The organism is Sphingobium nicotianae, from assembly GCF_018603885.1.
Classification (GTDB): Bacteria; Pseudomonadota; Alphaproteobacteria; order Sphingomonadales; family Sphingomonadaceae; genus Sphingobium; species Sphingobium nicotianae.
On record NZ_JAHGAW010000001.1, the window covers coordinates 224,972 to 338,210 of the forward strand.

General features: G+C 64.8%; 107 protein-coding genes and 5 tRNA genes (2 of these 112 cut by a window edge). 50 read left to right on the forward strand and 62 right to left on the reverse strand.

The window, feature by feature from the left end; all coding sequences use genetic code 11:
• From KK488_RS01160 to KK488_RS01195, 8 genes are all read right to left on the reverse strand, one after another.
• On the reverse strand, window positions 1-821 hold the 5' portion of the coding sequence (locus KK488_RS01160; protein WP_214621297.1) for a hypothetical protein. The gene continues 91 nt to the left of window position 1, outside the view; only the first 821 of its 912 coding nucleotides appear in the window; its start codon is at window positions 819-821; its stop codon lies beyond the left edge, outside the window.
• Between the two features lie 45 nt (window positions 822-866).
• Window positions 867-1,697 (reverse strand): helix-turn-helix domain-containing protein, encoded by an 831-nt coding sequence (locus tag KK488_RS01165; RefSeq protein WP_214621298.1) that lies wholly within the window; start codon window positions 1,695-1,697, stop codon window positions 867-869.
• Window positions 1,697-1,930 carry a hypothetical protein gene (locus KK488_RS01170; protein WP_214621299.1) on the reverse strand — a complete coding sequence of 78 codons (234 nt, stop codon included), beginning with the start codon at window positions 1,928-1,930 and terminating at the stop codon, window positions 1,697-1,699. Before KK488_RS01170 ends, KK488_RS01165 begins: the two co-directional genes overlap by 1 nt.
• Window positions 1,930-2,259 (reverse strand): hypothetical protein, encoded by a 330-nt coding sequence (locus KK488_RS01175; protein ID WP_214621300.1) that lies wholly within the window; start codon window positions 2,257-2,259, stop codon window positions 1,930-1,932. The genes KK488_RS01170 and KK488_RS01175 overlap by 1 nt, the downstream gene beginning before the upstream one ends.
• Complete coding sequence (locus tag KK488_RS01180) at window positions 2,252-2,458, reverse strand: hypothetical protein (RefSeq protein WP_214621301.1); 207 nt, start codon at window positions 2,456-2,458, stop codon at window positions 2,252-2,254. Before KK488_RS01180 ends, KK488_RS01175 begins: the two co-directional genes overlap by 8 nt.
• Window positions 2,459-2,639: 181 nt before the next feature.
• The gene (locus tag KK488_RS21755) at window positions 2,640-2,828 is read right to left on the reverse strand and encodes a helix-turn-helix domain-containing protein (protein WP_214621302.1); all 189 of its coding nucleotides are present in this window, start codon (window positions 2,826-2,828) and stop codon (window positions 2,640-2,642) included.
• A 90-nt stretch (window positions 2,829-2,918) separates the two neighbouring features.
• Window positions 2,919-4,694 (reverse strand): hypothetical protein, encoded by a 1,776-nt coding sequence (locus tag KK488_RS01190; RefSeq protein ID WP_214621303.1) that lies wholly within the window; start codon window positions 4,692-4,694, stop codon window positions 2,919-2,921.
• Window positions 4,695-4,814: 120 nt separating this feature from the next.
• Entirely contained in the window at window positions 4,815-6,071 is a 1,257-nt protein-coding gene (locus KK488_RS01195; RefSeq protein ID WP_214621304.1) for a tyrosine-type recombinase/integrase, read from the reverse strand.
• A 661-nt stretch (window positions 6,072-6,732) separates the two neighbouring features.
• Between KK488_RS01195 and KK488_RS01200 the strand changes: the two genes are divergently transcribed.
• From KK488_RS01200 to KK488_RS21195, 3 genes are all read left to right on the forward strand, one after another.
• A complete protein-coding gene (locus tag KK488_RS01200; protein ID WP_214621305.1) occupies window positions 6,733-7,269 on the forward strand; it encodes an ECF-type sigma factor in 537 nt (178 codons plus the stop codon).
• On the forward strand, window positions 7,259-9,592 hold the full coding sequence (locus KK488_RS01205; protein WP_214621306.1) for a serine/threonine-protein kinase: 2,334 nt from the start codon (window positions 7,259-7,261) through the stop codon (window positions 9,590-9,592). Before KK488_RS01200 ends, KK488_RS01205 begins: the two co-directional genes overlap by 11 nt.
• 72 nt (window positions 9,593-9,664) lie before the next feature.
• Window positions 9,665-10,747 carry a PEPxxWA-CTERM sorting domain-containing protein gene (locus KK488_RS21195; protein WP_250889966.1) on the forward strand — a complete coding sequence of 361 codons (1,083 nt, stop codon included), beginning with the start codon at window positions 9,665-9,667 and terminating at the stop codon, window positions 10,745-10,747.
• A gap of 81 nt (window positions 10,748-10,828) precedes the next feature.
• On the opposite strand, the gene gyrA is transcribed toward KK488_RS21195, so the two are convergent.
• Both gyrA and KK488_RS01220 read right to left on the reverse strand, forming a co-directional pair.
• Complete coding sequence (gyrA, locus tag KK488_RS01215) at window positions 10,829-13,546, reverse strand: DNA gyrase subunit A (RefSeq protein WP_214621307.1); 2,718 nt, start codon at window positions 13,544-13,546, stop codon at window positions 10,829-10,831.
• Between the two features lie 81 nt (window positions 13,547-13,627).
• On the reverse strand, window positions 13,628-14,113 hold the full coding sequence (locus KK488_RS01220) for a DUF2306 domain-containing protein (RefSeq protein ID WP_214621606.1): 486 nt from the start codon (window positions 14,111-14,113) through the stop codon (window positions 13,628-13,630).
• A gap of 267 nt (window positions 14,114-14,380) precedes the next feature.
• On the opposite strand from KK488_RS01220, the gene KK488_RS01225 reads away from it, so the two are divergent.
• Window positions 14,381-15,619 carry a tetratricopeptide repeat protein gene (locus KK488_RS01225; RefSeq protein ID WP_214621308.1) on the forward strand — a complete coding sequence of 413 codons (1,239 nt, stop codon included), beginning with the start codon at window positions 14,381-14,383 and terminating at the stop codon, window positions 15,617-15,619.
• An 85-nt stretch (window positions 15,620-15,704) separates the two neighbouring features.
• Here KK488_RS01225 and KK488_RS01230 read toward each other — a convergent pair whose 3' ends face one another.
• The gene (locus tag KK488_RS01230) at window positions 15,705-16,178 is read right to left on the reverse strand and encodes an Lrp/AsnC family transcriptional regulator (RefSeq protein WP_214621309.1); all 474 of its coding nucleotides are present in this window, start codon (window positions 16,176-16,178) and stop codon (window positions 15,705-15,707) included.
• A 151-nt stretch (window positions 16,179-16,329) separates the two neighbouring features.
• On the opposite strand from KK488_RS01230, the gene KK488_RS01235 reads away from it, so the two are divergent.
• The 6 genes from KK488_RS01235 to KK488_RS01260 all read left to right on the forward strand — a co-directional run bounded on the left by KK488_RS01235 (window position 16,330) and on the right by KK488_RS01260 (window position 23,450).
• Window positions 16,330-18,066, forward strand: a complete 1,737-nt coding sequence (locus tag KK488_RS01235; RefSeq protein ID WP_214621310.1) for a sensor histidine kinase — start codon at window positions 16,330-16,332, stop codon at window positions 18,064-18,066.
• Between the two features lie 94 nt (window positions 18,067-18,160).
• Entirely contained in the window at window positions 18,161-19,168 is a 1,008-nt protein-coding gene (locus KK488_RS01240; protein WP_214621311.1) for a polysaccharide deacetylase family protein, read from the forward strand.
• Between the two features lie 57 nt (window positions 19,169-19,225).
• Window positions 19,226-19,301: transfer RNA gene (locus KK488_RS01245), tRNA-Ile, on the forward strand.
• A 341-nt stretch (window positions 19,302-19,642) separates the two neighbouring features.
• On the forward strand, window positions 19,643-21,037 hold the full coding sequence (locus KK488_RS01250) for an MFS transporter (RefSeq protein ID WP_214621312.1): 1,395 nt from the start codon (window positions 19,643-19,645) through the stop codon (window positions 21,035-21,037).
• A gap of 37 nt (window positions 21,038-21,074) precedes the next feature.
• Window positions 21,075-21,992 carry an amidohydrolase family protein gene (locus KK488_RS01255; protein ID WP_214621313.1) on the forward strand — a complete coding sequence of 306 codons (918 nt, stop codon included), beginning with the start codon at window positions 21,075-21,077 and terminating at the stop codon, window positions 21,990-21,992.
• Between the two features lie 237 nt (window positions 21,993-22,229).
• Window positions 22,230-23,450: a cobalamin-independent methionine synthase II family protein gene (locus tag KK488_RS01260; RefSeq protein WP_214621314.1), complete on the forward strand. Its 1,221-nt coding sequence runs from the start codon at window positions 22,230-22,232 to the stop codon at window positions 23,448-23,450.
• A gap of 126 nt (window positions 23,451-23,576) precedes the next feature.
• Here the strand turns inward: KK488_RS01260 and KK488_RS01265 are convergent, their stop codons facing one another.
• The 3 genes from KK488_RS01265 to KK488_RS01275 all read right to left on the reverse strand — a co-directional run bounded on the left by KK488_RS01265 (window position 23,577) and on the right by KK488_RS01275 (window position 24,369).
• Window positions 23,577-23,789 (reverse strand): hypothetical protein, encoded by a 213-nt coding sequence (locus KK488_RS01265; RefSeq protein WP_214621315.1) that lies wholly within the window; start codon window positions 23,787-23,789, stop codon window positions 23,577-23,579.
• A 127-nt stretch (window positions 23,790-23,916) separates the two neighbouring features.
• Window positions 23,917-23,993, reverse strand: a tRNA-Pro gene (locus KK488_RS01270).
• A 163-nt stretch (window positions 23,994-24,156) separates the two neighbouring features.
• Window positions 24,157-24,369 (reverse strand): hypothetical protein, encoded by a 213-nt coding sequence (locus KK488_RS01275; RefSeq protein ID WP_214621316.1) that lies wholly within the window; start codon window positions 24,367-24,369, stop codon window positions 24,157-24,159.
• Window positions 24,370-24,643: 274 nt separating this feature from the next.
• Between KK488_RS01275 and ettA the strand changes: the two genes are divergently transcribed.
• Window positions 24,644-26,323 carry an energy-dependent translational throttle protein EttA gene (gene ettA, locus KK488_RS01280; RefSeq protein ID WP_214621317.1) on the forward strand — a complete coding sequence of 560 codons (1,680 nt, stop codon included), beginning with the start codon at window positions 24,644-24,646 and terminating at the stop codon, window positions 26,321-26,323.
• Between the two features lie 13 nt (window positions 26,324-26,336).
• Here the strand turns inward: ettA and KK488_RS01285 are convergent, their stop codons facing one another.
• Genes KK488_RS01285 through KK488_RS01295 form a run of 3 tightly spaced genes read right to left on the reverse strand, consistent with a single transcriptional unit; the run spans window position 26,337 to window position 27,638 of the window.
• Window positions 26,337-26,618 (reverse strand): acylphosphatase, encoded by a 282-nt coding sequence (locus tag KK488_RS01285; RefSeq protein ID WP_214621318.1) that lies wholly within the window; start codon window positions 26,616-26,618, stop codon window positions 26,337-26,339.
• Window positions 26,619-26,620: 2 nt separating this feature from the next.
• Window positions 26,621-27,004 carry a gamma-glutamylcyclotransferase family protein gene (locus KK488_RS01290; RefSeq protein ID WP_284732108.1) on the reverse strand — a complete coding sequence of 128 codons (384 nt, stop codon included), beginning with the start codon at window positions 27,002-27,004 and terminating at the stop codon, window positions 26,621-26,623.
• Window positions 26,997-27,638, reverse strand: coding sequence for a carbonic anhydrase (locus KK488_RS01295; RefSeq protein ID WP_214621320.1), 642 nt, complete (start codon window positions 27,636-27,638; stop codon window positions 26,997-26,999). Before KK488_RS01295 ends, KK488_RS01290 begins: the two co-directional genes overlap by 8 nt.
• Before the next feature lie 69 nt (window positions 27,639-27,707).
• Here KK488_RS01295 and lipA point away from each other — a divergent pair, with 69 nt between their 5' ends.
• Window positions 27,708-28,640 carry a lipoyl synthase gene (gene lipA, locus KK488_RS01300; protein WP_214621321.1) on the forward strand — a complete coding sequence of 311 codons (933 nt, stop codon included), beginning with the start codon at window positions 27,708-27,710 and terminating at the stop codon, window positions 28,638-28,640.
• A complete protein-coding gene (locus KK488_RS01305) occupies window positions 28,640-29,116 on the forward strand; it encodes a type II toxin-antitoxin system RatA family toxin (protein WP_214621322.1) in 477 nt (158 codons plus the stop codon). The genes lipA and KK488_RS01305 overlap by 1 nt, the downstream gene beginning before the upstream one ends.
• Here the strand turns inward: KK488_RS01305 and KK488_RS01310 are convergent.
• Together KK488_RS01310 and KK488_RS01315 are read right to left on the reverse strand one after the other, a co-directional pair.
• Window positions 29,062-29,598, reverse strand: coding sequence for a CinA family protein (locus tag KK488_RS01310; RefSeq protein ID WP_214621323.1), 537 nt, complete (start codon window positions 29,596-29,598; stop codon window positions 29,062-29,064). The genes KK488_RS01305 and KK488_RS01310 overlap by 55 nt on opposite strands.
• Before the next feature lie 251 nt (window positions 29,599-29,849).
• Window positions 29,850-31,031, reverse strand: coding sequence for a bifunctional 2-C-methyl-D-erythritol 4-phosphate cytidylyltransferase/2-C-methyl-D-erythritol 2,4-cyclodiphosphate synthase (locus KK488_RS01315; protein WP_432653825.1), 1,182 nt, complete (start codon window positions 31,029-31,031; stop codon window positions 29,850-29,852).
• A 397-nt stretch (window positions 31,032-31,428) separates the two neighbouring features.
• Here KK488_RS01315 and dusB point away from each other — a divergent pair, with 397 nt between their 5' ends.
• The 7 genes from dusB to hflX all read left to right on the forward strand — a co-directional run bounded on the left by dusB (window position 31,429) and on the right by hflX (window position 40,800).
• Window positions 31,429-32,457, forward strand: a complete 1,029-nt coding sequence (dusB, locus tag KK488_RS01320; protein WP_214621324.1) for a tRNA dihydrouridine synthase DusB — start codon at window positions 31,429-31,431, stop codon at window positions 32,455-32,457.
• A gap of 157 nt (window positions 32,458-32,614) precedes the next feature.
• Entirely contained in the window at window positions 32,615-33,571 is a 957-nt protein-coding gene (locus KK488_RS01325; RefSeq protein ID WP_250889967.1) for a two-component system sensor histidine kinase NtrB, read from the forward strand.
• Complete coding sequence (ntrC, locus tag KK488_RS01330; protein WP_214621325.1) at window positions 33,568-35,019, forward strand: nitrogen regulation protein NR(I); 1,452 nt, start codon at window positions 33,568-33,570, stop codon at window positions 35,017-35,019. The genes KK488_RS01325 and ntrC overlap by 4 nt, the downstream gene beginning before the upstream one ends.
• Before the next feature lie 162 nt (window positions 35,020-35,181).
• The gene (locus KK488_RS01335; RefSeq protein ID WP_250889968.1) at window positions 35,182-37,434 is read left to right on the forward strand and encodes a sensor histidine kinase; all 2,253 of its coding nucleotides are present in this window, start codon (window positions 35,182-35,184) and stop codon (window positions 37,432-37,434) included.
• Window positions 37,424-38,791 carry a nitrogen assimilation response regulator NtrX gene (ntrX, locus tag KK488_RS01340; protein WP_214621327.1) on the forward strand — a complete coding sequence of 456 codons (1,368 nt, stop codon included), beginning with the start codon at window positions 37,424-37,426 and terminating at the stop codon, window positions 38,789-38,791. Before KK488_RS01335 ends, ntrX begins: the two co-directional genes overlap by 11 nt.
• 145 nt (window positions 38,792-38,936) lie before the next feature.
• Window positions 38,937-39,425, forward strand: a complete 489-nt coding sequence (hfq, locus tag KK488_RS01345; RefSeq protein WP_214621328.1) for an RNA chaperone Hfq — start codon at window positions 38,937-38,939, stop codon at window positions 39,423-39,425.
• A 16-nt stretch (window positions 39,426-39,441) separates the two neighbouring features.
• Window positions 39,442-40,800 carry a GTPase HflX gene (gene hflX / locus KK488_RS01350; protein ID WP_214621609.1) on the forward strand — a complete coding sequence of 453 codons (1,359 nt, stop codon included), beginning with the start codon at window positions 39,442-39,444 and terminating at the stop codon, window positions 40,798-40,800.
• 3 nt (window positions 40,801-40,803) lie between these two features.
• Here hflX and KK488_RS01355 read toward each other — a convergent pair whose 3' ends face one another.
• From KK488_RS01355 to KK488_RS01390, 8 genes are all read right to left on the reverse strand, one after another.
• The gene (locus KK488_RS01355) at window positions 40,804-41,340 is read right to left on the reverse strand and encodes a GNAT family N-acetyltransferase (RefSeq protein ID WP_214621329.1); all 537 of its coding nucleotides are present in this window, start codon (window positions 41,338-41,340) and stop codon (window positions 40,804-40,806) included.
• A gap of 13 nt (window positions 41,341-41,353) precedes the next feature.
• Complete coding sequence (gene mazG, locus KK488_RS01360) at window positions 41,354-42,115, reverse strand: nucleoside triphosphate pyrophosphohydrolase (RefSeq protein ID WP_214621330.1); 762 nt, start codon at window positions 42,113-42,115, stop codon at window positions 41,354-41,356.
• A gap of 132 nt (window positions 42,116-42,247) precedes the next feature.
• Entirely contained in the window at window positions 42,248-43,072 is an 825-nt protein-coding gene (locus KK488_RS01365) for a WecB/TagA/CpsF family glycosyltransferase (RefSeq protein WP_214621331.1), read from the reverse strand.
• Window positions 43,073-43,141: 69 nt separating this feature from the next.
• Window positions 43,142-43,218 (reverse strand) — tRNA-Arg (locus KK488_RS01370).
• Between the two features lie 61 nt (window positions 43,219-43,279).
• The gene (locus tag KK488_RS01375) at window positions 43,280-43,747 is read right to left on the reverse strand and encodes a DUF1178 family protein (protein WP_214621332.1); all 468 of its coding nucleotides are present in this window, start codon (window positions 43,745-43,747) and stop codon (window positions 43,280-43,282) included.
• Entirely contained in the window at window positions 43,744-44,568 is an 825-nt protein-coding gene (locus KK488_RS01380) for a carbon-nitrogen hydrolase family protein (RefSeq protein WP_214621333.1), read from the reverse strand. The genes KK488_RS01375 and KK488_RS01380 overlap by 4 nt, the downstream gene beginning before the upstream one ends.
• Window positions 44,569-44,581: 13 nt before the next feature.
• The gene (gene grxC / locus KK488_RS01385) at window positions 44,582-44,839 is read right to left on the reverse strand and encodes a glutaredoxin 3 (protein ID WP_214621334.1); all 258 of its coding nucleotides are present in this window, start codon (window positions 44,837-44,839) and stop codon (window positions 44,582-44,584) included.
• A 57-nt stretch (window positions 44,840-44,896) separates the two neighbouring features.
• Window positions 44,897-45,643, reverse strand: a complete 747-nt coding sequence (locus KK488_RS01390) for a ComF family protein (protein WP_214621335.1) — start codon at window positions 45,641-45,643, stop codon at window positions 44,897-44,899.
• 43 nt (window positions 45,644-45,686) lie between these two features.
• Here KK488_RS01390 and KK488_RS01395 point away from each other — a divergent pair, with 43 nt between their 5' ends.
• The gene (locus KK488_RS01395; RefSeq protein ID WP_214621336.1) at window positions 45,687-46,535 is read left to right on the forward strand and encodes a class I SAM-dependent methyltransferase; all 849 of its coding nucleotides are present in this window, start codon (window positions 45,687-45,689) and stop codon (window positions 46,533-46,535) included.
• On the opposite strand, the gene KK488_RS01400 is transcribed toward KK488_RS01395, so the two are convergent.
• Window positions 46,532-46,936, reverse strand: coding sequence for a (deoxy)nucleoside triphosphate pyrophosphohydrolase (locus KK488_RS01400; protein WP_214621337.1), 405 nt, complete (start codon window positions 46,934-46,936; stop codon window positions 46,532-46,534). The two genes, KK488_RS01395 and KK488_RS01400, sit on opposite strands and share 4 nt — an antisense overlap.
• A gap of 81 nt (window positions 46,937-47,017) precedes the next feature.
• On the opposite strand from KK488_RS01400, the gene KK488_RS01405 reads away from it, so the two are divergent.
• From KK488_RS01405 to KK488_RS01415, 3 genes are all read left to right on the forward strand, one after another.
• The gene (locus KK488_RS01405; RefSeq protein WP_214621338.1) at window positions 47,018-47,188 is read left to right on the forward strand and encodes a Flp family type IVb pilin; all 171 of its coding nucleotides are present in this window, start codon (window positions 47,018-47,020) and stop codon (window positions 47,186-47,188) included.
• Between the two features lie 126 nt (window positions 47,189-47,314).
• A complete protein-coding gene (locus KK488_RS01410) occupies window positions 47,315-47,476 on the forward strand; it encodes a Flp family type IVb pilin (protein ID WP_214621339.1) in 162 nt (53 codons plus the stop codon).
• Window positions 47,477-47,665: 189 nt separating this feature from the next.
• The gene (locus tag KK488_RS01415) at window positions 47,666-47,827 is read left to right on the forward strand and encodes a Flp family type IVb pilin (protein ID WP_214621340.1); all 162 of its coding nucleotides are present in this window, start codon (window positions 47,666-47,668) and stop codon (window positions 47,825-47,827) included.
• A 147-nt stretch (window positions 47,828-47,974) separates the two neighbouring features.
• Here KK488_RS01415 and KK488_RS01420 read toward each other — a convergent pair whose 3' ends face one another.
• The 5 genes from KK488_RS01420 to KK488_RS01440 form a co-directional block, all read right to left on the reverse strand.
• Complete coding sequence (locus KK488_RS01420) at window positions 47,975-49,447, reverse strand: M48 family metalloprotease (RefSeq protein WP_214621341.1); 1,473 nt, start codon at window positions 49,445-49,447, stop codon at window positions 47,975-47,977.
• 75 nt (window positions 49,448-49,522) lie between these two features.
• Window positions 49,523-50,467, reverse strand: a complete 945-nt coding sequence (locus KK488_RS01425; RefSeq protein ID WP_214621342.1) for an acetyl-CoA carboxylase carboxyltransferase subunit alpha — start codon at window positions 50,465-50,467, stop codon at window positions 49,523-49,525.
• A 9-nt stretch (window positions 50,468-50,476) separates the two neighbouring features.
• Window positions 50,477-51,403: a tyrosine recombinase gene (locus KK488_RS01430; RefSeq protein WP_214621343.1), complete on the reverse strand. Its 927-nt coding sequence runs from the start codon at window positions 51,401-51,403 to the stop codon at window positions 50,477-50,479.
• Complete coding sequence (locus KK488_RS01435) at window positions 51,403-53,256, reverse strand: hypothetical protein (RefSeq protein ID WP_214621344.1); 1,854 nt, start codon at window positions 53,254-53,256, stop codon at window positions 51,403-51,405. Before KK488_RS01435 ends, KK488_RS01430 begins: the two co-directional genes overlap by 1 nt.
• A gap of 8 nt (window positions 53,257-53,264) precedes the next feature.
• The gene (locus KK488_RS01440) at window positions 53,265-53,438 is read right to left on the reverse strand and encodes a hypothetical protein (protein ID WP_214621345.1); all 174 of its coding nucleotides are present in this window, start codon (window positions 53,436-53,438) and stop codon (window positions 53,265-53,267) included.
• Between the two features lie 74 nt (window positions 53,439-53,512).
• Here KK488_RS01440 and KK488_RS01445 point away from each other — a divergent pair, with 74 nt between their 5' ends.
• Both KK488_RS01445 and aroB read left to right on the forward strand, forming a co-directional pair.
• Window positions 53,513-54,055, forward strand: coding sequence for a shikimate kinase (locus tag KK488_RS01445; protein WP_214621610.1), 543 nt, complete (start codon window positions 53,513-53,515; stop codon window positions 54,053-54,055).
• Window positions 54,052-55,167: a 3-dehydroquinate synthase gene (gene aroB / locus KK488_RS01450; protein ID WP_214621346.1), complete on the forward strand. Its 1,116-nt coding sequence runs from the start codon at window positions 54,052-54,054 to the stop codon at window positions 55,165-55,167. Before KK488_RS01445 ends, aroB begins: the two co-directional genes overlap by 4 nt.
• Before the next feature lie 49 nt (window positions 55,168-55,216).
• Here the strand turns inward: aroB and KK488_RS01455 are convergent, their stop codons facing one another.
• The 6 genes from KK488_RS01455 to KK488_RS01475 all read right to left on the reverse strand — a co-directional run bounded on the left by KK488_RS01455 (window position 55,217) and on the right by KK488_RS01475 (window position 60,544).
• On the reverse strand, window positions 55,217-55,546 hold the full coding sequence (locus KK488_RS01455) for a DUF423 domain-containing protein (protein WP_214621347.1): 330 nt from the start codon (window positions 55,544-55,546) through the stop codon (window positions 55,217-55,219).
• Complete coding sequence (locus KK488_RS01460) at window positions 55,543-57,348, reverse strand: cation:proton antiporter domain-containing protein (RefSeq protein WP_349356835.1); 1,806 nt, start codon at window positions 57,346-57,348, stop codon at window positions 55,543-55,545. Before KK488_RS01460 ends, KK488_RS01455 begins: the two co-directional genes overlap by 4 nt.
• Window positions 57,341-57,781 (reverse strand): iron-sulfur cluster assembly scaffold protein, encoded by a 441-nt coding sequence (locus tag KK488_RS21200; RefSeq protein WP_250889969.1) that lies wholly within the window; start codon window positions 57,779-57,781, stop codon window positions 57,341-57,343. The genes KK488_RS01460 and KK488_RS21200 overlap by 8 nt, the downstream gene beginning before the upstream one ends.
• A 120-nt stretch (window positions 57,782-57,901) precedes the next feature.
• Window positions 57,902-58,453 (reverse strand): CvpA family protein, encoded by a 552-nt coding sequence (locus tag KK488_RS01465; RefSeq protein WP_214621349.1) that lies wholly within the window; start codon window positions 58,451-58,453, stop codon window positions 57,902-57,904.
• Between the two features lie 227 nt (window positions 58,454-58,680).
• Complete coding sequence (radA, locus tag KK488_RS01470; RefSeq protein WP_214621350.1) at window positions 58,681-60,051, reverse strand: DNA repair protein RadA; 1,371 nt, start codon at window positions 60,049-60,051, stop codon at window positions 58,681-58,683.
• Window positions 60,052-60,103: 52 nt separating this feature from the next.
• Window positions 60,104-60,544 carry a host attachment family protein gene (locus tag KK488_RS01475; protein ID WP_214621351.1) on the reverse strand — a complete coding sequence of 147 codons (441 nt, stop codon included), beginning with the start codon at window positions 60,542-60,544 and terminating at the stop codon, window positions 60,104-60,106.
• A gap of 112 nt (window positions 60,545-60,656) precedes the next feature.
• On the opposite strand from KK488_RS01475, the gene KK488_RS01480 reads away from it, so the two are divergent.
• Window positions 60,657-61,361 (forward strand): endonuclease/exonuclease/phosphatase family protein, encoded by a 705-nt coding sequence (locus KK488_RS01480; RefSeq protein ID WP_214621352.1) that lies wholly within the window; start codon window positions 60,657-60,659, stop codon window positions 61,359-61,361.
• Between the two features lie 18 nt (window positions 61,362-61,379).
• Window positions 61,380-63,761 carry a patatin-like protein gene (locus KK488_RS01485; protein ID WP_214621353.1) on the forward strand — a complete coding sequence of 794 codons (2,382 nt, stop codon included), beginning with the start codon at window positions 61,380-61,382 and terminating at the stop codon, window positions 63,759-63,761.
• On the opposite strand, the gene KK488_RS01490 is transcribed toward KK488_RS01485, so the two are convergent.
• The 4 genes from KK488_RS01490 to KK488_RS01505 form a co-directional block, all read right to left on the reverse strand.
• Complete coding sequence (locus KK488_RS01490; RefSeq protein WP_214621354.1) at window positions 63,712-65,010, reverse strand: SAM-dependent methyltransferase; 1,299 nt, start codon at window positions 65,008-65,010, stop codon at window positions 63,712-63,714. The two genes, KK488_RS01485 and KK488_RS01490, sit on opposite strands and share 50 nt — an antisense overlap.
• Before the next feature lie 53 nt (window positions 65,011-65,063).
• Window positions 65,064-66,041 carry a metal-dependent hydrolase gene (locus KK488_RS01495; protein ID WP_214621355.1) on the reverse strand — a complete coding sequence of 326 codons (978 nt, stop codon included), beginning with the start codon at window positions 66,039-66,041 and terminating at the stop codon, window positions 65,064-65,066.
• A gap of 94 nt (window positions 66,042-66,135) precedes the next feature.
• Window positions 66,136-67,221: a 2-oxoacid:ferredoxin oxidoreductase subunit beta gene (locus KK488_RS01500; RefSeq protein WP_214621356.1), complete on the reverse strand. Its 1,086-nt coding sequence runs from the start codon at window positions 67,219-67,221 to the stop codon at window positions 66,136-66,138.
• On the reverse strand, window positions 67,218-69,089 hold the full coding sequence (locus tag KK488_RS01505; RefSeq protein ID WP_214621357.1) for a 2-oxoacid:acceptor oxidoreductase subunit alpha: 1,872 nt from the start codon (window positions 69,087-69,089) through the stop codon (window positions 67,218-67,220). Before KK488_RS01505 ends, KK488_RS01500 begins: the two co-directional genes overlap by 4 nt.
• A gap of 171 nt (window positions 69,090-69,260) precedes the next feature.
• On the opposite strand from KK488_RS01505, the gene KK488_RS01510 reads away from it, so the two are divergent.
• Window positions 69,261-69,740 (forward strand): RNA pyrophosphohydrolase, encoded by a 480-nt coding sequence (locus KK488_RS01510; protein WP_214621358.1) that lies wholly within the window; start codon window positions 69,261-69,263, stop codon window positions 69,738-69,740.
• Window positions 69,741-69,855: 115 nt separating this feature from the next.
• Complete coding sequence (locus KK488_RS01515) at window positions 69,856-70,077, forward strand: hypothetical protein (RefSeq protein ID WP_214621359.1); 222 nt, start codon at window positions 69,856-69,858, stop codon at window positions 70,075-70,077.
• A gap of 202 nt (window positions 70,078-70,279) precedes the next feature.
• Here KK488_RS01515 and ald read toward each other — a convergent pair whose 3' ends face one another.
• The gene (gene ald, locus KK488_RS01520) at window positions 70,280-71,398 is read right to left on the reverse strand and encodes an alanine dehydrogenase (RefSeq protein WP_214621360.1); all 1,119 of its coding nucleotides are present in this window, start codon (window positions 71,396-71,398) and stop codon (window positions 70,280-70,282) included.
• A gap of 163 nt (window positions 71,399-71,561) precedes the next feature.
• Here ald and KK488_RS01525 point away from each other — a divergent pair, with 163 nt between their 5' ends.
• Window positions 71,562-71,834, forward strand: a complete 273-nt coding sequence (locus KK488_RS01525) for a carbon-nitrogen hydrolase family protein (protein WP_214621361.1) — start codon at window positions 71,562-71,564, stop codon at window positions 71,832-71,834.
• A gap of 4 nt (window positions 71,835-71,838) precedes the next feature.
• Here KK488_RS01525 and KK488_RS01530 read toward each other — a convergent pair whose 3' ends face one another.
• A complete protein-coding gene (locus KK488_RS01530; RefSeq protein ID WP_214621362.1) occupies window positions 71,839-74,568 on the reverse strand; it encodes a porin family protein in 2,730 nt (909 codons plus the stop codon).
• A 251-nt stretch (window positions 74,569-74,819) separates the two neighbouring features.
• Between KK488_RS01530 and KK488_RS01535 the strand changes: the two genes are divergently transcribed.
• The gene (locus KK488_RS01535; RefSeq protein WP_214621363.1) at window positions 74,820-75,320 is read left to right on the forward strand and encodes a nuclear transport factor 2 family protein; all 501 of its coding nucleotides are present in this window, start codon (window positions 74,820-74,822) and stop codon (window positions 75,318-75,320) included.
• A gap of 37 nt (window positions 75,321-75,357) precedes the next feature.
• Here KK488_RS01535 and KK488_RS01540 read toward each other — a convergent pair whose 3' ends face one another.
• Window positions 75,358-76,410: a DUF535 family protein gene (locus KK488_RS01540; protein ID WP_214621364.1), complete on the reverse strand. Its 1,053-nt coding sequence runs from the start codon at window positions 76,408-76,410 to the stop codon at window positions 75,358-75,360.
• A 294-nt stretch (window positions 76,411-76,704) separates the two neighbouring features.
• Here KK488_RS01540 and KK488_RS01545 point away from each other — a divergent pair, with 294 nt between their 5' ends.
• Window positions 76,705-77,589 carry an alpha/beta fold hydrolase gene (locus KK488_RS01545; RefSeq protein ID WP_250889970.1) on the forward strand — a complete coding sequence of 295 codons (885 nt, stop codon included), beginning with the start codon at window positions 76,705-76,707 and terminating at the stop codon, window positions 77,587-77,589.
• A 68-nt stretch (window positions 77,590-77,657) separates the two neighbouring features.
• Here the strand turns inward: KK488_RS01545 and KK488_RS01550 are convergent.
• The 5 genes from KK488_RS01550 to KK488_RS01570 form a co-directional block, all read right to left on the reverse strand.
• Window positions 77,658-77,734: transfer RNA gene (locus tag KK488_RS01550), tRNA-Arg, on the reverse strand.
• Between the two features lie 97 nt (window positions 77,735-77,831).
• On the reverse strand, window positions 77,832-78,332 hold the full coding sequence (locus tag KK488_RS01555) for a hypothetical protein (RefSeq protein WP_214621365.1): 501 nt from the start codon (window positions 78,330-78,332) through the stop codon (window positions 77,832-77,834).
• On the reverse strand, window positions 78,329-80,992 hold the full coding sequence (gene ppdK / locus KK488_RS01560; protein WP_214621366.1) for a pyruvate, phosphate dikinase: 2,664 nt from the start codon (window positions 80,990-80,992) through the stop codon (window positions 78,329-78,331). Before ppdK ends, KK488_RS01555 begins: the two co-directional genes overlap by 4 nt.
• Window positions 80,993-81,078: 86 nt before the next feature.
• Complete coding sequence (gene glyS, locus KK488_RS01565; RefSeq protein ID WP_214621367.1) at window positions 81,079-83,361, reverse strand: glycine--tRNA ligase subunit beta; 2,283 nt, start codon at window positions 83,359-83,361, stop codon at window positions 81,079-81,081.
• 136 nt (window positions 83,362-83,497) lie between these two features.
• On the reverse strand, window positions 83,498-84,388 hold the full coding sequence (locus KK488_RS01570; RefSeq protein WP_214621368.1) for a glycine--tRNA ligase subunit alpha: 891 nt from the start codon (window positions 84,386-84,388) through the stop codon (window positions 83,498-83,500).
• 152 nt (window positions 84,389-84,540) lie between these two features.
• On the opposite strand from KK488_RS01570, the gene KK488_RS01575 reads away from it, so the two are divergent.
• The 5 genes from KK488_RS01575 (at window position 84,541) to pth (ending at window position 88,802) form a co-directional block, all read left to right on the forward strand.
• Window positions 84,541-85,485 carry a TraB/GumN family protein gene (locus KK488_RS01575; RefSeq protein WP_250889971.1) on the forward strand — a complete coding sequence of 315 codons (945 nt, stop codon included), beginning with the start codon at window positions 84,541-84,543 and terminating at the stop codon, window positions 85,483-85,485.
• A gap of 15 nt (window positions 85,486-85,500) precedes the next feature.
• Window positions 85,501-86,427 (forward strand): TraB/GumN family protein, encoded by a 927-nt coding sequence (locus KK488_RS01580; protein WP_214621369.1) that lies wholly within the window; start codon window positions 85,501-85,503, stop codon window positions 86,425-86,427.
• Window positions 86,428-86,559: 132 nt separating this feature from the next.
• Window positions 86,560-87,381, forward strand: coding sequence for a PAS domain S-box protein (locus tag KK488_RS01585; RefSeq protein WP_214621370.1), 822 nt, complete (start codon window positions 86,560-86,562; stop codon window positions 87,379-87,381).
• A gap of 148 nt (window positions 87,382-87,529) precedes the next feature.
• A complete protein-coding gene (locus KK488_RS01590) occupies window positions 87,530-88,150 on the forward strand; it encodes a 50S ribosomal protein L25/general stress protein Ctc (protein ID WP_214621371.1) in 621 nt (206 codons plus the stop codon).
• A gap of 82 nt (window positions 88,151-88,232) precedes the next feature.
• Window positions 88,233-88,802, forward strand: a complete 570-nt coding sequence (gene pth, locus KK488_RS01595) for an aminoacyl-tRNA hydrolase (protein ID WP_214621613.1) — start codon at window positions 88,233-88,235, stop codon at window positions 88,800-88,802.
• Here the strand turns inward: pth and KK488_RS01600 are convergent.
• On the reverse strand, window positions 88,768-90,900 hold the full coding sequence (locus tag KK488_RS01600; RefSeq protein WP_214621372.1) for an NHL repeat-containing protein: 2,133 nt from the start codon (window positions 90,898-90,900) through the stop codon (window positions 88,768-88,770). The two genes, pth and KK488_RS01600, sit on opposite strands and share 35 nt — an antisense overlap.
• Before the next feature lie 50 nt (window positions 90,901-90,950).
• Entirely contained in the window at window positions 90,951-91,511 is a 561-nt protein-coding gene (locus KK488_RS01605) for a septal ring lytic transglycosylase RlpA family protein (protein ID WP_432653826.1), read from the reverse strand.
• A gap of 343 nt (window positions 91,512-91,854) precedes the next feature.
• Here KK488_RS01605 and ychF point away from each other — a divergent pair, with 343 nt between their 5' ends.
• The 5 genes from ychF to KK488_RS01630 all read left to right on the forward strand — a co-directional run bounded on the left by ychF (window position 91,855) and on the right by KK488_RS01630 (window position 96,900).
• Window positions 91,855-92,952 (forward strand): redox-regulated ATPase YchF, encoded by a 1,098-nt coding sequence (gene ychF / locus KK488_RS01610; protein WP_214621374.1) that lies wholly within the window; start codon window positions 91,855-91,857, stop codon window positions 92,950-92,952.
• Between the two features lie 20 nt (window positions 92,953-92,972).
• Entirely contained in the window at window positions 92,973-93,296 is a 324-nt protein-coding gene (locus tag KK488_RS01615) for a hypothetical protein (protein ID WP_214621375.1), read from the forward strand.
• 38 nt (window positions 93,297-93,334) lie between these two features.
• Window positions 93,335-94,783 carry a hypothetical protein gene (locus KK488_RS01620; RefSeq protein WP_250889973.1) on the forward strand — a complete coding sequence of 483 codons (1,449 nt, stop codon included), beginning with the start codon at window positions 93,335-93,337 and terminating at the stop codon, window positions 94,781-94,783.
• 93 nt (window positions 94,784-94,876) lie between these two features.
• The gene (locus KK488_RS01625) at window positions 94,877-96,427 is read left to right on the forward strand and encodes an alkaline phosphatase D family protein (protein WP_214621376.1); all 1,551 of its coding nucleotides are present in this window, start codon (window positions 94,877-94,879) and stop codon (window positions 96,425-96,427) included.
• A gap of 17 nt (window positions 96,428-96,444) precedes the next feature.
• Window positions 96,445-96,900 carry a MaoC family dehydratase gene (locus tag KK488_RS01630; RefSeq protein ID WP_214621377.1) on the forward strand — a complete coding sequence of 152 codons (456 nt, stop codon included), beginning with the start codon at window positions 96,445-96,447 and terminating at the stop codon, window positions 96,898-96,900.
• A gap of 199 nt (window positions 96,901-97,099) precedes the next feature.
• Here the strand turns inward: KK488_RS01630 and mutL are convergent, their stop codons facing one another.
• Entirely contained in the window at window positions 97,100-98,890 is a 1,791-nt protein-coding gene (gene mutL, locus KK488_RS01635) for a DNA mismatch repair endonuclease MutL (RefSeq protein WP_214621378.1), read from the reverse strand.
• Window positions 98,891-99,033: 143 nt separating this feature from the next.
• On the opposite strand from mutL, the gene KK488_RS01640 reads away from it, so the two are divergent.
• The 6 genes from KK488_RS01640 to KK488_RS01665 all read left to right on the forward strand — a co-directional run bounded on the left by KK488_RS01640 (window position 99,034) and on the right by KK488_RS01665 (window position 105,392).
• The gene (locus KK488_RS01640; protein ID WP_214621379.1) at window positions 99,034-100,077 is read left to right on the forward strand and encodes a rod shape-determining protein; all 1,044 of its coding nucleotides are present in this window, start codon (window positions 99,034-99,036) and stop codon (window positions 100,075-100,077) included.
• A gap of 16 nt (window positions 100,078-100,093) precedes the next feature.
• Window positions 100,094-100,999 (forward strand): rod shape-determining protein MreC, encoded by a 906-nt coding sequence (gene mreC / locus KK488_RS01645; protein ID WP_214621380.1) that lies wholly within the window; start codon window positions 100,094-100,096, stop codon window positions 100,997-100,999.
• The gene (locus KK488_RS01650) at window positions 100,999-101,511 is read left to right on the forward strand and encodes a rod shape-determining protein MreD (protein WP_214621381.1); all 513 of its coding nucleotides are present in this window, start codon (window positions 100,999-101,001) and stop codon (window positions 101,509-101,511) included. Before mreC ends, KK488_RS01650 begins: the two co-directional genes overlap by 1 nt.
• A gap of 26 nt (window positions 101,512-101,537) precedes the next feature.
• Window positions 101,538-103,673, forward strand: coding sequence for a penicillin-binding protein 2 (gene mrdA / locus KK488_RS01655; protein ID WP_214621382.1), 2,136 nt, complete (start codon window positions 101,538-101,540; stop codon window positions 103,671-103,673).
• The gene (gene rodA / locus KK488_RS01660) at window positions 103,670-104,785 is read left to right on the forward strand and encodes a rod shape-determining protein RodA (RefSeq protein WP_214621383.1); all 1,116 of its coding nucleotides are present in this window, start codon (window positions 103,670-103,672) and stop codon (window positions 104,783-104,785) included. The genes mrdA and rodA overlap by 4 nt, the downstream gene beginning before the upstream one ends.
• 531 nt (window positions 104,786-105,316) lie before the next feature.
• Window positions 105,317-105,392, forward strand: a tRNA-Lys gene (locus KK488_RS01665).
• 7 nt (window positions 105,393-105,399) lie between these two features.
• Here KK488_RS01665 and KK488_RS01670 read toward each other — a convergent pair.
• Window positions 105,400-106,410: a D-2-hydroxyacid dehydrogenase gene (locus KK488_RS01670; protein WP_214621384.1), complete on the reverse strand. Its 1,011-nt coding sequence runs from the start codon at window positions 106,408-106,410 to the stop codon at window positions 105,400-105,402.
• A gap of 242 nt (window positions 106,411-106,652) precedes the next feature.
• On the opposite strand from KK488_RS01670, the gene KK488_RS01675 reads away from it, so the two are divergent.
• On the forward strand, window positions 106,653-107,762 hold the full coding sequence (locus tag KK488_RS01675; RefSeq protein WP_214621385.1) for a helix-turn-helix domain-containing protein: 1,110 nt from the start codon (window positions 106,653-106,655) through the stop codon (window positions 107,760-107,762).
• Here the strand turns inward: KK488_RS01675 and KK488_RS01680 are convergent.
• The 7 genes from KK488_RS01680 to KK488_RS01710 all read right to left on the reverse strand — a co-directional run.
• A complete protein-coding gene (locus KK488_RS01680) occupies window positions 107,749-108,531 on the reverse strand; it encodes an SDR family oxidoreductase (protein ID WP_214621386.1) in 783 nt (260 codons plus the stop codon). The genes KK488_RS01675 and KK488_RS01680 overlap by 14 nt on opposite strands.
• A 5-nt stretch (window positions 108,532-108,536) precedes the next feature.
• Window positions 108,537-108,743: a hypothetical protein gene (locus KK488_RS01685; RefSeq protein ID WP_214621387.1), complete on the reverse strand. Its 207-nt coding sequence runs from the start codon at window positions 108,741-108,743 to the stop codon at window positions 108,537-108,539.
• A 121-nt stretch (window positions 108,744-108,864) separates the two neighbouring features.
• Window positions 108,865-110,427, reverse strand: a complete 1,563-nt coding sequence (locus KK488_RS01690; RefSeq protein WP_214621388.1) for a phytoene desaturase family protein — start codon at window positions 110,425-110,427, stop codon at window positions 108,865-108,867.
• 9 nt (window positions 110,428-110,436) lie between these two features.
• Window positions 110,437-111,582: a serine hydrolase domain-containing protein gene (locus tag KK488_RS01695; protein ID WP_214621389.1), complete on the reverse strand. Its 1,146-nt coding sequence runs from the start codon at window positions 111,580-111,582 to the stop codon at window positions 110,437-110,439.
• A gap of 18 nt (window positions 111,583-111,600) precedes the next feature.
• Window positions 111,601-112,356 (reverse strand): SDR family NAD(P)-dependent oxidoreductase, encoded by a 756-nt coding sequence (locus tag KK488_RS01700; protein ID WP_214621390.1) that lies wholly within the window; start codon window positions 112,354-112,356, stop codon window positions 111,601-111,603.
• Window positions 112,353-112,763, reverse strand: a complete 411-nt coding sequence (locus tag KK488_RS01705) for a nuclear transport factor 2 family protein (RefSeq protein WP_214621391.1) — start codon at window positions 112,761-112,763, stop codon at window positions 112,353-112,355. The genes KK488_RS01700 and KK488_RS01705 overlap by 4 nt, the downstream gene beginning before the upstream one ends.
• Window positions 112,760-113,239, reverse strand: the 3' portion of a protein-coding gene (locus KK488_RS01710) for a nuclear transport factor 2 family protein (RefSeq protein ID WP_214621392.1). It continues 6 nt past the right edge of the window; 480 of the gene's 486 nt are visible here — the last part of the coding sequence; its start codon lies beyond the right edge, outside the window; the stop codon is at window positions 112,760-112,762. Before KK488_RS01710 ends, KK488_RS01705 begins: the two co-directional genes overlap by 4 nt.

Below are 113,239 nucleotides of genomic sequence, written 5' to 3' on the forward strand. Positions count from 1 at the left end.
GGGTCCGGGCTAGGCAGCGCCGCGCTGACGATAGTCGCTCCGGCTGCTGCTTGAGATTGATCGTCTGGTTTTCCAAATCCGGTACCCCCTGTGTTCACGGTTTCTGCAATGACGGCCTGTCCACCACGGTTGTCGACGTGCACGTGACGAACCACCTGCTCGCCGCCACGTTGCATCTTCGCGAGCGTCTCGGCCTGCTGGGAGAAAGTCCTGAGCAGCTTCACCGCGAGATTTCCGAAAGTTGCCATTTGCGGCACCCATTCGGATTTGCCGATCATCCTAAGCGCACGCAGCGCTGCATCGTTCGTCAAAGCCATTTGAAGCGCTAGAGTAGCTTCAACCTCATTCTGCGGCTTGGCACCGGCGATGAACGCCAGGGCTGAGTTGACCTCCATCTCGCTCGCGCCTCGATTGTTGCTCGAAGAGAAGTGGTTGATGAGGTCATTCAGCTTGTCGGTCGTGAAAGAAGCCGACACTGAGGAGAAGGTCTCCGCCAGCTTGAGCGAATGATAGGTGGCGTTGTCGCCTGGAGCTAGGCCCACAGAATAGCCGCCTGCCTCCGTGCGCTTCAGACCAACGGCGAGTGGCTGAGGCGTCTTGAGGTAGTTGCTGGCCATAGCGATCATCTCGTCGCGCTTCGCCTTAGGGATTTGATCCCAGCCGGGTACCAGCTCGGCATATTTCCTCTCCGCTACCTCCGGATCGGTCGTGTCGACGATGTGGGCCACGGTGTCCCCTTCGGCTTGATTGGCGGCAGACCTCTTGGGGCGAGGGGCCTGTTTCCGGCCTGTTAAAACAGGCGTGCGCTTAGGTTTGCTCATTTGATTTCCTTTGATTGTTTTCAAACTGAAGATTGCCGGCGTCTGTCACGCCGCTGCTCGCTGAGCGCGCGCCAGCTCGAGCTGCAGCGAAACGAAGTGTGTTCGGTTCAGGCCTTTGCCGGCGATGAACTTGGAGAGCGTGCCGCCCGGGATCTGCGCTGCTTCGGCCAAACGACTTTGCGCGCCCATGCCTGATGCGTGAAGGTGTGCCGCCAGCCGTTCACGGAGAGCAGCCAGTAACTCATCGCCGATGAGGTCCGTGGAAACGCCACGCGAGATATTGGCCTGTTTCCGTTGCCCTTCGATGCTCCCGGAAACGCTCTGCCCATGGCATACTATTTGTGTAGCAATATTTGCGACAGCAGCGTCGGTGGAAACACGGCTCGTTTCCGTCGTCACGGTCCCAATTTTTGCGACCGTCGCTGGAGATGTTTCCACATCTGTCGCAATTTTTGCGACCGTAGAGGTCAAATTTTGCGACCGTGATTTGTTTCCAATGGGCTTCTGCCACTTCTCGAAATCGCGGGTCGGCGCCTTGCCGGTGGTCGCGATCCAGGTTGCTCTCCATTGGGTCGCAGGGCCTCGCTTGCGTTGGAAGTAGCCCCGCTCGGTGGCTGCGATGAAGCCGTGCGCCTCAAGCTCCCGGAGCGCCCTCCAGGCGGTATTTTCAGATAGGCCAGTCTCTTCTGCGGCGACGCGCACCGACATGAATAGCTCGCCGTTCTCACCTCCGCGGTCGAAGCGTAGAAGCGCGACCAGAACCTTGATCGCATTGCCGGAGAGATCCCGCCAAGCCTCGCAGCCCGTGACGGAGTGATAGAGGCGGATGTGGCGAGGCTCGGAGCGCCTACCCTTGGAATTTACGTTCTTGACCATCAGGCGGCGACCTCATCGTCTGCCGGCGCGCTCGACATACCAATGATGGAGCAACCGAAATGTTGGGCGAGCCCGCGGGCGAAGGTCTCGGCATCCGCGCGCTGGTTGAAGCGATTTTCGTGGGCAAGGCGAGGGGTGCGCCCCCGGCTCGCGAGGAAAACGACCGTGCCGCCTTGTTCGGGCAGGACAAACACTGCTCGGTGATCGGCCAGGTGCAGCACGGTCGCTTCCATCAGTTGGCGCCTGTCGGAAGAAGGTGATCGGGCGTGATCCAGACGATCGAGCTGATCCCGGCGCTACTTTTTCGGCGCTTTCCGCTGTCCACGATCTTACCGGCGACCCGAAGCTCGCTGGTGCGGGGCCTGACGCGGAATTTCTCCCATTGCAGCCGCCCGGCAATTTCATCACCGGTCGCGCCTTCCGGGCCGGCATCGCCGATCGTTCGAAGGACCATACTTTGGAGCCGGGGCAGGGCGGGTTGAATATGCTCGGCACCTTCGACACTGGTGTCCACGCCGCGATGCCCTGCGCCGCCCTTTGCGTAATGGAGGAGCTCAGTCATGAGGCTCTCCTTTTACGAGCTGCGGCATGTTCGCCCGATCGAGGAGCTTGCCCAGCCAATTGGTCTGCGCCGCGCTCATCGGAGCGTCGTCGACCGCCAGTTGTCCGAGAAACGATCCAGCTTTTCGGCTTAGCCTTTCGCCGGAACTGAGCAGCGCCAACGCGGCGTCCCGAGGAGACGAGAAGGGTTCATTCGTCATCGCCCGTCTCCCCGAAGTGATGCAGCGAAACCAGTCTTGCCAAGGGCAGGTTCAGGCCGAAACGGCTGCAAAGCCATTGCTCTCTGAACCCGGAAGAGATAGACGGGAAACGCGATGAGCCGCCAAGCATGTCGCGCGAGACCCCGGCCCGCCAGCCGGGGTTTTGTATTTGAGCCATTGTTCAGGCCTCCCCCGCCACGAGAGCGTAGAGGGCATCTGCCGGGATGATGGTGCGGCCGCCAATGCGGGTCGCACGGAGCCTTCCGGCAGCAATGTGATTGTAGAGCGTCGTCCTTCCCAGACTGGACGCCTGGCAGGCTTCTCGGATGCTATATCCGATCTTCGGTGAGTGGTGGTCGATGGACTGCATTGGTTTACCTCGGTTTCGTTGGAACCGAGGCAATGAGGGGGCATCAGAAAACCCGCAGCAAATCGCCCATGTGGGGGTTCAGGTGCGGGTTTATGCGGCCTTTTTTGGCCGCCCTGCGGGCTTCCAACGACCCTTTATCAGATCGCGTACCGTGGTTGTGGCCACGTTCTCAAATCCAGGCTCAAGACGCATACACTTGGCGATCGTGCGTCCATCTAGCCCGCGCGCCTTCATCTCGTCGGCTTTGGATAGTATCTCGCCATCACTTGGTGGCCGGCCGGTCTTTACAGCCGGCGCACGACCATAACCCACCGATCGATCGATCTCTGACGGAAGATGTGGAATCGCTGCGATGACCTCGGCAGATGAAAAGATCGGCGCTGGCTTCAAATCATGCCAGTCCGCACCGGTCGGGCGTTGTCCAACACCAGCAAATTCATGAAAAGCCATCGGGCGCGAAACGCCATTAATCAACTGGACGGGATGCACATAATTCAATCGGATTTGGTCTAGTAGCTGCCGCCCCGCATCCCGAAAGCATGTGCACCATTCCCAACGGTTGACAGGATCGGTTGCAGCCGCAGCACAGGTGCATGCGTTTCGAGAAACGTAGAGAAGGACCATGCTGGAACAGATGAACTGGGCAATTTCCTGGTCGTTGTGAGCTTCTAGTTCTCCAACTCGCTCCACGAATGCCGCGCTACGTGTTGCCACCCAGGCGAGTGATTGAAGCACCGTCCACCAAGGTGCGATATCTGCTGCGGCCAACGGGTCGAAATGCTCATCAGGTAATTGCAGTTCGCCTACGCCAATAGCGAGCGGTACTGAAGCGGCACTAGCGTTCTCGGTGTCCCCCGGCGATTCCCCACCCGGAAATTGGGTCATCAATTCCGAGCGGGCTACCGTAACGTTAGAGAACAGATCGCGCCGATCACTGCCGCGCAGATGAGAATCGTTCGGCGATTTGTACCAGCGGCACAAACCTTCCCCGTAGCGGAGATGGTCGTGCCCTGTGATGAGCACTTGCCGATAATCTACGAGCGCTAACACGTCGATTTTCTCTGTGCGCTTCCCCTTGTCTTCATAAGCATCGATGTGGCGACCAAAGAAGGACACTCGGCCGGACGATCCGGCTTCCAGAAGCGTTGCAGCCGCGTCCTGCAACCGGTGTTGTGCGGTGTCCAAATCACCGCCGCAAAGCCGCCTCCATCGCAGTGCCTGATCCAGCCGATCGGCGTTGAGCGCGACGCCAAAAGCAATCCAAGACACGGCCTCTGACAGCGGGACGTGCTCGCTAACGGACGGTTTTCGGGAACTGATCGCAAATTCATCTGGCTCAAGCTGTGTGGGAATTTGAGGCGGCAGCCCGGCAGGATCCACAGCATCTGGAGACGCCAACCAGACTTCAAATTGTTCTTTTTCGATCGCCCAGCCTTGGCCATTCCAGTGTTGCCACTCGTCGGACCACAGCGGATCAATCTCAAAAGTGCCATGCAAAAGCGCGTTGTGAAGAGCTGAGGTGTTCTGAGCTGCCGGCATGGGAATCGATCGAAAGTCCGATCCATCAAACCATGATGCCGCCAACTGCCCAGAGAGCAATGCTCGTTGAATCGTAGCAACAATCCGTACCGACAATTTCTGCTTGGATGCGTAGTCCTCGGGAGGATCGCCGAAGTGTGGCCCCCAATAATCAGCGTTGATTACGTCGTGCCACGGCGCTGGATCGCCGTCGCCATATTCGGCCTTGAGGCGGCGGAAAAGGTGCCTCGCGCAAATGAATCCATCAATCCAGCCGGCGGGCAGACCTTTCAACCAGCCGGCATCGCTCAAGTCTTCGTTGTTGCCCTGCTCGTCATATCTCGCCAACTCCGCCTCCCTAGCGGTTCCCAAGGGTGAGACGGGGATGCACGTGGGATGCGCGCTTGTCGGCTGGCCAGCCTATCCCCATTGCAATGCTAGCTGTTGGGGCCGGCATTGCCAGATCTATCAGGCGCCTTCTCTCTTGGGGAAGGGCACGATTTCGGCGTCGCTTGGGCTGCGCAGCACATAATCGGCCCAGGCGTTCATAAGGACACGTCGACGCTCGAAGAAATCAGTTCGTCGATAGGCAGCCTCGACCCGGTCGGGCAGCTTGTGGGCAAGCGCCTTATCGACCACCTCTTTCGGGATGCTGGTCATCTCGGCCGCCCAGTCCGTGAAGCTGCTCCGGAAGCCGTGGACGTGCGCATCGGCGATTTTCATATCCCGAAGCACCTTGGTCATCGTCATATCGGACAGCGGCTTCCCCGGGCTCGAGAAGAACACCAAGCCGTCCTTTTTCGTGCGTGCCTCTTTCCGGCGCTCAAGGATCTCCAGCGCCGCAGACGATAAAGGGACGACGTGTACCTGCCCGGTTTTCATCCGAGCGCCAGGGATGGTCCAAGTTCCCTTCGCCAAGTCGATTTCTGTCCAGGTGGCAAAGCGCGTCTCGTTGGAGCGGACTGCGTTGAGAATGGTGAACTGGAGCGCCTCCCGACCCGCCGTGGGCGTTTGTTCACGCAGCTCTTGCATGAACACGGGGACCTCTTGGTATGGCATGGCGTCGAAATGGTTGTCGTCATTCGGCTGGCGCGGGAGTCCCTTGCGAACCGACTTCAAGCTTGTCTCGGTCGGTCGCCATCCCTTGATATGGGCGAAGTCTAAGACCGCGCCGATGCGCTGGAGGATGCGCCGTGCCGTCTCAGGGATATCTATCCAGATGGGAGCGAGCGCATCTCGCACCATGAGGCTGTCGATTAGATCGACGCTCTTGGAGCCAAATGCATCGGAAACATGGTTCTCGAGGCTCGCAAGCCAGGACTCTGAATGCTTCTTGTTGCGCCATCCGCGCTTGAGCTCTTCATGACAGGCGCGCGCAGCCACGTCGAAAGTGGGGATGGTCGGAATTGATTTCTTGCGCTCGGCGACCGGATCGATCCCTGCCTTGACCATCTTCGAATAGGCTTCGGCCTTTTCACGCGCCTCTGCGAGAGTCAGCTTCCGCCGATCAAGGATGGGGATTTGAGCGGCGAGGCGTTTGGCTTCCGGCGAACGCTCCGAGGTGTCCGCAGGTCCCAATCCAAGATCGCGACGTTGACCGTTCACCTGAACGCGCAGGAGCCAGGAGCGCGTGCCACTTTCCTTGACGAGCAGATAGAGGCCGTTGCCATCGCGATGGCGACCAGGCCCCAAACTCTTCACATCAGCTGCTACAAGCTCGCCCACCGAGGTTCCCCCAATTGTTCCCACATCATAGCTTGGCTAAGGTTGAACAGCAATGAAGCTGGTTGAACAATCGAAGGCGTAAAATCCTAGAAATAAGGGCGAGTCTTGAGCAAAGCCGAACTAGGCTGGACAAACGTTAGATGGACCTCGGCTCCACCATTTCATTTCAACGATCACGACGATGTTCATCGCGCACCAATAGTCGGAGGGCTCTTCGAGGATGGTGAGGCCGTGTGTGCCGGGCATGTCGCGATCGAGCAGGATAGATATTCGGCAGCACCCATTCGATGTCATGATGGCCTCGTCACGGCTGGACGCGATGCCGCGAATATCGAAGGCCTGCCCTGAAGATCACTGTCGTCAATGACATAGACTCTCGGCCTGTTCTTGCGGAACCTCTGGATGGAAAGCGTCTTCATTGATGCGATCCTTCGCTGTTCAACATTCCCACATGCTGCCGAACGACGCCGCGCGCCGGGACCTTGGTGTTAGCGAGGATGAACGCCGAATATCTGGATGGGGATGATGAGATTTCTCCGTCAGCGCGTTCCATCCTTGTCCCAAAATGGCGCGGGATATGGTCATGATGCTGGCGGAGTCCTTGAGTCTGCACTAATCTTACCCGCCGAAAGGGCTTCGGGGGCTCAGGGAACGCTGGTTGATGGACGTGGATGGGACGGCGATCGCCCGCGAACCGCTGCTGGCGCAATGCTATGGAGACATGCGCCGTGTTGCCCGCCGCATCCTGGCGGGCGACGGCCTGGCCATTTCGATTCAACCCACTGACCTGGCGCACGAGGCGGCGGTCCGCCTGATCATGTCCGATGCTGACCTTGTTGCAGCCGACCGCGGCCATATGCTGGCGCTGGCCGCCCGGACGATGCGCCGCATTCTCATCGACGAGGCCCGCAAGGCCGGGGCCGCCAAGCGGCATGCGCCGACGCTGATGACGATCTGGCCTGGCGCGCCGAACACGATGATCGACCTTGCCGATCTCGACGAGGCACTTGGCGCGCTGCAGAACTTTTCGGACGATCATGCCGCCATCGTCGAAATGCGCTTCACGCTGGGCCTCACAGTCGAGGAGACCGCGCGCCAGACGGGCATTCCGGAGCGGACGGTGAAGCGGCGCTGGCAGGTGGCGCGCGCCTGGCTGCAAGACTATCTGCAATCCGGCGACGACGTTCGTGCCGGCTGAGGTGGAGCGGCGCGCGCTCGCGCTGCTCGAGGAATTGCTCGACCATCCGGATGACGAGACCTTCGCCCGGACGCTGCTTGCCGGAGAAACCGAGGCGGTCCGGACGCGCGTCTCGGCCTTGCGGGCGGCAATGGCCCGGGCGTCCAGCCTGTTGCCGACGGAGTTGGCTGATGGGCCCGGTATGCAGGACGACCTGAGCCCGCCCCCGCAGATAGGCGCGTTCAGGCTGGTGCGGCGCCTCGGCCAGGGCGGCATGGGCGGTGTCTGGCTCGGCGAGCGCAGCGACGGCCTCTACGACCAGAAGGTCGCGATCAAGTTCATTCGGGCGGGTCTGGTCGACCTTGCAGGCGACGCTTTCCGCGCGGAGAGGCGGATCCTGGCCCGGCTTGAGCATCCCAATATCGCGCGCCTCATCGACGGAGGCGTCACCGCCCAGGGCACGCCCTATCTCGTCATGGAATATGTCGACGGGCTGCCGATCGACGAGGCGGTGCAGGGCCGGACGCTGGCGGAAAAGGTGAAGCTGTTCGTGAAGGCGGCGGATGCGGTGCAGTTCGCGCATGCCCGGCTCGTCGTGCACGCGGACCTCAAGCCGTCCAACATCTTCGTGGACGGGCGGGCTCGCGTGAAGCTGCTCGATTTCGGGATTTCACGGCTGCTCGAGGGCGAGGATGAGGCACACGGCGCGCTGCCGATGACGAAAGCCTATGCGAGCCCGGCGCGTCTCGCCGGGGCAGCGCCCGCCATTGCCGACGATGTCTATGCGCTCGGCATCATTCTCGCGGACCTGGTCGATGCCGATTCGGACGCGGATCTGCAGGCCATTGCCGCGATGGCGCGCAATGCCGATGAAGCGCGGCGATATGGTAGCGTCGCGGCACTGATCGCCGATCTCGACCGCTGGCGGGAGCAGTTGCCGGTCGCGGCGCGCGAGCCGACGCTCGCCTATCGCGCGCGCCTGTTCATGCGCCGGCATTGGCTCGGGGTGCTGCTGACGGCGGCGGCATTGGTCGCGCTGAGCACGCTGGCGGCGGTCGCGATGGTCAACGCGATCCGGGCGGAGAATAATCGCGCCCGCGCCGAACAGCGCTTCGACGAAGTGCGGGCGCTCTCCAAGTTCATGCTCTACGACCTCTATGACGAGCTGGCGCGACAACCGGGGACGGTCGTGAAGCGCGAGGAGATCGCGAGGAAGAGCGCCAATTATCTCGCGCGCCTCAATCTCTCTGCCGAGACCTCGCCCGCGCTCAGGCTCGATGCGGCACGCAGCTACCGGCGCCTAGCGGCGATCCAGGGCCTGTCGGGCACCTCCAATCTCGGCCGGCCGGACGATGCGCTCAAGTCGCTGGACCGGGCCGAACAGCTGGTTGCGGACGGGAAGGACGCCGGCGCGTTGCCGGCCGATTTCCTGACCGAGCGAGGTTGGATCCATCTCGACCGCTGGCTGCTCCAGCCCGACAATGCCGCATCGGCCAGGGAGAATGGTCGCGCCCGTCATTATCTCGAACAGGCGCACAAGCTGGCGCCGTCGAACATCGACACGGCTCTCGGCCTGCTGTTGACGGCGAAGAACGACGCTTATGACGCGATCTGGTCGCGCGATGACGCGCCGGGTGCCATCAGGATCGCGTCGCAGGCGCTCGACCAGCTGAAGATGCAGAACTGGCCGTCATCGCTTGTCGATCTCGCTGCCAAGCTGCGCATCGATCTGCTCAGCGTCCTGGGCGAAGGCTATTATCAGGCCGAGAAGCTGGACGAGGCGCTCGCCGCCTATCAGGAGTCGGACATGGTGATCGACGGGCTGATCGCACGCGAGGGGCCGATGCCCAGCCTCATCATCATGAAGGGGCAGAACGCCTTCGATCTTTCCGGAACGATGGGCGACATGCCCGGCCGGAACCTCGAGGCGCTCGAAATCTCCCGGCGGGGCGAGGCGGTGCTCAAGGACATGCTGGCCCACGGGCCGGACGCCGCTGCCGAGAAGAAGCTGCTCATCCTTTACGGCCAGGAGGCGTTGCTGCTGAGCGACCTCGGGCGCAAGGCGGACGCGCTTGTGCCGTCGGCGGCGAGCGTTGCCCTGCGCGAGAAGCGCCTGGCCGCTTCGCCCGGCGATCCGCAGCGCATGCGCGATCTCGCCATCGGCCTCGGCAGCCATGTCGACCGGCTTGCCGATGCGGGCAACCGGGATGAAGCCTGCTCGGCGGCGCGGCGCACCGTCGCGATCTGGCGGCGGATCACGGCGCTCAAGCATCTCGGCGCGCTCGACGCGCGCAAGAATGTCCCGAAATCGGACGAGCGCGTCAAAACTTCCTGCGGAAATTGAAGACTCTGTGGCCCGCTTTCCGGGCGGGCTGCGCATCCTCTCCGACATTGCGTCAATTGTGGGAGAAAGATCATGTTGCGTGGAAAGTTTCTTGTGATGGCCACGGTCGGGGCTTCGGCCGCGGCATTGGCGGCGGGCTCGGCAGAGGCGCAAACCGCGCCACCATCCTATAATACCTGCTCTTACAGCGCGAACGGCAATTTGAGCCAGACCTATCCGCACAGCTGCGTCGCGACCAGTGTATCGGGCACCCCAGTGGGCAATTGGGGCCAGATTTCCGGCGCCGGCACGGCCATCGTCAACGGTCGGGTCGACGGCAGCGTGACCTATTCTTCGGGGGGCGGAATCGACGGCTATAGCTCGGGCTGGTCGGCGGGCGGCTGGAACAACGCAGCGAGCGCCAATTCCAACGCGGGCACGGTTGCGTCCGGCAGCGCCAATCTCACCGACGGAACGGTGCATGCCTTCGTGACCAATCCCAATCCGTCTTGGGGCGCCGGCTTCGTAACGTCGGAGATCGCGGACATCGTGACCTTCACGAACAACAGCGGCAGCGCGATCATGTTCAATGTCGGCTATGCCTTCGATGGTCTGTTCAGCAATGTGACGCCCGGCAACGGTGCTGCGAACGGGTTCGTGAGCTTCGCGCTGACCTCGCCCGATTACACGCTCCGCTTTGGGGGAAGCGGTAATTTCATGCCGGGCGGCACGAACGGCTATGCGTCGGGCGGCACGTCCATGTTCGATGCCGCCGGTGGCGGCTATGGCGTCCCGGGCTATCTGGGCCTTTCGACCCTCTACGATCCGCGCGACTACAGCTTCACCGGCAACTTCGACCCGAGCGGCTTTGTGACGGGTGCCTTCACGACGCAGCTGATCATCCCGGTCGGCGTTTCGCAGCTGGGCTTCGCGCTGGTGCTTGCCCTCGATTGCCGCAACCATCTGGCGACCTGCAACTTCGGCAATACCAGTGCCCTGACCTTCGATCCATTGCCTGACGGCCTGAGTTTCACCAGCGAGTCCGGGCAGCTGTTCACCGCCAAGGCGCCCGCGCCCGGCGTTCCGGAGCCAGCGAGCTGGGCCCTGATGATCGTGGGCCTCGGGGTGGTTGGGGGCACGATGCGCCGGCGCAGGATGGCCGTCAGCTTCGCCTGATCGACTCTGCCAGGGTCGAGGCGACCCGGCCTCTGAAGGGGTGGCGGCATGGAAAGATGCCGCCGCCCCATTTCGTCGGGATCAGCCGTCGCTGTCGCTCGTGCCTTCGGGCGGGCCTTCCGGCGCGGCGGCATCCGCCTCATCCGAACTTTCCTCGATTCGCGCCGCGCTCACCACATGCTCGTCCTGCGCGACGTCGAACAGGCGCACGCCGGCCGATCCACGGCCGATGACGCGCAGGCTGTCGAGGCCGATGCGGATCAGCTTGGCCTGATCGGTGACCAGCATGAGCTGATCCTCACGGACGGCGGGAAAGCTGGCGACGACGAGGCCGTTGCGCTCGATATTGTCGATATTGGTGATGCCCTGGCCACCGCGGCCGGTCCGGCGATATTCGAACGCCGAGCTGAGCTTGCCATAGCCATTGGCGCAGACCGTGAGGATGAACTGTTCACGCGCCTTCAGCTCCTCGAAGCGCTCCGCGCTCATCTGCGGCTCACCCTCCTTCTCCGCCTTCCAGGGCGCGAAACGCAGATAATCCTCGCGCTCGTCCATGTCCCGGATGCCGGCGCGATGCAGGATCGAGAGCGAGATGACCTCGTCGCCCTCGCGCAGGGTCATGCCGCGCACGCCGGTCGAGTTGCGGCTCTGGAACTCGCGAACATCGTCGCCCTTGAAGCGGATCGCCTTGCCCTGGCGCGAGGCGAGCAGGACGTCGTCCTCCTCGCTCAGCAGCGCCACGCCGATGAGCTTGTCGTCGGCATCCTCGCCCTCGAACTTCATGGCGATCTTGCCGTTCGACGGAATGTTGGCGAAGGCGTCCATGCTGTTGCGTCGCACCGATCCCTTGGCGGTGGCGAACATGACGTGCAGGTTCGCCCATTCCGCCTCGTCCTCGGGGAGGGGGAGGACGGTCTGGATCGTCTCGTCCTTGGCCAGCGGCAGCAGATTGACCATCGGCCGGCCGCGCGTGGCGGGGCCGCCTTCGGGCAGGCGCCAGACCTTCATGCGATAGACTTTGCCCAGGGTGGAGAAGAACAGCACCGGCGTGTGCGTCGAGGTGACGAACATCTCGGTGACGATGTCCTCGTCCTTCGTGCTCATGCCCGCGCGGCCCTTGCCGCCGCGGTTCTGCGCGCGAAACGTGTCGAGCGGCGTGCGCTTGATGTAGCCGGTCATGGTCACGGTCACGACCATGTCCTCGCGCTCGATCAGATCCTCGTCCTCGATGCCGTCGGCGGCGGGCGCGATGGTCGAGCGGCGCGGAGTCGCGAACTCGGATTCGACCGCGTCGAACTCCTCGCGCATCACCTCGAACAGGCGCACGCGGCTGCCGAGAATCTCGAGATAGCCTTCAATGGCCGTGGCCAGCCCCTGCAACTCGCTGCCGACTTCGTCCCGGCCGAGCGCGGTCAGGCGATGCAGGCGCAGGTCGAGGATCGCACGAACCTGTATCTCGGAGAGACGATAGGCCGTGGCATCCGCCTCGACATCCACCGCCTCGATCAGGCGCAGATAGGGCGCCACATCGGCGATCGGCCATTCGCGCGCCATCAGTGCCTCGCGGGCGGCGGCGGGGCTCGCCGAGGCGCGGATCATGCGCACAACCTCGTCGAGGTTCGACACGGCGATGACGAGGCCGAGCAACACATGGGCGCGATCGCGCGCCTTGGCGAGCTCGAACTTGGTTCGCCGCGTGATGACTTCCTCGCGGAAGCGCACGAAGCTCTCGATGATGTCACGCAGGTTGAGCAGCTCGGGCCGACCGCCGCGGATCGCGAGCATATTGGCCGGGAAGCTCGATTGCGCCGGCGTGTGCCGCCAGAGCTGGTTCAGCACCACTTCCGCCGTCGCATCGCGCTTCAGCTCGATGACGACGCGCACGCCCTCGCGGTTGGATTCGTCGCGAATGTCGGAAACGCCCTCGATCCGCTTGTCCTTGGCGGCCTCCGCGATCTTTTCGACGAGGCCGGACTTGCCCACCTGATACGGAATTTCGGTGAGCACGATCTGCTGGCGGTCGTTGCGGATATTCTCGATGATATAGCGCGAGCGCATCATGATCGAGCCGCGCCCGGTCGCATAGGTGTTGCGCGCACCGGACTGGCCCAGGATCAGGGCGCCGGTCGGGAAGTCCGGACCCGGCACGATCTCCATCAGCTCCTCGAGGCTGATCGCGCCATTGTCCATATAGGCTTTGCAGGCGCGCAGCACCTCGCCGAGATTGTGCGGCGGGATGTTGGTCGCCATGCCCACGGCAATGCCGCCCGCGCCATTGACGAGCAGGTTGGGGAAACGCGCCGGCAGCACCTGCGGTTCATGCTCGCTGCCGTCATAGTTGGGCGTGAAGTTGACGGTGTCCTTGTCGATATCCTCGAGCAGGGCGACGGTGGCGACCTTGGCGAGGCGCGCTTCGGTGTAGCGCTCGGCCGCCGGTGGATCGGGGTCCATCGAGCCGAAATTGCCCTGGCCGTCGATCAGCGGCACGCGCATCGACCAGTCCTGCGTCATGCGCGCCAGCGCGTCATAGATCGCCTGGTTGCCGTGCGGGTGATATTTACCCATCGTGTCGCCGGTGATGCGGGCGCATTTGCGATAGGGCTTGTTGTAAGTGTAGCCGCTCTCGTGTGCCGACCAGAGGATGCGGCGATGCACCGGCTTCAGGCCGTCGCGCACGTCGGGCAGGGCACGGCTGACGATGACCGACATGGCATAGTCGAGATAGCTCGACTTCATCTCATCAACGATGTTGATCGGGCTGATGTCGGAGGGTTCGGCGAGGATTGTCTCGTCGCTCAAGCGTTTTCTCTTATGACTGTTGTGTGAAAATTGGGCCCGGGAAGCCTAGCCGCCGGGGAGTTGGATTGCCAGCAAAAAGGGTTAGCCGAACAGCCAGTGACCCAGCAGGCGGTTGAACGGAAAGGTGAAAAATCCCGCGATCAGAAGCGCGCCGGTCACCATACCGCGCACGGCGCGACGGTGGGCGGTCTGGCGGTGGGTGCGGGCCGCCCAGACGATGCGTGGGACCATGACGAGCGTCCAGATCGAAAGCAGGTGAATGATGCTGAAGCCGCCATGATTGGTCACGCGGATGTCGAACGAGATGAGCGCCGTCCCGACGAGCGATATGCACCAGATCCAGCCCAGCATCCGATGCCGCGCGTCGCCCCGGCGGCGCAGGAGCATGACCGGCGTCAGGACGAGCGCGATCAGCATGGTTGCCAGATGAGCCCAGATCGACGCGGGAATCCTGGGCCAGTCGGCATGGCCGCGCAGAATGGCGGCGATGACGGCGGTCAGCAGCAGCACAGCGCCCCCGCTCAACAGCTTCTCGTAGCGATCCGGCCCCTGCAACGCGTTCGTCATGCGCTGCGCGTAAAGCGACAGGATGGTGCTGTCCATCGACGAGTTGGCGATCGCGCGTCGGTCCCTCATGACAAGCAGGATTTGCCGCTCTATATGGCCGTTCAATCGCGGTTAACGCGCGTATCGCCAGGGACATCTGCAGCTATTGGCTCAGGCCTGATCCGGGGCGAAAATCGGGTTGGTCTTAGTTTTGGAGGAATATCGATGCGTTTGTGGTCCACTACTGCTCTGTCGATCGCGCTAGCCGCCTTTTCGCTCGGGGTTGTCATGCCGTCGGCTGCAACCGCCGCGAAGAAGGAAGAGAAGGCAGCCGCGAACGCCGGGCCCAAGCTCACGTTGAGCAAGGAATTCATGCCGGGCGCACAGGCGATCCAGAAGCTCGTCCAGGCCCAGGACTGGGCCGGCGCCAAGGCGAAGATTCCCGAGCTGGAGCCGCTCGCGACCAAGGCGGACGACAAATATTTCCTCGGCCAGATGATCCTCAACATCGGCCTGCAGCTCAAGGAACAGCCGCTCCAGCGCAAGGCGCTCGAGATGATGCTGGCCTCGGGCCTCACCCCGGCGGCGGATGTCGGCAAGTTCAACTTCTTCGTCGGCCAGTTCGCTTTCGTCGGGAAGGAATATCCCTCGGCGCGCGCCAGCCTCGATACGGCGATCAAGGCGGGCTATGACGATCCGCAGGCGCTTGTCCTCCTCGCCAACACCTACTTCCTCGAAGCGCAGGGCCAGATTTCGGGCAACGCCTTCACCCCGGCCGGTCAGACGCTGATCCGCCAGGGCCTGCCCTTCCTCAAGCAGGCGATCACGGCGCAACAGGCGAAGGGCGCCGCCGCCGATGCGAGCTGGTACAATACCGGCTTCCGCATGGCGATCGCGAGCAAGGATCCGTCGCTTCCCGAATGGACGAAGTGGGCGCTGACCAATGCCGGCACTGGCGAGAACTGGCGCCTGGCGCTGCGCGAGATCCAGAACAACAACGAGACGATGACGCGCGACGAGAATCTCGATCTGCTGCGCCTCATGGCATCGAGCAAGTCGCTGCAGAATGCCTATAGCTACAGCGAATATGCCGAGACCGCCTGGAAGGCGGGTCTGCCCGGCGAGGTCAAGTCGATCATCGACACAGGCCGTCAGTCCGGCGAGATCAACGCAACGCAGCTGACCGATCTCTATCAGCTCGCCAATGGCAGCATCGCCAAGGACAAGGCGTCGCTCCCGGCGTCCGAGAAGGCCGCGGCGGCCGCGCCCACCGGCAAGCCGGCCGGGTCCGCCGGCAATGCGTTCCTGAGCTATGGCGATTATGCCAAGGCGGCCGAGCTCTATCGCGAGGCGCTTCAGAAGGGCGGCGTCGATGCGAATGAGATCAACACCCGCCTCGGCATCGCGCTGGCGCGTTCGGGCGACAAGGCGGGCGCGCTGGATGCCTTCGGCAAGGTGACCGGCACCGGTGTCCGCAAGCAGATCGCCGATCTCTGGATCGTCTGGGTGAACAAGCAGACAGCCTGATCGCCACAACGCAAACCATCAGCGCCGGCGGGTTAGCGCCCGCCGGCGTTTGCATGGTCGGCATTTCGGTGTGCGGATCAGATCCTCAAAGCTCGATCGGAACGCCCGGCAGGCTCTTGGACGTGCGGATCGTGGGCGAGGTCTTGACGCTCACCACATTGGGCGCGGGGGTCAGCTTCGACGTCAGGAACTGCTGGAAGCTGCGCAGATCCTTGGCCACCACCTTGAGGATGAAATCCACCTCGCCGATGAGCATGTGGCACTCGCGCACCTCGGGCAGCTCGCCAATATAGGCTTCGAACGCCTTGAGATCGTCCTCCGCCTGGCTCTTGAGGCTGACCATGGCGAACACCGTGGTCGTGTAACCGAGCGCCATCGGATCGAGATGGGCATGATAGGAGGCGATATAACCGCGCTCCTCCAGCGTCCGCACCCGGCGCAGGCAGGGCGGCGCGGTGAGGCCAACCTTGGCGGCAAGGTCGACATTGGTCATGCGACCGTCGGCCTGCAGGATATCGAGGATCTTGAGATCGATTTCGTCGACCGCTGCGCCTGGCATGCCTGACATTTCCTTTCGCTTCAGCTCCCTATACCAGAAGATAATGTCGCCACAATGCAATTGTCCCACAATGCGACGTCCCATTTTTAACAACTATCCCTAACGCGCCGGCAAGGTTACCCAGTGGTTAATAGCGGGGACCTGACCATATATGCGTTTCAACGATCTTCTGAGCACCGTGCTCGCCAATATGGGCGAGGGGACGGGCGCAACGGTGACTCGTTGGCGTCAATGCATTGATTTACTTGCACAATATGACGTTTCGGGCGCGCATAGCGCCAATGCGCTTGCTCCGGAGGACCGCGACTCGATCCTTGGCATGATCGAGGACATGCGCGCGCGCCTCAGCGCCGATCAGCGCATCGCCTCCATTGCCGAGCTGGGCTCGCGCTTGCGTTCGCCGAGCCTTGTGCGCTTGCTGGCGCAGGATCATCCCTCGCTCGTCTCCTCGATGATGGCCAATGTCCGTCTCACCGATGCCGACTGGGCTGCGATCATTCCGGATCTCGGCCCGCTTGCGCGCAGCGTCCTGCGCCGGCGGACCGACCTGGGTGAGCGCACGCAGGCGGCGCTGCGCCAGTTCGGCAATATCGACATGGCGTTGCCCTCGCTCGTCGCCATTCTCGAAACGAGCACGTCCACGGTGATCCCGATCGATCGGCCGCTGGTCGCGGCGAACACCGATCTGGCGGATGAGGCGCCTGTTCGCTTGCCGGACGAACCGAGCCAGATCGGCCGCATCGTCGCGCAGATCGAGCGCTTCACCGAGGCGCGCGGCCATCGCCAGGATGACGCGGGGCTGGCCCCCTCGCCCGAGATGGCGCCACCTCCCGAGCCCGCTCCGGTCAATGCCTTCACCTTCGAAGCCGACCCCTCGGGCCTCATCACGCTTGCCACCGGCGCCCCGCGCAGTGCGGCCATCGGCCTCAGCATCGGCATGCCGGAGCTCGACAGCCGTCACGGTGCCGACGGCTTGGCCCTTGGCGCGTTTCGCCGCAGGGCGGCCTTCGAGAATGCCCGGTTCGCCATCGGCGAGGGCCTGCTAGAAGGGGAGTGGCGCATGTCCGCCGAACCCCGCTTCGATCGCGCGACGGGGCGGTTCACCGGCTATGCCGGCGCGGCCCGGCGCGAGTTTCCGCACGAAAGCCTGGTCCGGTCGGCACCGGCATCGGGCGGGCACGGCTGGGCCGGCCTGTCCGCGACCAGCACACGTCAGCTCATTCATGAGCTGCGCACGCCACTCAACGCCATTCAGGGCTATGCCGAGATGATCGAGAGCCAGCTCGTCGGCCCGGTCACTGACGAATATCGGGATATGGCCCGCCGCATCCTCGCCGACGCGCATGCGCTGCTCGCCACCTTTGACGATCTCGACATGGCGAGCCGGATCGAGCGGGGCGATCATTTCGCGGCGGACGAGCGCATCGATCTGGAAGCGGCCGTCCACTCGGTCATCGGCTCGTTCGCGCAAGGCGGCGATCCACGGATCGACGTCATGATCACCGAGCCCTTGCCTGGCATCGGCGGCGATCGCGGTCAGATCGAGCGGATGCTGGGCCATCTCATCCGCGCCGGTCGCGCGGCGCTTGCAGGGGACGAGCGGCTGGACGTGCGGCTCGCCACCAACCCGGGGGGCGGCTCGGTGAGCATCGTCATGCAGCGCCCGCGGACCCTGCGCGGGATCAGCGACCAGGAGTTGCTCGATAACGGCTATCTGGTCGATCAGAAGCTGAACGACGCGCCGGCGCTCGGCCTCGCCTTCACCCTCAAGCTGGTGCGCGGGATCGCCCAGCATCTGGGTGGCAGCTTCGAGATTGCACCGGACGCCTTCGGCCTCTTCCTGCCGGTCATGCCGGCCGCCGAGGGCGAGCAGGAGCATCATCGCTGAGCTTGCCCGCACCCACCTGCCAGGCTTAAGCCGACGGCAGGAATTTGCTGCTAGAGGGACGGCCAGAAGTCCCGCTTCCCAGGCAAAGGCGCGCATGTCGATGGCATCATCTGCGGCAAATCTGCTCGACCGTCCGCCCGCCGCGGCTGCGATCGCCTGGCCGCCCGCGATGGGCCGTCGCTTCATGCTGTGGATCGACACGGAGGAGGAGTTCGATTGGGCGGCGCCATTCAACCGAAACGCGACGCAAGTGAGCGTGACGAGCGGCATGGCCCGTTTCCAGCGTTTCATCGCCGGGGCGGGGGTCAGGCCCGTCTATGTCACTGATTATGCAGTGATCGAGGACCCCGCCGCCAACGCGCTGATGCGCGAATGGATCGCCGAAGGTAGCGCCGATATTGGCGCCCATCTTCACCCCTGGGTCACCCCACCACACCAGGAAGAAGTAAATAATTTCAATAGCTATTCCGGCAATCTTCCGCCGGCGCTTGAACGCGCCAAGCTGATCGCGCTGCGCAATCGCATTGAGGAACGGCTGGGCATCCGGCCGATTGCCTATCGCGCCGGGCGCTACGGCGTGGGCGCCCATACCGCAGCGCTCCTCGAAGAGGCCGGCTTCCGCATCGACAGCTCGGTGCGCAGCCGGTTCGACTATCGCGGCCAGCACGGCCCGGATTTCACTGGAATGCCGCTGCATCCCTATCGGGCCGGTCCTCAAGGCAAGCTGATCGAGTTGCCGCTCTCCACGGCCTATGTCGGGCATCTCGGCCATTGGGGCGAGAAACTCCTGCCGCGCCTGCAGCGCGCCTGGCGCCTTTCCGGAGCCTTTTCGCGCTCCGGCCTCCTCGCGCGCGTGCCGCTCACTCCCGAAGGCGTGAGCGCGACCGAATGCTGCGCGGCGATCGACAGCCTGATCGCGGAGGACGTGCCCGTGCTTAGCTTGTCCTTCCATTCCCCGACGCTCGAGGCAGGCCATACGCCCTATACGCGCTCCCCCGCCGATATTGAAGGTTTCTACCGCTGGTGGGACACGGTGCTGGCCCATCTTGCGCGCCGGAACATCCGTCCGCTCAGCCAGGACGAGCTGCTCGCCGCGATATGACCGGCATGTCGATGCTTGCCAATGGGGGAGGGGGCGGGCTAACGCCTGCCTCCGGTGGGGCCTGTAGCTCAATGGTTAGAGCTGGCCGCTCATAACGGCTAGGTTGCGGGTTCGAGTCCTGCCGGGCCCACCATCATTAGCGGCAGTCTCCCGCCCAGAGAAAGGGCCCTCCGATAACGGACGGCCCGATCTGTTCTTCTGCGCAGCAGGCTAAACGTTTGGCGGCTGGCCTGGTGCGCGTGTTGGCCGGGTCACTGGTTCTGGCTTGCCATTTTCGGTTTCTTCTCTCTGCCGTTATGCGGCCTGCGGGCTATTCCGGCGACGGCATGTGCTACTTCCCAAACAAGCAAGCGCGCGATGGGCCGGCGTGCGACCGTGCCCATAGAAATATCCCTTATCACATTAAATATAACGCCCTAAGCTCGGGGCGCACGACGACAAGTTCAAAGAAACAAGCGGGCCCGGAGAGCGTTGATGACTGATGTTGCGAATGTGCCTGCGGCGGACCTTGGGACCGGGGAGGCGCCCGCGGTCGCCGCGACGCCCGAGAGCCAGCCATGGCCACCGCGCCGGGACGCGAACTATTCGCTCTTCTGCATGACCATCGTCGTCATGTTCACGGTGCTCGATCGCAGCGTGATGTCGCTGCTGATCGATCCGATCAAGCAGGATTTCGGCATTACCGACACCCAGGCGGCGATCTTGATCGGCGCGGCCTTCTCGCTGCCTTACGGCATTGTCGGTGTCGTGGTCGGGCGACTTGCGGACACGATGAATCGCCGCAACGTCGTGGCGGCCTCCCTGGCCGTCTGGAGCGCGTTCACCGTCGCGTGCGGCCTGGCGCAAGGATTCGTGAGCCTGTTGGTTGCGCGCATGGGTATCGGCGCCGGCGAATCCGGCTATGGCCCGGCAAGCTGGTCGATCGCCACCGACAATTGGCCGCGCGAAAAGGTCGCCTTCGCCACCGCCACCATGGGCATCGGCGCCATGCTCGGCACGGGGCTGGCGCTGTTCCTGGGCGGCGCCGTGCTCCATTTCGTCTCCGGCATGCCGCCCGTGGATATCGGCTTTGGCGTGATCCGTCCGTGGCAGTGGACTTTCATCATCGTCGGCGCGCCGGGCCTGATCTGGACGCTCGTCGTGCTGACCAGCAAGGAGCCGCCGCGCCGCGGCCTTGCCGCCGGAGCCAAAGCGGAGAAAACCCCGGTGGGTGAAACGGTGCGCTGGATCCTCGACGATTGGCGCACCTATTTCGCGGTGATCGGCGGCATGGCCATGAAGGCGATGATGCTGGCCGGGCCCGCCACCTGGGGCGCCACCTTCATCCACCGTCAATTCGGCTGGGAGCTCTCCAAGATCGGCATGATCAGCGGCACGATCACGCTGATCGTGTCTCCCATCGCCCTGATGGCAGGCGCCAAGCTCTCCGAATATTGGACCAAGCAGGGCCGCCAGGACACCAATCTGCGCATCGTCCTCTATGGCCTGATCGCGGCGATCCCGCTCATGATCATGTCGCCGCTGATGCCCAATCCCTATCTCGTGCTCGCCGTCAATGCGATGGCCAGCTTTGTCGGCACCCTCGGCTTTGGCCCCAGCATTGCAGCCTTCCAGGTCATCACGCCCAACCGCATGCGCGGGCAGATCGGCGCGCTTACCCAGTTCTGCAACAATGTCATCGCCTTCGCGCTGAGCCCGATCATCATCGCGCTGTTCACCGACTATATCTTCCACGACGAAAGCTCGCTCAAATATTCGATGGTGCTCAATGCCTCGATCATGGGCGCACTTTCGCTGATTATCGTGCTGCAAGGCATGAAGCCCTATGCGCGATCCCATCAGCGCGCACTGCGCGACTTCGCCAACTGACGATGGCCGAAAAGCCCGACCAACACGAAAGCCCGGCATGAGCAACAACCTCGAAGCGATCGAGATCATCGACGCACAGATTCACGAGCCCGCGCCGGGCGCCGCCTGGGACGAGAGCCAGAAGGGGCACATCCATCTCTGGCAGGTCGAGCTGGCCCGCGAGGCGATGGATGCGGCCGGCGTCGACATCGCGCTGGCCGTCACCAGCGAGCAGTTCATCGAGGTGGCGCACGCGCGCTATCCAGGTCGCTTCCCGGGCGTGCCGGTCATCTTCCACATGGCGCCGGACATGGCGGCGGCGGTTCGGCGCATCCGGGCCAATCCCGCCATGGTGGCCGCCCGCGCGCTGGTCGGCGACTATGAGAAGGCAATCATGCGGCCGGAGTTCGCCGCCGGAGCCTATGATCCGCTCTATGCCACGGCCGAGGAAGTCGGCCTGCCGATCTTCAATTCCACCCATGGCGGCTGCGCCAACATGGCGGCTATTGCCGAGCGGCATCCCAACCTGACACTCATCATCGATCATATCGGCGTAGCCCAGCATCCCAGCTCGCCGCCCGAGGCGATGAGTTGGGCGCCATTCGAGGATCTGCTGACCCTGGCCAGATATCCCAACGTTCATGTGAAGCTGTGCGGCGCGCCCTTGCTCAGCCAGGAAAATTATCCCTACGAGGACGTCTGGCCCTATCTCGACCGGCTGTTCGCCGCCTTCGGGTACGACCGCGTCATGTGGGGCAGCGATTATACGCGCCCGCGCAGCGCCGACCGGCCCCGGGGTGATCGTCCGCGCCGCCGTGGCATCACCTATGGCGAAAATCTCAACCATCTGCTGCACAGCGACCGGCTCACCTTCGAGCAGAAGAGGCTGGTTCTGGGCGGCAATGTCCGCCGCCTGTTCAATCTCCCGCCCATCTCGGAGGATTGGCGGCCGACGAACTGGTGGATGTCGCGGTGATCCGGGAGAGCCGCCGGACTGGGCAGTCGGGGGCGTTCAATAAAATCTTCCGGTGCGGGCAAATTCGTGCCGGAAGCGCGATTTCCTTAACGTGTGAACCATGTTAGCGATTTGGGTTGCGGGCCGAACTCTCTCTCCTCGGCCCGCAACCTTCAGGCTTTTCGACGAGGGCCTGTGCATCAATGAAGCGATGGGCCTGCGTATCCGGCGGGCCGGCAAGTCAAGGGGTGGATCTTTATGAGGCGTTCGACTGATTATTTTCTGAGCAGCCACGGCGGCAACCTTCCGCTGCCGGACAGCCTCGACAAGCTGATCGCCAACGCCAAGGAGAATGAGGCGGCCATCGCGGCCGAGCTGCCCAAGGCGGTCGACTGGGTCGTCAAGCAGCAGATGGACTGCGGCGTCGATATCATCAACGACGGCGAATATGTGAAGGCGGCGACGCCCGGCACTTATGCCGGATATATCTATGACCGCATGACCGGCTTCAATTCGGTCGACAGGCCGGCGGGTTGGCAGCCCAAGCGCGCCTTCACCGCCGAGCGCGACAAGCGCGATTTCCCGGGCTTCTATGAGTCCGGCCTGTGGTTTTCGGGCTCCGGCGGCCAGCAGCGCCCCGGTTTCGCCAAGCCAGGCAGCGGCGTGCCCGCCTTCATGAACCCTTCGGGCAAGATCCGCGCCTGCAACGAGGCCGTTACCTACAAGGATTATGAGCCAATCAAGAAGGACATCGCCGCTCTCCAGACGGCGCTTGCCGGCAAGTCCGGTGTCGATGGCTTCATCGCCGCACTCGGCCCGCTCAGCACCGGCGCCGGCATGACCAATCTCCATTACAAGGATGAGCGGGACTATATGTTCGCCGTCGCTGACGCGGTGCGCGAGGAATATAAGGCGATCACCGACGCCGGCCTGATCGTTCAGATCGACGAGCCGGAATTCGCGACCACCTGGATGTTCTATCCCGACTGGTCGGTCGAAGAATATCGCAAGCATCTCGATTTCATGGTCGAGATCATCAATCACGCGCTGCGCGGGCTGCCGGAAGAGCAAATCCGCTTCCACATGTGCTGGGGATCGGGCCATCGCCCGCACGTCCACGACATCGAGTTTAAGCATATCGTCGACAAGTTGCTGCAGGTGAACGCGCAGGCTTATTCATTCGAAGCCTCGAACCCGCGTCATGCGCATGAATATCATGTGTTCGAGGATGTGAAGCTGCCCGACGGCAAGATCATCGTGCCGGGCGTGGTCGGGCACTACACCGATCTGGTCGAGCATCCCGAACTGGTCGCCGAGCGCCTCGTCAACTTCGCCAAGCTGGTCGGCATGGAAAATGTCCACGCGGGCACCGATTGTGGCATCGGCTCGCGCGTCGGTCATGAAGAGATCGTCTGGGCGAAGCTCAAGGCCATGTCCGAAGGCTGCCGCATCGCCGGAAAAAGGATGAAGGGCAAGTAAGGCTCGACGTTTGTCGGGTTGGACGCGCAAGTCGAGAAGCGTGGATATATTCTGCGTGTCTCGACTTGAGCGACGAACAGCGCATCGCCATGGGCATTTGCCCCTCGCCCGCGAGGGGCGGCCAATTTAGCTCGGCCTAGCGATCATGAATGCGGTCACCATGTGGTCTTCGCCGGCGGCCTTATAGACGATCGTGCGTCCCTTCGAGGAGGGCCACATGTCGCCGCGCAAGCTGATGACCGAACAATGCCATGCATCGGCGGCCTGCTTGATCTCGGCCCACCAGCTGACTTCATTCCGTCCCGGCTTCATCGTGCAAGCGATGGTTTCCGATCTCATTTGTCGCTCCCGATCCGCGGACTATCCGCGCCGTGGCGCGCGACTGACCCAACCCGGCGCGATGAGGCGCTTGACGGGTCAATAACGGCTTATTGCCGTCCAGCGATCTAAGAAAAATGAACGGAATTGGTCGGGGAGACAGGATTCGAACCTGCGACCCTCTGCTCCCAAAGCAGATGCGCTACCAGGCTGCGCTACTCCCCGACGGTCGCCCGCTTAACCGAGCGGAGCGTAGACGGCAATCTCGCTGATCGAAAGATCGATCAGAAATGACGATGCCGACATGATTATTAGGCCAGACATGATAAGGGCGGCGCCACAATGCGGCACCGCCCTATCAGGTTGCCCGGCCGAAGCCAGTCAGCAATTACTTCGCAGCGTTCGTCGCGTTGGCCATCGCGTTGGTCGCGTTGGCAGCGTTGTCGATCGCATTCGCGGCATTGTCGGTCGCGTTGGCGGCGTTCGCCACTTCGTTCACGACGACTTCGTTAGCCGCATTGTTCGTAGCCGCCGGCTTCTCGCCGCACGCAGCCAGGGTCATCAGCGCAGCAGCGGCGCATGCCACAGCAAACTTCTTCATATTATTTGGCTCCCATAGCAAAGTGCGTGCTCCACTTAAGGGCACGAGCCGCCCAATTACCAAGTGGAGCGGGGAAATCAATAGCTTTATCAACTGGACCAATTAGAAATTCGCCGCGATGCAACAAATTTTCAACAGGCGAACAGGCGTTGGAGGCTTGCGGTCGGCACGAAAATTCCCCGGTCGTGCAGCCGACATTTGCCAAGCGGGGCGGGCTCGGCTAACCGGGCGCGGATTCTCGCACATTCCGCAAGACCCAAGAGGACCCTTTTCGATGGCCGTCCAGTACAGCTTCGTCATGAAAGGTCTCACAAAGACCTTTCCCGGCGCTAACAAGCCGGTTTTCAACAATATTAACCTGCAGTTCCTGCCCGGCACCAAGATCGCCGTGATCGGCGTGAACGGCGCCGGCAAGTCGACGCTGATGAAGGTGATCGCCGGTCTGGACACCGAGTTTCAGGGCGAAGCCTGGGCGGCTGAGGGCATTCGCGTGGGCTATCTCGCGCAGGAGCCGCAGCTCGATGCGAGCAAGACCGTCATCGAAAATGTTAAGGATGGCGTGCGCGGCGTCGCCGATCTGGTCGATCGCTTCAACGAGATCAGCACCATCATGGGCGATCCGCCGGAGGATGTCGATTTCGACGCGCTCATGGAAGAGATGGGCACGCTCCAGGAGAAAATCGACGCGGTCGACGGCTGGACGCTCGACAACCAGCTCGAGATCGCGATGGAGGCGCTGCGTTGTCCGCCCGGTGACTGGTCGGTGGACAATCTGTCCGGCGGCGAGAAGCGCCGCATCGCGCTCTGCCGCCTGCTGCTCGAGAAACCCGAGATCCTGCTGCTCGACGAGCCGACCAACCACCTCGATGCCGAGAGCGTCCAGTGGCTGGAGCAGCATCTGATCAACTATGCCGGCAACGTCATCCTCGTCACCCACGACCGCTACTTCCTCGACAATGTCGTAGGCTGGGTGCTGGAGCTGGATCGCGGCCGGGGCATTCCGTTCGAAGGCAATTATTCCGCCTGGCTCGAAGCCAAGGGCAAGCGGCTGGAGCAGGAAGAGCGTGAGGATGCCGGCCGCCAGAAGGCGATCAAGGAAGAGCTGGAGTGGATCCGCCAGTCGCCCAAGGCGCGGCAGACCAAGAGCAAGGCGCGTATCCGGGCATTCGACGAGCTGGTCGAGAAGCAGGAGAATCGCGCGCCGGGTAAGGCCCAGATCGTCATCCAGACCCCCAAGCGCCTTGGCGGCCAGGTGATCGAGGCGCACGGCCTCACCAAGAGCTATGGCGACAAGCTGCTGTTCGAGAATCTCGACTTCCTGCTGCCGCCCGGCGGCATCGTCGGCGTGATCGGACCGAACGGCGCCGGCAAGTCGACGCTCTTCCGTTTGATCACCGGTCAGGAGCAGCCGGACGAGGGCAGCATCAAGGTCGGCGAGACGGTGCAGCTCGGCTACGTCGACCAAAGCCGTGATTCGCTCGATCCCAATCACAATGTGTGGGAGGAAATCTCCGGCGGCCATGACCTCATGACCATTGGCAAGCACGAGATCCAGACGCGCGCTTATGTCGGCGCGTTCAACTTCAAGGGTGTCGACCAGCAGAAGAAGGTCGGCCAGCTCTCGGGTGGCGAGCGCAACCGCGTCCATCTCGCTAAGATGCTCAAGGAGGGCGGCAACGTCCTCCTGCTCGACGAGCCGACCAACGACCTCGACGTCGAGACGCTCCGCGCGCTGGAAGAGGCGCTGGAGAATTTCGCGGGCTGCGCCGTGGTCATCAGCCACGATCGCTTCTTCCTCGATCGCCTCGCGACCCATATCCTCGCCTTCGAGGGCAACAGCCATGTCGAGTGGTTCGAGGGCAACTTCGAGGCTTATGAGGAGGACAAGCGCCGCCGCCTGGGCGATGCGGCCGATCGCCCGACGCGCCTTGCTTATAAGAAGCTCACGCGCTGATTTTCAGGCGGCCTCAGGCCGTCGATCGCTGATCGAATGTCCTGAGGTCGCCCGGCTCTGCATTCTCGACCTCCACCGAATCGACACGCGCGGCGGGCGGCCCCTGCACAGCCAGCGCCAGGAAATCGGCGACAGCGCCCGCGTCGCCCTGGATCAGCGCCTCGACGTCGCCGTTCAAGCGATTGCACACCCAGCCGGTGAGGCCGAGGCGCTGGGCGGTCGCCACGCTCCAGCTGCGGTAGAACACGCCCTGAACCCGGCCTCTGATGATCAGATGTCTGGCGAGAATCGTCATGCTCAGCGCGTCCGCCAGTTCCCCGTCGCGATGATCGGCTTGTTCGTGACCGTTCGATTATATTCATACGCCAGGCCGCGCCTGCCGCTCATCAGCAGGTCGACTTCGATCCGCCGATACTCCGAACCGGTCGGATTCTCCGGATCGTATAGCTCATAGGCGTCCAACTCCTCGATCAGCCCTGGATCTTCGAAGGAGACAAGTTCGCCATGAACCAGCCCGTGTGGACCGGTAACGAGGCCCGGATAATCGCCGAGATGATAGAGCCGGCCGGTCACGCGCTCCTGCCCGTGCCGGTGCACGCGGGTCTCGAGACCGAGCGCGCGATAGCCGCTCCCCCCACGCATCAGCAAACCATAGACAAACAAAAAGAACGGATCATTCATAGGGCTGGAAGGCGTCCGTCGTCTCGTCGAGCATGTGAAGCACCCCGTCGGATATCGCGAAGAAGGCGCCTTTCAGCGATAAGACGGAGCGGGCTTCCTTTTCCCTTATCCAGGGGAAGGTGCGCAGGTTCTCGAGGCTGACCTTGACCGCCGCCTGTTCCATCGCCCGGCCGGCGATCCGGCCCTGATCCGTGCCGTACCGCGCCACCACCTCGCCCCGCGCATCGTCGAGCATCGAAATCCAGCTCGCGATGAAGCCGCCTTCGCCGATCGGCGCGTCGTGCAGTTCCCGGGTCAGCGCCGCCTTGCAGCCGCCGCACAGGCCATGGCCCATGACGACGATCTCTTCGACGCCGAGCACCTGGACGGCGAACTCGACCGCCGCCGACACGCCGTGGCGCCCGGGATTCGTCTCGTAGGGCGGCACCAAAGCGGCGACGTTGCGCACCACGAAGATCTCGCCCGGATTGGTGTCGAAGATCTGCGCCGGCTCGACCCGGCTGTCCGAACAGGCGATGATCATGACGCGCGGGCTCTGGCCATCGGCCAGTTCGTCCCAGCGCGCGCGTTGATTGGCCCAGCCGGTTTCGCGGAACCGGCGATAGCCGTCGAGCATGTCTGTGAATGTCACCATGATAGGGATTTCGTCTGACGATTTTCCTCGGGGCTGGCAACTGCGCACTGCCAGCGCTATCTGCACCTCATGAACGACCTGTCATCCGAGCCGCGCGGGCTCAATCCGCGCAAGCCCGACTGGATCCGCGTCAAGGCGCCCGTCAGCAAGGGGTATGAGGCGACTCGCAAGCTGATGCGCGACAAGGGCCTCGCCACCGTCTGCGAGGAAGCGGCCTGCCCCAACATCGGCGAGTGCTGGACCAGGAAGCACGCAACGGTGATGATCCTGGGCGATACTTGCACCCGCGCCTGCGCCTTCTGCAACGTCAAGACCGGCATGCCGCGCCCCGTCGACCCGCGCGAGCCGCAGAATCTCGCCGATGCCTGCGCGGAGATGGGCCTGGAGCATATCGTCGTGACCTCGGTCGATCGTGACGATCTGCCGGACGGTGGTGCACGCCAGTTCGTCAAGGTGATCGAGGCGCTGCGCAAGACCACGCCGGCCACGACGATCGAAATCCTCACGCCCGACTTCCGCAACAAGCATGAGGCCGCCGTCGAGGCGATCGTCGCGGCCCGGCCGGACGTCTATAATCACAATCTGGAGACGGTGCCCAGGCTCTACCCGACCATCCGCCCCGGCGCGCGCTATTATGCCTCGCTGCGCCTGCTGGAAATGGTCAAGCGGCTCGATCCCTCCATCTTCACCAAGTCGGGCATCATGCTCGGCCTGGGGGAGGAGCGACTCGAAGTGCATCAGGTGATGGACGACATGCGCTCGGCCGATGTCGACTTTCTCACGATGGGCCAATATCTGCGCCCGACGCCCAAACATGCCGCCGTGCAGGAGTTCGTCACGCCGCAGGGCTTCAAGGCCTATGGCTCGATCGCACGGGCCAAGGGCTTCCTGCAGGTCGCCTCCAGCCCGCTGACCCGCTCCAGCTATCACGCAGGCGAGGATTTCGCGCAGATGCGCGCAGCGCGGGAGGCTGCGCTGGCGAAGTCCGCCGCGAAGGTCTGATGCCCAAGCACGCCGAGACGCGCCGGCTGCCTTACACGCCAGAGCAGATGTTCGATCTCGTGGCGGATGTCGCGGCCTATCCGCAATTCCTGCCCTGGGTGAGCGCGATCCGCATCCGCTCGGATAGCGAGAGCGAGATGCTCGCCGACATGATCGTCGGCTTCAAGAGTCTGCGCGAGACCTTCACCTCGCGCGTGGTCAAGCAGCGCCCGGCCCATGTTCATGTCGATTATATCGACGGGCCGCTCAAGCATCTCAGCAATGACTGGCGCTTCCGTGACGACGGGACAGGGGGCGTGCTGATCGATTTCGAAGTCGATTTCGCCTTCAAGAATCGCGTGTTCGAGATGATCGCCGGCCAGATGTTCCATCGCGCCTTGCGCAAGATGATCGGCGCGTTCGAGGAGCGCGCCGCCTTACTCTATGCGTCGGGCACTTCCGGCAGCAGCAATTCCAGCGCGCAAAGCGCTGCCTGAAGGCGAATCTTCGCTCGGCCTTCATTGTCGAACCGGCGCAGGTCCGCCACGACATTCTCGCTGTCACAGTCCTGCTCGGCCCGCGCGAAGACGACGGTGCCGACCGGCTTCATCTCCGATCCGCCGTCCGGCCCGGCGATGCCCGTGATCGAGACGGCGATGTCCGCGCCGCTGCGCTTGAGCGCACCTTGCGCCATGGCCCAGGCGGTGGCGATGGAGACCGCGCCGAACGTATCGAGCACATCCTCGCTGACGCCAAGCAATGCCATCTTCTGCGCGTTGGAATAAGTGACGATGCCGGCCTCGAACACCGCTGAGGATCCGGGAATTTCGGTGAGCGCGGCGGAGACGAGGCCGCCCGTGCAGCTCTCGGCAACGACGATGCGCCGCCCGATCGCCTTGTTGGCCTCGATCACCCGGCGCGCGAGCGACACCAGCTCCTCGGGCAACAGCACCGTCCCGGCGTTTTCGACCTCGGTCATGTCGGCTCCATGAGCCGATCCGCGCCAAAAGCCAATGGCATTTATGCTGCCACACGCCGGGCCGGCGGGGATGTTGTCCGGCGACAGGCTATCCCTGATCATCTCGCAACACATGTCGCGTCACCGCGCCGCTCGTGCCGCGCGGAAATGGTGTAGGGAGCGGACCCGCCAGTTCCTCCCCAAGCTTGCTTGGGGAGGAACGAAAAGACGACAATCTTGTCGCATCTCCAATCCACTTTCCGGGTCCGAGCCTATTTCCTCTCCGGCAAGCTGATCGTCGCCACCGCCTGCGCCGCGATCCCTTCGCCCCGGCCGGTGAGGCCCAGCCGTTCCGTTGTCGTCGCCTTGACGCTCACCCGGTCCTCCGGCAATCCCATGAGTTCCGCCAGTCGCGCGCGCATGGCGTCGCGGTGCGGGCCGATCTTCGGCGCCTCGCAGATGATGGTGAGATCGGCATGGTCGATCCGGCCGCCCCGTGCCCGTACCCGTTCGACGGCGAAGGCAAGGAACTGCGCCGAGCGCGCCCCGCGCCATTGCGGATCGCTCGGCGGGAAATGGCTGCCAATGTCCCCCTCCGCCAGTGCGCCGAGCAGGGCATCGACCAGCGCATGGATCGCCACGTCGGCATCGCTGTGGCCGAAAAGGCCATGGCTGTGCGGGATCTGCACGCCGCCGAGCCACAAGTCCTCGCCGGCGACGAGGCGATGCACGTCGAACCCGAGACCAACGCGCACGCTCATCGCCGCGCCAAGCTGCCGTTCCATCCGCTCATGGTCTCCGGGATAGGTGATCTTATCGAGACGCGGGTCGCCCTCAACCAGCGCGATGTCATGGCCGAGCGCGCGGAGCATCTGCGCATCGTCGGTCGGCTCATCCGGCGCCGACCAGTCCCGGTGCGCCGTGAGGATCGCCGGGAAGTCGAAAGCCTGCGGCGTCTGCACCCGGCGCAGCGGCGCGCGATCGACGGTATCCCCGGACAGGCCGTCCTGATCCGTGATCAGCGTATCGGCCACCGGCAGCACCGGCATCGTACCGGCCGCACCGGCCTCCAGCGCCGCGATCAGCCGGTTGATCACGGAGGAGGGGAGACCGGGTCGGGCGCTGTCATGGACAAGCACGTGGCTGGGCGTGGAATCACCTGCGGCCAACGCCTCCAGCGCATTGCGGACGGAGAGGCGGCGCGTTTCGCCGCCTTCGACGATCGTCAGCCCCTTCGCGTCGGCGCCGAGCAGCGTGCGCGCTTCATCAATTCCGCCAGGCGGCACGACCAAGACGACCCTGTCGATCCGGTCATGACGTCGCATAGCCTCGATCGAGTGCGCGAGGACCGGCTGTCCGCCGAGCAGCCGAAACTGCTTGGGGCTGCCGGCCCCGCTGCGCGAGCCCCTCCCGGCGGCAAGGACGATCGCGGCGAGTGACGAAACCATGGACATGACATGCGCTTAGAAGCTGCGCTCGCGTGGCGAAAGCGCAATGTGACTGTCCTATCCGGCTCGCGCCATGGCATGATCCCCGAGCGACGCTCGCCGCCCACCGCTCTTTGATGCCGTGAACCTTCTGTCCGATCCAAGCCGTCCTGCGCGCTAGGAGCGGACTTTTACATCATGCCATGCGTCACACGTGCGATGTTCCTGAAGTTTCATCCGCTATTTCCCGGAAAACCGTCATTTCGTTGAATCGAAACCTCATCCGTGACCCTTTACCAACTCTCTTTTCGCTCGCAATCCGTCCCAAAGAGGCGACACAGGGCACGGATTGCCGCTCCGGCGAACCTTGCGGCTCCCCTCCATTCGCGCTAAGGGCTGCCTGTTTTTTAGGCACCAGAAGATCATGACATTGCTCAAGCCCATCCAGATCGGCCCGGTCACGGTCGACATGCCGGTCGTTCTCGCGCCGATGACGGGCGTCACCGACATGCCGTTCCGCACGCTGGTGCGCCGTTACGGTTCGGGCCTCAACGTGACCGAGATGATCGCCTCGCCGGCGATGATCCGCGAGACGCGCCAGTCGCTGCAGAAGGCGGCCTGGCATCCGCTGGAGGAGCCGGTCTCGCTCCAGCTCGCCGGCTGCCAACCCACCGAGATGGCCGAGGCCGCCAAGCTCAATGCCGATCGCGGTGCGGCGATCATCGACATCAACATGGGCTGCCCGGTCAAGAAGGTGGTCAATGGCGATGCCGGATCGGCGCTGATGCGTGACCTGCCGCTCGCCGCCAGCCTGATCAAGGCGACGGTCGAGGCGGTCGACGTGCCGGTCACGGTCAAGATGCGCATGGGCTGGTGCCATGAGAGCCTCAACGCGCCCGAGCTTGCCCGCATCGCCGAGGATCTCGGCGCGAAGATGATCACGGTCCACGGCCGCACCCGCAACCAGATGTACAAAGGCGCGGCCGACTGGGCTTTCGTTGCGAAGGTCAAGGCGGCGGTGAAGCTGCCCGTCATCGTCAATGGCGACATCTGCTCGATCGAAGATGCCAAGACCGCGCTTGCCCAGAGCGGCGCGGACGGCGTGATGATCGGCCGCGGCGCCTATGGCAAGCCATGGCTGCTCGGCCAGGTGATGGAAGCGCTATCCACCGGCATCGTGCGCGCCGATCCGGATATCGGCGAGCAATATGCCGTCATTATCGAGCATTATCGCGCGATGCTCGACCATTATGGCGAACTGACCGGGGTCAACATGGCCCGCAAGCATCTCGGCTGGTACACCAAGGGCCTGCCGGGCTCGGCCGAGTTCCGCAACGCCGTCAATCAGGTGCCGGCGGCGGGCAAGGTGATCGACATGCTGGCGCGCTTCTACGAGCCATTCCTGAACCGGCCCGAGCTGGCGGAGCGGGACACGATCCGCGACGCCGCCTGAGCCGGGGAGAGGCGCCCTGGCAATCCCCAACTTCCCCGCGAAGGGCGGCATTCCCGCCGCCGCCGAGCTCATCTCGGCGCATCCCATTGCGACGCTGCTGATCGATCCCAACGGACGCATCGTCAGCGCCAACGCCCGCGCGGAGTCGCTGCTCAACATGGCCCGCTCAGCGCTGGTCGGCAGCGTGGTCGGGCGTGTCCTGCGCATCGCCGATCCGCGCATGGACACCGCGATCTGGATGACAGACAAGCCGCTCTCGGCTTACGACATCCAAGTCCATGCCGGGCGCAACGAAGCGGTGGAGATGGATATCCTCATCCATCCGCTGCTCGAAGATGAGCGCTGGCGCATCGTCGCGCTCCATGTCCATGGTCAGACTCAGTCGCTGGGGATGCGCCGCGCTTCGATGGGCGCGCGCTCGGCGACCGGCGCCGCAGCGATGCTGGCGCATGAGATCAAGAATCCGCTCTCCGGTATCCGCGGCGCGGCCCAGTTGCTCGAAGGCGACGCCGGCGAGTCGACCCGGCCGCTCACCAAGCTGATCATTGATGAGGTCGACCGGATCGCGGCCCTGATTGACCGGATGCAGAGCTTCACCAGCAATCAGCCACTCGAATGTCGGCCGGAGAACATCTATCCCTTGCTCGACCGCGCGGTCGAGATCGCCTCGGCCGGCTTCGCGCGCGGCTGCGAGATCACGCGGACCTACGACCCTTCGCTGCCCTTCGCCCAGATCAATGGCGACGCCTTCGTCCAGATCATGCTCAATCTCGTGAAGAACGCAGTTGAGGCTGTGGACGGCGTCGAGGATGCCACGGTCCAGGTCGCTACCGCCTATCGCCATGGCCTCTCGGTCCTCTCAACGAAGGGGAAGGGGACATCGCCGCTGCAAATCGAGATCCAGGTGATCGACAATGGCCCGGGCGTGCCGGAAAATATCCGCGACGTGCTGTTCAATCCCTTCATCTCGAACAAGCGCAGCGGGCAGGGGCTCGGCCTGGCGCTGGTCGACAAGCTGGTGCGCGACATGAACGGCCTCGTCCAATATGAGCGCGATCAGGCCGCCGGCCGCTCGATCTTCCGGCTATTGCTGCCGATGGGAGTCCAGTCATGACCCGATTGACCGGCAAGATTCTCGTTGTCGATGACGATCCCGCCATCTGCATGGTCATCTCCGAGGCGCTGAAGCGCCAGGGCCACATCGTGCGCACCGTCGGCTCCATCGCCGAGCGCCGCGAAGCACTGCCGATCTTCGCACCGGACGTGCTGATCACCGACGTCATGCTGCCCGATGGCGACGGTCTCGACGACGTCGCCGCGATTCTGGCGCAGGAGCCGGATCTCAAGGTCATCATCCTCTCGGCGCAGAACACGCTCAACACCGCCGTCCGCGCAACGGGGCAGGGCGCCTTCGAATATCTCCCCAAACCCTTCGACCTCAACGAGCTGAGCCGCGCCGTGACGGAAGCGATGAGCGTTCGCTCGAGCAGCAGCGCACCCGAACCGGGCGAGGGCAGCGGCGGCGAGGAATTGCCGCTGATCGGCCGCTCGGCCCAGATGCAGGAAGTCTATCGCACCATCGCGCGCGTGGTCGGCAATGATCTCAACATCCTGGTGCTCGGCGAATCAGGCACCGGCAAGGAGCTGGTCGCCGAGGCGATCCACAGCCTTGGCCCCCGGCGCAGCCAGCCTTTCGTCGCGATCAACATGGCGGCGATTCCGCGCGAGCTGATCGAGGCCGAGCTGTTCGGCTATGAACGCGGCGCCTTCACTGGCGCGGTGGCGCGCTCGGCCGGCAAGTTTGAGCAAGCCGAGGGCGGCACATTGTTCCTCGACGAGATCGGCGACATGCCGATGGACGCCCAGACCCGCCTGCTGCGCGTGCTCCAATCCGGCGAGGTCACGACCGTCGGCGGCACGCGGCCGGTGCGCGTCAATGTCCGCATCATCGCCGCGACCAATCAGGATCTCCCGAACCTGATCGCCGACGGACGCTTCCGCGAGGATCTCTTCTATCGCCTTAATGTCGTACCGATCCGGCTACCGGCGCTGCGTGAGCGCGCGGGCGACGTGCCGCTCCTCGCGCGCCATTTCCTGGATCAGGCGGCCGTCGGCGGTCTCCCGCGCAAAACGCTCTCGGCCGAAGCCGCCGGGCTGCTGGAGCTCTACGACTGGCCGGGCAATGTCCGCGAACTGCAAAATCTGATGAAGCGGCTGACCGTGCTGACCCGCGATCAGGAGATTCAGGTCCAGCATCTGCGCCAGGTGCTGACCTTCGCCGAGTCGCTCGGCGGCCCCGCCGGCACCGGCACCGTGGACCTCCGCGAAGCGGCGCGGCGGTGGTCACGCGAACAGCTTGCGATCGGCGCCGGCGTTAATCCGAGCGAACTGCACGACAAGCTGCTCGCCGTGATCGAGCCAGTCCTGCTCGGCGAGACGCTGGCGGCGATGGACGGCAACCAGATCCGCGCGGCTGCCACGCTCGGCATGAACCGGAACACGCTTCGCAAGAAGCTGACTCATTACGATATCGATCCGGCCATGCCGCTGCGGGAACGATAAGAATCGGAAACGAAGCACTTTTCTCCTGCCCGCCGCTTGCCGATCGATGATGATGTGACATTTCCGTTACGGAATCTCGGCTCGTCCGAAAGCGTGTTTTCAGAGCCACGGCGATGTTGTACCGTTGCCACGATGGACCAGCGAGCCGCAATGCACGGAGGGATGGACGAGTCGCCGCCGACCCTGTTTGGCTCGCCGCGTCTTGGTCGCCTGGCCGAAGTGCTGGCGCTGCTTACGCTGCTCGCGACCGCCGGCTTCACCTATTGGCTGATCAGCCGTCCGCAGCAGATCGATACGCTGCTGAGCGCTGCGGTGGTCGCACTGCTGCTTGTCCTCAATCTGCTGCCGGCGATCATCCTGCTGGTCCTGATCGGCCAGCGTATCGCGCGCAGGCGCGCCGAGCGCAGTCTGGTCGGCGGAGGCGGGAAGCTCCACGTCCGACTCGTCGCCCTGTTCTCGATCACCGCGAGCGTGCCGCTCCTGCTCGTCGTGATCTTCGCTTCGCTGTTGTTCCAATATGGCGTGCAGTTCTGGTTTTCATCCGACGCGCGCGGCATGCTCCAGAATGCCAGCGATCTGGCACGCGGCTATTATCAGTCGAACATCAAGGAGACCGGCGACGAGACAGTCACGATGGCCGGGGACCTGCGCGACTATCTCTCGCAGTCCAACATTTCGAGCCCATCCTTCGCCGAGGGCTATGTTTATCAGGTCGTGACGCGCAAGCTCAACCGCTCGGCGATCATCGAAATTGGAAGGGATGGGGTCGCGCGCACCGCGGCGACGGTCGATCCCGAGCGGCGCACGGCGACCGATGTGCTGACGCCCGAGATCATCAAGGAGCTGCGCACCGGCGAGTCGGTGGTGGTCAAGGCCAAGCCGGACCAGATCGAGGCTTTCACCTTGCTCTATCCCGGCTCCAACACCTTCCTCTACGCCACCCGCGATTCGGCCGTGTCCGCGTTCAGCCAGATGAAGCGCGCACAGCAGGTGCTTGCCGGCTACGAGGAATTCGCCGCCCGTTCGCGCCAGCTTCAGCTCCGCTTCAACATCCTCCTGTTCCTCGGCACATTGGCACTGGTGGGGATCGCGGTGTGGATCGCACTCCTTGTCGCCGACCGGCTCGTGCGCCCGGTCGGCGAATTGGTCGACGCCGCGCGCCGGGTGACTGCCGGCGATCTCTCCACCCGCGTCACCGACACACATGCCCGCGACGAGCTCGGCACGCTCGCCAGCGCCTTCAATCGCATGACGCAGCGGCTCGAGGCGCAGACCGGCGCACTGGTCTCCGCCAATGGTCAGCTCGCCAACCGCCGGGCGCTGATCGAAGCCGTGCTGTCCGGCGTCAGCGCCGGCGTCATCTCGGTCGATCAGCATGGCGTCATCCAGCTTCTCAACAGCTCGGCGGCGGCGCTGCTGGTCAAGCCGGGCGAACAGGCGGCGGGGCAACCGCTTGCCGAATTTTCAGAAGAGCTTGCCGCGCTCATGGCAGCGGGCACCGGATCCGACATCATTCAGATCCGTGCCGGTGGAGAGATCCGCACCCTGGCCGTGCGCGTGGTGGCCGAGGGCGGTAACCGCGTGCTGACCTTTGATGATATTACCGAGCAGCTGCTCGACCAGCGCCGCGCTGCGTGGTCGGACGTGGCGCGCCGGATCGCGCACGAGATCAAGAATCCGCTCACCCCCATCCAGCTCGCGGCCGAGCGGCTCCAGCGCCGCTACGCCAAGGAAATCTCGTCCGATCCCGGCACCTTCAAACGCCTCACCGAAACGATCGTCCGGCAGGTAGGTGACCTGCGGCGCATCGTTGACGAATTCACATCCTTCGCGCGTATGCCAAAGCCGGTGTTCCGCGAGGAAGCAGTGATCGACATCGCGCGCCATGCCATGTTCCTGCACGAAGTCGCGCATCCGGAGATCGCCTTTTCCTTTCTGAGCGCGGAAGCCGAACCGATGCTGGTTTGTGATCGTCGTCAGATCGGCCAGGCACTGACGAACATCGTCAAGAACGCGGTCGAGGCGATCGAGCAACGACACCTGGCCGAGATCGGCGAGGGACAAGGCGACTCTCTGGCGGGCAAGACATCTCCGATCGGTCATATTGGCATGACCATCGACCGCGAGGATGGCGAGATCGTGCTGCGCCTAATCGACGATGGCGTCGGCTTGCCGGATCAGCGGGATCGGATCGTCGAGCCTTATATGACCACCCGCGCGAAAGGCACGGGGCTCGGGCTCGCGATCGTCAAGAAGATTATCGAGGAGCATTTCAGCACGATCAGCTTCGGCGATGCGCCGAGCGGGGGCACGATCGTGACGTTGCGCTTCGATGTAGCGAGGCTGGCGCGGCTGGCCGAAGAGGGCGAGGGGCAGCCCGGAGATTCCACGAAAGAGACGTTGAATGGCGCTTGATATTCTGATTGTCGATGATGAGGCTGACATCCGCGAGCTGGTTGCCGGGGTGCTGCAGGATGAGGGCTTCGAGACCCGCCTCGCGGCGAGCAGCGACGAGGCGCTGGAAGCGCTGGCGACGCGGCGCCCCTCGCTGGTCCTGCTTGACGTCTGGCTGCAAGGCTCACGGCTGGATGGCCTTGAACTGCTCGAAGAGATCAAGCAGCGCGATGCCACCATCCCCGTGCTGATGATTTCAGGCCACGGCAACATCGACACGGCCGTCGCGGCGATCCGTCGCGGTGCCGTCGATTTCATCGAGAAGCCGTTCGAGTCGGACCAGTTGCTCCACATTGTCGCGCGCGCCACGGAAACCGAGCGGCTGCGGCGCGAAAACCAGACCCTGCGCGCCCGCTTCGGCCAGGAAGAAGAGCTCACCGGCACCAGCAACGCGATCAACAGCGTTCGTGCCACGATCAAGAAAGTCGCCGCCACGGGCAGCCGGGTGCTCATCACCGGCCCGGCGGGCGTCGGCAAGGAAGTCGCGGCGCGTATGCTCCATAACTGGTCCGGCCGCACGGACGGTCCGTTCGTCATCGTCACGGCGGCGCGCATCGAACCCGAGCGCGCGGAAGAGGCGCTGTTCGGCGTCGAGGGCACGGATGGGGTGATCCGTCCCGGCCTGCTGGAACAGGCGCATGGCGGCACCTTGTTCCTGGACGAAATCGCCGACATGCCGCTCACCACGCAGGGCAAGATCCTGCGGGTACTGACCGACCAGAGCTTCACGCGAATCGGTGGCCAACGGCAGGTTCGCGTCGACATTCGCGTCATTTCCTCGACCGCGCGCGATCTCAAGGAAGAGATCGCACAGCGGAACTTCCGCGAGGATCTCTATTACCGCCTCAATGTCGTGCCGCTCGTCATCCCGCCGCTGGCCGAGCGCCGCGATGACATTCCTGGCCTCGTCGAGCATTATCTCGCGCGATTCGCCGCCGAGCGCGGCATGCCCGCGCCGCAGATGGCGGCCAATGCGATGGCCGCGCTGCAATCCTCAGACTGGCCCGGCAATGTCCGGCAGTTGCGCAACGTGGTTGAGCGCACCATCATCCTCGCGCCGATGCAGCCCGGCGGCACGATCGAGCTCGACATGCTGCCGGTGGAAGCCACGGGCAACAATGACGATGCCGGCCTGTCCAGCGCGATCATGGGAGCGCCGCTGCGCGAGGCCCGCGAGAATTTCGAGCGGGAATATCTGCGCGTCCAGATCAAGCGCTTCTCCGGGAACATCTCCCGCACCGCCGCGTTCATCGGCATGGAACGCTCCGCCCTGCATCGGAAGCTCAAGTCACTGGGGCTGGGCGAGGGGAGGGACTGAAGCCGGTTGCCGCAATTTGTGCAGTGCGGCAAAGGTGGCTAGATTTCCCAGGGAGAATCGCCTAGGTTCAAAGCGTCTGGGTAGACAATCGATATCCAAATTGGATGCGATGCGGGCCATGACCCGCCAATAATGGAGTAATAAAATGGCCGATAAGCTCAATAATCTCCAGGATATCTTCCTCAACAGTCTCCGCAAGAGCAAGACGCCCGTCACCATGTTTCTCGTCAAGGGCGTGAAACTGCAAGGCATCGTCACCTGGTTCGACAATTTCTCGGTGCTCCTGCGCCGCGACGGCCAGACGCAGCTCGTCTACAAGCACGCCATCTCGACGGTCATGCCCGCGCACCCAATCGATCTCTCGCGGATCGAGTCCGCCTTCTCCGCCAATGAGCGCAAGCCCAAACTGCTGCAGGAGATCTTCCTGTCCGCGGTCCACAAGTCGGGCGAGCCGGTGACGATGTTCCTGGTGAACGGCGTCATGCTCCAGGGCGACATTTCGGCATTCGATCTATTCTGCATGCTTCTGCAGCGCGACGGCCTCGTCCAGCTCGTATATAAGCATGCCATCTCCACCGTTCAGCCGCTGCATCCGCTCGATCTCTCAGGGGAGGGTGAGGATGACCAGGACTGAGCTGCGAGCCTGAGCCATCGCCCACTTCAGCGAACGTGAAGAAGTCTCGCGCGGCGCCCGCGCGCTGGTCGTTCATGCCGATCTCGGCGGGCGGCAGCGTCGCGATGTGTCCGCGCGGCTCGAGGAGGCGCGGGGACTTGCCGTGGCGATCGGTCTCGATGTGGTCCATGCGGCGGTCTATCGCCTGCGCCAATCGCGCCCGGCGACCCTGTTCGGCTCGGGACAGGTGGAGGAGATTGGCGGGCTGATCGAGGAGACGAAGGCCGAGCTTGTCGTCGTCGACAACAGCCTGAGCCCGGTTCAGCAGAGCAATCTCGAAAAGGCCTGGGGCGCCAAGGTGATCGATCGTACCGGGCTCATCCTTGAAATCTTTGGGGAGCGCGCTGCGACAGCCGAGGGGCGGCTGCAGGTCGAGCTCGCCCATCTCGATTATCAGGCCGGCCGCCTGGTGCGCAGTTGGACCCACCTCGAGCGCCAGCGCGGCGGCTTCGGCTTCCTGGGCGGCCCAGGCGAGACCCAGATCGAGGCCGATCGGCGCATGATCCGCGATCGCATGGCGCGCATCCGCCGGGAGCTGGACCAGGTCACGCGCACGCGCGGCTTGCATCGGGCGCGACGGCAGCGCGCGCCCTGGCCCGTCATCGCTCTGGTTGGCTACACCAATGCCGGCAAATCGACACTGTTCAATCGGCTGACCGGCGCCGATGTGCTGGCGCAGGACATGCTCTTCGCGACGCTCGATCCCACGATGCGCCAGATCAGCCTGCCGGGCATCGACAAGGCGATCCTGTCCGATACGGTGGGCTTCGTCTCTGATCTGCCGCACCAGCTTATCGCGGCCTTCCGCGCGACGCTGGAGGAAGTCCTGTCGGCCGATCTCATCCTCCACGTCCGGGATATCGCGCATCCCGACAGCGATGCGCAGAAGGAAGATGTGCTCGATGTGCTCTCCGGGCTCGGTGCCGCACCGGACGAGGAGGGGACAACCGATGCCGAGGGGCAGGGCAGTGCCGCACCGATGATCGAGGTCTGGAACAAGGCCGATCTTATCGAGGATCCCGAGCATCGCGCCGCGATCGAGGCGCGCGCGGCGCAGCTTGGTGATGTCGCGCTGGTGTCGGCGCTGACCGGCGAGGGCATCGATGCGCTCAAGCGGCAGCTTGCGGACATATTGGGGAAGGGCCATCGCCGCTACGAGATCGTATTGGACGGCGGCGACGGTGCCGCGCTGGCCTGGCTGCACGGCCATGGCGACGTGCTGTCCGAGGAGCATGACGCGTCCGGCGACACCGCGACGGTCACGCTCTCGGTCCGCATGGATCCCGCCGATCATGAGCGGTTCCTCCGGCAATTCGGCGCGGGCTTACCAGGCTGACGGTCAGGCCGAACGGGTGAACACGACTTGCCGCCGCAAGGGATGCGCGTCCGCGAGCCCCGGCTGGTCGAAATCCAGTGCTTCCTGCCGCACCATGCCGATCCTGCGCATCACGCCTTGAGACCGCTGATTGCTCGCAGCCGTCCAGGCCATCACCTGCGGCAACCCGATCCGCTCGAATCCGTCGCGGACAGCAGCGTCGGCTGCTTCCGCGGCATAGCCGTGCCCCCAGACGTCGCGACGCTGTCGCCAGACCATCTCCGCGCATGGCGCCATCGGATGATCGCCCCCGACCACTCTGCGCAATCCGCTCATCCCGATAAGTTGCCTATCGGCCCGCCGCTCGACCGCCCAGAGCCCGAAGCCCTCGCTTTCGAAATGCGTTTCCAGCACGGCGAAATAGGCCAGCACCTCGTCGACATCGCGCGGTCGATGCCAGAGCCACGCCATGACGTCGTCGTGCGCATGCATGTCGATGAAGGGAAGGGCGTCTCGCGGCGTCCAGCGGCGCAGCAGCAGGCGATCGGTTTCCAGCCTCACGCGGCGAGCTGCCTCAGCCCTCGGCCCGCTTCACGGCCTGCCAGAGCGCTTCTTTCTGATCGATCGGCAAATCCGGGAATGCATCGCCCGCCAATGCTTCCATGGCCCGGAAACGGCGCTCGAACTTCGCATTGGCCCCGCGGAGCGCTGCCTCGGGATCGACGCCATGATGCCGGGCCAGATTGACCGCTGCGTACAGCACGTCGCCAATCTCGTCCTCGATTTCCTGCGGGGTCTCGGCGTTATCAACTTCTTCTATTTCTTCCAGTAGCTTGGCGCGAACATCTGCAATATCATCCCAATCGAAACCGACGCGCGACGCGCGCTTCTGCAGCTTCTCGCTCCGCAGCAAGGCCGGCAGTGCGACAGCCACGCCGGCCAGTGCGGACGGATCGTCGTCGGCCTTCTCCGCGCGCTCGGCGGCCTTGATCTGCTCCCAACCGGGCGATGCCTGACCATCGCCAAACACATGTGGATGCCGTCGCACCATCTTGTCGCAGATCGCTGTAATCACGTCGGAAAGATCGAACGAGCCGGCTTCCTGAGCCATCCGGCTATGGAACATCACCTGGAACAGCAGATCGCCAAGCTCGTCCTTGAGCGCCGCCGTGTCGCCGCGCTCGATCGCGTCGGCCACTTCATAGGCTTCCTCGATCGTATAGGGCGCGATGGTCGCAAACGTCTGCTCGACATCCCAAGGGCATCCGCGCTCAGGATCGCGCAGACGCGCCATGATCGCCTGGAGGGGAGTGATGTCTGCCGCCCTGTCGTCCATCTTAAAGTCCGATAATATATATTATGTTAAATTAAGTCTGGCCGTCGTATCCGAAACAGACCCGGCGATGTCGCCTCACGCTCTATGGCAAGCCCGAACGCATGCAAAGTGCGTCACATCGGATCTTCACAATTAGCCCGTGCCTGGTTCGCCCGTCGTGACCGGCGATCTGAATGCTGGCGGCCGATAAAGGCCAAGCCGGTCTTTCAGCACCAGCCAGAAGAATTCGACATTGCGCAGATAGCGCATCGCATAGCGCCGCGGATCGGTGATCACACGGTGGAACCATTCCAGCGCCAGTTTGCGCATCCACAGCGGCGCGCGCGCGACGGCTTCGGCCTCATAGTCGATCGTCGCGCCGACACCCATATAGAGCTTCACGCCCGGCATCAGATGCCGGTGCTTATGGATCCAGATTTCCTGCTTGGGCGCACCCAGGCCGACGATGAGACAGGTCGCGCCGGAAGCGTTGATCATGTCGATCGCCGCCAGACACTCCGTCTCGTCATTCACGAAATTCATCGATGGCCCATGCGCCCCGACGACAATCGCGCGGCCGACAAGGCCATTGATCCGCGCTTGCGCCGCCGCCGCGACGCCGGGCTTTGCGCCGAGCAGGAATATCCGCACATCGGGATTTCCCGCATGATGCCGCCAATAGGCCGGCACGATGTCCGACCCGCAGGCTTTGCGCATCGGCCCCCTGCCCGTCGCCAGCACGCCGCCGCGCACATATTTGCTGTCGCACGATACGATCGTCGCGCCCGCATAGGCCGCAGCAAAATCCGGATTGCGCTGCAACTGGTAGAGATGGTCGACATTGACGGTGAACAAGACATCCTGGTCGAGCTGCTCGACGATTTCCTGGACCGACAGATCGTCCACCCAGACATTGAGCAGTCGCGCGCGGCGCCAGCTGGCGCCGTTCGACCGCTCGACAGTCTGCTCCTTGTCCATGCTTGCCCCTGATGACGGTTGATGTGCTGGCCGCCTAGGACGGTTCGGCTTCGATCGCGTTAAGATCGGTGGTGCGCCCGACAGGATTCGAACCTGTGGCCCCCAGATTAGGAATCTGATGCTCTATCCTGCTGAGCTACGGGCGCACGCCAAAGCGCTCTATTGCGCGCGGCCGGAGCGGTCAATCTCGGCGCCGGCTTGGCGTGGTCAGTTCGTCTTGTCCGGCGGCGCGATCGGCACGAGCAAGGGCGCGATGGCGAGCCCCTCCTCCATCATTGCGCGCGCTTCTTGCGCGTTGGCGGTGCCGTGGATCGCGGCGCTGTCGACCTCGCCATAATGCATTGCGCGCGCCTTGTCGGCAAAACTATCCCCGACCCACACGGAGTCCTTGAGCGCTGCGGCCTGCGCTTCGGCGAGCGCGCTCATGAGCGCACGGACATGCTCTGGCGTCTCCTTGATGTCGCCGCCAGCCATATACTGATCGCCGGTGGTTGCGCGCCGCTGGTTGCCTTTGGCCGCGATGGCCGGTGCCATGACAGCCTTGGCGACGTCGCGATCGCCGCAGACCGGGCAACTGATCTGGCCGGCGTCGCGCTGCGTATCGAAATCCGAGCCGGATCTGAACCAGATTTCGAAGACATGATCACCGGCACATCTAAGATCGAAGGATATCATGCGCTAACGACGTCCGAGATCGACTTGCGGTGCTGAAGCACGGGGATACGCGTCCGTACGTTGTGGAGCCGCTCGAGCGGAAGATCCGCGAAGTAAAGCCCAGGCTTATCACCTGCATCGAGTAGAATCGTGCCCCACGGATCGATTACGAGGCTATGCCCATAAGTTTGCCGACCATCCTCATGCGTGCCGGTCTGTCCCGTGGCGACAACGAAGGCGGAGGACTCGATTGCCCGCGCGCGCAGCAGGACATGCCAGTGCGCCTCGCCGGTCGGCACAGTGAAGGCGGCCGGCACGGAAATGATATCCGCCCCGCCATTGCTGAGCGCGCGGAACAGATCCGGGAAACGCAGATCGTAGCAGATGGTGAGTCCTAGTTTGCCCCAGGGGGTCTGCGCCACGACGGCTTGCTCGCCTGCGGCATAGCTGTTGGACTCGCGCCAACTCTCGCCCGTGGGGAGGTCCACGTCAAACAGGTGGATCTTGTCGTAGCGTGCGCGAATGTCGCCCCTGTCGTCGATGAGGAAACCGCGATTGCGCCGTTTGGCTGTCGCCGGATCGCTGAGCGCGAGGGAGCCAAGATGCACCCACAGGCCATGCTCGGCGGCGGTCCCACGCACGGCGGCGAGGACAATGTCCTCCTCCTCGCGCACGATGACCTTGCTCGATCGTTCGCGATCCTGATCGACGCAGCCGGACATTTCCGGTGTGAAGAGCAATTGTGCTCCGCCCTCCGCCGCCTGCGCTACCGCATCGGTCAGCGCGCGGACGTTGATCTCGGGATCGACGCCCGAATTCATCTGGAAAAGCGCTATCCGCATGATGTCCCCTCGGTCAGGCATCCAGCAGCGTGTCGAGCTTGCCGCTTTGCTCCAGCGCCATCAGATCATCGCAGCCGCCGACATGGGCGCCGCCGATGAAGATCTGCGGAAAGGTCGCGCGGCCGCCCGATCGCTCGATCATCTCGGCGCGCTGCGGGCCACCCATGCTGAGGTCATATTCCTCGAAATCAACGCCTTTCTCCTGCAGCAGCGCCTTTGCACGCGCACAATAGCCGCAAAAGGCACGGGTGTAGATTTCGACATGGGCCATGATCGGGTGACTTCCTCCTGATGCCAGCAGGGGATGTTGGAGGGCCAAGAAGGAATGTCAATCGTCCGATTGCGTGACGCGTGTCCAGCACAATATCTCGATGCGCCCCGCCCCGCCCTGTCGTAGCAGCCGGGAGCAAGCCGTCGCCGTCGCGCCCGTCGTCCAGATATCGTCGATGAGGATCACCGTTCGACCCGTCAGCGCCTCCGTTGCGCCGGGCGCCAGCGCGAAGGCGCCGCGAACCACGCGTGCGCGCTCGCGCGTTCCAAGCGCATGGAGCGGCGGGGTGTTCCGGACGCGCCGAAGGAGATCGACCTCCACCGGCAGCCCGGAGCGCTTGCCGACATGCCGCGCGATCAGCGCCGCCTGATTGAAGCCGCGCGACCAGATGCGCCAGCGGTGCAGCGGCACGGGCACGATCAGCGCTGGCGCCGTCTGGTCGACCGACAGCAGCCGGGCGATGTGAGCAGCCATCACCCCCGACAAGCTGAGCCTTCGCCCGTATTTAAGCCGATGCGCCATCAAGCGGGCGACCTCGCCATAGCGCATGACCGCCCGCGCCCGGTCATAAGGCGGCGGTGCCGCGATGCAGGCACCGCATGACGTCGCCTCTGCGGACATGGAGGGCAGGTCCACCCCACAGATCGCGCACAGGGGCTCGCCGAGGAAATCGATCGAGCTCCAGCAGGGCGCGCATAATGTCCCCGTCTCGTCTACGATCACGCCACAGGCCGCGCAGCGCGGTGGCAGCGCATAGTCGAGCAGCGGCCGAACGGCGGTCTGGAAAAGCGGGAGCATGCCCATGGCGCGACTTGTCCCATGGCCCCGAAGACGGCACAAGCCCGGCATGAGAGTCCCCCATATTTTCAGTCAGACTCTGCGCGCTCGCCGCCGCGACCGGGCGGCGCGCAGTTTCCAGGCGCATGACTTTCTCTATGCCGAGATGGCCGACGAGATGCTCGAACGGCTCGACGATACGACGCGCAAATTCGCGCGCGCATTGGTCATTGGTTGCCCCGACGATCGGATCGCGCAGGCGCTGGCAGCGCGCGGGTGCGCCGTGACCTGCGCCGATCCAGGCCCGGTCTGGGCTCAACGAGCAGGCGGGACGGCGATCCAGGAGGATGCCCTGCCCTATGAAGCGGGGAGCTTCGACCTCATTCTATGCTGCGGCACACTTGACGCGGTCAACGATCTGCCCGGCGCACTGATCGCAATGAACCGCGCACTGGAGCCCGACGGGCTCCTACTCGTGAGCTTCGTGGGTGCCGGGTCTTTACCCGTCCTGCGCGCGGCGTTGCTGGCGGCGGATGGTGACCGACCGGCACAGCGCATCCATCCCCAGGTCGATGTCCGCGCGCTCGGCGATCTGATGGCGCGCGCGGGCCTGGCGATGCCTGTCGCGGACAGTCAGACGCTGGAGGTTCGTTATGGCTCACTGTTCACACTGATCGCGGACCTCCGTGGCATGGGGGTGGCGCAATGCCTCGCCTCCGCGCCGCCGCCGCTCGCACGCGTCGGGCTCGCTCGCGCTGCCGATGATTTCGCGAGGCGCGCTGAGGCCGACGGCCGAGTTACGGAGCGCTTCGTGATCATCCACGGCAGCGGATGGCGTCCGAGCCAGTCGCAGCCACAGCCGGCCCGCCGTGGCAGCGCAACGGTATCGCTTGCGGAGGCCCTTAAGGCGAAGCGCTAGAGCAGCGCGTCCAGCATCGCCACCAGCGGCTCGTCGGCGGGGGGCATGTCGAGCGCGAACAGTTCGTGGCTGCGCAGCCAGCGGCTGTCGGCGGCTTCCGTCGGTCGAACGGTTCCGGACCACTTCCGGCACACATAGAGCAGTAGCAGCAGCGGACGGCCATCGATGTCACCGGTCGAGAAAGTGGCGGGCGCAAGGCAGGCGGTTTCGGTCGCGATGCCGAGTTCCTCCTGGAGCTCGCGGATCAACGCGTTCTCGGGGGTTTCGTCTTGCTCGACCTTGCCGCCGGGAAACTCCCACAGCCCGCCCATATTCTTGTCCGCGGGGCGCTGCTGCACGAAGATTCGCGCCTGTGCGTCGACCAGTGCTGCCGCCACGACAACGAGGGGGATTTGGGTCATAATGGAACAGCGTCTCTATAAATTGTTAACGAATGTAACCGTACATACCCGCCCAAATCGGGCTGTCGCAGGGGAAATTCGGTGCGCTCTCTTTTCCGCAGGATCAGACAATCTCAGGACGGCGCGACCGCTGTCGAATATGGCCTCATCATTGCCATGGTGGTCCTCGGTATGATCGGTGCGCTCAGCAATGTCGCGAGCAGGACGAACGCAATGTGGGCAAATGTCTCGAACGAAGTAAATAATCATTAACCCTGTTTTCTTTACAGTCCCACGGGAACTTTAGGACTTTGGAAACCAATAGCGTCGTAAACATGATTGCGCGCTGATTTTTCAGTTGCTGGGTGACTGTAGTACTGCAGACTGAGGAGACCTCACATGAAGTTCATTCGTAAGATGTTCAAGGACAACAAGGGCGCGACCGCGATCGAGTATGGCCTGATCGCCGCTCTGATCGCCGTGGCCGCCATCACCGCCATGGGCAATCTGGGCACCAAGCTGAACACGACGTTCAACAAGGTCGCCAACAACCTCCAGTAGGTTTTTGATCGAGGGGTTTCGACGACTCCCTTGAAGACATGGGCGGCTGCACCTCGTGCGGCCGCCCTTTTTCGTTGTCGGAAGCCTCGGCGCTGCGCTGGTAATTTCCCGGTTAAGCGCACTATTTTCCAGTTGGGCAATGGCCTCGCGCGTAAATCCGGCCGCACTCAACAAAATGGGAGAACCGGGGTGAATTTTATCCGCAAGATGCTCAAGGACAACAAGGGCGCGACCGCGATCGAATATGGCCTGATCGCCGCTCTGATCGCCGTGGCCGCCATCACCGCCATGGGCAATCTGGGCACCAAGCTGAACTCGACGTTCAACAACGTCAGCAACGGCCTCCAGTAGCTATTGATCGAGGGGTTTCGACGACTCCCTTGAAGACATGGGCGGCTGCACCTGGTGCGGCCGCCCTTTTCGCTGGCGGAAGCGCGGGGACAGCGCTGGTCATTTCCCGATTAAGTTCGTTGCCGGTGCAGTCTCCGCCTACGATCTTCAGTAGCTGACGATCTTCACGCGGCCACCGACCTTGAGAGGTGCATTCGGACCAAGGCCGTTCAGCACCAGAAAGCGATCCAGCTGATAATCGCTATAGGCCATACGGCTTGCCAGGCTCCGCGCGGTGTCGCCCGGGCGCACGGTGACCAGGCGCACACGCCGCGGCTTTATTCCGGCCGCCTCGCTGTCGCTCATCCGGGCCATGGAATTGATCATGGGGGATAGGCCGCCCAGCCCCTGCCCCGCCGGCGTCACCACCAGGAAATGATAGGCGCTTGACGGGCCGAATTGATAGGCAACGACCGTCACGTCCAGCTGCGCGCCCTGCGAATTGCTCATCCTTCCGCTGCCATAAGCGGCCGGTAGGCCGTTGATCATGTTGCGCTGTATGCTGACGGAGGGCCGTCGGTCTTGACCCGCCAACTGCACGAAGACATCCTGCACATAGTCGTCGAGGCTACCGTTAAGCGATCCCCCGCTGAACTGTGCTTGGCCGCTCTGGCCGGCAATCGAGACCGCCGTCGTGCCGTTCTGCATAGTGAAGCCGGTCGGCGCCGTGAATTTGAGCTTGAACAGGGGATGCAGGAATTCCCTGCCCCGAATGACTCCTTCCTTGGGATCGTCGTCATAGAGAAGGCCGTCGAGATTACCGACAAAGGTTGCAGCGTTGCGATAGTTGCTTTTCGAACCGGTCGCCTGCGCATTGGTCAGTGCGCGACGGACGCGTGAGGCCGGATCGGGATGCGTGCTCGCCCATTCCGGCACGGCATTGTTCGACCCGCGGGTTCGGGCGTCGAGTTCGGTTTGTGCGGCGAGTGAAGCCAGCATCGAGGAGAGCGCTTTGGGATCATAGCCCGCCTTGGCGAGATAACGGATACCCAGATCATCCGCCTCATATTCCTGCGTCCGTGAGAATTTGAGCGTCAGCAGCTGGGTGCCGGTGCCGATTCCTTTCTGCAGCAACTGGCCAAAGCCGCTGTCGCCCGCGACGACGCCGACTAGCACCTGCCCCAGCGTGCCAAGGATCGAATTGCGCTGCGACGCGCTCTGCCGCTTTTTGCTGTGCTGCGCGGCGACATGGCCGATCTCGTGGCCAAGCACACCGGCCAGCTCCGCCTCATCGTTCATCAGCGCCATGAGCTGGCGCGTGACATAGACATAGCCACCGGGGATCGCGAAGGCATTGTTGACTGACGAGTTGAGCAGGCTGATCGTGAAGTCGTTCTGCTGACTGGACAGACTCGATTGCACCGCGATCCTGCGGCCGACGCTCGTGACATAGGCGGCCTGAGGTCCATTATAGAGCCCGCCAAATTCCTTGAGCAGCTCGGGATGCGCCTTGGCGCCCTCCGCCCGCTCGGACTGGCTCATCGATGTCGCGGTCGACACCTGCGCGTCGCCGACGCTGGTCGTGACGCAGACCGTGACGAGCGCGCTCGCCAGCCAGAGCTTCCGATATTTGCCGGTCATGCCCTGCCCTCCTGCGCGCCTGCCTTGATGCTATGCCTCAGAGAAATGCAGCGGCGCGCAGGCCGTTCCAGCGCGTCAGCCGCCAAGCGCGAGGAACTTGTCGGCGCGCTGGCGGCGCAACTGCTCCGCGCCCAGACCATCCAGCGCCCGCAGTTCCTCGACGATCGCCTTCTCGAGCGACTGGATCGCGACTTCGGGCGCGCGATGCGCACCGCCGACCGGCTCCGGCACGATTCGGTCGATCACGCCCAGCGTCTCGAGCTGCTGCGCGGTCACCTGCATGGCCTGCGCGGCGTCGGCGGCTTTGTCGGCCGTACGCCACAGGATGGACGCGCAGCCCTCCGGCGAGATGACCGAATAGATGGCATGCTCGAACATCAGCACGCGATTGGCCGATGCCAGCGCCACGGCGCCGCCCGAGCCGCCCTCGCCCACCACGGCCGCAACCATCGGCACTCCGAGCGCGAGACACGACTCCGTCGCGCGCGCGATCGCCTCGGCCTGGCCGCGCTCCTCCGCCTGGACACCGGGAAACGCGCCAGACGTATCCACCAACGTCACCACCGGCAGCCCGAACCGGCCAGCCAGCTCCATCAGCCGAACCGCCTTGCGATAGCCCTCCGGCATGCCCATGCCGAAATTGTGCTTCACGCGGCTCGCGGTATCATGGCCTTTCTCATGCCCCATCAGCATGACCTTGCGGCCGGATATGGTCGCGAAGCCGCCCTGGATCGCCTTGTCGTCGGCATAGGCACGGTCACCGGCGAGCGGCACGAAGTCGCTGCACATATTCGCTACGAAGTCCCGGAAATGCGGGCGCTCGGCATGGCGGGCGACTTGCGTCTTCTGCCAGGGCGTGAGCTTCGCATAAAGTTCGGCGAGCATGGTCGTCGAGCGCTGCTGCAGCTTCTCGATCTCCGCACCGATGTTGAGCGCGCCGTCGTCGGCCGTCTCGCGCAGTTCGTCGATCCGCGCCTGCAGCGCCGCGACCGGCTTCTCAAAGTCGAGATAACTGATCATCGCAGCGCCCTAAGCGCCCCGCCGCTTGAGGTCAACGAGCGGATGACGCGCATTGACCAGTGCGACCAGCCTGCTCGCATCGACGTGTGTGTAGATCTGCGTCGTGGCGATGTCGGCATGGCCCAGCATCGCCTGCAGCGCGCGCAAATCAGCGCCACCTTCGAGCAAGTGAGTCGCGAAGGCATGGCGCAGCACGTGCGGACTGACGCGCGCGGGATCGATGCCCGCCTCCGCCGCCAGCGCGCGCACGAGCTGGAACAGGCGCACCCGGCTCAGGTGCGCCTTGCCGGACGGGAACAGCCAGGCGCCATCCTCAGGCACATGCGGGCGCCAGGCTGCGATGGCGGCGCGAGCCCTATCCGATATCGGCACGAGCCGTTCGCGCCCGCCCTTGCCACGCAGGATCAGATAGGGCCGGTCGGTCGAGAGCGAGCGCAGCGGCAGCGACACCAGCTCGCTCGCGCGCAGGCCCGAGCCGTAGAGCAATTCGATCAAGGCCGCGAGCCGCAGGTCGAGCGGGTTGGGTGGCGTCTTGGCAAGCCGCGCGGCAATCACCGCGAAGATCGCATCGACATCCTGATGGCTGAGGATCTTGGGCAGCGGCCGGCGTAGGCTCGGACGAGGCAGACCGGCAGACGGATTGTCCGTTCGGATCGCTTCGGCTTCCAGAAAGGCATAGAAACCGCGCAGGGCTGAGGATTTGCGCGCAAGGCTGGACGGCGAAAGGCTTGCCCAGCCTGCCCCGAGCGACCCGACCAGCGCCGCATCCGCATCGGCCAGATTGCCCATCTGTGCCGCCGCGTCGGTCAAGTCGTTGCGATAGGCGAGCAAGGTGTTGCGCGCTGCGCCGCGCTCGGCGGCCAGCATAGCGAGATAGCGATCAATCATCCCCGCGTCGCGCGCGCTGATCGGCGGCCGCTCCTCGGATGCAGCCATCAGAGCCGTGCCATGGCCTCGGCGGCGATCATGCGCGCATAGGGATCGAGGCCGACATCATGCAGCGCCGTGACGATGAAATAGAGCTGCTGGGGCGGCAGCGCCCGCCAATTCTGCCCCTGCATGCCGACGCCCGTCAGCAGCGCGACGGTGCCCTGCTCGCGCCGCTGCGCCGCCGCCATGATCCCGCGCGCCCAGGGTCGGCGCGGTACCGTGTCGATGCCCGCATCCTTCAGCAGGCGTGCCCGCTCGGCGGCGGGCAAGCGCCCAAGGCCACCCAGCGCCGCGACCAGGCAATGGCCAAGCTGCTGATATTTGCTGCTGTCGGCCGAGACGAAGGCCGAGATACGATCGGCCGAGAGGTCGAGCTGCGGGGTCGGCAGCCCTGTCGCGAGCAGGGCCCAACTGCGCTCGCGCGCCGCGCCGCTTAGTTGCCCCAGCGCCGCCGTCCAGCGCGCCGCGCTGCGATCATAGCCGCCCGAGAGCATCGCCGCGATCAGCCACGGCGTATCCTCCCCCGCTCCCGCCGTAGCCGGAATTGTCGCCGCGGCACGGGCGATCACTGGCAGAGCGCCATAATAGACCCCCTCGGGACCAGCGAACCATTTGTCGGCGGGCTGCGCTTGCCAATATTGCCTCATCGCATCGATCCGCGCCCGAATCGATTCTCCAGCATAGACGTCGCGCAAAAGATTGCCGCGATCGGTCGCCGCGTCATCCGCTGTGCTGTCATCGGCGAGCGCCGAATAGAAGCCGAGCGACGCTGCGCCTGAAAACACGCCGAGTCGAGTTGCGACTGCCGTCCCGGGCAGCCGCCGCGCCAGCGAGAGCTCGGGCGCGCGCGCTTCCCACGCGCGCACCTGCGGGCCGACCGTGCCGAACAATGCGGCAGGGATCTCGACATTGGTCGCGGTCGCAAGACCGAACCGCCAGGTGGTGAGACGCGCCACGCCATCCCATTCGATCTTGACCGACCGCCGGCTGTTCGGCCCGGCGCCCACGGCCTTCTCCGCAAGGCGATAGTCGATACCCTTGGCGATCCCGCGTCGCTCGGCCTGGTTGAGCAGCGCGCTCGCCGTGCCCTGATCGGCCGAGAAGGAGGCGCAGATTGCGCTCGCCATGAACCAGCCCGGCTCGTCGCTGAAATCGCGCGCGCGCGGCAGGAGAGGGCAGAAGCCGGCCGGGTCGGCCGTGGCGAGTTGCGCCTGCATCGCCACCGAATAGAGCCGCTTGGTGAACTTGTCCGAATCGACGCCCTGAATGAGCAGGCGCGCATTGTCCGCCTCGCCCATGCGCAACAGCAGCCAGGCACGCTCGGCCGCCCAATCGGCGCCATTGATGTCACCCGGCGTGTCGGTCTGAGAAAGCAGGGCACGGCGGGTGAGGATGCTGGCCCAGCGCGACAGGAACGGCGCGCTGGTCGCACGCATGATCGCGGCAAGGCCGCGGCCATTGCCCTGACCGAACGCCGTCCGCTCGAGGCCGCCCAGTTCGGGTGTGAGCGGACCGATCAGGTCGAGCGAGCGCCGCGCCGTTGCCGGAAGGTCGTATTTGGCGCCGATCTCGTCCGCGGAATCATCGCTATTGGCGGCTGCGGGCATCGCGGCCGCGGCTGCCTCGACGCTCGCCGCGTCGGGCAACAAGGGCGTCGGCGTGGACTGGGCCGGCGCGCTGGGCGAGGTCGGACTTCCCTGCCCGGGGCTGGGCTGCGGACGGGCCGGTGCCTGTGCCGGCTGGTCCCCGAAACCCGGTGGCAGCAGTGATTCCGGGCCACTGCTTTGCTGGGCGAGCACGGGAATGGCCAGCGCGGCTGCACTCAGGCCGAGCAGCAAATAGGTCCGGTTGATGCGCACGCCTGCCCCTATCCCGCCAGCTTCTCGGCCGGGACGGGCACGTCGATCCGGCCGACCGGCTGTTCGCCGCCCTTCGACCAGGAGACGACAAGCAGCGCCAGGAACAGGATCAGGAGGAGAGGGCCAAGCCAGAACAAGGGATGTCGGCGGGCACGATAGGGATCACGGCGGCTGAGTTTCATGAGCGGATATGTTGGCCTTGCCGGTTTGCGAGAAGGTTGCCTCGGACGTGAGCGGCTGTATAGCCGCGCTGGTCATGGGGCGAAACGATAAATGTGAAGAAGGGCGCGAACCACTTCCCTCGCTCGTCCTGGTCGGGCTGATGGGAGTCGGCAAGTCGACCATCGGCCGTCGCCTCGCCGCGCGCCTCGGCCTGCCCTTCGTCGATGCCGACGACGAGATCGAGCGGGCGGCCGGCATGAGCATCCAGGAAATCTTCGATACCTATGGCGAGGCGCCATTCCGCGACGGCGAGCGGCGCGTGATCGCTCGGCTGATCGATGGCACGCCCAAGGTGATCGCAACGGGCGGCGGCGCCTTCGTCAATGACGAGACGCGCGCCCTCATCCTCGAGCGGGCAACGGCAATCTGGCTTGACGCCAATATCGACATTCTCGTCGAACGCGTCTCGCGCCGCGATGGCCGACCGCTGCTCAAGGGCAAGAATGCGCGCGAGGTGTTGATGCAGCTGGCGCGGGACCGCGCACCCTTCTATTCTCAGGCGCCGATCCGCGTCATGAGCTCGGACACGCCGCATGATGCCACGATCGACAAGATATTGAAGGCGATCGGCCGATGACGCCAACCACAACCATCGTACCCGTCGCATTGGGCGAGCGCAGCTATGAGGTCGTCATTCAGGCGGGCCTGCTCGATCGCGCAGGCGAGGCACTGGCACCTTTTGCCACGAGCCGGCCGTTTCTGGTGATCACCGATGCGCATGTCGGGCCGGCACAGTGGCCGCGCCTGCAAGCGTCGCTCGAACGCGCCGGTCTCGCCGCCGAGCTGGTGACGCTGCCTGCGGGCGAAAGCACCAAGAGCTGGCAGCAGCTCGAAGCCCTCACCGATCGCATGATCGAGCATGGCATCGAGCGACGTGATCATGTCATCGCGCTTGGTGGCGGGGTCATTGGCGATCTGGTCGGATTCGCCGCCGCGATCGTCAAGCGCGGCTGCAACTTCATCCAGATCCCCACCACCCTGCTAGCCCAGGTGGACAGTTCGGTGGGTGGCAAGACCGCGATCAACAGCCGCGCCGGTAAGAATCTGCTCGGCGCTTTCCACCAGCCCAGTCTCGTGCTGATCGATCCGGACACGCTCGATACGCTCGGCCCGCGCGAGGTTCGCGCCGGCTATGCTGAAGTCGTCAAATATGGCCTGATCGATGATCTGGCCTTCTTCGACTATTGCGAGGCGAACGGTCCGGCGCTGCTCGCGGGCAAGGCCGAGGCACGCGCTTATGCTATCGCGAAGAGCGTTGCGGCCAAGGCCGCGATCGTCGCCGAGGACGAGCGCGAGACCAGCGGCCGCCGTGCCTTGCTCAACCTCGGCCACACCTTCGGCCATGCGTTGGAAGCCGAGACCGGCTTTTCGGACAAGCTGCTACATGGCGAGGCCGTTGCGGCGGGCATGGCGCTGGCGTTCGGCTATTCCGTGCGGCGCGGCGAATGTTCGGGGCAGGATGTCGGCCGCGTCGTCGCCCATCTGCGCGCCTCGGGCCTCCCCGCGTCGCTCGCCGATGCCGGCGTCCGCGCTTCGGGCGCGCGGCTGGTTGAACATATGCTCCACGACAAGAAGATGAGCGCCGGCACGCTGCCCTTCCTCCTCGCCAGGGGCATCGGCCAGACCTATCTCGCCAAGGATGTCGATTTGGCGGACGTGGCGGCGTTTCTGGACGAGACCTCAGACTAACCTTCGTCATTCCCACGTTCGCGGGAATGACAAATATAAGTGGGTCCGCTCAGCCGGATCGCGCGAACCGCCACCCCGTCCAGAGCCACCCGCCGATCATCGTCGCGCCACCGATCGGCGTGATCGCGCCGAGCCAATGCGGCGCGCCCAGCGCCATCGCATAAAGCGTCGCGGCGAACAGCGCGCTTCCGCCCAGCAGAGCCCAGCGCGGCCCGTTCGGCAGTCCCGCCAGCGCAATTACCGCCACGGCATGCACCAGCTGATACATCCCGCCCGTCCGCAGCCACTCCGCCGCCTGAACGCTCGCCGCGCCATGCGCGCCGAACGCACCTGCAGCGATTGCTATCGCCGCGCTCAGGGCCGCCACTGCTGCGATCATGCATCATCTCCGATCGTGGACTTTTCAGGCAGGATCATCGTGCGTCCCGGCCGGTAGAGCAGATCCCCCGCCGCCATCACGCCGGCGGACAATTGCACGTCCAGGCGCGCCTGGTCGTTCGCGCGATATTGCCGCTCGACCTCGTCGATCTCGGGAACGGTAAGGCCGAGCCGGTCCAGCGCCGTCCGCCCCATCGTCACTGCCGATTCGAACACCTCGCGCGTCACCGCGCCGTTCCCCAGCGCGTTGAAATCGAGCAATTGCCGGCGGTCGAACACCCGCACCAGAATACCGATCTGCGGGAAGGCTTCCTGGATAGGCGCCAGCGCCGCAGCCGAGAAATTATGGTCGTCATGCGCGAAGATCAGCAGGTTCGCCTGCTCGGCCCCGGCAAGCCGCAGCAGGTCGATGCGCGTCCCGTCGCCATAATAGACCTTGATGTTAAACTGCCCGGAAATCTCGATCTGCGCCGGCTTCTTGTCGATCAGCGTGACCTTGCAGCCCTGTCCCATCAGCATCTGCGCGACGGTCTGGCCGAAGCGGCCATAGCCAACGATGATCGTCGCCCCGCGCGCCGCCATTTCCGGGCCGTCGAGGCCTGCGACGTCCCCTTCCTCCTTGGAAAATTCAAGCCGACGAGCGATCATCAGCAGGAAGGGCGTGGTCATCATCGAGACGGTCACGATCGCGCTGAACGTGCTCGCCGCCGCCGGCGCCACCAGCAACGCCGACTGCGCCTGCGAGAAGAGCACGAAGGCGAACTCGCCGCCCTGGCTCAGCAGCAGGCCGAGCGCCAGCGCCTGCCCGCGCGGCATGCGGAAGAGCAGCCCGAGCGCGGTGATCAGCGCGACCTTGACCGCCACCAGCAGCAGCGCCATGCCGATGATGAAGAAAGGCGCCCGAGCGATCACCCCCAGATCCAGCACCATGCCGACCGCGACGAAGAACAGGCCGAGCAGGATCGTGCGGAACGGCTCGACATCCGACTCGATCTCGTGGCGATAGGGCGAGTCCGCCAGCATCACGCCGGCGATGAACGCGCCCAACGCTGCCGAAAGATGCAGCGCATGCATCAGCGAGGCCGAGGCCAGCACCGCGAACAGACCGACCGCGACGAATAATTCCCGCTCGCCGAGCCGGCCGACGAGCCGCAGCAGCGGGCGCAGGACAAACCGTCCCGCAAATACCAGCCCGACGATCGCGCCCAGCGTATAGAGCGCCAGCGTCCAGCCCGGGGGCGTGTTCGGCTCGGCCGGCGCGCGCGAGAGCGAGGCGATGATGGTGATCATCGGCACGATGGCCAGATCCTGCAGCAGCAGGATGGCGAAGGCCTTTTCACCGAATGGCGAGTTGATCCGGCCGCTCGCCTTGAGACTCGGCAGCACCTGCGCGGTCGAAGAGAGCGCCAGCGGTAGCCCGAGCGCGATCGCCGCACCGCCGCTGAAGCCCGTCAGTCCGAAGATCAGACCGGCGAGCGCCACGCCACAGACCGTCACCTGTAACACCCCGAGGCCGAAAATATCGTGCCGCAACCGCCAGAGCCGCTGTGGATTGAGCTCGAGGCCGACGAGGAACAGCAGCAGCACGATGCCGATCTCGGCCGTGTCCATCTTGCTCTGCCCGCCGCCGACCAGCGCGAAGCCATGCGGGCCCACCAGTGCGCCGGAGACGAGATAGCCCAAGGTCGCACCCAGGCCGAGACGCCGGAAAATGAGCACCAGCGTCAGCGCCACGCCGAGCAGGATCACGCCTTCGCTGAGCAGCAGCTCTGTCGCCGAGATCGCCGGAACGGGGTCAGCCACGGGCCTGCCGCGCCCCGAGCGCTTGCGCCATCGCTGCGCTGGCCGCTTCGAAGGCGAGGCGCATGGAAGGATGGCGCGCCGGATAGTCGCGGCCCGCCGCGAGGAGCGCGAGGTCGGGCCAGTCCGGCAGCGCCTCGCTCTCGCCGGCCAGATAGGCCCGCCAGCCCGCATTGGCCGCCTCGATCGCCGCCAGATCCTTCCCCACCGCACTGCGCGCCAGGATTGCGGCGGCCGCCTGTCCGAGCGCGCACGCCTTGGCATCGAGGCCGATCGCGGCGATCCGGCCCTCCCCGTCCAGCGTGAGCGTCACCGTCATACGGCTCCCGCAGGTGGGCGAGCGCCGCTCATCGCGCGCCAGCGCGTCGGCGAGCGGCGGGAAGTCGGCGACGCTCGCCGCCATGCGCAGCACCTCGATGTTGTAAAGCGCGCTCATCGGCCAGCTTTCCCCGCCATGCGGGCCAAACCCACAACGAAGCAGGAAGACCAGCGCACACGGGAATCCAGGGGCGGTCCAGCCTGGATTCCCGTGTGCGCGGGAAATGACTGCGGGAGGTTACTCGACCGCATTGTCGCTCTCATTCCCGGACTCAGCGCCGCCCAATAGCCCGCCCTGGCGACTATTCTCCGCGATCCATTGGCTCATCGCCGATCCGCTTGCCGAAAGCAGCGGATAGGAGCGCGACAGGCGCATCCAGTCCGGCCGGTTGGTCTCGGTGCCATAAAGCGCATCATAGCCGATCGAAAAGATCACGTAGCAGATTGTCGCCACCAGCAGGCCCTTGACTGCGCCGAAGCCGAGCCCGAGCAGCCGGTCGACCATGCCGAGCACAGAACTCTTGGTTCTCCCGCCAATCGAGCGCGCGAGCCATTTACCGAGGCCGAAGACGATGCCGAAGACAAGCGCGAAGGCCAGCAGCGCCGCGCCATATTCGGTGCCGATCAGGCCGGTCAGCAGGCCCGTCGCCGGCGTGTGAAACAGCCGCACCGCGACCATCCCCGCGATCAGCGCGCCGAGGGAGAGCGATTCGGTCACGAAACCGGCAATGAAGCCGCGAATGGCAAGGCCGCCGATCAGCAGCAGGACGGCAATGTCGAGAGCGGTCATCCCTCGGTCGCTAGAGCATTTTCAGGCGGGGTGGAACACCCGAGCGCGCGGAAATTGCGCGCGCCGATCAGGTCGATCATTTCGCTCCCACCGAAAACCCCCTGACTTCTCGTCATCCCAGCGAAAGCTGGGATCTCGGGCGGCCAAGGCCCATCGTCCTCGCATGAGATCCCAGCTCTCGCGGGGATGACGATAGGAACGGCAACAGGTGGTCCTTGCCGATCCCGTCACTCCGCTCCTCGCCCGAGCATATGGTCGACCAGATCGGAGAGGCGCGCGAAACCGGAGACCGTCAGCCCCGTCGCCTGCTTGGCGCTCGCCGCGGGTAACAGCGCACGTTGGAAGCCGAGCTTGGCCGCCTCGCGCAGCCGCAGCGGCGCATGGGCGACCGGGCGCACCTCGCCGGACAGTGCGATTTCGCCCAGCATCACCGCATCCTGCGGCACCGGCCGCTCGGACAGGGCGGAGATGAGCGCGCCGGCGACGGCGAGATCGGCCGCCGGATCCTGCAGGCGATAGCCGCCCGCGACGTTGAGATAGACTTCGCACGCCGAGAAGCTGAGGCCGCAGCGCGCTTCCAGCACGGCGAGGATCATCGCGAGCCGCCCGCTGTCCCAGCCGACCACGGCGCGACGCGGCGTCGCCCCGCTGGCGAGGCGCACCGTCAGCGCCTGGATCTCGACCAGCACCGGCCGCGTCCCCTCCAGAGCGGGAAATACCGCCGTGCCGGCCATGCCTTCATCCCGCTCGGTCAGGAACAGGGCGGAGGGATTGCCGACCTCGGTCAGCCCCTCCTCCGCCATCGCGAAGACGCCGATCTCGTCCGTGCCGCCGAAGCGGTTCTTGATGGCGCGCAGGATGCGGTAGAGATGGCTGCGCTCGCCCTCGAAGCTCAGCACCGTGTCGACCATATGTTCGAGCACGCGCGGCCCGGCGATCGAGCCGTCCTTGGTGACATGGCCGACCAGCATCAGCGCCGCGCCGCCCTTCTTGGCGAATTTGATGAGCTCCTGCGCCGAGGCGCGTACCTGGCTGACCGTGCCGGGCGCTCCCTCGATCATGTCGCTGTGCATCGTCTGGATCGAATCGATGATCAGCAGGTCCGGCCCCTGCCCTTGCAAGGTCGTCAGGATGTCGCGCACCGAAGTCGCGCTGGCCAGCTGCACCGGCGCATCGCCCAGGCCGAGCCGCCGCGCGCGCAGTCGCACCTGATCGGCCGCTTCCTCGCCGCTTACATAGACGACATTGCGTCCCTCACGCGCCAGGCGCGCCGCCGCCTGCAGCAGCAGGGTCGATTTGCCGATTCCCGGGTCACCGCCGATCAGCGTCGCCGATCCGACGACCAGCCCGCCGCCGAGCGCCCGGTCGAACTCCGCAAGACCCGTGCTCATGCGCGTCGGCAGCTCGACTTTGCTGTCGAGCCCGATCAGATCGATCGCGCGGCCGCCCGCCTGCAGGTCGTGCTTGGCAGAAAAGCTCGTCGGCGCCGCTTCCTCGGTCAGGCTGTTCCACTCGTCGCAATCATCGCATTGCCCCTGCCAGCGCGGCGCGAGTGACCCACAGGCCTGACAGACGAAACGGCGTTTGAGCTTGACCATTCCCTTTCATAGATAGAACGAACAGGGAACGCCATAGGAAAATGCGGTGATGTCAGCCGTGCATGATCGTCTGCTCGATGTCCGTCACCGGATGCCCGGTCAAATCCTTGGCAATCTCGCCGATCAGCCGCTTCTCCAGCTCCTTGTGGTAATGTTTGCGCATCTCGCCCAGGGTTCGCGGCGGCGCGACGATCACGAGCTGCTCATAATCGCGCGCCAGGGCCCGCTTGTTGAGCAGCGCGGCGGCTTCCGCGGCAAGGCGATCCTCGTTCTGCTGATGGAAGTCGGTGGTCTCGACAGCGCTGCCCGTCGTGCCGTCCGATGAATAGGCGCGCCCCGGCGCGTCGCTCGCCTGGTCATGGGCGGCCGGATTGACCTGTTCCAGCGCCTCTTCCACCACGAGCTGGGGATAGGTGGCGTCGCCGTCGTTGCGGAAGAGGAGCATCTTGCCGCCATCCACCACCATTACCAGCGCGTCATGATCGATCTTCATCGCGGTCCTCCTTGCGGTTTTCGTGAACATGGGAACGAATGGCGCCGCTGTCCAGTTGGGTTCGATGCGGTTGGGGCTTGCCTTGCATCTTTCCGCGACGGATGGAGACCCGATGATCAAGGTGGCATCCTACAATATCCGCAAGGCGATCGGCACTGATCGACGGCGCAATCCCGAGCGGATCATCGATGTACTGAACGAGTTGGATGCCGATATCGTCGCCCTGCAGGAAGCGGACCGGCGCTTCGGCATCCGCCACGCCGTCCTGCCGGACTGGCTGCTCCAGACGCATTCCAGCTACCGCGCCGTGGCGCTTCCAAACCGGCTCGAGAGCATGGGCTGGCATGGCAATGCCCTGCTCGTGCGGCGCGACCAGGGCGCGAACGGAGAGGTGGTGCATCTTCCCTGTCTTGAACCGCGGGGCGCCGTCTCCACGGCGCTGGACGTCAAGGGCGTGCGCTTGCGCGTACTGGGCATGCACCTCGATCTCTCCGGCCTCTGGCGGCGGCGACAGGCTGCGGCGGTGCTGCACCAGATCGACCTCTGGCAGGGGCATGACCCGGCCGGCGCCACGATCCTGATGGGCGATCTCAACGAATGGAGCGCCGGCCGCGGTTGCCTCGCCGATTTCGCTCGCCATTATGCCATTGCCCCCTGCGGCCGCAGCTATCATGCGCGACGGCCGGTCGCCGCGCTCGACAGGATCATGTGGCGTGGCGCGCTCGCTCTGCGGGACTGCGGTGTGCACATGACGCCGCTGTCCCGCCACGCGTCGGATCATCTGCCGATCTGGGCGCGGTTTGACGTCGCGAGCTGAGCGCGTCATCTAGGCAGGATGAGGGAGAAGGAACTGAGGCTGGCGCTGGTCTGCTATGGCGGCGTGAGCCTCGCCGTCTACATGCATGGCGTCACGAAGGAAGTCTGGCGCCTCGCGCGCGCCAGCTGCGATTTCTGCGCTCATGACCAGACGACCGACGATCAGGGCAACAGCATCTACCGCGACATTCTCGAGGCATGCCGGGACGAGGCGGCGCTCAAGGTCCGTGTCCTGCCGGACATCATCGCGGGCGCCAGCGCGGGCGGCATCAACGGTATCTTCCTGGCCCAGGCGATCGAGACCGGCCAATCGCTCGATCCGCTGACCGCGCTGTGGCTGAGCCGCGCCGATGCGGACATCCTGCTCGATCCCGATGCCCGTCCCCTCTCCCGCTTCACCAAATTCTGGGCGGCACCGATCCTCTGGCTGCTCCTGCGCAGGCGCGGCGATACGGTGAACGAGACCGTCGCGCCGGAAACGCGCGAGGAAGTGCGCCGCAAGCTCTCCAATTTCGTGCGCGCCCGCTGGTTCGCCCCGCCCTTCGGTGGCAAGGGCTTCACGCGGCTGCTCCTCGACGCGTTCGAGGCCATGGCGGCCGGCGCGGCGGGGAGGCCGCTCTTGCCCGAGGGGCAGCCGCTGGACCTCTTCGTCACGGCGACCGACTTTACGGGACATGAGGAGACGCTGCGGCTCAACAGCCCGCCGCGGGTCACCGAGACCGAACACCGTCTGACCCTGAGCTTCTTCGCGCGCGGCGCCCGGCCGCGGCGGTTCGCCGACCCGAGCGAACTGGTCTTCGCGGCGCGGGCGACGGCCAGCTTTCCCGGTGCCTTCCCGCCCTTCACCGTGCGTGAGCTTGATGCCGTCCTGCTCGAGCGGGACCGGACATGGCCCGGGCGTGAGGATTTCCTGTCGCGCAGCCTGCCTCAGCACGCCGTCAAGGGTACGATCGAGGATGCTGTCCTCATCGACGGCTCTGTTCTCGCCAACGCCCCCTTCGCGCAGGCGATCGAGGCGCTCAAGGATCGCCCGGCCCGACGGGCGGTCGACCGGCGTTTCGTCTATGTCGAGCCCACGCCGACCGCTGCCGGCTTCCGGCTGACCTCGCCTGCCCGGCGCACGGCCAGCGGAGAACGGCCCCTCCCCGGCTTCTTCCGCACGATCTTCGGAGCGATCAGCGACATTCCGCGCGAACAGCCGATCCGCGACAATCTGGAGGCTATCGCCGACCGTTCGACCCGCATCCGCCGCATGCAACATATTATCGAGGCGTTGCGGCCGGACATCGATCGCACGGTCGATCACACCCTCGGTCGCACGATGTTCCTTTCCAGACCAACCGCCGCACGCCTGAAGGCCTGGCGCGCGCGGCTCCAGCAGAAGGCCGCCCGCGCCGCCGGCTTCGCCTATCCAGCCTATGGCTATCTCAAATATTCCGGCATCGTGGACGAGCTTGCCGACCTGCTGTTCGTGCTTGGTGGCGAGCGCCCGGCGCTCGATCGCGAGAGCCTGCGCCGCACCCTTCGCGACGCGCTGCATGGGGCGGGGATCGATACGGTCGGCCAGGGCACGTCCGATGGCGCGAGCGAAGCGCTGATCACCTTCCTGCGCAATCATGACGTCGCCTTCCGCGTCCGTCGCCTGCGCTTCCTCGCCCGGCGCCTGTCTGCCGAGAGCGAGATCGACGATACGTTCGATCCGGTGGGGCGCGCGACGATGCTGGAAATGCTCTACGAGGCGATCGCGCTCTATTCGGAACGACAGCTGTCCGGCTGGTTTCCTGCGGCCGTGCGGGAGCGGATCGGCCAGACATCGGGCGACCTTATCGCGGGCATTGCCGTCATCGCCGAGGCGCGCGACTTGCAGGCGCTGGACGATCTCGTCGACCTGCGCTTCGCCAACGCCGCGCTTCATCTCGCTTCCGACGATCGCCGCACCTTGCTCAAGGCCTATCTCGGTTACCCCTTCTACGACATCGCCACCTTGCCGCTGCTGCAGGGCGAAGGACTCGACGAATATGATCCGATCAAGGTCGACCGCATCTCGCCGGAGGATGCGACCGCGATCCGCACCGGCGGCGCGGCGGCCACGCTGCGCGGCATTGAGTTCAACAGTTTCGGCGCCTTCTTCAGCCGCACTTATCGCGAGAATGACTATCTCTGGGGACGCCTTCACGGCGCCGACCGGCTGATCGACATCCTGCTCTCGACGATGCCGGGCGGCCCGGTCACGGAGCCATCCCGCGCAGCCGATTGGAAGCGCCGCGCCTTTCACGCGATCCTGGACGAGGAAGAGCCAAATCTCCCGCGCATGGCATTCCAGATCGCCCGCATCCGTCAGGAAATCGACGCTACGATCCCGGCCTCACCCCCGGACGCATCGCGGACTTCACTAGAGTGACCTGGCTGACGTCGCAGCTGCGGCCGCTGAAACCACCTTCGCAATACATGAGATAATAGCGCCACAGATCGACGAAGCGCGCGTCGAACCGGGCCGGCAGCAGCCCGGCATCGACGACCGCGTCGAACCGTTCGCGCCACTTTCGCAACGTCCAGGCATAGTCGAGGCCGAAGCGCGTCTGGTCCCGCCATTCGAGGCCGGCCGTCTCGGCGATTTCGCGGAAGCGGCGCTCGGAAAGCAGGCATCCACCGGGAAAGACATAGCGCTGGATGAAGTCCGCGCGCGCCGCATAGGCCGGGAAGATCGCATCATCGATGCTGATGAACTGGATCGCGGCGCGTCCGCCTGGCTTCAGAAGGCGGGCAATCGCATCGATGTAAGCAGGCCAATAGGACTGCCCCACGGCCTCGACCATCTCGACGCTGGCGATGGCGTCAAACTGCCCCTGCGCATCACGATAGTCCTGCAGCCGCACCTCGACGTTCGCGGCGCCCGCCGGCATCGCCAGACGGCCGAGGACATAATCTTGCTGTTCTCTCGACAGGGTCAGGCCGACATAGTCGATCTCCGCACGCTCCAGCGCCCGCTCGGCGAGGCTGCCCCACCCACAGCCAATCTCCAGCAGCCGGCCGCCCTCCCTGATGTCGAGCCGGTCGAGCAGCGCGTCGATCTTGCGGAGTTGCGCATCCTCCATCGGCTCATTGGGGTGGATCGGCCGCGCGCTGGAATAAGTGAGGCTTTGGTCGAGCCACAGCGCGTAAAAGTCATTGCCGAGGTCATAATGGTCCGCGATGTTCCGCCGTGCGCCGCTGCGGCTGTTGCGCCTTCTCGCCAGCTTGAGCCTGCCGATCAGCCGTGGCAGCCCGGTCGAGCGCGCCGCGTTGCCGAGCGAGCGCGCATTGGCGCCGAACAGGGCGAAGAGCGCGACCGGATCAGGACTGGACCAGTCGCCATCCGCCCAGGCGCGGAACCAGCCCGTCGAACCCGCCGTCGCAAGGCGGGCCAGCGCGCGCCAACTGGTCAGATGCACAATTGCGGAAAAGCCCGGCATGCGCCCGCCGAGCACGCGGACGGACCCGTCCGGCAAATGCAGCTCCAGCGTCCCGGTGATCAGGCCAGTATCGACTCGATCGATCAGGGGAAGGAAGAGCCGCGTCGGCATGTAGCGCCACAAACCACGACCTGCCCGCGCTTTCGCACGCGCCAGGAAGGCGCGCTGGCGCCCCGCTCGCGGATTGTGGACCGTCATGCCGCCATCATGGGGTCTGGGCGCCATAAAGACAATGTCGAAGGCTCGGGGCCTTATCGGCCGGGCGAACAAGCAGGGCCGGCGAGCGGCAGCCACACGCGCCGCACAAGGAGGCCGCCGCGGTCGGGCTCGCCGAAGCGCGCATCGCTGAACAGGATGGTCGCGCTGCAGCGTTTTTTCTCGACGATGCGCGCCATCGGCATCACGGACCAGCGCATGAACGAGCGGATTTCCGGTGTTGCGGTCATGGCGCGGCGGACGAGCGGATCGGCCATGTTGTCGGGCACCCCCGGCCCGATGCCCGATATCTCGCGCAGGCTGCGAAGCGGATCATAGCGCGCGCGTCCGATCCGGCCGTCCTGACGCCAGATCAGGCTGCGCCGCCAGAACAGCACGGGCTCCTCGTTCGCGAACAGAATCTCGGGCGGATGCGGCACTCTTGCCAGCAGGGCGCTTCGGCTCGCGAGGGAGATCACCCCGTTGAGGCCGACATAGGCACAGATCGCCACGAGCCCGACGATCGCCGGACGGCGCCAAGCCCCGCCGGCCCGCTCCCGGCGCCGCGAGAGCCAAATGGCGAACGGCAGTACGGTCCAGATCACCGCATCGATGATGAACAAGGTCTCGGTGTGGAACCAGAGCGTGCTGAACGGCGACAGGAGCTGGACCGCATACGTCGTCTGCAGATCGAGCAAGGGATGCGTCAATGCGCCTAGCCAGGACAAGGCCAGCAGCCACCGAAAGCGCATGGCAAACCCGCTCTTGAACCTCTGGCCACGGGAAATCTGCCAGCGATCGAGCAGCCAGAGCAGCCCGGCCAGCAGAGGAGGCATGACGATGGCCCCGCCGATCAGCCCATGCGTGAAGCCGCGATGCATCGCGAGCGGGGGCCAGGGCATCCATCCGAGAAACACATCAATGTCCGGCATGTTCGCGCCGAGCACCAGCGCGGCGAGGCCCTTGCGGGTCTTGCACTTGAGCCCCGTCTGGCCGAGCGCCCATCCGACCAGGCTGTGCGTGAAATTATCCATGCAGCGACCGTCTCGCGACGATGCCGGTCATGGCCTCATCATCTGAATCGATCAGGACGAAACACACATCCGGTTTCACCTGGATGGCGCTGTCTTAAAGCTCAGGCCCGCTGCCCGCGCTTCCGGCATCAGCCGCGTCGGTTTCCTCGCGCGCGCTGACCGTCCAGGTCTGGCCCTGGCCCACCAGCTTTTGCAAATCCGGCATCTTGCCCTTGGCGAGTTGCGCGTTTTGCGCGACCACCGCTTGCTCGAAGCTTGCGATAGGGTCGTCATACACCACACCCAACGCCATCGGGAAGGCGCCGAACGGCATCTCGACGAGCATGTGCGCGACCGAGCGATTGGTGACGTCATGGACGATCACGCCCGCGCCCGCCCAGTCACCGTCGACCACGTCCACGACCTTGAGCGCCAGCGCCTCGCGATCGAGCGCGATGCCCTTGCTGCCCTTGGAGAAGAGCATCGGCCTGCCGTTTTCGAGCCAGAGCTGGCCATCGTCCGCATTCTTCTTCTCGGTGAAGTCGGCGAACACATCCTTGTTGTAGACGATGCAGTTCTGGAAAATCTCGACGAAGGCCGCGCCCTTGTGATTGTATGCGGCGGTCAGCACGTCGGGCAGCTGCCGCGCGACGTCATAGGCCCGCGCGATAAAGCGCGCGCCGGATCCGAGCGCGAAGGCGGCCGGCTTGGCGGGATGGTCGATCGATCCCGCCGGCGTGGAGGGCGATCGCGTCCCCTCGCGGCTGGTCGGCGAATATTGCCCCTTGGTCAGACCGTAAATCTCGTTGTTGAACAGCAGGATCTGGCAGTCGAGATTGCGGCGCAGGATGTGCATCGTGTGATTGCCGCCGATCGACAGGCCATCGCCGTCGCCGGTGACGATCCACACGTCGAGCTCGGGATTGGCGAGCTTCACGCCCGTCGCCACCGCCGGCGCACGGCCATGGATGGTGTGGAAGCCGTAGCTTTCGACATAATAGGGAAAGCGCGACGAGCAGCCGATGCCCGAGACGAACACCGTGTTCTTCGGGTCCGCGCCGAGCTGCGGCAGGGTGCGCTGCACCGCCTTCAGGATGGCGTAGTCGCCACAGCCGGGGCACCAGCGCACTTCCTGATCGGTCTCCCAGTCCTTGAGGACGGTCTCGACGCGCGGCTTGGTCAGGGTGGTCATGTCGTTCATGCGAGCATCCCCTCGATTGCCGCCTCGATCTCCGCGATGCGGAAGGGCTGGCCCGAGATTTTGTTGAGCGGCTTGGCATCGACCAGATATTGGTCGCGCAGCAGGGTCTTGAGCTGGCCGGTGTTCATTTCCGGTACGAGGATCTGGTCGTAACCCTTCAGGAGTTCGCCCAGATTCTCCGGCAGCGGCCAGATGTGGCGGATGTGGATATGGGCGACGTCATGGCCCTTGCGGCGGACGCGGCGCACGGCCTGATGGATCGGCCCGAAGGTCGAGCCCCAGCCCACCACCGCCAGCTTGCCGCGCGCCTCGCCGATCGCGATGTCCTGCGTCAGGCCCTTGGCGATGCCCAGCACCTTGTCGCGGCGCAGTTCGGTCATCGCCTGATGATTGGCCGGGCCATAATTGATGTGGCCGGTATTCACTTCCTTCTCGATGCCGCCGATCCGGTGCATGAGATCGGGCGTGCCGGGCTTGATCCAGGGCCGCGCCAGCTTCTCGTTGCGCGCATAAGGCTTGAGACCGCCTTCCGGCACATGATCGAGGAAGGTTGCCTTGAACGGCTCGTAGGCGCTCATGTCCGGCACTTTCCAGGGCTCGGCGGCATTGGCGATATAGCCATCGGTCAGGATCATCACCGGCGTCATATACTGGATCGCGATCCGCACCGCCTCGATCGCCACGTCGAAGGCGTCGGCCGGCGAGCGGGCGGCGATGACCGGCATTGGCGCGTCGCCGTTGCGGCCATAGACGGCCTGATAGAGATCGGACTGCTCGGTCTTGGTCGGCAGGCCGGTCGAGGGGCCGCCGCGCTGCGAATTGACGATGACCAGCGGCAGCTCGGTCATGATCGCCAGGCCCATCGCCTCGCCCTTGAGCGCGATGCCAGGACCCGAGGAGCTGGTGATGCCGAGCGAACCCGCATAGCTGGCGCCGATCGCGCTGGCGATCGCGGCGATCTCGTCCTCCGCCTGGAAGGTGGTGACGTCATATTCCTTGAGGCGCGAGAGATGATGCAGGATCGCGCTGGCCGGAGTGATCGGATAACCGCCGAAGAACATCGGCAGGCCGGCAAGTTGCGCGCCCGCCACGAGGCCGAGCGAGATCGCCTCGGCGCCGGTCACGGTGCGGTAGAGGCCCTCCTGCGCCGGCGCGGGTGGCAGGTGGAGCTGCTTGACCGGAACGGCCAGCTCGGCCGTCTCGCCATAGGCATGGCCGGCATTGAGCGCCGCGATATTGGCCTCGGCCAGCTCGGGTGTCTTGGCGAACTTGGCGTGCAGCCAGTCGATGATCGGCTGGCGATCACGGTCGAACAGCCAGAGCGCTAGCCCCAGCGTCCACATATTCTTGCAGCGCAGGGCTTCCTTGTTGCCCAGGCCGAACGGTTTGACGCTTTCCAGCGTCAGCGCGCTGATGTCGAAGGCGAGCAGTTGCCAGCGCGAGAGCGAATTGTCCTCGAGCGGGTTGTGATCATATTTCGCCTTGACCAGGTTGCGTTCGCTGAACTCGCCGCTGTCCGCGATGATCAGGCCGCCGGCCTTGAGATCGCTGACATTCGTCTTGAGCGCTGCCGGGTTCATCGCGATCAGGATGTCCGGCGCATCGCCTGCCGTGGTAATGTCGGACGAACCGAAATTGATCTGGAACGCGGAGACGCCGAAGAGCGTGCCCTGCGGCGCCCGGATCTCGGCGGGGAAATCGGGGAATGTCGCAAGATCATTGCCGGCAAGTGCCGTGGACAGCGTGAACTGGCCGCCCGTCAGCTGCATGCCGTCGCCGCTGTCGCCCGCGAAGCGGACGACGACGGCGTCAGGCACGGTGTCATCGGTGATGAGCGGTGCGGTCGGGGAGGATGCGGCAGAAGCCATGGCTTACTCTAATGCTTTCTAGGATGATGCGCCCCTAGTCCTTCCGGCGTTGGCAATCAAAGTAGAAAAGCTGCGCACCACCCGAGCGTTGCCTTTTTTGCCCAGTCTTGTCATCGCAAGTTTCAAATCGGGCACATTCGAGGCTCCGGAGCGTTCAATGAGTGACAAGAGATGACCAAGTACGCCGATCTGCCCTACCGCCCTTGCGTGGGCATCATGCTGGCAAACCGGCAGGGACAGGTGTTTGTCGGTCAGCGCATCGACTCGAAGGAAGGCGATGCCTGGCAGATGCCACAGGGTGGGATCGACGAGGGCGAATCGCCTGAGGAGGCTCTGGTCCGGGAGCTTGGCGAAGAGACAGGCGTTGGCGCGCATCTCGTCGACATCATCGCCCGCTCGGCCCACGAACATCTTTACGATCTGCCCGACCCACTCATCGGCAAGCTCTGGGGCGGCAGATATCGCGGCCAGGCGCAGCGCTGGTTTCTGGTGCGCTTCAAGGGCGAGGATGGCGACATCCGCATCGACACGCCGGAGCCCGAATTCGACACGTGGCGCTGGGTCGAAGCCGATCAGCTCGTGGACCTGATCGTGCCGTTCAAAAAGCCTGTCTATCGGGATGTAGTCGCGGAATTCAGGGCGCTGCTGTGATCCGCATGACGGGATAAACGGCCAAAAGCGTCGATGGCGTTTACACTTTCTTAACCATTAACCAACGCGATCGCCGGAAACCGCCGCTGGCATGAACCTTGCGTCATTTTCAGCCATGGACCGTATAAAACGCCTCTTCATCATCAAGACGAAGTTCGAAGCGTTTCTGGCCATCTATGCCATCGCAATGGGTGCCTGCGCGCGCGGCCTGCATTATCTTGACGTTTATCCCGGTATCGGCGGCGAGCTTCTGTTCTTCGCTTGCTGCGGGGCGGTGATGGTCGTTGGTGGGCTCATGATCGATGGCGTAACGCTCAAACAGACTTACGAACGCTGAGCGACTCAACAGACTGACGCGTTCCCAACGAGGCGGGGCGCCGGCCGCCCTGCCGCTTTGCTGGCGGTACGCGCATTGGCCAGCCGTGGCGCCGACGCAGTGTTCAACGCCAGCAACCCGTGCCCGCGCGACGCTGAACATGTCGAACGCATGACGCTCCTTCCGTGATGGGCTCGCCGACCGTCCTGGTGCCCGCCTCGTGCTAGTCGCGCAAGGCTATGTCGGTCGGCACCACTTCGTAGCCATGCTGGCGCGCGACCGGTGAGCAGGTGACCATGCCATTCCATATGTTGAGGCCGTCGAGCAGATGCGGATCGCGCTTCATCGCTTCCTTCCAGCCCAGGTCCGCAATCTTGAGGGCGTGAGGCAGCGTGACATTGTTGAGCGCATAGGTTGATGTGCGCGCGACCGCGCCGGGCATGTTCGCCACGCAATAATGAACGATGCCATCCACCACATAGGTCGGCTCGGCATGGGTAGTGGGATGGCTTGTCTCGAAACAGCCGCCCTGATCGATCGCGACATCGACCAGCACCGCGCCGGGCTTCATCGTGCGAAGCATCTCGCGCGAGACGAGCTTGGGCGCTGCCGCACCGGGGATCAGCACCGCGCCGATGACGAGATCGGCCTGTGCGACGCAATCGGCGAGGTTCGCCTTGTTGGAAAAGCGCGTCTTGGCCCGTGCCTCGAAATAGGTGCCGAGCTTCTCCAGCACCTCCGGATTGCGATCGAGGATCGTGACATCGGCACCCAGGCCCGCCGCCATCTGCGCCGCATTGAAGCCGACCACGCCGCCACCGATCACCGTCACCTTGGCCGGCAGCACGCCGGGCACGCCGCCCAGCAGCACACCGCGACCGCCATGCGCCTTTTCCAGCGCCGTCGCGCCGGCCTGGATCGACATGCGCCCGGCCACCTGGCTCATCGGCTTGAGTAGCGGCAGCCCGCCATGGGCGTCCGTCACTGTCTCATAGGCGATCGCCGTGACGCCGGACTTGACGAGATCGGCGGTCTGCTCGGGATCCGGAGCGAGATGCAAATAAGTATAGAGAATCTGATCCCTGCGCAGCATCGCCCGTTCGACCGGTTGCGGTTCCTTGACCTTCACGACCATGTCGGCGCGCTCGAACACCTCCGCCGCCCTGTCGACGATCTCACCGCCGGCCTTGCGATAATCTTCGTCAGTCGCGCCGATGCCGAGCCCGGCGCCGGTCTCGACAAGCACCCGGTGCCCATGCACGACGAGCTCGTGCACGCTCTCCGGCGTGAGGCCGACGCGATATTCGTGAGTCTTGATTTCCTTGACGGTGCCGACGAGCATGAAATGTCTCCTGCCTACCGATTTGCGCTTAGCGATTTGCTGGGACCGAGATAGGCGCTCACGGGCGGAAACCCAACGGGGAACCACATACCGAGCCGGCAACAGGCCATCGCCTTCCATCGAGCGCTATTATGCCGCGTCCAATGCGGGTCACGCGGAAGGGATGCTGGGCTGCCTGAGCAATACCGTCGCGCATGACGTCAAACAGGAGGAGAATTACAGAGCCGCCGGCCTGTTCGGCCCGTCACTGCCCGATGACGGCGTTCTCGCGCTCGGCCCGCTCGCGGGAAGAACATGGGTCTATGCCGAGGCCGATCCGGCGCGCGTGCCGACATGGCGTCAGGAGGGTGCCGTTCCGCCCTTCACCCATTGGCCCGAGCCGGTCATCGGCATGCCCCCGCCCAGCCTCGTCTGCGGGATCGTCGACCTGCGCTGATCGATCAGAAGAACAGCTTCCGGATGCTGACCCGCACCACCCGGCCAAGCGGATCGAGATAGGCGGGCTGATAGGCGAACGGCACCGCCCCCGTCCCGTCCGTCACCGTCTGGCGCGCGTTGAAGACATTGTCGACGCCCGCCTCGATCCGGACGCCGCGCAGGATACGCGCCTTCTCGACCAGCTTGGGCATCTGCGCCAGATTGGCGAACAGGCGCAGGTTGAGCGTCGCCAGATCGCCGAAGCGAAGCTGGCTGGTCGGCACGCCGGCCGTTCCGTTGATCCGCGTCGCGCTCTTCCAGTCGCCGGTCAGGCGCAAGCCATAGCCGCTCTGCGAGACGCCGGCCTGCAGCTGGACTTGATGCCGCGATGGGCCTGCCCCGCCGCCCAGCGAATCGCCATCAAGCAGATCGAGCACCGGCAAGGTCGAGGCGAGCTGCGTTGTGCTGCCCAAGGTCCAGGTATGATAAAGCGAGACATTGATCCGTCCGCCGCCACCGCCCGGACCATTGCCGAAATTGCCGAAGCGACCGCCGCCCGCACCACGGCCGCCACCGCCAGGGCCGCCAGGACCGCCTGCCCCCCCGGGGCCACCCGGACCCCCAGGGCCTCCCGGTCCACCGGGGCCGCCAAAGCCGCCGAACGGCGGTCCGCCTGCCGGGGCGACCTGTGGACGGCCATCGACCACGATCGTCTGCCCGTCGCCGGTCGCGGGCTGGCCATTGGGGCCGGCAGCCTGATCGGTCTGCGGCACCGTGCGCTCCTGCCCGGCCCCGGCGCCATCGCCCCTCCGACGCTCGCCGCCCGGACCACCCGGCGGCACGCCATTGGGAAAGCGGCGCTGAAATGCCTCGCGCATCGCGTTGATCTGGCTCTGCGGCGTCTTCAGCCGCTTGCTGAAATTGATGCCCCAGCGCAACGAATTGCGCGACTGTTCGGTGATGTTGATCGGACGCAGATCGACCTGGGTGAGCTGACCGCTGGCGTCGCGCGTGAACCGCGTCGGGAAGGCCGCCGCCGTTTCCTCCGTGATGCCCGGAAAGCCGGTGATGCCGCCGCGGGTGGTGCGATGGCTGTAATCCACGCTCAGGCTGAGGCTCGGATCCTGCAGCACCGCCAGGTTCAGGCCGAGGCGATAGCTGCTGTCGCGCGCATCGTTGAGCAGCGGATTGCCGCCGGTGATCGTCGTCACCAGCACGCTCTTGCCCACCACATAATCGAACACCGGCACGAACTGGGTGACGGTGCGCGGGTCGCCGAGCTGCGACGGGGTCGGCGCGATCTGCTGGCTGCGATAGGAGGCCGAGACGTTGATGCCCTTCCTGGGCGTCCAGTTCAGGCCGAGCGTATAGCTCCCCAATGTGCCGGCGTCGGAGAGCTGATCGACCCCTCCGGTCATGTTGGCGGATATCCGCCCGATCTTGCTGCTCGCGGCTGTGATCGGGAAGGACAGAGTGAGCGAGCCGCTGCCGCTGTCCCGCCCGATGCGGCGCGGGGTCGTAATGAGATCGCGCTCCTGATCGCTTTCGAGCCGCATCAGCGAGCCGCCCAGCTTCGCCGTGGCCTGCACCTCGCCCGCCGGCAGCCGGAACAGCGAGCGATTATAGATGAAGGTGACGTCGGCCGTGTCCTGCCGGCTCTGCGTATCGTCCGCCGCGCGCGCGATGAGATATTGCGCAGCCACCGGTAGCGCCGGATTGGCGGTGGCATCCCCATTCTCGAGCGCGGTCGTATAGTCGGAGAGATTGTAAGGGCGATCGGTGAGGCCGCGCGTTTCCGATCGCGCATAATTGGCCGTGAGCGTCCACTGCCCTGCACTGCGCATCGCGTTGACGGTGAGGCCGATCTGCCCGTTCTGCGCGCTGGACGAACGATCGAGCGAATTGGGCACCGGCGCGGTCGGATAGAAGATGCGGTCTGCGGCGCCATTGGCATACGGTGTGCCGCCCGGAATGATGACTGACGGCAGCGCCAGACCGACGAGGCTCTCGCTGCGGCTCGTGCTGATCTCGCCGGTGAGGGTCGCCTGGGTGCGCTCGGTCAGCGGCTTGTTCCAGCTCCCGTTGAGCGTCATCGTCTCGCGCTCGGGCGACAGGGTCCGCGCCGCGCTTTCCGGGCTGATCAGCCCCCGGTCGGTCTCCAGAATGTCGCCGGTGCGGCTATATTCGGCATTGATGTTCAGCCGCTGGCCACGGCGAATGGTCAGGTGCCCGCCATTATAGTCCTGGTTCACGGCCTGCCCCGCCGTCGGCGCCTTCACGGTCGCTTCCGCCGTGAAGGCGCGGAAGCGCTGGCGCAGGACGATGTTCATGACCTTCTGGTCGGCGTCATAGCCGTAACGCAGGCCGACCTCCTCGGGCAGGATGTCGACGCGGGCGATCGCCTCGGCCGGCAGCGACGCGATTTCGCGGAAGCTGGAAATTCGGTGCCCTTCGAGCAAGGTCACCGGCGGCTTGCCGCTGGCGCTGGTCAGCTGCGGGCCGAGTTCGGTCAGCAGGTCGCTGACGGTGCTGACGCCGAGCGCGCGAATATCCGCCGCATTATATTGCTCTTCCGGCTTGATGTCGCCGACGACCGCGCCGCGCTCGCGCTGGCCCGTGACGACGATGTCCTCGTCATCCTCCTGGTTGAGGCCGTTGCCCTGCGGCGTCCCTTGCGCATGCAGTTGTGAACCGGTCAGCGACGTCGAGGCAGCCGTCAGGAGCAGCGCGGAAAGGCGGAGAGGTCTTGTCATGCGGGAGTTCACGGCCTCGTTGACTGGGGCTACTTGGTCATAGAGCGCAAAAGCTGTCACTTTCCTGACTGGAGTTCCCATGGGGGCGGGAGTATCGCGTACCTCGGCCTCACGAAAAACCCGAGAAAACTGCGGCTTTTCTATGCAATTGCGGCGCATTTGCATTAAATTCCGGGCGCGGCAAGCTTTGAAACTGTATCAAATTGTCCTAAAGCCGGCCGAAAATATGACTGCCGCAAAATCAGGAGAGAATGGACGTGACATTGAAGATCGAAGACCGACTCGGCCTGCAGGATCTCATCGCCAATTACAGCTGGGCGCTGGACACGGGGGACGTCGATGCGCTCGTCGCCTGCTTCACGCCGGACGCGCGCATGGTCGAGGAAGTTTTCGACGATCCGGACATCTGGGAAGGCCATGACGGCATTCGCGGCATTGCCGAACATTATCGCAACGCCCCCGGTTTCCCCGGCCGCCAGCATCATGTCACGCAGACCCAATATATGCCGCAGGACGACGGATCGGTGAAGATGCGCTCGTTCGCCTTCGTGACCGAATGCGAAGGCGAGCCGCCTTATCTGCTACGCTTCACCGGCTGGTACGACGATCATGCCATCAAGGACGTGGACGGCAAATGGCTGTTCCACCGGCGGACCGTGCGCCTGTGGGATGGCGAAGTGCTCAAGAATTTCCCGGGCAAGGGCGAATGGGTGCCGCGCAAGCGTCCCGCCTCGTTGATCATCAAGCGCTGAATGGGCGATGCGATGGCGCGCGCAGCGCCGTTGCAGCTCAGTTCGTCGATTTGTCCAGGCTCACCGCGTCGCTATAGGCAATGGGAGCCATGGCCGGCGGCGCCCAGCTCGCCGAGGCGGGGAACGCGCTGTCCATCAGGCGCGCGATGAGCGTGGGGACCGGAGGAGCCGGAATCGCGGCCTCGACGGCAGTCCTGACCTCGTCGGCGAGCCGATCGAGCATCTCGTAGCGCTGGCGATAGAGGCTGCGCTTCTTGGCGGGAATATCCTCCGCCGCGCGGCGCACCGGCGCGATCGGCAGCTCGAACCAGTCGGCGCTGATCTGCGCGCCGCCGCGATCGATCCAGGCGGCATCATAGTTGAAGCTGGTGACGGACCGTCCCTCGGCGCCGTAATAGGCATCCCGGCAATAGCGGGCGCTATCCGCGACCGCATAGATGCGGCGAACGCCGAGCGCATAGCAGACCATCCGGTGCAATTCGATCATCAGGTCGCGCGGGCGCAGGCCATGCGCTTCCTTGGTCATCTCGCGATACAGCGTCAGCATCTCCTCGCCGCCGCGGCCCTGCAACCCGCCGACCAAACAAGTGAGACCGCCATTGGCTGACGAAAACAGGAACGTGATCGAGAACAGGCGATCAGCGCCCTTCCAGAGGCTGAGGACGGTCAGTCCGTCGCTGCTCATCCAGTTCGCTTCGTCGATCCGTAGGCTGTAGTCGGCGCCGAGACTGTCGAGTGTGCAGAGAATTCGGACGTGATCATGCGCGGGTGAAAGGATCCCGCCCAGGTCGCGCACCGTCTCGAAATGATCGACGAGCCGGTCGAGCTTGTCCTGCCCGCTCCAGCTCGCGCAACAGAAGGGGCCGAAAACATGCCGCGTCAGACCACCGCGCAGCAGGTCATGGTCGATGCCGGCGAGCTTGCGCTTCTGCTGTCGCGCGGTGAGAATGACATCGGGCCGGCCGATCATCCGCCCGGAAACACGGGCCGCCTTGCGGATCTTCGGCAGCATATTGCCGGCGTTCTGTCCCTGCTCGGCGCGCATGGTCTGCCGGACGAGGCTATACCCCATCACGAGCGCGCCCGTCACGAAGAGAGCGGGGCTATACAGCAATGCGGGAGTGGACAAATGCCTGCCTTCGTCACTTGTGTCGAAAGCATCGCCATACTGACGAATATTCACGGAACGATTAATGCACCACGCGCAAACGCGCAGATCTTGGGGCATTTCGCCGGATTCGTCCGGCGAGGAAGACGCCTTTCGAGCGACGCTGACCGGCCCCACTCACCAGTGATAATGCCTGCCTGGCCGGCGCAAGTCATTGATCGCTCGCCTTTGTCGCACCAAAGTGCGACGCGATCGCTCTCATCACCTTTGAGGCCGATGCGGAAAGAGCTGAAGGAGGCTTTCATCGCCGGCCTTACGCGTGCACGCTATTGCTCACAGCAACGCCATGGCAATTCAAGGAAGATTCAGACCAAGGAGGCCGACATGGATATGGATCGCCGGACATTCGCCACCTCGCTGTTGATGGGAGCCGCGGCTGCCGCAGTCCCGTCCAGAGCGAGCGCCCAAGCCGCGCGGAAGCCGGAACGAGCCAACAATGTCGTCCTCGTCCACGGCCTATTTGCCGATGGATCGAGCTGGTCGGAGATCATTCCGCGTCTTCAGGCACGGGGGCTCAATGTGACTTCCGTCCAGAACCCACTGACAACGCTGGAAGATGCGGTGGCTGCCTGCCGCAAGGTACTTGATCGGCAGGTGGGGCCAACAGTGCTGGCAGGCCACTCCTTCTCCGGGATGATCGTGACCGAGGCCGGGGTTCATTCGAATGTCTCCGCGCTCGTCTATGTGGCGGCCCGGGCCCCCGACGCAGGCGAAGATTACGCGGCCCTCGCGGCCCGCTTCCCCTCGCCGCCGGCATCGGCGGGGATCATCTACGATGGGGATGAGGGCCGGCTGTCGGAGCAAGCCTTCCTGCGGGACTTCGCAGGCGATCTTCCCGCCGCCAAGGCGCGCGCGCTCTTCGCCGTTCAGCAGCCGTTCCGCAGGGCGCTTTTGTCCGGCCGCACCACCCAGGCGGCCTGGCGAACCAAGCCCAGCTTCTACGCCGTGTCGACGGAAGACCGCACGATCAACCCCCAATTGCAGCGCTATATGGCGTCGCGGATGGGCGCGCGGACGGTGGAGCTCCGATCGAGCCATGTTTCGCTTATCTCCCACCCGCGGGAAATAGCTGCGCTGATCCTTAAAGCCACCGATGGATAGCCATCGTCCGCGACCGCGATGGGATCACCAAATCAAAAGGGCCCTCCTCGCGAAGAGCCCTTTTGATTTGGCGCACCCGGAACGATTCGAACGTCCGACCCTCAGATTCGTAGTCTGATGCTCTATCCAGCTGAGCTACGGGTGCATCGCCAATTTCAGGCCGCCTGGGCGGCTTGGGAGAGGCGCAGATAGTCTCGGGGGCAGCGCATGGCAACCCCTTTTTTGACCTGCGGGGAGCAGGTTTATCGTATCGGCGGCGCCGCCAGCGGCAGAGCTGGCGTATAGGTCTCGACAACCTCGGCGAGCGGTGCGCCCTGGCCCGACAGGACGACCGCGCGATGCCGCAGGATGGCATTCTTTTCATCAGGGAATTCGGTTGCCAGCGTGCGCCGGGTCGGCGCGAGCGGCTTGATCACGACTCCGAAAGGCGTGTCGCCGGACAGCAACGCGCGGTTCATCGCCTCGGTCAGCCGATCGGGTCGATACCAGTTCTCGGCGCGCGAATAGACGACATCGCCGCATGTGAGGCGCACGAGCCGATAGACGAGCCTGGTGTCCTCGCCGGCGCCCAGATCGGCCTTCACCTGCCCGCTTGCCGCCTTCTCCGCCGTCCGATCAACCTCCGCACGGATCGGCACGGCGCACCGCTTCTGGATCACGGCGGTCGCACTGTTTGCCGCGCGCAGTTCCGCGTCCAGATCCGCCACGGTGCCGCCCTGCAGCAGCGCGGCGAGAAGGATCATTTCTTCGCCAGGGCCGCCTGCGCCGCCGCGAGCCGCGCGATCGGCACGCGATAGGGCGAGGCGCTGACATAATCGAGGCCGGTCTGCTCGCAAAAGGCGATGCTGGCCGGATCGCCGCCATGCTCGCCGCAAATGCCGAGCTTGATGCCGGCGCGCGTCGCCCTGCCCCGCTCGGCGGCGATCTGGATCAGCTCGCCGACGCCCTCAACATCAAGGCTGATGAACGGATCCCGCGCGAAAATGCCCTTGTCGACATATTGCGTCAGGAACCGGCCAGCATCATCGCGGCTGATGCCGATCGTGGTTTGCGTCAGGTCATTGGTGCCGAACGAGAAGAACTCGCCGACTTCGGCAATCTCGCCGGCCTTCAGCGCCGCGCGCGGCAGCTCGATCATCGTGCCGACGAGATAGTCGACGCTCGCGCCGCGCTCGGCGAACACGGCCTTTGCGGTCTTGTCGACGATGTCCTTCATCAGCTCCAGCTCGCGCCTGGTGGCGACCAGCGGGATCATGACCTCGGGGATCGGCGCCTCACCGCTGGCCTTGGCGACGTCCAGCGCCGCCTCGAAGATGGCGCGCGCCTGCATCTCGTAGATTTCGGGATAGGTGACGCCGAGCCGGCATCCGCGATGGCCGAGCATCGGATTGAACTCGTGCAGTTCGGCCGCCCGGCGCTTGAGAATCTCGACGCTGACGCCTGCAGCCGCGGCAACGTCGGCGAAGTCGACATCCTCATGCGGCAGAAATTCGTGCAGCGGCGGATCGAGCAGGCGGATGGTCACGGGGAGCCCGGCCATCTCGGTGAAGATCCCGAAGAAGTCGGCGCGCTGGGCGGGCAGCAGCTTGGCCAGCGCCTCGCGCCGCCCGGCCTCGGTCTCGGCCAGGATCATCTGACGGACATTGGTGATCCGCTCGGCATCGAAGAACATATGCTCGGTGCGGCACAGGCCCACGCCTTCCGCGCCGAATTCGCGCGCGGTCTTGCAGTCGGCCGGGGTCTCGGCATTGGCGCGCACCTTGAGACGGCGCACCCCGTCCGCCCATACCATCAGCGTGCCGAAGTCGCCCGCCAGCTCGGGCTGTACCGTCGGCACCTCGCCCGCCATCACCTCGCCGGTCGCACCGTCGATCGTGATGATGTCGCGCTCCTTGAGAAGCCGCTCGCCGATGCGCAGCAGCCGGTTGGGCGCGTCGATCGAGATGCCGCCCGCGCCCGAGACGCAGGGGCGCCCCATGCCGCGCGCCACCACCGCCGCATGGCTGGTCATGCCGCCGCGCGCCGTCAGGATGCCCTTGGCGGCATGCATGCCGTGAATATCCTCGGGACTGGTCTCGATGCGCACTAGAATGACCGCCTCGCCCAGCTCATTGAGCCGCTCGGCCGTTTCGGCATCGAACACGATCTGGCCGGAGGCCGCGCCCGGGCTGGCCGGAAGCCCCTTGGTCAGCACATCGCGCGGCGCCTTGGGGTCGAGCGTCGGGTGGAGCAGCTGGTCGAGCGCATTCGCATCGACGCGGGCGACCGCTTCCTCGCGCGTGATCAGCCCTTCATTCGCCATGTCCACCGCGATCTTGAGCGCTGCCTTGGCCGTGCGCTTGCCCGAGCGGGTCTGGAGCATCCAGAGCTTGCCCTGCTGCACGGTGAACTCGATGTCCTGCATGTCGCGATAATGCGTCTCGAGGATGTGGAAGACGTTCGCCAGCTCCGCATAGGTCTCGGGCAGCGCCTCTTCCATGCTGAGCGGCTTGGCGCCTGCCCGCTCGCGCGCGGCGGTCGTCAGATATTGCGGCGTGCGGATGCCGGCGACGACATCCTCGCCCTGCGCATTGATCAGATATTCGCCATAATAGGCATTCTCACCCGTCGCCGGATCGCGCGTGAAGGCGACGCCCGTCGCTGAGGTGTCGCCCATATTGCCGAACACCATGGCCTGCACGTTGACCGCCGTGCCCCAGTCGCCGGGAATATTGTTGAGGCGGCGATAGACCTTGGCCCGGTCCGCCTGCCACGATCCGAACACCGCGCCGATCGCGCCCCAGAGCTGCTCATGCACGTCCTGCGGGAAGGGCTTGCCCCACTGCTTGAGCACCAGCGCCTTATATTCGTCGACCAGCGCCCGCCAGTCGTCGGCGGTCAGCTCGGTGTCGAGATAGGCGCCGCGATCCTCCTTGGCGATCTCCAGCGCTTCCTCGAACTTGCCATGGTCGAGCTCCAGCACCACGTCCGAATACATCTGGATGAAGCGGCGATAGCTGTCCCAGGCGAAGCGCGCGTCTCCCGATACCGCCGCCAGCCCCTCGACCGTCTGATCGTTGAGGCCAAGATTGAGCACCGTGTCCATCATGCCGGGCATCGAGACGCGCGCGCCCGAGCGCACCGAGACGAGTAGCGGATCGCCCGCATCGCCGAACTTTTTGCCCGTGACCGCCTCGATATGGGCGATGCCGTTCGCGACCTCCGCGTTCAGGCTCTCCGGATAGGTCTCGCCGTCCGCATAATAGCGCGTGCACATCTCGGTCGTGATCGTGAAGCCCGGCGGCACCGGCAGGCCGATCGCCGCCATGCCGTCGAGATTGGCGCCCTTGCCGCCCAGCAGATTCTTGTCGCCCTTGCCGCCATCATCGACACCGCCACCGAAGCGAAAGACATATTTGCTCATCGGAACTTCCTGTTGATACCTAAGCCTGTGCGCGACCGAAAATGTCTCGTGGACGAGCCGGTTCCATCCGGTTTGTTGCCGGCGCCCTAACCTTCTATTCGTGAAAAGTCCGCCACTTTGTGCACCGCAGCACGAATGCGGGTCAACAGATTTAACCGCGAATCCCGCTTCGCCGGGTCCGGATCGTTGACCGTAACGGCAGTAAAAAAGGCATCGATCGGCGCCCGCAGCCCAGCAAGCGCGGCCATGGCGCCTTCGAAATCCTCGGCGACGACCGCGGCATCCGCGCGCGGCTCGGCGGCATCGAGCGCGGCGATCAACGCCGCCTCGGCCGGCTCCAGCGTATAGGCCGGCGGCAAGGCGTCATGCACCCGGATCGCCTCGGCAACATCGGGATCGGTCAGCGCCTCGCCGGGATCTTCCTCGCCCGCATCGCTCTGCGTGCCGGTCTCGGGCCGCTCCTTCTTGAGGATGTTCGCCGCGCGCTTGTAGCCCGCGAGCAGGTTGGTGCCGTCCTCGGTGGTAACGAAGGACTGGAGCGCCTTCACGCGGGCAAGCACACGGCAAAGGTCGTCCTCGCCGCCGAGCGCAAACACGGCGTCGATAAGATCGTGGCGAACGCCAGCTTCTCGTTGCTGAACCTTGAGGCGCTCCACGAAAAACCAGACGAGGCCGGCATCCCCGGTCGCAATTTCGGATAACAACACGCCATCGAGAATATCTCGGCGATGCTGCTCTTCTCCGTCATCTGAACGGCGGGCGGCAATGACGTCGGTCATCGCTTCCAGCGTGTCGTCGAGGCTGAACCGCAATCCATTCTGAAGTACAAGCCGAATAACGGACAATGCCGCACGGCGCAGAGCGAAAGGATCTTTGGAACCGGTCGGCTTCTCACCAATTGCGAAGAAGCACATCAACGTATCCAGCTTATCCGCCAGCGACACCGCCACCGTTACCGGCGCCGTCGGAACCTCATCCCCCTGCCCCACCGGCTTGTAGTGATCGCGGATCGCATCGGCGACGGCGTCCGGCAGCCCTTCGGCGCGGGCATAATAGCCGCCCATAAGCCCCTGAAGCTCGGGGAACTCGCCCACCATCTCGGTGACGAGATCGGCCTTGGCGAGTCGCGCGGCCTGTTCGGCGAGGTCGGCCAACTCCTCCTTCGTCATGCCAGCGAAAGCTGGCATCTCGGGCGACGGGGCGCTGCCCTCGGAAGAGACCCCAGCTTTCGCTGGGGTGACGATATCGCTTTCGACCAGCCAGCGCGCCAGCTTCGCCACGCGCTCGACCTTGTCGGCGACCGTCCCCAGCTTTTCATGGAAAGTGATCCGCGAGAGCTTCTTCGCGTGATCCTCCAGCTTCGTCTTCTTGTCCTGCTCCCAGAAGAAGCGGGCGTCGGAGAGACGCGCAGCCAGCACCTTGCCATTGCCCTCGACGATGGCCCTGCCGCCGTCCTTCGCCTCGATATTGGCGGTGCAGATGAAGGCATTGGCCAGCGCCCCGGCCTCAGAATCATTGGCCTCGCGCAGCACGAAATATTTCTGGTTGATCCGCAGGGTCAGCTGGATGACTTCCGGCGGCACCTCGAGAAAGGCCGGGTCGAACCGCCCGAGCAGCGGCACCGGCCATTCGGTGAGGCCAGCATTCTCCGCGATCAGCCCTGCGTCCGGGATCAGTTCCAGTCCGGCCTCGGCCGCCAGCGCATTGGCCCGCGTCTCGATGATCGCCTTGCGCTCGTCCTGATCGACGATGACATGAGCGGCCCGCAGCTGCGCGGCATAAGTCTTTGCACTCTCGACCGAAATCCGCCCATCGAAATGAAAGCGATGTCCGGCGGTAACCCGATCGGCGATGACATCCTCGATCGCGAACGGCACGACCTCGTTGCCCAGCAGCGCGATGATGCCTTGCAGCGGGCGCACCCAGCGCAAGCTCTCGGTAGACAGACTGGCATCGCCCCAGCGCATCGACTTGGGCCAGGGGAAGGCGCGGACGATCGCCGGGATCGCCTCGGCGAGCACATCGGCGGTCGCCCGCCCCGGCTTCTCCACCGTCGCGAACCAGACGCCGTCGCGATCCTCGAGCTGGTCCTGCGTCAGACCGGTCTTGCGCAGGAAGCCCTCCAGCGCCTGCGGTGGCGCCGAGGTGCGCGGGCCCTTAAACTCCTCGCTCACCGCCTGTGTCGCGAGCGGCAGGTCGTGCGCGATGAGGGCAAGGCGGCGTGGCGTCACATAGCTGGTGAGAGCGCCCGGCGTCAGGCCGGCCTCGGCCAGCTTTTCGGTGAAGAGCCGCGCGAGATCCTCGCTCGCCTTGGCCTGCATGCGCGCGGGGATTTCCTCGCAGCGCAGTTCGAGGAGGAAGTCAGTCATGCCACTCCTCCCGTCAAAACAGCCGTTCGGTTCGAGCGCACATCGAGCTTGTCGAGATGTGTGTCGAGAACGGCCGTCTCGACTTCGCTCGACGGCCGCTCGAAGCGAACGGCGGAAATTGGATCAGCGACGGCCATCATTCCGCCCACCCATTATAGGCCATCCAGGCCTCGCAGCTGCCTTTGGCGAGATCGCGCACACGGCCCATATAGCTTGCCCGCTCCTGCACGCTGATCACGCCGCGCGCCTGCAACAGATTGAAGACGTGGCTCGCTTCGATCGCCTGCTCATAGGCCGCGAGCGGCACGCCCGCCGCGATGCTGGCCGCGCACTCGGTCTCGCAATCCTTGAACCAGCGGAACAGCTTGTCGGTATCGGCAACCTCGAAATTCCATTTCGACATCTGCCGCTCATTCTCGAGGAAGACGTCGCCATAGGTCACCGCCGGGCGGTTCCCCACCGCCTCGTTGAACACCAGGTCATACACGCTGTCGACGCCCTGGATATACATGGCGAGGCGCTCCAGCCCATAGGTCAGCTCGCCCGCCACCGGCTTGCAGTCGAAGCCGCCCATCTGCTGGAAATAGGTGAATTGCGTCACTTCCATGCCGTCGCACCAGACTTCCCAGCCCAGCCCCCAGGCGCCGAGCGTCGGGCTCTCCCAGTCATCCTCGACAAAGCGGATGTCATGCAGCAGCGGATCAATGCCGATCGCCTTGAGCGAGCCGAGATACAGATCCTGCAGATCCGGCGGGCTCGGCTTCATGATCACCTGATACTGGTAATAATGCTGGAGCCGGTTCGGATTCTCGCCATAGCGCCCGTCGGTCGGCCGGCGCGAGGGCTGGACATAGGCGCAATTCCAGGGATTGGGGCCGAGGCTGCGCAGCGTCGTGGCGGGGTGGAACGTGCCCGCGCCGACGCGCATGTCGAATGGCTGCAGGATGACACAGCCCTGCGCGGCCCAATAGTCATGCAATGTTAGGATTAATTGCTGAAAACTCAGCGGTGATGCGCTGTCCTGCATGGCCTTGCCAGTTCGCCTTTTCCGCAGCCTTTCCCGAGGCCATTGAACCGGCGCGCTTTGGCGCATGGGGAAACTGCGGTCAAGCTACGGCGCGGCGCGGCTTGCGCGTCATGCCCAACTAAGCGATGCACGCGATGCTCAGGAAAGACGTTATGCGCTGGAAATCATGGACCCTCGGCCCTGTGGCCGCACTCGCGCTGATCGTGGCATGTGCCGCACCGGCTTTCGCGAAAACGACCGCCGTCGCCGCAGAGGCAACGCCGCAAGCGAAAATCATCGACGCGCATCCGGCATTATGGGTGGTCAAGGATCGCGACACGACGATCTATCTGTTCGGCACCATCCATCTGCTTCGGCCCAATATCCGCTGGTTCGAGGGGCCTGTCCGCAAGGCCTTCGACAAGGCGCAGGACGTGGTGCTGGAGATCGCCGATCGCGACGAGGCAGCAGCCGGCGGGCAGGCAGCGCTCGTCCAGCGCGCATTCGCCCCCGACGCGCCGCCTTTGTCGAGCCGCCTCCCCGCCGCTGACGGCGCCAGATATCTGGCGGCCCTTCAGCAGAACGACATTCCGGCCGCGGTATTCGACAAGGTGAAGCCCTGGTTCGCGACCTTCACGCTCTCGATCCTGCCTCTCCAGAAAAGCGGCTACGACCCGGCGAGCGGCGCCGATCGCGCGATCGAGGGTGCGGCGCAGAAAGCGGGCAAGCGGCTCATCGGCCTGGAGACGACCGCCCAGCAGCTCGGCTTTTTCGAGACCATGCCCGAAGCGCTGCAGCTTCAGATGCTCAGCGAGACGATCGACGAACTGCCGACCATCACCGAGACGATCGGCAGGATGATCGCTGCGTGGAGCAGCGGCAATCCCGATGGTCTGGCCGATCTCATGAACGAATCGATCGACAGCAATCCCGAATTCGAGCGCATCCTGCTGACCGATCGCAACGCGCACTGGGCCGACTGGATCAAGGCCCGGCTCGACGAGCCCGGCACGGTGTTCATCGCTGTCGGCGCCGGGCATCTCGCGGGCGAGCACAGCGTCCAGGCGATGCTGAAGGCGCGGGGCGTGACGTCCCGCCGTGTCGACAAGCAGCGCTGACGCTGGTTTGACGCCATGACGGCCGCCGCCCCTCGCCCGATCCGGGCGCGACCGATCGTCCTGCTGGCCGCGCTGGCCGCGCTCGGCTGGGCCGGCTGGTGGATCGGCAGCCATGGCCATCAGTCCGGCACCACGGCCCGACCCGCCCTCTGGCACATCGTCAAGGGAGACCGTCAAGCCTGGCTGTTCGGCACGATCCACGCCGTGCCGGTCGGGGAGAGCTGGCTGTCACCGGCGATCGCGGACGCCGTCGCGCATAGCGACCGGCTGTTCCTGGAAGTCACCGGCCTCGATGCCGAGCGCAGCACCCACGCCATGTTCGACAAGCTCGGTCGGTCGACCGGCTTGCCCAGGGTCGAGGCGCGTCTCGGCCATGACGATGCCCGCCGTTTCCGGGATATCCTCCGGCGCCATCCCGCCGAGCTCCGCGACATTGACGGCTATGAGAGCTGGGCGGCGGCCCTGCTGATCGGCAGCGTCGCGGCCTCCGATCTGTCGCTCTCCACGCAGGAGGCCGGCGAGGCGGTCCTGGCTCGCCGTTTCGCCGATGCGGGAAAACCGGTTCAGGGGCTCGAAACCATCGCGGGCCAGCTCGGCCTGTTCGATCGGCTCGGCCTGACCGACCAGCGCCTGCTCCTCTCGGAGGCCGTCCGCGATGCGCAGAACTCGGCGCGTCTGTACCAATATCTGCACACCGCCTGGGCGCGCGGCGATCTCGCCCGCCTCGAGCGCGAGTTCATCGCCCCGCTCGCCCGATCCCCGGGCCTGCGGCACGTGCTGATCGACGACCGCAACCGTCGCTGGGCCGACATCATCGACGCCGATCTGACCGGCAGGCCCGGCACCGCCTTCATCGCGGTCGGGGCGGGACATCTGATCGGCAAGGCCAGTCTTCAGGCGCAGTTGGCGCAACGCGGCTGGCGCATCGCACGAATTCAATAAGTCTCCGCAAGATGTGTCCATAGTTGAACACGAACTGATTAACGAGTTAACCGATTAATATATTTGCATGTCTGTCGCGACTCGGTCATCATATCGGTTCTAAATGGGGCGAACGACAGAGGGTGCTTGCGCATGACTCAGTTCGATCATGACCATGGCAGAGGCGACGGGAGCCGGAACGACGGCCCCTTCATCACGGGCAGCAATGCGCTGCTCGCCGCGATCGTCCAATGCGCGAACGATGCGATCATCGGCATGGACCTGCATGGCACGGTGCTGAGCTGGAACGACGCCGCCACCCGCCTGCTCGGCCACGGCGCCGCCGACATGATCGGCCGCCCGATCAGCCGCATCATCCCCTATGACCGGCGCCGTGAGCAGGAAGCGCTGCTGTCCTCCATCCGCGACGGCAGCGGCACCGCCATGTTCGAGACGATCCATCTCGGCGCATCCGGTCACGAGATCGCCGTCACCGTCACCCCCTCGCCGGTGCTCGATCACGCCGGCGCGATCATCGCCGCCTCGATCATCGTGCGCGAGCGAGGCGCCGCCAGGCGTGATGCGCGCGCAAACTGGCCCTATATGCTGGCCGCCCCCTCGCTCGTGAAACGCAACATCCTCGTCGTCGAGGACGAAGCGTTGATCGGCCTCGGCCTCGCCGCCATGCTGGAAAATTCAGGCTTCGACGTCATCGGCCCGGCCGGCGACGTGAAGACCGCCATGGCCCTGCTCGACCGGCATGACTGCGCACTGGCGATCCTCGACATCAATCTGGGCCGGGGGGAGACGTCGGCGCCCCTCGCTGAACGGCTCAAGCAGGATGGCGTGCCATTCTTCGTGACATCCGGCTATCTTTCCGACAGCCAGCCCGCCATCTTCGGCGAGGTGCCGAACTTCCCCAAGCCGATCCGCGTTCGTTCGCTGGTGGCGGCCGTGCAGGAAGTGCTGGGCTAGCATTCCCGCAGACTCCGGCGCGTTCCGGGACAGACCCCGCATCGCGCCGCTTGCTTTTGCGCGGATTTGCCGTTAAGCGCGCCGGCTTCCGTCATGGTCATCCCTGGAGGCGTGGCGGATAGCACAATCAAGCTTTTGGAGACATGTTATGAGCGATGCGCTTACGCTGTCGGCCGAGGCACGCGATCGGGCAGGCAAGGGAGCCTCCCGCGCTCTCCGTCGCGAGGGCCGCGTTCCAGCCGTCATTTATGGCAATAATGAAGAGCCGACGATGGTTCATGTCGAGGAGAAGCTCCTCGCCAAACTGCTCGGCACCGGCCACTTCTTCAACTCGGTGGTGATGGTCGAAGTCGGCGGCAAGGCCGTCCGCACGCTCCCCAAGGACGTCGCCTTCCATCCGGTTACCGAGCGTCCGCTGCACGCCGATTTCCTGCGCGTGTCCGAGCATGCCAAGGTGCACGTCAACGTGCCCGTCCACTTCAAGAATGAAGAGGCTTCGCCCGGCATCAAGCGCGGCGGCGTGCTCAACATCGTCCGTCACGATCTGGACCTCATCTGCGATGCGGCCGAGATTCCCGACGAGATCGCGATCGACCTGACCGGCCTCGAAGTCGGCGACACGATCCACCTCAGCAACGTCACGCTGCCCAAGGGCGTCGAATCCGGCATCCATGAGGCGGACGCGACGATCGCCACGATCGTCGCGCCATCGGCGCTCAAGTCGAGCGATGGCGACACGACCAAGGATGAGGGCGAGGCTGAGGCATAAGCCTCAAGCCAGCTGCTATGGACTATCGGCCCGGGGCATCGCTAGAGATGCTCCGGGCCAATGTGTTTGAGAGGGAATGCGCGTGCAACTCTGGGTCGGCCTCGGCAATCCCGGCACGCAATATGCGCTCCATCGCCACAATGTCGGCTTCATGGCGCTGGACGTCATCGCGCAGGATCATGGCTTCTCGCCCTGGCAGAAGAAGTTCCAGGGGCTGATCGCGGAAGGCCGCATCGGCCCGGAGAAGATCCTGCTGCTCAAGCCCCAGACCTTCATGAACGACAGCGGCCGATCGATCCGGGCCGCCACGGACTTCTACAAGCTGGGCGTCGAGGATGTGACGGTCTTTCACGACGAGCTCGATCTCGCGCCGATGAAGATGAAGGTGAAGCGCGGCGGCGGCACCGCCGGCCATAACGGCCTGCGCTCGACCGACGCGCATCTGGGCAACGACTTTCGCCGCGTCCGTATCGGCATCGGCCATCCCGGCCACAAGGATCGCGTGACCGGGCATGTGCTCGGCAACTACGCCAAGAGCGAGCTCGATCCTCTCGCCGACCTGCTCGGCGCGCTGTCGCGCGAGGCGGAATGGCTCGCCAGGGGCGACGACGCCCGCTTCATGAGCGAGGTCGCGCTGCGGCTAGCGGACTGACCGCCGCCGCGCCACCCGCGATCCCCTGCACCGTGATTGGCAGATCGCGGTTCGCCTGCGCGGTGTTTCCGGCAAAGTCGGCGGCGAGGATCCGCACGATATAGTCGCCCGGCGCGAGTCCGGCCGGGCTCCAGGCGTCGGTTCGCGCGAAGCCATCGCCGACATGATTGGTCACCACATACAGGAACCGCGTCGGCTGATCGCTATGCACCGCGTCGCCACTGGCTGAGGCATAGGCGATCCTGGCGACATCGGCATCGAGCGGTACCCGGTCGAACAGCAGGTTGACCTGCGGCCGCTCGTAGCCGGGCATAGGCGTCCCGTCCGCGCGCAGGATCTGGAAACCGGCACGGTACAGGCCAAGGCGGCGCCGCGGCGCATTGTCGTCCACCTGATCCCAGGCATCGGCCACGATGCTCAGCCCCGTGCTGTCGACGGGGACGACGAGGCGCCCCTGCCGTTGCTCGCTCAGCGGTTGCCCCGTCCCGTCCAGGATCTGCACTCGCTCGATCGTCGGCGCGACATGATCGGAAAAGCCGACGAAACGCAGCGCCATGGCATTGATCTGGCCGCCCGGCGGACCAAGCTCGAGATGGACATGCGCCATCCGGTTGACCGTGCCGAGCGGATCGCCGACGCGGAACCGCGTGCCGCGCTTGACGCGCACCCGGATGAGACGGCCATCCGCATCACTGATGAGCTGGAACCGTCCCGGGTCGAGCGGCACTCCGCTGGCCGTGCGCCCGACCCGGATGTGGATATAGGTCATCGCGTCGACCCGCAGCCCCTCGGACAGGCCATCGAAATTCCAGTTCGGAAGGGGATCGGCGATCTTTTCATCGGCGACCGCGACCGCCGTCTCGCCGACCCCGGCATGAATATCGAGCCCGGCATGGATATGATCGCGGCTCTCGCCCAGATAATTGCCGCGCACCTCGCCCATGTCGCCCACCACTTCGTGCCAGGCGTTCTGCGGCCTCACCGGCCAGGGAAAGGCCGCAGCCCGCACGAGCGCGGGAGGAGCCGTCCGCAACGCCGGCGCCGCGCCTGCGGCACCGGGGCCGTGATGCGGGCTCAGCCTGACCACCGCATATTTGGAGGCGTCCGCCACATAGAGCGCGCCGCCCTCGTCCAGCGCCAGGCCGGCCGGGCTGGCCAGACGGATGGCGTCGTTGCCCTGCAGCGTCGCGCCCCGCCCGGTCAGGATGCGCAGCGCGCCCGACGGCGCCATCTGCACGATGCGGCCCCGCCGGAAGGAGGAAATATAGACATAGCCGTCCCAGGTCTGCGCAAGCCCGACAGGCGCCTTGAGCGCGCCGTCGCGCTCGTCGGGCAGGCTGTGCGCCAGCGTCGAGACGCGGCCGTCCGTGCCGACCCGGCGGATCGCATCATTGCCCATGTCGGCCACGAGAAGAGCGCCGCTTCGATCCAGCGCAAGACCGCAGGGCGTGTCGAACGCCGCGTCGCGCCCCTGCCCGTCCGCGAAGCCGGGCGATGCACCGCCGGCCAGCGTCGTCACCTCGCCATTGGACCGGATGCGGCGAATGCGGTCGTTATAGGTGTCGGCGACATAGATATTGCCTTCCGCATCTACCGCCACGCCGATCGGTCCATTGAACCGCGCCTGGCTTGCCGGACCGTCACGGAACCCCGCTATGCCGTCCCCGGCGATCATTGTCACCTCGCCGGCCGGGCTGATCCTGAAGATCGCATTGGCGCCGGTATCCGCGACGATCAGATTGCCCGCCTTGTCGAGCGCCAGCCCGGATGGCGTGTCGAACGCGCCGGGGAGCGTCGTCACGCGGCCATCCCTGTCTATCTTGCGGATGCGATTGGTGTCCCCGGCGTCCGCAACGTAGAGTGTGCCGCCCGCATCGATTGCCACCGCGAACGGATCGCTGAAACGTGCCTGCGTGCCATCGCCATCGACATGCCCCCTGGCGCCGTTGCCGGCCACGATGGTCATCTCCGCCGGCCAGCCGAACTTTGTCGGCGGCACGACGGCCAGCCGCATCAGCAGCCAGATGCCGCCCAGGCTCGCCAGCAAGGCGAGCAGGCCGACGATCAGCACGGTCTTGAGCGGCAGCCTGCGGAGCATCGACGATGATCCGAAACCGCCTCGCTTGAGCACCACGCGCGTCGATGGCGTCACTGCATCACCCGGTTGAGGCGGATGCGCCAGCTCGTCAGCGTACCCTCGGGCACGGTCGGCCGCAGTGGCGCGGTATCGCCGTCGCGCAGGCGCTTGCGGTCCCGCTCTGGCGGATCGACCCGCTTCACCCGCACCGCGGCGATGCCCTTGCGCTGGATGCCGAGCTGCGCGGCGGCGGCCGGCGAGAGATCGATGATCCGCCCGGCCGCGAAGGGGCCGCGATCATTGATCCGCACCAGGATGGTGCGGCCCGTGTCGAGCGCGGTCACTTCCACATAGCAAGGCAGCGGCAGGGTGGTGTGCGCGCCGGCGACAGCGCCGTGGCGGAAGCGCTCGCCGTTGGCGGTCATCCGCCCGGATTCCTCGCCATACCAGCTCGCATAGCCGAGCATGTCATAGCGCGTGTCGTCCGCCGGCACATAAGTGACGCCGCGCACCTGATAGGGCTTGCCGATCCGCACCGGCGTGTCGCTGACCGGCCGATAATGGGTCGTCGCGCAGCCCGCCAGCAGAGGCAGCAGCAGGAGCGCCGCCCATCCGAAAATGGATCGGGACAAGTAGGCTGGGCGAAGGCGGGCGAGCATGGCGGAACTCTAGCCTGTGCATCCCGCCGCGCAAGCAGCGTGCTGTCCTACACATATGAAAACATAGCATGGAGCCGCCATGCCCGGTCCCGATACCTTGCCCTGTCCGCCGCTCTCGAATCTCTTGGGGCCGTTCCGCCGGGACTCTCATTGCGTCTGTCGCACCGGATCGGAAAACATGCCGATAGTGTGACCTTAGTGTGACTTTCGGGCGTCAGGATACCCGTTTGACGCCCTGCGTCGTTCAGGCTGGCACAATCGGCGCGCAGCGACTATCTGCGCGGCTTTCTCCGTTCCAGCACATGAGCATATCACCATGGGTTTTAAATGCGGCATCGTCGGCCTTCCCAATGTCGGCAAGTCGACTCTCTTCAATGCGCTCACCGAGACGCAGGCCGCGCAAGCCGCCAATTATCCCTTCTGCACGATCGAGCCGAACGTCGGCCAGGTTGCCGTGCCCGATCCGCGCCTCGACAAGCTGGCGGCGATCGCGGGAAGTCAGAAGATCATTCCGACCCAGCTCGCCTTCGTCGACATTGCCGGGCTGGTGCGCGGCGCTTCCAAGGGTGAGGGGCTGGGCAACCAGTTCCTCGGCAATATCCGCGAGGTGGACGCCATCGTCCATGTGCTGCGCTGCTTCGAGAATGACGACATCCAGCATGTCGACAACAAGGTCGATCCGATCGCCGACGCCGAGACGGTCGAGACCGAGCTGATGCTGTCCGACCTCGAAAGCCTCGAGAAGCGCGTCCCCGCTTTCCAGAAAAAGGCGACCGGCGGCGACAAGGAGAGCAAGATCGCCGCCGCCGTGCTCGGCCGTGCGCTCGATCTGCTGCGCGAGGGCAAGCCTGCCCGTTTGGTCGAGCCCAATGACGAGGAGGAGGCGCGCATCTTCCGCCAGGCCCAGTTGCTCACCTCCAAGCCGGTCCTTTATGTCTGCAATGTCGAGGAGGATGCAGCAGCGCGGGGCAATGCCTTCAGCGCCAGAGTGTTCGAGAAGGCCAAAGCGGAGGGCGCGCAGGCGGTCATCGTGTCCGCGGCGATCGAGGCGGACCTCATCACCATGGCGCCCGAGGAACGGACGGAGTTTCTGGAGGCGATGGGCCTCCACGAAGCCGGTCTCGCCCGCATCATCCGCGCCGGCTACGAGTTGCTCCACCTGCTGACCTTCTTCACCGTCGGCCCAAAGGAGGCGCGCGCCTGGACCGTGCACAAGGGCGCCCATGCGCCGGAGGCAGCCGGCGAGATCCACAGCGACTTCCAGAAGGGTTTCATCCGCGCGGAGACCATCGCCTTTGACGATTATGTCGCGCTCGGCGGCGAGGCCAAGGCACGCGAGGCGGGCAAGCTGCGCGCGGAAGGCAAGGCCTATGTGGTGCAGGATGGCGACGTCATGCACTTCCTGCACAGCTGACCTTGTGCGATAAGGGCCGCATGCCGCGCACGCTTCGCCTTGTCTGGATGCTGGCCATGTTGCTGCTGGCCCTTCCGGCCATGCAAGCCAATGCCTGCATGCCCGCCGCGATCGGACATGGCGCTCGGGCCCCGGCCATGCACCACGGCCATCACAAGCCGCAGGCACCGGCGGCGGTGCATCATGACTGCATCGGCTGCGTCGCCCCGATCGATACCGACACCGGTCGCCCGGTCGCGCGGCTGAGCTACGCGTGGAATCGCGCGCCCGTCAGTGCGCTGGCTACCTTCTCGCCCAACCGCGCCGCGCCGCCCGAGCCACCCCCGCCCCGCCAATCCGTCTGACCGTCGCTACCCAAGCAGATTCAGACAGGATTACAACGATGTTAATACGATTGTTCACGCTCGCGAGCCTCCTCGCGGCAACCCCGGGCATTGCCCAGGATCACGACGCCATGGGCCATATGGATCATGGCGACATGGCGGCGCAGATGGACCAGGCCCCCGCCCCCGCGCCCACACCAGAGCCTGATCGACCTCATGACGGCCATGGCGCCTCGTCTCCCAGCGAACCGATGCACGACATGGGCGCCATGGAAGGCCCATCTGCGGCGATCAGCCGGATGACCGCCCCCTCAGGGGTCGCGTGCCCACCCTCCGCTCCCGGTGAGATCGTCATCGACTGCAACCGCGTTCCGGCCTTCAGCGAAGCATCGGGCACGTCGCGCCTGCCGGCCATGGGTGGCGCCATGTCTGGCCTGCACGTCATGACCGGTGGGTGGATGCTCATGGCCCACGGCTATGCGCAGCTCGCTTACACGGATCACAAGGGCCCGCGCGGCGATGATCTGATCTATTCGACCTCCATGCTGATGCTCACCGGCCAACGCGACACCGACTGGGGGCGCATCCAGCTGCGATCCATGCTCAGCCTCGAGCCGACCATGGCGCCGCGTGGCTATCCCAACCTCTTCGCGACCGGGGAAACGGCGGACGGCAAGCCGATCGTGGACCGTCAGCATCCGCACGATCTCTTCATGGAACTGGCGGGACGTCTCGACGTCAACATCGGCAGCGAGGCGAGCTTGTTCCTCTATGGCGGACCGGTCGGCGAACCGGCGCTCGGTCCGGCGGCGTTCATACACAGGGGCAGCGCGCGCTACAATCCCGAGCCGCCGATCACGCATCACTGGTTCGATTCGACGCACATCACGTACGGCGTCGTGACGGCCGGACTCGCGACGCGGACGTGGCAGATCGAAGGGTCGATCTTTCGCGGCCGCGAACCGGACGAGGATCGCTGGGACATCGAGACGCCTTCGCTGGACTCTTGGTCGGTCCGGCTGAGCTGGTCGCCGAGCCCGAACTGGAGCGCGCAGCTGAGCCACGGCTTCATCAAGCAGCCCGAAGCGCTGCATCCTGGCGAGAATGAGAAGCGCACCGTCGCGAGCCTTCACTTCTCCGGAGGTAGCGGCCTGTCCGCGATGGCAGCCTTTTCCGCCAAGAAGCGCGATCCTGGCGACACGCTGACCGCCTGGCTCGTCGAGGCCAATTACGACCTCGCCGCGCATCACGCCCTGTTCGGCCGTATCGAGAATGTCGCCAATGACGAGCTGGTGCCCGATCACGCTGATCCGCTTCATGACAAGCCGTTCCGCATCACCAAGGCGCAGGCCGGCTATGCCTGGCATACGCCGATCGGCAGCGGCCCCGTGGAGCTGACGCTGGGCGGCAGCATCAACATCTACGGGAAACCCCAGGCACTCGATGTGCTCTATGGAGCGAACCCCTGGGGCTACACGCTGTTCGCCCGGCTCTCGCTGGGCCGGTAAGCCAATGGCTCGTGGCATGGGATGTTCACCCTATCGACATGGGAGGGTGTCCCATGCCACTCGTCCGTCACAATCCGCTTCTAAGGGGCAATGATGTTCACTCGCCGCTCCCTCATCCGCTCCGCCGGCGCAACCGCCGTTGGCGCCTTCGCCGCGCCCGCCATCCTGCGGGCTCAGAGCTGGTTCGCCGCCTATCCCTTCACGTTGGGAGTCGCCGCGGGCGATCCAGCGCCGGACGGCTTCGTCATCTGGACGCGCCTCGCGCCCGATCCGACCAACCCGGATGCGATCATGCCGCCATCCGCGCTGCCGGTGCAGTGGGAGGTGGCCGGCGACAACGAGTTCGGCACGATCGTCGCCAAGGGCGAGACCCTTGCCCGGCCCGAACTCGGCCACAGCGTCCATGTCGACGTGACGGGACTGCAGGCTGACCGGCCCTATTGGTATCGCTTCATCATCGGCAAGGACCGCAGCATGCGCGGCCGGGCGCGGACCCTGCCGGCGGCAGGCGCGAGCGCCCAGACACTGCGGTTCGGCGTGTGCGGCTGTCAGAATTACGAGGATGGCTTCTACACCGCTTATCGCCATCTCGCCGCCGAGCAGGATCTCGCCTTCGTCTTCCATTATGGCGACTTCATCTATGAGTATAAGCAGGACTTCGACACCGACAAGGACGGGCTGCCCGTCTCGCCGGTCCGCCACCACATCCAGCGCGAGCCCTATTCGGTCGACGAATATCGCCGGCACTATGCGCAATATCTGAGCGACATGGACTTGCAGGCAGCCCGCGCCAGCCACGGGTTCCTGCAAAGTTTCGATGACCACGAGCTGCATAACAACTGGGCAGGAGAGTATGACGCGCCGGTGACGACGCCGGAAGTCTTCCTGTTGCGCAAGGCGGCGGCGATGCAGGCCTGGTACGAGCATATGCCAGTGCGTGGCGCGCTGTTTCCGCACGGTGGCAACATCGCCATGAACCGCCGCTTCCGCTTCGGCGATCTGGCGGCGATCAACGTGCTCGACACGCGCAGCTTCCGCACCGACCAGCCGTGCGGTGACAATATGAAGCCCGCCTGCCCCGAGCAGATGGATCCCAAGGCCGCGATGATGGGCTCGGCGCAGGAAGCCTGGCTCGACGCCAATCTGCACCGCAACGATGCGACCTGGAACTGCATCGCCCAGCAGGTCATGATGATGCCGCTCGACCGGCGCCGCTACGCGGACGAGAAGGACGTCATCTACAATATGGACAGCTGGGCCGGCTATGACGCGCCGCGCAGGCGCCTGATGAGCCGTCTCGCCAAGGTCGACAATGCGGTCGTGCTGACCGGCGACGAGCATCAGAATTTCGCCGGGCTGCTCCTCGACAAGGACAAGCCGGTCGCCGTCGAAGCCGTGCTGACCTCCATCTCCAGCGGCGGCGACGGACAGGATCTCCGCAAGGGCAGCGACAAGATGCTCGCCGACAACCCGCAGCTCAAGTTCATCAACGACCAGCGCGGCTACGGTCTGTGCGAGGTGACGCCCGAAGCCTGGAAGACCCATTTCATGGTGATGGACAAGGTCTCGCAGCCCGGCGGGACGATTAGCCGGCGCACCACCGCGACCATGCCGCGCGGCGAGGTCTCGCTCTCGATCGGCTGATCCGCTAGAGCGCGGGCATGAGCTATTATTGGGAAGATCTCGCCGTCGGCTATACTGACAGCTTCGGGCCCTTCGATGTGGATCGCGACGAGGTGCTGGCCTTTGCGCAGCGCTATGACCCCCAGCCCTTCCATCTCGACGAGGCGGCAGCGGCGCGGACTCATTTCGGGCGCCTGGCGGCAAGCGGTTGGCACACCTGCTCGATGATGATGGGGGCGATGGTCGCACATTGGCAAGCGACGCCGGGCTGGCAGGAAGCCTCGCTGGGCGCTCTTGGTATCGACGAGTTGCGCTGGCGGCGTCCGGTCTTCCCCGGCGATCGGCTACGCGGGGAGAGCGAGCTGATCGAGAAGATCGAATCCCGCTCGCGGCCCGAGATGGGAATCGTCAAATTTCGCACGCGATTGTTCAATCAGGACGACGAGGAAGTGCTGAGCCTCATCTCGATCGCGATGCGTAAGCGGCGACCATAGCGCCAGGTTCGCGCGACCCTCCGCGTCATTCCTGCAATTCGAGAGTCCGGAGACCAGCTTTTACCCAATTTCGACGCCGCAACTTGGTTCCCTCATCCGCGGGAATGACTGTGTGACTGGCGAGGCGCGCCGGTCTCGGCGCTCCGCCGGATCCCTATATTTGAACGGGTCGCTCGGCAGCTCCCCGGTTGGGATCGGCTCAATGGCGCCCGAACAGCTTCTCGATGTCGCCATGAGCGAGCTTGATCCAGGTCGGCCGGCCATGATTGCATTGGCCGGAGTGAGGCGTCACTTCCATCTCGCGCAGCAGCGCGTTCATCTCCGCGACCGAGAGCACGCGCCCGGCCCGGACCGAGCCGTGACAGGCCATCGTCGCGGCGACGAGATCGAGCCGGGCCTTGAGTGAGGTCGCGTCTCCCATCGCGGCAAGATCGTCGGCAAGGTCGCGCACGAGACCGACAATATCGCTGGCGCCGAGCAAGGCTGGCGCGGCGCGGACCAGCATCGCGGCCGGCCCGAACCGCTCGATGTCGAGGCCGAGTTCAGAGAGTTCGGCGATGCGTGCCTCGATCCGATCACAGGCCGGTTCGTCCAGCTCCACCACTTCGGGCAACAGCAAGGTCTGGCGGGCGATTGCCCCATTAGCGAGCGCCTTGCGCATCCGCTCCAGCACCAGGCGCTCGTGCGCTGCATGCTGATCGACGAGGATGAGGCCGTCCTCGGCCTCGGCCACGATATAGGTGCGTGCGACTTGCCCGCGCGCGATGCCAAGCGGGAATTCGCGTGCCTCGACAGGCGCCGGAAGGTGCGGCTCGGCGCGGCCGGAGGGCGCGAAGCCGGTGAAGCGAGCCTGCCGATCGGCGAAGAGCGGGGCGCCACCATAGGCTCCGCCCGGCGAGCGGGAAGGCCAGCCCTCGGCCGGAAAGATCGGCTGCGCGGGTTCGGCATGAGCAGGCTCGCGCTGCCACAGCTCGGCCGAGCTCGCCTCCGCGCGATTGGCGACGCGCATGCCGGCCGAGTCCAGTGCACGGCGCAAGCCGCTTACGATCATGCCCCGCATGAAGGCCGGATCACGGAAGCGCACCTCCGTTTTGGCCGGATGAACGTTGACGTCAACTTCCTCGGCCGGAACCGACAGGAACAGCGCCAGCACCGGATGCCGGTCGCGCGCGATGAAATCCGCATAGGCGCCGCGCACCGCGCCGACGAGCAACCGGTCGCGCACCGGCCGGCCATTGACGAAGAGATATTGATGATCGGCACTGCCGCGGTGGAAGGTCGGCAGCGAGGCGACGCCGGAGAGCGCCACGCCTTCGCGCTCCAGCGAGACCACCACATGATTCTCGGCCAGATCGCGGTCGATCAGCTGCGCGACACGATCTTCGCGATCCTGCCCGGCGGGAAGGGAGAGGACGCGCCGCCCGTCATGCTCCAGCACGAAAGCGACATCGCTGCGCGCCATGGCAAGCCGGCGGACCATGTCGAGACAGGCGGCATATTCCGAGCGCGGGCTGCGCAGGAATTTGCGGCGGGCGGGCACGCGATCGAACAGGCCGTCGACCTCGACACGGGTGCCGGGGGCCATGGCGGCCGGCTCAAACGTGCTGATCGCGCCATTGTCGCAGACGAGCCGCCATCCGTCTGCACCGGACTGTCGGCTTACCAGCGTCAAGCGCGAGACACTACCGATCGAGGGCAGCGCCTCGCCGCGAAAACCGAGCGTCCTGACCTGCTCGATGGCTTCGTCAGGCAGCTTCGAGGTGGCGTGGCGCTCCAGCGCGAGCGGCATTTCTTCACGCGCAATGCCATGGCCATCGTCGCTGACCGCGATCCCGTCGAGACCGCCCGAGCGGAGCGTGATCGCCACCGCGGATGCGCCTGCATCGAGCGCATTCTCGACAAGCTCCTTGAGCGCGCTGGCAGGCCGTTCGACCACCTCGCCCGCTGCGATTCGATTAACCAGAGTCTCGGGCAGGCGGCGTATTGACATTGGATTGCGACTAGACCAATCGAGCGTCCTACGCGAGCGAAAGCCATCCATTTTTCGAATGGGTGGAGGCAGGCAAAGCGGTCAATCCCAGAGGATCAGAAAGCGCGTCAGCCTCGACGCTTAGGGCACGAACAGGACAATCAATGTCGTTTCTCACCAAGTTGTTCAAGTTCACCTCCCATGACATGGCGATCGATCTCGGCACGGCGAACACCGTCGTCTATGTCCGTGGTCGCGGCATCGTCCTGAACGAGCCCTCGGTGGTCGCGGTCGAGACGCTGAATGGCGTCAAGCGCGTCAAGGCCGTGGGCGACGACGCCAAGCTGATGATGGGCAAGACGCCGGATTCGATCGAGGCGATCCGCCCGCTGCGCGACGGTGTTATCGCTGACATCGACATTGCCGAGCAGATGATCAAATGGTTCATCAGCAAGGTGCATGGCCATCGCCGCTTCCTGCGCTTTCCCGAGATCGTAATCTGCGTGCCGTCGGGTTCGACCAGCGTCGAACGCCGTGCCATCCGCGACGCGGCCAGCAATGCCGGCGCCAGCCAGGTGTTCCTGATCGAGGAGCCGATGGCCGCCGCGATCGGCGCCGACATGCCCGTCACCGAGCCGATCGGCTCGATGGTGGTGGACATCGGCGGCGGCACCACCGAAGTCGCTGTCCTTTCGCTGCGCGGCCTCGCCTATACCACCAGCGTGCGCGTCGGTGGCGACAAGATGGATGAGGCGATCGTTTCGTATGTGCGCCGACACCACAACCTGCTGATCGGTGAAGCCACGGCCGAGCGCATCAAGAAAGAATATGGCATCGCTCAGAAGCCCGCCGACGGCGTGGGCCAGACTATCCACATCAAGGGCCGCGATCTCGTCAACGGCGTACCCAAGGAGATCGCGATCAACCAGGGCCAGATCGCCGACGCGCTGGCCGAGCCGATCGGCACGATCGTCGAAGGCGTCCGTATCGCGCTGGAGAACACAGCGCCGGAGCTGGCGGCCGACATCGTCGATCAGGGCATCGTGCTGACCGGCGGCGGCGCGCTGCTCAAGGGCCTCGACGAGGAACTGCGCGACGAGACCGGACTGCCGGTGACGGTTGCCGAAGACCCGCTGACGTGCGTCGCGATCGGGACGGGGCGCGCGATGGAGGATCCGATCTTCCGCGGTGTGCTCCAGACCGCCTGAGCAAAGGCGCTGAGCGATGGCGCCCCCGAGCAAACGGCGCCCCGGTTATGACCGCAAGGCGCAATATGGCCTGTTCGTCAGCTACGTGATCGCGATCGTCGGCGCGCTGGTCGGTGTGCTGCTGCTCGTCCTCTCGATCGCTGATCCCACCGGCTTCTCCGCGCTGCGCTCGGCGAGCGCCGAAGTGACGAGGCCGATCTCCAGCAATCTGCGCGCCTTGGTGATCGGCATTGGCAATCTCGACGAGACGATCGCCGCCTATATCAATGCCGGCTCGCAAAATGCGGCACTGCGCCGGCAGGTCGATGCCAATCGCACCAAGCTGATCGAGGCTGACGCGATCCGTCAGGAGAATTTCCGCCTGAAGCGCCTGCTGCGCCTGACCGAAACGGACACCGGGGTCATTACCGCCGGGCACCTCATCTCCTCGACCGCGACGAGTGCCGCGCGCGTCGCCAGGCTCGACATCGGCCGCTCGCGCGGAGTCCTCCCCGGGATGCCGGTGCGCGGGCCTGAGGGGCTGGTTGGTCGCGTCCTGCGCTCCGGTCCCAACACGGCCGACGTGCTGCTGCTGATCGACGAAGGCAATGTCGTGCCCGTGCGCCGGACCAAGGACAATATCCCGGGTATCAGCACCGGCCGCGGTGATGGGACGGTCGAAATCCGGGCGCTTAATACGGAGCGCAATCCCTTCAAGCCCGGCGATGTCGTCGTCACCTCGGGCATCGGTGGCCTCTACCGGCCCAACATTCCGGTGGCGATCGTCGCGCGGCTGGCGGGTGATCGCGCCATAGCGATCCCGCTCGCCAATCCCTCGCGCATCGAGCTGGTCGTGGTGCAGACCCCATTCCGTCCCGCCGAAACTGCGCGCGAGGATGCGGCCAATGCCGCCGCGCAGGCGAGCAACGCGAGCGTGCCCTGATGCCGCGCTACGACAATCGGATCGGCCGCAACCGCAGCGAGCTCCAGATACGTGGTACACCGGTCGTCTCGGTCATGCTCGGCTCGATGAGCGCCACGCTGGTGCCGATGATCGCGCAGGCCCCGCTCATCCCGCCCATCGGACTCATGATGCTGATCGCCTGGCGATTGCTGCGCCCCGAGATCTGGCCCCTGTGGATCGGCCTGCCGCTCGGACTGTTCGACGATCTCATGAGCGGTCAGCCGATCGGCAGCGCCGTCCTGCTCTGGACAGTCATCCTGCTCGCGCTGGATTTCGAGAGCCAGCGCCATTTCTGGCGGGATTACTGGCATGGCTGGTTCACCGCCAGCCTCGCCATCGCCTTCGCGCTGGCGGGCGGCTGGCTTTTCGTCCGCCTCGCCGGGAATGGCGGATCGATCATTCAGATTCTTCCGCAGATCGCTTATAGCATCGGCCTCTTTCCTCTCGTCGTGCGCATCTGCGCCGTACTGGACAGGTGGCGATTGCCGTGAAGCTTTTCGGGCCGAACAACACGGTCATGTCCCTCATCTTCGGCAAAAAGACCGTCACGGAAGCCAGCCAGTCGTTCACGTTCGGCCGACGCGCCTTCTTCCTGGGCGGCGCGCAGCTCGCGGTCGGTGGATTGCTCGCCACGCGTATGGGCTGGATCGCGATCGCCGAGAACGAGAAATACGAGCTGCTTTCTGAGAGCAATCGCGTCAACCTGACCATCACGCCGCCTCGGCGGGGCTGGATCGTCGATCGCAAGGGCCTGCCGCTCGCCTCCAACCGCACCAATTTCCGCGTGGACATCATCCCGGACCGGCTGCAGGACCGCGACCGGGTGATCGCAGAACTGAGCAAGCTGCTGAAGCTCGACCCCAATGACGTCGATCGCATCAACGAGGATCTCGACAAGGCGGCAGGCTTCCAGCCAGTGCAGGTCGCCGACGATCTGAGCTACGAGGAATATGCTGCACTCTCCGTCCGCCTGTCGGAGTTTCCCGGCGTCGCGCCAGCGCAGGGCTTCTCGCGCTTCTATCCGGCCGGACCGTCGGTCGGCCATCTGATCGGCTATGTCGGCGCGGCCTCGGCCGAGGATTATCAGAAGACCAAGGACCCACTGCTGATCACGCCAGGCTACAAGACCGGCAAGCAAGGGCTGGAGCGATCGCTCGACAAGCTGCTTACCGGCAAGCCCGGCGCCCGCCGCGTCGAGGTGACTGCCCATGGCCGGATCGTGCGTGACCTCGCCACGCGGCCCGACACGCCCGGCCGATCGGTCAAGCTTACCATCGACGCCGGCTTGCAGGAGTTTGCCGGCCGCCGCCTCGGCGAGCAAAGCGGCTCGATCGTGGTGATGGACTGCCTCACTGGCGACATCCTCACCTCCACCTCAATGCCGAGCTTCGATCCCAACAGCTTCTCCGACGGCATCTCGCATCTCGAATGGCAGATGCTTTCCGAAAACGACCATGTTCCCCTGCGAAACAAGACGTTGGCCGGGCTTTATCCGCCCGGCTCGACCGTCAAGCCGATGGTCGCCCTCTCCTTTCTGGAAGCGGGTCTCGATCCCGACGAATCGACCATCTGCACGGGCGGTCTGCGGGTCGGGAATCGCGTGTTCCACTGCCACAGCCGTCGTGGCCACGGCACGGTCAACATGCACCGCGCAATCGAGCAGAGCTGCGACATCTATTTCTATTACTTTGCCCAGAAGATCGGCATGGATGTCATCGCCGCCATGGCGCGGCGCCTGGGGCTGGGGCAGAAGTTCGATCTGCCCTTCCCCAACCAGAGCTACGGGACGGTGCCCGATCCGGCCTGGAAACTGAAGAAATACAAGGAGGAGTGGCAGCCCTACGACACCGTCAACGCGACGATCGGCCAGGGCTTCATGCTGGTCAACCCAACGCAGATGTGCGTGATGGCCGCACGGCTCGCGACCGGCCTGGACCTCAACCCGCACTTCCTCGCCGATGGCAAGCGCCACGAGGGCACGCCGCTGGGTATTCCACTGGAGCACCTGACCGTCATCCGCAACGCCATGAAAGATGTCGTCAATGGCGGCGGCACCGGCCGTGCGGCGCGCGTCGACATCCCCAACGTGCTGCTCGCGGGCAAGACCGGCACGGCCCAGGTACGCAACATCTCGTCGGCCGAGCGCGCCGGCGGCGTGCGTGGCAATGCCGGCCTGCCGTTCAAGCTGCGCGATCACGCCCTGTTCCAGGGTTTCGCGCCCTACGACAATCCGCGCTATGCGATCTCCTGCATCCTCGAGCATGGCGGCCATATCAACCGGATGCAGGATTCGCCGGGCATCGTTGGCGATTGCATCACCTTCCTCTATGATCCGGCCAAGGCGATGGAGAAGCTCGCCGGCTACGAGAAGGTCTGGGGCGGCACGCCACAGGAGCGCTTAGAGAAGCAGCTTAATGAGTTCCGCATTGCCAAGGGCCTGGCCGCTGCGCCGCCTGACAATGCGGCCAATGCCAGCAATGCCGCTACACCCGCCAATGACGGAGAGCCCGAAGCGCCCGATCCCGATCAGGCGCGCGAGAGCGCGGATGCCGGCGCGCCCGCGGATGTCGAGGAGCCCCGCGAGGCGCCTTCTTCAGCCCATCCCGCCTCGGCGCCCGCCGTCGCGCCACTGCCGCTACCGGAGGCGCAATGAACAAGCTCGTGCCTGTGCCCGACGCGATCGCGCGCTTGCCATGGGGACTCTACGCGCTCCTGACCGGTATCGCCTGTTTTGGCGGCGTGGTGCTCTACAGCGCTGCAGGCGGCCATCTCATGCCCTGGGCCGGCATGCAGCTTGCCCGCTTCGCCGTCTTCCTCGTCATGGCCGAGGTGATCGGCCGCGTGCCCCATCAGCTCATCCGGGCGGGCGCCTTCCCGCTCTACGGCGCGATCCTCATCGCCCTGATCCTCGTCGAACTGATCGGCGGGGTCGCCGGCGGCAGCCAGCGCTGGATCAATCTCGGCTTCATGCAGCTCCAGCCTTCCGAGTTCATGAAAGTCGCCGTCGTGCTGGCCGTCGCACGCTTCTATTCCATCTTGCCGATCGCCCAGACACGCACATTCACCGCGATCTGGCCGGCTTTGGCGCTGATCGGCTTTCCCGCATTGCTCGTGCTCGTCCAGCCCGATCTCGGTACCGCGCTCATGATCAGCATGGGCGGCGTCACCGTCATGTTCCTCGCCGGGCTGCCGCTGCGGCTCTTCGTCGGCACGGGGCTCGCCGGCGTCGCGATCGTCCCGATCACGTTCAGCTTCCTCCACGAATATCAGCGCAACCGCATCCTTATCTTCCTGGATCCGGAGAGCGATCCGCTCGGTGCGGGCTATCATATCAGCCAGTCCAAGATCGCGATCGGATCGGGCGGACTGTTCGGCAAGGGCTTCCTCAATGGGACGCAGAGCCATCTCGATTACCTGCCTGAAGGCCATACCGACTTCGTATTCGCCACCATGGCCGAGGAATGGGGCATGCTCGGCGGTGTCGGCCTCATCGCCGCCCTGTTCATCCTGCTGCGCTGGGGCATGCGCGTCGCCCAGCAGACCGAGGATCGCTTCGCCCGCCTCGTCGCCGCGGGGCTCACCACGACCATCTTCCTCTATGTCGCCATCAATCTCATGATGGTCATGGGCCTGGCACCGGTCGTCGGCATCCCCCTGCCCTTCATGTCCTATGGCGGCTCCTCGATGCTGACCGTGATGCTGTGCATCGGCATCATCCGCAATATCGACCGGAACCGCGAAACGTTGGGAGACCGCTGGCGCTAGGCGAGTTCCGGCGCGGATCGGAACAGCTTCGCCTCCCGTTTGGGCCATTGACCGTCTGCGTCGGTTACAGGATGTCGCTGTGGAGACGCCTGGAGCAAACTTCATCCGCAACGGCAGGGCAGGAAAGCACGCATTTCCGCCAGTCTTGGCCAGATCTTCACGAAGCTCGCACATATGACGCATGGAGAGCGCGCCAAAGTTTCGCAGCGAGCGAGCGAGAATGGCGGTTTTTCAGGATTTTTGACAAGGTCAAAGAGCGTCGGGCCGGGCGCCCGATCCGATCTTCATATGAAGATATCGCCCTTGTAGGACAGATTTCCGAGCGATGCGTCCATCCCGCCGGCCCGGGGGTCATCCCCAAAACGCAGTTGCCCGACCGGTACCGCCGAGCGGATTCCAGGGCACATCGTCTCAGCCGGCAAAAAGCGTGCATGAGCTGCACATTTTATGTTGGCAAGGGTGTGACCCCATGCTAACGGCGCCCCTCCTGACCGCAAGCAGCGCTGCAAGGCCTCGCAACACCGGCAGTGTGGACGCATAGCTCAGTTGGTAGAGCAGCTGACTCTTAATCAGCGGGTCCTAGGTTCGAGCCCTAGTGCGTCCACCATTTCCCCTCACAATTCCAGCACATAATCCAGCGGCTCACCGCGCCGGAAGCGTTCCAGGTTGTGGACGATCGAGTCCAGCATCCGGTCGGCCGAGCCGGGATCGCCGCTGCCGGCGCGGTGCGGTGTGATGATGCAATTGGGTGCCGTCCAGAGCGGGTGACCCTCGGGGAGCGGCTCGGGATCGGTGACGTCGAGGCCGGCGCCGCCGATGTGCCCGCTGCGCAGCGCGGCGTCGAGCGCCAGGCTGTCGATGATCGACCCCCGGCCGATATTGGTGACGAAGGCGCGGGGCTGAAGCGTGGCCAGCGCCTGCGAGTCGATCAGCTTCTCGGTACCCGGCCCGCCGGGCGCGGCGATCATCAGCACATGGGCCCGGGCGAGCGCTTCCAAGAGCCCGTCCTGCGCATAGACACGGTCGACCGCATCGCAGGGCCGGCCGCGCCGCGAGACGCCGAGCACGGTCATACCGAACGCCTTCAAATGCCGCGCGATCGCCTCGCCGATCGGGCCGAGGCCGAGCACCACGGCGGTGCGCTGGTAGAGCGAGCGGGTCGAGCCGATACTGCGCTCGCGGGCCCACACGCCCTCCTTCTGCGCATCCCAGGCTGCCGGGAGCCCGCGCGCCAGGGCCAGCAGCATCGCGGTGGCATGCTCGGCCACGATCGGCGCGTGGTGGCCGCCGGTGCGCGTCACGACGACATGATCGGGGACGCCATGCGCCTCCAGCCGCTCATTGCCGGCGGTCAGCGTGTGCAACCAGCGCAGGCGCGGGCCGGCCTCGCGGATCGCATGATGCATCTTCTCCGAGTAATGCATGCCGGTGGTCAGCAAGGCGTCGGCATCGCGCAGCGCCTCGTCCAGGGCATCGCCATCAGCGGTGACGAGCTCGAGGTCGGGCCGCCCGCCGAGGCGATCCTCGATCGTCGTGCCGAAATATCCGCCGAGCGCGACGACCATGCGCGTGGGTGGCCGGCCCGTGCCGATCCCGTTTTCCCCGGCCCCGTTTCGCTCGGCCATATGCATCCTCTTCGTGGCGTTTGGTTTCCATTCCTAAAGCGGTCGCGCGGCGGGCACCAGCGGATGGCGGGGTGGTGGTGACCCGAGAGGGAGAAAAAACTTGCCTCAGCAAGAAGCCGTCGACCCCATCGCCATCGAACCGGTCGGGCACGTGCTCCGCGCGACGGCCTTGCTGCTCCGCGCATTTGCGCCTACCCTCCCCGCCTCCCGACAAAAGGGCCGCAGAGAGGACGCGCATCGCGATGATGCTTCAGGCGATCGACACGAACAGCGTGGCTGCGCGCGACCGGCTGCCGTTCTGGACGGAGCTCGCCGACAAGTTCATCGCGCCCCTCACCATCGAAGTGCCCGACGACAGCCAGTTCGAGGCGCGCATGTATCGCGCGGCGCTGCGCGACTGCGAGATCGTCTCACCCTGCTCCTCGCCCGCGCGGATCTACAACCAACCCGGCATCGATGTCGGCGCGTTCAATCTCCAGCTGCAACATGTCGGCAGCAGCCTCAACCATACCGGCGGGCGCACCAGCCTGCTTAACGAGGGCGATTTCCTGCTGTTCGACCCCTCGCAGCCGCTGGAGCTGACCTTCGCCGAGCCGACCCAGACCATCGTGCTGCGACTGCCCGTCGCCTATGTGGAAGCGCGCATGCCGCGGCTGCGCCAGATGGTCGGCGTGCCCGTGCGCGGCGACAGCGGTGCCGGAGCGCTCTTCTCGAAATTCCTGCGCACCGCCTGGACGCAGCTCGAAACCGGCGAGAATGACTGGGGCGATGCGATGAGCGACGTCATCTGGCCGCTGCTCGATCTCGCCTACAGCTCGATCCGGCCGAGCGAACAGGATGCCGGCCGCCGCGATCTGCGCCGCCGCGCCGTGCTTGATCTCATCGAGGCGCATCTGTGCGACACCGCGCTCGACACGCATCGCATCGCCGAGCGCGTCGGCGTTAGCGCGCGCTACGTGCAGCTGCTCTTCGCCGAGCTGGCGACGACGCCCTCCGCCTATATCCAGCGACGCCGGCTGGAGCGCGCCGCTTCGCGCCTCGACAAGGAGGGCGGGGACGTGACGATCACGCAGATCGCCTTCGATGTCGGCTTCAACGACCTCAGCAGCTTCTGCCGGGCTTTCCGGCGGCGTTTCGACACCAGCCCGAGCGACTATCGCGCCGCCAGGGGCAAGCCTGTGCTTGGGGGAATTGGCGATTTAACGCAAGCCATCCTCAACCGTTCGGTTCCAGCGGCCGTCGAGCTTGTCGAGACGGCTGTCGAGAACAGCTTCTCGACTCCGGTTCTCGACAGGCTCGAACCTCAGCTCGAAACGAACGGAGCTGTGCGGGTCGCCCCTACTCGTGCTTGATCGTGCAGAGCGCGCCGCCGTCAACGGGCCAGGCCGCGCCCGTCACGAAGCTCGCCTCGTCCGACAGCAGGAAGGACACGACATGGCCGACCTCGGCCGGCTGGGCGACGCGGTTCATGACCGAGACCCAGCCCAGCTTGTCGAGGCCCTTCTGCAGGTCGCCATCGAACATCTGGACCATCACTTCGTCGAGCAGCGGCGTGCGGATGACGCCCGGCTCGACGCAGTTGACGCGGATGCCCTGCTTGCCGTGATCGGCTGCGGCGGTACGGGTCAGGCCGACGACACCATGCTTGGCGGCATTGTAAGGGCCGCCGCCTGCAAGGCCACGCTCCGAACCGATCGAGGCGGTATTCACCACCGCGCCGCTGCCCTGCGCCACCATCTGCTTGAGCACGAAGTGCAGGCCGAGGAACACGCCGCGCAAATTGACCGACAGGATGCGGTCGAACTCCTCTATCGGATAGTCTGACGTCGGCGCGATCAGGCCCTCGACGCCGGCGTTGTTGAAGAAGCCGTCGATCCGGCCGAACCTGGCGACCGTGGCGTCGACATAGCCCTTTACCTCGGCTTCCCTGGCGCAGTCGGCCTTGACCGCTTCCACCGTTGCGCCCTTGGCGCGCAGCTCGGCGGCACGCTCCTCGACCTTGGCCGAGATGTCGACCAGCATCAGCTTGGCGCCCTGCGCGGCGAGGATCTCGGCGGTCGCGAAGCCGATCGATCCGGCCGCACCAGTAACAATGATCACCTTGTCAGTATGATTGGGCACGGGGACTATCCTTTGCGAAAGGGAAGCGTGATGAGGAAGAAGATCAGGCTGGGCGTCAGCAGCTTGAAGGCGGCGCGGGCTTCCGCGGGCTTCAGGCGCGCACTCATCGGCATGGTGCCGAACACCTTGCCCTTGATGACGAGGTCGTTGCCGTCGCGCTCGATCTTCGCGACCTGCATAAGCTCAGACTTATCAGAGGAATAGATTTTCATAAGGCTGCGCCTTCCCCCAAACCGTCATCCCAGCGGAAGCTGGGATCTCTTGACGGGAAGGCCGCACGCTGCCGCATGAGACCCCAGCTTCCGCTGGGGTGACGGCAAGGGCTGGGCGCCCTCACTTCACCCGTACCTTGTCAAAATCGACGCCGAGATCGTCAAACATCACCTGCGCCGTGGCGCGGCCCGCGCCGAACACGCCGCCGCCGGGATGCTGGAACGGCCCGACCAGATAGAGCCGCTCGACTCCCGGCACGCGATATTGCCCGAGCTCCGGCGTCGGGCGATGCGCGCCGGACTGGTAGGTGGTCGTGGCGATACCGTGCAGGTCGCCGCGCATGAAGCTCGGCGATGTCCGCTCCATGTCGACTGGAGAATCGACATGAGCTTCCAGCAATATATCCCTGATATTTGGAATGAAATCGGCCATACGATCGATCATGGTCTGGGCATAGCCATGCTTGGCGTCGTCCCAGCTCTGCCCGTCGGGCCGATGATAGGGCACATAGTCCCACGCATGCAGGATCGCCTTGCCCTCCGGCACCCGGCTCGGATCGAACTGCGAGAGCGAGCCCAGGCCGATCAGCGGCTGGCGTACGAAGCCGCCATAACGCAGATCGTCGAACGCGCGGCGCAGCGTCTCATAGCTGTCCGGCATCAGCTCGACCATGACGGCATCGACACCGTCCGCCTTGAACTGCAGCGGCGCATCGAGCGCGGCGTGAATGGTGATGCAGGCGGCATCGGTGATCTGGGTACGCAGCGCGTCCTTGGCAGCCTGCGGCGTCATGTCCGGCACCATCTCGGGCAGGAGGTGCGGGTGGATGGCGCCGATGATCGCGTCACGGGCGGTATGGCGCTCGCCATTGTCCATGACGACGCCGCTGGCCTTGCCGCCCGCGGCGGTCACCTCGCGGACATGGGCATTGGCGACCACCGCGCCGCCATGATCCTCGATACAGCGGATCAGGCTGTTGGTAAGGCTCCCCGCCCCGCCGACCGCCACGCCGAAGCCGAACTTCTCCAGGAAGCCCAGGAACACATACATGCCGATGCCGGTCGCCTTCTCGTCCGGCGAGACCAGATTCTCGCCGGCAACGCGCGCGAAGTGCATGCGCACCTCGTCCGTCTCGAACAGCTCGCAGAGATGGTCGTGGCTCGACATCTGGATGACGCGCCACAGCTCGCGGCCCTCATAGGAGGAATCCATCATCGCATTGCCCGCGCCGACCGGCATGGGCGGCGTGTAGAGCGTCGACTGGATCATCGGCAGCCAGCCCTGCGCGACGGCCGAGACCTTGCGGAATGCCTCGGCATCCTTCTGCGAGAATTGCGCGATGCTCGCGGCCGACTTCTCGGTGTCGCGATAGAGCTTGAGCGTGCGGCCATCCTCGAACACCGACATCATCGGGCAGTCGGGAAAGAGATAGTGAAGGCCATATTTCGACTTGAGGCCCAGCTCGTCATTCACGAGCATCGGATTGCCCTGAATGAAGATATGGCTCATCGAGTGCTGGTCGTGCCTGAAGCCCGGTCGGGTCAGCTCGCGCGTGACGACGCCGCCGCCGAACCAGGCGTTGCGCTCAAGCACCAGCACCTTCTTGCCCGCCACGGCCGCATAAGCGGCGGCGACCAGGCCATTATGGCCGGAGCCGATCGCGATGATGTCATAGTCAGCCATGGGAAGTCCTCAGATGCAGGCGGAGACGACGAGGTCGGAAAGCTTCTGGAAGCGGGCAATGTTGGCGGCCTGGGTCATCACGCCGGCGGTGAGGCAGGCGAAGCTCACGTCCAGCTCCGGATCGACCCAGAACAGAGCGCTGCCCGCGCCATAATTGCCGAACGTCTCCGGGCTGGTCATCGTGCCGAGCTGGTGCGGACCGATCTGGGTGCCGCGCAGGTTGAAGCCGAGGCCCATATAGGCCGGCATCTCATCCCAGCCCATGCGCAGATGGACGGTGCGATAGAGCTCGTTGGGATAGTCTTTCGTCTGCACCTGCCGCGCCATCTTGATGATCTGCGGCGAGAGAATGCGCGCGCCGTCCAGCTCGCCGCCGCGCCGGAGCATCTCGGCGAAGCGCGAGAGATCGGGCACGGTCGAAGCGCAGCCGACGTGGGGCGCCTCGACATCGGGATCCTCGAAGAGGGCATGGTCGCCGGCTATCGTTCGCGAGAGATGCTTGATCGGCACCGTGCCGCGCATGTCCGGGCGGACATGGCGGGCATTGAGGTCCGGCCGCAGCCCCATGCTGGTGTCCTTCATGCCGAGCGGCTCGAACAGATCCTCGCGCAGGATGTCCCGGAACCGGCGGCCCTTGGGATCGGTCCGGCGCAACGCCTCGCCCATGAGCACATGATGCGCGAGCGGCGAGTAATCGCAGCGGGTGCCGGGATCGACATTGCCGTGCACATTCTGGATGACGGCATCATACAGCTCATCGAGCCGGTCGAGATACATGTCCGGCTTGGGCATCCACACGCCCGGCATGCCCGAGGTGTGCGACAGGAGATGGAAGAAGGTCGCCTTGTCGCGCGGCGCGCCGATAAATTCCGGCAGCACGTCCTTGACCCTGGTGGTCAGCGCGAAGCGGCCCTCCTCGATCGCGCGCAGGATGAGGATATTGGTGAAGGCCTTGCTGGTCGAGAAGATCGAGAAGACGCTGTCCTTTGCGAGCGGCTTTTGCTTATCGCCATCCGCGAAGCCGATCGCTTCGTCGAACCCGACCACGCCGCGCCGCGCAACACGCAGCACGGCGCCATAATAAGCGCCGGCCGCGACATCCGCCTCGATCACGGCCTTGAGGTGATCCAGCCTTTCCTGCCAGAAACCGCTCATATCGACTTTTCCTTATCGCTATCCGGCTGCAATGATGCCGCCATCGATGGCCAGCATCGCGCCGTTGATGAAATCGGCCTCGTCACTCAGCAAGAACGCGACGGTTTTCGCCACATCCTCCGGCCGGCCATTGCGGCGCAAAGGGATCCCCTTGGCGCGCTGCTCATATTGCTCGGCGCTGACGAAGCCGGCCGTCGCGGGGGTCGGCACCGATCCCGGCGCGATGGCGTTCACCCGGATGCCGCGCGGGCCGAGCTCGCCGGCGAGCACATTGGTGAGCGCCGCCACCGCGCCTTTGATGGCGGTATAGGCGCCGGTATTGGGCCGGCCCCGATAAGCCACGGGCGATGAGTAATTGATAATGTGACCCTTATCGGCATTCGGGTCACGATGGGCGAGATAGGCCTGCACGCCCCAGAAGACCGACTTGAGCCCGCTTGCGATCATCCGGTCGAGCGTTTCCTCGGTGACCTGCTCGATCGGTTCATAGACGAGGTAGGAGGCATTGTTGATCAGCGCGTCGATCGGACCATAGGCGCGGGCGAAGGCAGCCACCGTGTCGTGGAAGACCTGCCGGCTGCCAAGGTCGCCGGCATAGGCGACGGCCTGGCCACCGTTCGAGATGATCCGCGCCGCGACGGCTGCCGCCGTCGCCTCGTCGATGTCGCAGACGGCGACGACCGCGCCGAGGCTGGCGAGATGCTCGGCGATGGCCTCGCCCAGCCCGCGCCCGGCCCCGGAGATCAGGACCTTCTTTCCGGCAAGGTTACTCACAGGCCGAACAACGTCGCGACATAATGACTGTCCATATATTCATGAAGATAGCCAATCTTGTTGCCATTCATCCTGAAGACCCAGCTGTAGCGATTGTGATACGTCCGCCCGTCCTGCAGCTTGCCGTCGCTATAGCTCTCGACCGCGACGAAATCGCCGTCCGAGAAGATGGTCTGCGGATGAACCTTGGGATCCCCCGGTGCGAACATGCCGCGCACCGGCCCCAGGAAATCGTCGATGATCTGGTTGCCCTTATAGACGCCGGCGCCCGGAATATCCTTGACCATCGGCTCCCAGACCGAATCCTCGTCGAGGAAGGGCCGCAAATTGTCGAGATCGCCGGTCGAAAGCGCCGCGAAGAAATCCAGCGCGAGCTGCTCATTGGCATTCTTGGCTGTGATGGTCATTTCGGTGGCACTCCTGTCTCTTCGATGCTGGGCACGGGAATGACGGGGACGTGGCCGCCCTGGTAAAGCGCGACATTGCCGCTGCGCGATTTGAACTTCCAGCCCGCGTCGGTCTTCACGAACGTGTCGTCGAACGTGCCGATAAAGGTTCCCTCGCCTTCGCGCGGCCATTTTTCGTCCGGGTCGGGCGCGGACATCATCGTCACATAGCTGGTGCCCTTCGCCTCGGTCGCGGACAGGGGCGTGATCAGGATGTTGGTCATGATGTGCCGCGTGAGACGCCGCGCACGGTCGCGGAAGATCGCGTGCACCTTGTCCTTGCCGTAATATGGATGGGTCGGGTCGAGCGGCCGGGCGAAGGTGCTATCCTCCACGAACAGGTCGGCGAGCGCCTGATGATCCCAGTCGTCGTTATACTTGGCGAATTCGAGGATCAGCCGGGCGCAGGCCCGCTCGATCTCGATTGTTTCAGCAGG

Bases quoted from the DNA above. Each gene is read 5' to 3' on its own strand.
- KK488_RS01675 (WP_214621385.1), top strand. From the start codon at position 106,653: ATGATGCTTCAGGCGATCGACACGAACAGCGTGGCTGCGCGCGACCGG.
- KK488_RS01165 (WP_214621298.1), bottom strand. From the start codon at position 1,697: ATGGTCAAGAACGTAAATTCCAAGGGTAGGCGCTCCGAGCCTCGCCAC.
- KK488_RS01495 (WP_214621355.1), bottom strand. From the start codon at position 66,041: ATGGATAATTTCACGCACAGCCTGGTCGGATGGGCGCTCGGCCAGACG.
- KK488_RS01510 (WP_214621358.1), top strand. From the start codon at position 69,261: ATGACCAAGTACGCCGATCTGCCCTACCGCCCTTGCGTGGGCATCATG.
- mreC (WP_214621380.1), top strand. From the start codon at position 100,094: ATGGCGCCCCCGAGCAAACGGCGCCCCGGTTATGACCGCAAGGCGCAA.
- KK488_RS01235 (WP_214621310.1), top strand. From the start codon at position 16,330: ATGCGTTTCAACGATCTTCTGAGCACCGTGCTCGCCAATATGGGCGAG.
- KK488_RS01295 (WP_214621320.1), bottom strand. From the start codon at position 27,638: ATGGTGACATTCACAGACATGCTCGACGGCTATCGCCGGTTCCGCGAA.
- KK488_RS01250 (WP_214621312.1), top strand. From the start codon at position 19,643: ATGACTGATGTTGCGAATGTGCCTGCGGCGGACCTTGGGACCGGGGAG.
- KK488_RS01240 (WP_214621311.1), top strand. From the start codon at position 18,161: ATGTCGATGGCATCATCTGCGGCAAATCTGCTCGACCGTCCGCCCGCC.
- ntrX (WP_214621327.1), top strand. From the start codon at position 37,424: ATGGCGCTTGATATTCTGATTGTCGATGATGAGGCTGACATCCGCGAG.
- KK488_RS01275 (WP_214621316.1), bottom strand. From the start codon at position 24,369: ATGAAGAAGTTTGCTGTGGCATGCGCCGCTGCTGCGCTGATGACCCTG.
- KK488_RS01430 (WP_214621343.1), bottom strand. From the start codon at position 51,403: ATGGCTGCATCCGAGGAGCGGCCGCCGATCAGCGCGCGCGACGCGGGG.
- KK488_RS01465 (WP_214621349.1), bottom strand. From the start codon at position 58,453: ATGACCGCTCTCGACATTGCCGTCCTGCTGCTGATCGGCGGCCTTGCC.
- KK488_RS01530 (WP_214621362.1), bottom strand. From the start codon at position 74,568: ATGACAAGACCTCTCCGCCTTTCCGCGCTGCTCCTGACGGCTGCCTCG.
- KK488_RS01515 (WP_214621359.1), top strand. From the start codon at position 69,856: ATGGACCGTATAAAACGCCTCTTCATCATCAAGACGAAGTTCGAAGCG.
- hfq (WP_214621328.1), top strand. From the start codon at position 38,937: ATGGCCGATAAGCTCAATAATCTCCAGGATATCTTCCTCAACAGTCTC.
- KK488_RS01570 (WP_214621368.1), bottom strand. From the start codon at position 84,388: ATGCAGGACAGCGCATCACCGCTGAGTTTTCAGCAATTAATCCTAACA.
- ychF (WP_214621374.1), top strand. From the start codon at position 91,855: ATGGGTTTTAAATGCGGCATCGTCGGCCTTCCCAATGTCGGCAAGTCG.
- KK488_RS01420 (WP_214621341.1), bottom strand. From the start codon at position 49,447: ATGACCGGCAAATATCGGAAGCTCTGGCTGGCGAGCGCGCTCGTCACG.
- mazG (WP_214621330.1), bottom strand. From the start codon at position 42,115: ATGGACGACAGGGCGGCAGACATCACTCCCCTCCAGGCGATCATGGCG.
- KK488_RS01375 (WP_214621332.1), bottom strand. From the start codon at position 43,747: ATGATATCCTTCGATCTTAGATGTGCCGGTGATCATGTCTTCGAAATC.
- KK488_RS01580 (WP_214621369.1), top strand. From the start codon at position 85,501: ATGACGGCCGCCGCCCCTCGCCCGATCCGGGCGCGACCGATCGTCCTG.
- KK488_RS01335 (WP_250889968.1), top strand. From the start codon at position 35,182: ATGGACGAGTCGCCGCCGACCCTGTTTGGCTCGCCGCGTCTTGGTCGC.
- KK488_RS01445 (WP_214621610.1), top strand. From the start codon at position 53,513: ATGGGGCGAAACGATAAATGTGAAGAAGGGCGCGAACCACTTCCCTCG.
- KK488_RS21195 (WP_250889966.1), top strand. From the start codon at position 9,665: ATGTTGCGTGGAAAGTTTCTTGTGATGGCCACGGTCGGGGCTTCGGCC.
- ettA (WP_214621317.1), top strand. From the start codon at position 24,644: ATGGCCGTCCAGTACAGCTTCGTCATGAAAGGTCTCACAAAGACCTTT.
- KK488_RS01480 (WP_214621352.1), top strand. From the start codon at position 60,657: ATGATCAAGGTGGCATCCTACAATATCCGCAAGGCGATCGGCACTGAT.
- radA (WP_214621350.1), bottom strand. From the start codon at position 60,051: ATGGTCAAGCTCAAACGCCGTTTCGTCTGTCAGGCCTGTGGGTCACTC.
- KK488_RS01455 (WP_214621347.1), bottom strand. From the start codon at position 55,546: ATGATCGCAGCAGTGGCGGCCCTGAGCGCGGCGATAGCAATCGCTGCA.
- KK488_RS01545 (WP_250889970.1), top strand. From the start codon at position 76,705: ATGCGGAAAGAGCTGAAGGAGGCTTTCATCGCCGGCCTTACGCGTGCA.
- grxC (WP_214621334.1), bottom strand. From the start codon at position 44,839: ATGGCCCATGTCGAAATCTACACCCGTGCCTTTTGCGGCTATTGTGCG.
- KK488_RS01220 (WP_214621606.1), bottom strand. From the start codon at position 14,113: ATGACGAACGCGTTGCAGGGGCCGGATCGCTACGAGAAGCTGTTGAGC.
- ntrC (WP_214621325.1), top strand. From the start codon at position 33,568: ATGACCCGATTGACCGGCAAGATTCTCGTTGTCGATGACGATCCCGCC.
- KK488_RS01505 (WP_214621357.1), bottom strand. From the start codon at position 69,089: ATGGCTTCTGCCGCATCCTCCCCGACCGCACCGCTCATCACCGATGAC.
- KK488_RS01475 (WP_214621351.1), bottom strand. From the start codon at position 60,544: ATGAAGATCGATCATGACGCGCTGGTAATGGTGGTGGATGGCGGCAAG.
- KK488_RS01490 (WP_214621354.1), bottom strand. From the start codon at position 65,010: ATGACGGTCCACAATCCGCGAGCGGGGCGCCAGCGCGCCTTCCTGGCG.
- KK488_RS01225 (WP_214621308.1), top strand. From the start codon at position 14,381: ATGCCGTCGGCTGCAACCGCCGCGAAGAAGGAAGAGAAGGCAGCCGCG.
- glyS (WP_214621367.1), bottom strand. From the start codon at position 83,361: ATGACTGACTTCCTCCTCGAACTGCGCTGCGAGGAAATCCCCGCGCGC.
- KK488_RS01620 (WP_250889973.1), top strand. From the start codon at position 93,335: ATGTTAATACGATTGTTCACGCTCGCGAGCCTCCTCGCGGCAACCCCG.
- KK488_RS01175 (WP_214621300.1), bottom strand. From the start codon at position 2,259: ATGACTGAGCTCCTCCATTACGCAAAGGGCGGCGCAGGGCATCGCGGC.
- KK488_RS01265 (WP_214621315.1), bottom strand. From the start codon at position 23,789: ATGAGATCGGAAACCATCGCTTGCACGATGAAGCCGGGACGGAATGAA.
- KK488_RS01650 (WP_214621381.1), top strand. From the start codon at position 100,999: ATGCCGCGCTACGACAATCGGATCGGCCGCAACCGCAGCGAGCTCCAG.
- lipA (WP_214621321.1), top strand. From the start codon at position 27,708: ATGAACGACCTGTCATCCGAGCCGCGCGGGCTCAATCCGCGCAAGCCC.
- KK488_RS01305 (WP_214621322.1), top strand. From the start codon at position 28,640: ATGCCCAAGCACGCCGAGACGCGCCGGCTGCCTTACACGCCAGAGCAG.
- KK488_RS21755 (WP_214621302.1), bottom strand. From the start codon at position 2,828: ATGCAGTCCATCGACCACCACTCACCGAAGATCGGATATAGCATCCGA.
- KK488_RS01230 (WP_214621309.1), bottom strand. From the start codon at position 16,178: ATGCCAGGCGCAGCGGTCGACGAAATCGATCTCAAGATCCTCGATATC.
- ald (WP_214621360.1), bottom strand. From the start codon at position 71,398: ATGCTCGTCGGCACCGTCAAGGAAATCAAGACTCACGAATATCGCGTC.
- KK488_RS01410 (WP_214621339.1), top strand. From the start codon at position 47,315: ATGAAGTTCATTCGTAAGATGTTCAAGGACAACAAGGGCGCGACCGCG.
- KK488_RS01705 (WP_214621391.1), bottom strand. From the start codon at position 112,763: ATGACCATCACAGCCAAGAATGCCAATGAGCAGCTCGCGCTGGATTTC.
- KK488_RS01685 (WP_214621387.1), bottom strand. From the start codon at position 108,743: ATGAAAATCTATTCCTCTGATAAGTCTGAGCTTATGCAGGTCGCGAAG.
- ppdK (WP_214621366.1), bottom strand. From the start codon at position 80,992: ATGAGCAAATATGTCTTTCGCTTCGGTGGCGGTGTCGATGATGGCGGC.
- KK488_RS01600 (WP_214621372.1), bottom strand. From the start codon at position 90,900: ATGCTCCGCAGGCTGCCGCTCAAGACCGTGCTGATCGTCGGCCTGCTC.
- mrdA (WP_214621382.1), top strand. From the start codon at position 101,538: ATGTCCCTCATCTTCGGCAAAAAGACCGTCACGGAAGCCAGCCAGTCG.
- KK488_RS01260 (WP_214621314.1), top strand. From the start codon at position 22,230: ATGAGGCGTTCGACTGATTATTTTCTGAGCAGCCACGGCGGCAACCTT.
- KK488_RS01390 (WP_214621335.1), bottom strand. From the start codon at position 45,643: ATGGGCATGCTCCCGCTTTTCCAGACCGCCGTTCGGCCGCTGCTCGAC.
- KK488_RS01290 (WP_284732108.1), bottom strand. From the start codon at position 27,004: ATGAATGATCCGTTCTTTTTGTTTGTCTATGGTTTGCTGATGCGTGGG.
- dusB (WP_214621324.1), top strand. From the start codon at position 31,429: ATGACATTGCTCAAGCCCATCCAGATCGGCCCGGTCACGGTCGACATG.
- KK488_RS01315 (WP_432653825.1), bottom strand. From the start codon at position 31,031: ATGTCCATGGTTTCGTCACTCGCCGCGATCGTCCTTGCCGCCGGGAGG.
- KK488_RS01590 (WP_214621371.1), top strand. From the start codon at position 87,530: ATGAGCGATGCGCTTACGCTGTCGGCCGAGGCACGCGATCGGGCAGGC.
- KK488_RS01180 (WP_214621301.1), bottom strand. From the start codon at position 2,458: ATGACGAATGAACCCTTCTCGTCTCCTCGGGACGCCGCGTTGGCGCTG.
- mutL (WP_214621378.1), bottom strand. From the start codon at position 98,890: ATGTCAATACGCCGCCTGCCCGAGACTCTGGTTAATCGAATCGCAGCG.
- aroB (WP_214621346.1), top strand. From the start codon at position 54,052: ATGACGCCAACCACAACCATCGTACCCGTCGCATTGGGCGAGCGCAGC.
- KK488_RS01440 (WP_214621345.1), bottom strand. From the start codon at position 53,438: ATGAAACTCAGCCGCCGTGATCCCTATCGTGCCCGCCGACATCCCTTG.
- KK488_RS01575 (WP_250889971.1), top strand. From the start codon at position 84,541: ATGCGCTGGAAATCATGGACCCTCGGCCCTGTGGCCGCACTCGCGCTG.
- KK488_RS01400 (WP_214621337.1), bottom strand. From the start codon at position 46,936: ATGACCCAAATCCCCCTCGTTGTCGTGGCGGCAGCACTGGTCGACGCA.
- KK488_RS01425 (WP_214621342.1), bottom strand. From the start codon at position 50,467: ATGATCAGTTATCTCGACTTTGAGAAGCCGGTCGCGGCGCTGCAGGCG.
- KK488_RS01325 (WP_250889967.1), top strand. From the start codon at position 32,615: ATGGCCCGCTCAGCGCTGGTCGGCAGCGTGGTCGGGCGTGTCCTGCGC.
- KK488_RS01630 (WP_214621377.1), top strand. From the start codon at position 96,445: ATGAGCTATTATTGGGAAGATCTCGCCGTCGGCTATACTGACAGCTTC.
- KK488_RS01200 (WP_214621305.1), top strand. From the start codon at position 6,733: ATGGACGTGGATGGGACGGCGATCGCCCGCGAACCGCTGCTGGCGCAA.
- KK488_RS01365 (WP_214621331.1), bottom strand. From the start codon at position 43,072: ATGGACAAGGAGCAGACTGTCGAGCGGTCGAACGGCGCCAGCTGGCGC.
- KK488_RS01625 (WP_214621376.1), top strand. From the start codon at position 94,877: ATGTTCACTCGCCGCTCCCTCATCCGCTCCGCCGGCGCAACCGCCGTT.
- KK488_RS01525 (WP_214621361.1), top strand. From the start codon at position 71,562: ATGCTGGGCTGCCTGAGCAATACCGTCGCGCATGACGTCAAACAGGAG.
- KK488_RS01380 (WP_214621333.1), bottom strand. From the start codon at position 44,568: ATGCGGATAGCGCTTTTCCAGATGAATTCGGGCGTCGATCCCGAGATC.
- KK488_RS01535 (WP_214621363.1), top strand. From the start codon at position 74,820: ATGGACGTGACATTGAAGATCGAAGACCGACTCGGCCTGCAGGATCTC.
- KK488_RS01485 (WP_214621353.1), top strand. From the start codon at position 61,380: ATGAGGGAGAAGGAACTGAGGCTGGCGCTGGTCTGCTATGGCGGCGTG.
- KK488_RS01255 (WP_214621313.1), top strand. From the start codon at position 21,075: ATGAGCAACAACCTCGAAGCGATCGAGATCATCGACGCACAGATTCAC.
- KK488_RS01695 (WP_214621389.1), bottom strand. From the start codon at position 111,582: ATGAGCGGTTTCTGGCAGGAAAGGCTGGATCACCTCAAGGCCGTGATC.
- KK488_RS01555 (WP_214621365.1), bottom strand. From the start codon at position 78,332: ATGATCCTTCTCGCCGCGCTGCTGCAGGGCGGCACCGTGGCGGATCTG.
- KK488_RS01310 (WP_214621323.1), bottom strand. From the start codon at position 29,598: ATGACCGAGGTCGAAAACGCCGGGACGGTGCTGTTGCCCGAGGAGCTG.
- KK488_RS01585 (WP_214621370.1), top strand. From the start codon at position 86,560: ATGACTCAGTTCGATCATGACCATGGCAGAGGCGACGGGAGCCGGAAC.
- KK488_RS01500 (WP_214621356.1), bottom strand. From the start codon at position 67,221: ATGAACGACATGACCACCCTGACCAAGCCGCGCGTCGAGACCGTCCTC.
- KK488_RS01690 (WP_214621388.1), bottom strand. From the start codon at position 110,427: ATGGCTGACTATGACATCATCGCGATCGGCTCCGGCCATAATGGCCTG.
- KK488_RS21200 (WP_250889969.1), bottom strand. From the start codon at position 57,781: ATGAGCGCGCTTTACAACATCGAGGTGCTGCGCATGGCGGCGAGCGTC.
- rodA (WP_214621383.1), top strand. From the start codon at position 103,670: ATGAACAAGCTCGTGCCTGTGCCCGACGCGATCGCGCGCTTGCCATGG.
- KK488_RS01395 (WP_214621336.1), top strand. From the start codon at position 45,687: ATGAGAGTCCCCCATATTTTCAGTCAGACTCTGCGCGCTCGCCGCCGC.
- KK488_RS01615 (WP_214621375.1), top strand. From the start codon at position 92,973: ATGCCGCGCACGCTTCGCCTTGTCTGGATGCTGGCCATGTTGCTGCTG.
- KK488_RS01640 (WP_214621379.1), top strand. From the start codon at position 99,034: ATGTCGTTTCTCACCAAGTTGTTCAAGTTCACCTCCCATGACATGGCG.
- KK488_RS01670 (WP_214621384.1), bottom strand. From the start codon at position 106,410: ATGGCCGAGCGAAACGGGGCCGGGGAAAACGGGATCGGCACGGGCCGG.
- KK488_RS01170 (WP_214621299.1), bottom strand. From the start codon at position 1,930: ATGGAAGCGACCGTGCTGCACCTGGCCGATCACCGAGCAGTGTTTGTC.
- KK488_RS01285 (WP_214621318.1), bottom strand. From the start codon at position 26,618: ATGACGATTCTCGCCAGACATCTGATCATCAGAGGCCGGGTTCAGGGC.